The sequence below is a fragment of the Cupriavidus pauculus genome (assembly GCF_008693385.1).
GTDB lineage: Bacteria > Pseudomonadota > Gammaproteobacteria > Burkholderiales > Burkholderiaceae > Cupriavidus > Cupriavidus pauculus_D.
Genome location: NZ_CP044065.1, coordinates 3,190,039 through 3,305,381 on the forward strand (window position 1 = coordinate 3,190,039; position 115,343 = coordinate 3,305,381).

A 115,343-nucleotide genomic window follows, 5' to 3' on the forward strand; every position below is an offset into this window, starting at 1 on the left:
TGTCGTACGGGACGTTAACCGTAACGCCCCGAAATGTGCCACCCGGTCCTTGCCAGTTTCCGCGTTGTTGGTCAGCGCGGATCGAGACTTCCTCAGCAGTCAACTCGATATCGGCTTCGCGGCTCGCGCCGCGAACCCTCGTGCGAACCATACGCGGCGGCCACGGCCCCGGCAGTGCCGGCGTCCGGATAGCCCGGATCAACCAGAGAGTGCAACATGAAACGTACTTACCAACCTTCCGTTACCCGCCGCAAGCGTACCCATGGCTTCCGCGTGCGCATGAAGACCCGTGGCGGCCGTGCCGTCATCAACGCTCGCCGCGCCAAGGGCCGCAAGCGCCTGGCAATCTGAGGGCCGGGCGACCGGCCTGGACGGTGATCCGACGGATCCCGTTCTTGCCTACCGCCTCGCACTCAGGATGGCCGGGAGCGCAGCCGCCGGGCGCAGCTTTTCGCTAGCTTTGCACAGCGTGTCTACCCATGCCTTTCCAAAGGCCGCGAGGCTAACAAAGACGGATGAGTTTTCATCCGTTTTTGCTTTGCGGCCACGCCGCCGCAGCCCGCACTTCGTGCTGTACGTGCGCGCCAACGGCAAGGCCGAAGCGCGTCTTGGCGTCGTCGTCGGCAAGAAGTTCGCGCCGCGCGCCGCCGAGCGCAACCTGGTCAAGCGCATGGCCCGGGAACTGTTTCGCGGCCGGCAGGACCAACTCGCGGGCCGCGATGTGCTGTTGCGGCTGCAGACCAAGTTTCCGCGGGCCGAGTTTGCCAGCCGGGCGGCGATCCGCCGGGCGTGCAGCACGGAAATCGCAAGCCTGCTGGAGGTGGCGGCAAGGCCGATGCCACCGCCCGCCTGATCCCGACACCATGAAGCGAATCCTGCTTGTCCTGCTGCGTATCTACAAGATCGCGCTCAGTCCGTACCTGGGCTCGCAGTGCCGCTTCCTGCCGACATGTTCCGAATACGCGCGCGACGCCGTCACCCTGCACGGCGCCGCACGCGGAAGCTGGATGGCCGCTTGCCGGCTCTGCCGTTGTCATCCTTTCGCACAGGGCGGGTATGATCCCGTGCCCGAGCCCCGAAACATGGGGAGCGCCCAGGCGCCCCGTACGAGCGCCGCGCCAGGCCAGCCGCCTGTCACGATCCGGCTCCCCAGACCCTGAATTCCTCCGACCATAGCGAGACATGGATATCAAACGCACCATCCTGTGGGTCATCTTCTCGATGGCCCTCGTGCTCCTCTACGACAACTGGCAGCGGGCCAACGGCCACGCGTCGATGTTCTTCCCGAGCGCGACCACGCAGCAGGCGCCGGCCGGAGGCGCGAGCGACGCCGCGGCGCGCAACGACGTACCGCAGGCCAATGCCGCCTCGGCGGCCGCCGGCGTGCCGGGCGCTCCCGCGGCAGCGCCCGCGGCGGCGGCCCAGCCCACCGGCGAGAAGATCATCGTCACCACCGACGAGGTGCGTGCGGAGATCGATACGGCCGGCGGCATCCTGTCCCGCCTGGAACTGCTCAACGAGAAGGAAAAGGACGGCAAGCCGGTCGTGCTGCTCGAGCGTGACGCCACGCGTACCTACCTCGCGCGTTCGGGCCTGATCGGCGGCGACCTGCCGAACCACACGACTATCTTCACGGCGGCCCCGGGCCCGCGCTCGCTGGACGGCGGCGACAAGGTCAGCGTCGTGCTGACGGCCGAGAAGAACGGTACCAAGTTCGTCAAGACGTACACGTTCCACAAGGGCAGCTATGTCGTGGACACGCAGTTCGCCGTGACCAACGACGGCACCGCCCCGATCTCGCCGACGCTGTACATGGAACTCGCGCGCGACGGCAGCAAGGTCGAGCAGTCGCAGTTCTACAGCACGTTCACGGGTCCGGCCGTGTACACGGACGCGGACAAGTATCACAAGATCACGTTCGAGGACATCGCCAAGGGCAAGGCTTCGGTGCCGGGCCCGACCACCAACGGCTGGGTCGCGATGGTGCAGCACTACTTCGCGTCCGCGTGGATTCCGCAGACGGGCAAGGAACACTCGTTCTACGTCGAGAAGATCGACAACAACCTGTACCGCGTCGGTATCCAGCAGCCGCTGGGCCAGATCGCGCCGGGGGCGACGGTCACCACCGATGCCCGCCTGTTCGCCGGTCCGCAGGAAGAGCGCATGCTCGAGCAGATCACGCCGGGCCTGGAACTCGTGAAGGACTATGGCTGGCTGACGATCCTGGCCAAGCCGCTGTTCTGGCTGCTCGAGAAGCTGCACGGCTTCCTGAACAACTGGGGCTGGTCGATCATCGCGCTGACCGTGCTGATCAAGCTCGTGTTCTTCCCGCTGTCCGCGGCCAGCTACAAGTCCATGGGCAAGATGAAGGACCTGCAGCCGCGCATGACCGCGATCCGCGAGCGCTACAAGGGCGACCCGCAGAAGATGAACCAGGAGATGATGGGCCTGTACCGCACCGAGAAGGTCAATCCGCTCGGCGGCTGCCTGCCGATCGTGATCCAGATTCCGGTGTTCATCGCGCTGTACTGGGTGCTGCTGTCGTCGGTGGAAATGCGCGGCGCGCCGTGGCTGGGCTGGATCCACGATCTGTCGGTGCCGGATCCGTTCTACATCCTGCCCGTCGTGATGGCCGTGTCCATGTTCGTGCAGACCAAGCTGAACCCGACCCCGCCGGACCCCGTGCAGGCGAAGGTCATGATGATCATGCCGCTGGTGTTCTCGTTCATGTTCTTCTTCTTCCCGGCCGGCCTCGTGCTGTACTGGGTCGTGAACAACATCCTGTCGATCGCCCAGCAATGGCAGATCAACCGCATGCTCGGCAAGGGCAAGGCGGCCGCGGCGGCGAAGGGCTGATTCTTCCTCGCGCGCAAGACGAAAAACCCGGCTCCGGCCGGGTTTTTTCTTTGGCGGGCAGCAGGCGTATCCTTGCTGTCGATCCCCACCTTCACGAGGAGCCGACATGACCTGGTCCGCCCGGCAGTACACGCAATTCGAAGACGAACGCACGCGTCCCGTGCGCGATCTCGTGGGCGCCATTCCCACGCAGGACGCGAAGCGCGTCGTCGATATCGGCTGCGGACCGGGGAACTCCACGGAGGTGCTCGCGGCCCGTTACCCCGATGCGGAGGCGATCGGGCTCGACAGCGATGCCGACATGATCGCGGCCGCGCGCAAGCGCCTGCCCGCCCTGCGTTTCGATCAGGCCGACATCACGGACTGGCGCGACGAGGGTCCGTACGATGCGATCCTCGCCAATGCGGTGCTGCAATGGGTGCCGGACCATGCCACGCTGCTGCCCTCGCTGATCCGCAAGCTCGCGCCGGGCGGCAGCCTCGCGGTGCAGATGCCCGACAACCTCAACGAAGCGCCGCATCTGCTGATGCGCGAGACCGCGCTGGAAGGACCGTGGGCCGCCAAGCTTGCCGCCGCGGCCGACGCGCGCACGCCGCTCGCGTCCGAGCGCTGGTACTACGAACTGCTGAAGCCGCTCTGCGCGCGCGTGGATATCTGGCGCACGATCTACCAGCATCCGCTCGCGGGCGGCGCGGCCGCGGTCGTCGAATGGTTCAAGGGCAGCGGCCTGCGGCCGTTCCTCGCGCCGCTCGACGACGCCGAGCGCGCCGAGTATCTGCGCCGCTACGAGGCGAAGATCGCGGCAGCCATGCCGGCGCTGGCGGACGGCACCGTGCTGCTGCCATTCCCGCGCGTGTTTATCGTCGCCACGCGATAGCCCGCGGCGCCGCGCATGTCGCGCCGCACCAGGCGGCTCGTGTACTGCGGTCACGTGCCTGATCGCCTACACTGGAAGCGTCGCGCACGCGCGTCAGACGATCCACCCGCCATGGCAGAACGCATACGGTCCGGGCGCACACGCGGCGGCCTGCGACGCAAGATGGCTCCGCTCGCCGCATTCGTGGCCCTGGCGGATGCGGGGCTTTGCACGGTGCTGGCACGCGTCGATGCGTTGGTCGGTGATGTTGGCAATATCAGCGATGGTCGCGATGGTCCCGATCGTCGCCATCGTCCCGATAGCCCGGACCCTGGCGATATGGAGGCGATCCACGCCCTGCGCGTCGCCGTTCGGCATCTGCGCGCGGTAGCCTGGGCGTTCCAGCCAGTGGTCGCCGATGCGGTCCGTGCGCGCTGGAAATCCGTGCTGCGCGACACGGCCGATGCCTGTGGCGAGACGCGCGACTGGGATGTGTTCGTCGCCGAGACGCTCGCGCCGGCGCTCGAACGCGAACCCGCGCATCCGGTCCTGCTGGCCCTGATCGACGCCGCGCGGACCCGTCGCGCCGCGGCGCACGACGTGATGATGACGAAATTGTCACGTGACATGCGGCCGCGTCTGGGTACGCTTGAGGACGATGTGCGACGCCTGGTACGAACGTTGCGGAAGACGACGTCAGCCACGCGGAAGCGCCGCGATAAAGCCATGCGTCTCGATGCGTTCGCGCAGCGCCGGGTACGCAAGGCACGCCGCCACGTTCGCGCGCTGGCGCGGACCGCGCGCGATGGCCAGACCGAACACGTGCATCGCCTGCGCATCGGCAACAAGCGGCTGCGCTACGCGATCGAGGCGCTCGCGGACGTACTGCCGCGGCGGCTGCGCAAGCGCCTGCACAAGAAGCTCGTCCGTCGGCAGACCGCGCTTGGCACGGTCGTCGACGATGCCGTGGCCCGGCGACTGCTGTGTGAGTGCCTGACCGATCTGCGAAAATACGGCCCATGACTGCTCCCCTGCTTCCCATTGCCGCCATCGCCACCGCACCCGGACGCGGCGGTATCGGTGTCGTGCGCGTATCCGGCCCCGACGTTGCGACGATCGCGCGCGCCGTGTGTGGCCAGACGCTGAAGCCGCGCCATGCGACGTACCTGCCGTTCCTCGATGCGCGCGGCGGTGTCATCGACCACGGCCTCGCGCTGTACTTTCCGGCCCCGCATTCCTACACGGGCGAAGAGGTGCTCGAACTGCAGGGTCACGGCGGTCCCGTGGTCATGCAGATGCTGCTCGCGCGGTGCCTCGAGGCGGGACGCGATGTCGGCCTGCGGCTCGCCGAGCCGGGCGAGTTCACGCGGCGCGCGTTCCTCAACGACAAGCTGGACCTTGCCCAGGCCGAAGCCGTCGCGGACCTGATCGAAGCCAGCACCGAAGCCGCCGCGCGTTCGGCGGCGCGCTCGATGGAAGGTGTGTTCTCGCAGGCCATCCATACGCTCGTGGAGAAGGTGATTCACCTGCGCATGCTCGTGGAGGCGACGCTCGACTTTCCCGAAGAGGAGATCGACTTCCTCGAGGCTTCCGATGCCCGCGGCCAGCTGGCGGCGATTCGCGAGGCGCTGAAGGGCGTGCTCCGGCAGGCAAAGCAGGGCGCGTTGCTGCGCGAAGGGCTGTCGGTGGTGCTCGCGGGCCAGCCCAACGTCGGCAAGTCGTCGCTGCTGAATGCGCTGGCCGGGGCGGAGCTGGCGATCGTCACCCCGATCGCGGGGACCACGCGCGACCGCGTGCGCGAGACGATCCAGATCGAAGGTATTCCACTCCATATCATCGATACGGCGGGGCTGCGCGAGGATGCGGCCGACGAGGTCGAGCGCATCGGCATCGAGCGGACGTGGGAAGCGATCGGACGCGCGGATGTGGTGCTGCATCTGGTCGATGCGTCGGACTATCTCGAGAACGGCCTGTCGGAGGTCGACGATGCGATCGACGACCGGCTCAGCGGCCATCTGCCGCCGGGATCGCCGATCGTGCGCGTGGTCAACAAGATCGATATGGCACCCCCCGCCAGCGACACGATGTTCGGCGGCAACCGCCCGCACGTGGTGGTGGCCAACGGCCCCAATCCCACCGAGATCTGGATCTCCGCGCGCACGGGCGCGGGCATCGACCTGATGCGCCGCGAACTGCTGCGTATCGTCGGCTGGCAGTCGGGCAGCGAAGGCACCTTCCTCGCGCGCGAGCGGCACCTCACGGCGCTGCGCTGCGCGCAATCGCACCTCGACTGCGCCGCGGAACGCGCAGACCAGCAGGCGCAGGCGCTCGACCTGTTTGCCGAAGAACTGCGGCTGGCACAGGAACACCTGAACAGCATCACGGGCGAGTTCACGAGCGACGATCTGCTGGGGACGATCTTTACGCGGTTCTGTATCGGGAAGTGAGATCTCCCGTCACGTCCCCTGCACGGCTCGGGACGACTCGCGCGTACCCTCCGCATACAGCGCCAGCACATCGGCAATGGCCCGATTGCACGGCGTGGGTACACCCAGTTCCCGGCCGTACGCGGCGACGCCGCCGCTGAGCCAGGGGACTTCCAGGCGATTGCCGCGCTGGAGATCGTGGTGCATCGACGACGTCATGTCGGGTTGCAGCGTGTCCGAGAAGGCGAGGCGATCGTCGGCGAAGTTCTCCGCGAGCGCAACGCCCTTCGCGCGGCCCACGGCGACCACTTCGCGCATGACGTCATGCAGGAACGCCCGCGTCTGCGGGTTCGATCGGATCGGGCCGATCGGCTGGCGCATGCTCGACGTCGTGCCGGACAGGCCCACGAGGAAGACGAACTTTTCCCAGATCGTGCGCGTGATGTCCTCGCTGATATCGGCCTGGAAGCCCGCCTTCACGCAGGCGGCATGGAACGCCTGGACACGCGGGCTCACGCTGCGGTCGAACTCGCCGAATACCAGCCGCTGCAATGCGCCCTTGTATTCGATGATGCCGGGCTCGGCGATCACGGATGCGATGTAGCTCACGCCGCCGAAGGTGGCCTCCGCGGGCAGATGACGGCGCAGGATCTCGTCCTTGTGCACGCCGTTCTGGAAAGACACCACCGCCGCGCCCCCGTCGGTCAGGCGCCTGAGCGTGGGTGCGAGCGCTTCGGTGTCCCACAGCTTGACGGCGATCAGGATCAGGTCCGCGTGCGCGATCTGGCCGACGTCCTCCACGGCATTCACGTCGCGGAGGTGCAGATCGTCACCCGTTCCATCCGCGCTCCGCGTGCCACGAACCCGCAAGCCATGCTCGCGCATCGCGCGCAGATGGTTGCCGCGCGCGACGAACGTCACGTCGCAGCCGGCAGCGGCCAGCTTCGCCCCGAAAAACCCGCCCACGCCGCCGGCGCCGATCACTGCAATCTTCATGGTGTCTCTCCACAGGGTCTGGTGTGGGGGAAACTATACTGCGGCGCCGCGCACGCCGCAGGCGGCGATGTCAGGCTCAGGCGCCCCGGCGCTGTTGGCCTTCGTACACCTGCAGATGGCAGTACGCGGCCTGCGCGATCGGCGCGTCCTGCCCGAACGCCGCCGCGCGGCGCACGAGGTCGCCGACCACGTCGTCGGCCTCGAGGCGCGGTGCCCCATTGGCGATATCGCGCGCCATCGAGGCCATCCAGTCCAGATTTTCGTCGAGCAGCCGCGTCTCCATCTGCGTCACCACCGCTGCCGGAATCGGATAACCCTCGGCGTCGGCCACGGCAAGGCTCTCGGACATCGCGCGGCGCATCAGCGCCTTGCCGTCCTGCGTGCGCGCGATCTCGCCGACCGTTCCGCGCATCAGGCAGGTCATCAGCGCGGCCGTCGCGATATGGATCCACTTGTTCCACAGCGCCTGCCCGATGTTGTCGGAGACGCTGCGCGTACCGGGCGTGGTGCGGATGAGCGCGTGGAACGCTTCCGCCGCGGCCTGCTGTACCGGCTCGCGCGCGCCGACGATCACCACGTCGAGCTTGCCGTAATGGGCGATCGATCCATCGGCGTCGAGCATGGTCGCGATCTGCGATACGCCGCCCATCACATGCGCGCGGCCGAAGCGCGCGTCAAGGCGCTCGTACACGGACACCCCATTGAGAAACGGCAGGATGCGCGTCTGCGGGCCGATGGCCGGCGCGATGGCGTCCATCGCGGAGGCGAGGTCGTAACCCTTGCAGGCGAGCAGCACGAGGTCGTAGGCGACGTCGGATGCGCGCACGCCGGCGTCGTCCACGCACCGGACGGGCTGCCGGAATTCACCGAGCTCGCTGCGCACCACGAGGCCGTCGGCGGCCAACCGCGCCGCACGGCCCGGGCGCACGAGAAACGTGACGTCGGCGCCCGCTTCGATCAGCCGCGCACCGTAATAGCCGCCGATGGCGCCCGCGCCCAAAACCAGAATCTTCATGATGTTCGTCTCCAGGAATGTCCGTCATATCGCTTCGCGATAATACATGACGATCAACTTTTATTCAGGGCACGTTGACAGCGGGCCGGGGAGCGCCGACCATCGGGCCATCGAGAAATGAAGCAGGAGCGACCAGATGCCACGGGTATCGAAGGCGGAAGCAGAGAAGAACCGTGCCAATATCGAACAGGTGTCCGCCCGCCTGTTTCGCGAACAGGGGTTTCACGGCATCAGCGTGGCGGATCTGATGTCGGCGGCCGGCCTCACGCACGGCGGGTTCTACGGCCATTTCGAATCGAAGGATGCGCTGGCCGCCATCGCCTGCACGCGCGCGTTCGAGGAATCGACCGAACGGTGGCGCAAGCGCATCGACGGCGCGCCGGACCGCGCCACCGCGCTCACGGCGCTGATCGACAGCTACCTGTCCGCGCGCAGCCGCAATGCCATGGGCACGGGCTGCCCGATTGCCGCGCTCGCCAACGATGTGGCCCGCGAGGCCGACGACAAGCCCGTGCACGAGGCCTTCGTCGCGGGATTCGCCGCGCAGCTGGCGTTGCTGGAAGCACTGCAACCGGCCGAGGATGCCGGCCAGCGGCATACCGATGCGCTGGCGCAGATGGCGATGCTGGTCGGTGCGCTGGTACTCTCGCGCGCCACGCGCGGGCATGCGCTGTCCAACGAGGTGCTGGCCGCGGCGCGCGCGCAGTTGCCCGGCGGCTGAGGACTCCCCATCAGGACAACGGCGAACCGTTTACACTGGCGATCTTTGCCACATTCCGCCAGCGCAGGTTCTCCGATGTTGAGTCGCACCCGTCAGACCCTCATTGCCGTCATTGCTGTCGTGGTTCTCGGCATGCTGTGGTTTGTCGGCAATGAAAAGACCCCCGCGGTCGTCTCCGATACCAGCGATGCGGCGGCCCCCGACGCGCCGGCCAGCCTGCCCCGCGGCATCCCGCGCAACGGCACGCTCGATCCGATCAGCATCGACCCCGCGCGGCCGGCCGACCGGCTTCCCCAGTACGACGCGGATGCGATTCTCAACGACTACCGCGACAATACCGGCGCGGCGGACGATCGCTACCGCGGCCAGTATTTCATCGTCGAGGGCATCGCGAGCGGCATTCGCCGCGAAGGCAGCGACGTGTTCCTCGAGATCCGTACCAACGATTACGGTCATGTCGTGCGCGCGAACCTGCTGCCGCGGCAGATCTGCGGTCCGGGCACGCGCGCCTGCGAGGTGGAAGCGCGCGCGACCATGGTGCGGCGCGGCCAGAAAGTGGCCGTGGAATGCACGGGTGCCGGTCTGCTCAACGGCGACACGCCGCTGCTCGCGGACTGCCTGCTGCGCGGCGGCGCGAACTAGCCGCCGGCGCTTTGCCGGGGGTTTTGGCCTCTGTTCGTGCGATTGAAAGGGCGTCCGGGCGCCTAGAGTAAGTAGGCATGCTGCCGGCGGTGCGCTCGGCCGCGCCGACACGCTCCGGAACCCCCGCCAGGACACCCCGATGAAACGAACCCTTCTTGCCACCGCGCTCGCCCTGACGGTCAGCGCCTGCTCGACCTACGTGGCCGTCACGCCCGTGGATCGACCCGACCAATCCGACCCGCTGCTCGCGTTCCAGACGCCGAACGGCGTCCCGCAGTACCGCATCAACGGTACGCGCGTGATCGGTGCCGACGGCACGCTGCTGTGCGTGATCGCCAACACGGCCAACGGTAACGCCTATCTGAATGCGTTCCGCTCGTCGCTGCGCGCGCGCAACTTCGAAGTGAAGATGCTGCCGCCCGACTCGTCGATCGCGTCGTGTCCCCTTACCGTGACGTACACGGTGCAGGAGCAGACCTACTGGATGCCGTTCGTGAACGCGGCGGATATCACCGTGTACCGCAGCGGCGAACGCGTGGGCAAGGCCGTGTACAACGCCAACCGCAGCTCGGGTGGCCTGAACTTCAGCCACCTCGTGCCGGCCGACCAGACCATCGAGATGCTCGTGGAACGTCTGTTCCCGGGCCTGAAGCCGCAGCCCGCGCCGCAGGCCACGGACGCCGCCGCCACGCCGCCGGCGGCCTGACAGGCGGAGCGGGGGGAGGGGGGAGCCGGTACGGCCGCCTCATCCCGCCTTATCCCGCCCCTCTCCGCCTTTCCGCCTTTCCGCCTTTCCGCCTTTCCGCCCATTAGGCGAGGCGGAACACTTCCACCGCCTGCCGCAGTTCCTGCGCCTGATAGTGCAGGCTTTCCGCGGCAGCGGCGGCTTCCTCGACCAGCGCGGCGTTCTGCTGCGTGGTGATGTCCATTTCCGCCACCGCGCCGCTGATCTGCGTCAGCCCCTGCGACTGCTCGCGTGACGCCACGCTGATATCGCCCATCAGTGCCGCAATGCCTTCCACGCGGCGAACCATGTCGTCGATCGCGTTGCCGGCCTGCTGCACGGCCTCGTTGCCCGACTTCAGGTCCGTTACCGTGCGCTCGATCAGCTGCTTGATCTCGCCGGCCGCGTTGGCGCTGCGCTGCGCGAGGCTGCGCACCTCGCCGGCCACGACCGCGAAGCCGCGGCCATGTTCGCCCGCCCGTGCCGCTTCCACGGCCGCATTGAGCGCGAGGATATTGGTCTGGAACGCGATGCCGTCGATCATGCCGATGATGTCCACGACCTGCTGCGCATTCTTGTGGATATCCGCCATCGTGGTGACCACACGGCCGACGGTTTCGCCGCCCGCGCGTGCCGCCTCGGCGGCGCTGGTCACGGCTCCGTCGGCGTCCTGCGCGTTCTCGGCGTTCTGCTGCACCGTCGTGGTCAGTTGCTCGAGGCTGGCCACCGTGCGTTCGAGGCTCCCTGCCTGTGCGGCCGTGCGCGCGGACAGATCGGCGTTGCCGCTGGCGATCTGGCTCGTGCTGCCGGCAATCGCGCCGATGCTTGCGCGGACCTTGTCGACGATGCCCGTGAGGCCCTGGCCCACGCCATCGATCGCCCGCATCAGCTCGCCGATCTCGTCGCCGCGCTGGCTGTCCAGCCGCGTGGTGAGGTCGCCGGCCGCCAGTCGCGAGGCCGCTTCGGCCGCATGCGCGAGCGGCTGGCTCACCATCCGGCGCAGCAGCCACCAGAACGCGGCCGATACCGCGAGCGCGGCCAGCAGGCCGCCAATCAGGAACCGGTTGCGGCTGGCCACCAGTTCGTCGCGCAGCGTGGCCATCGGCACGGAGCCCGCGATCAGCCATTGCCATTCGGGGTAGGTGACGAAGGCGGTCAGGCGTTCGGTCGGCGACGTGCCGCCGAGCGCGATGGTGTGGGTCAGCGTGCCGTCCCTGGCGGCGATCATGTCGCGGACCCACGTGCCGCCGTCGGCATCCTTCGCGTCGAGCAGCGAGGTGCCTTCGCTGCCCAGCTTGTCCACCATCACCTTGCCCTGGTCCGCGCCGGCCTTGGCATCGATCACCATGAAGTGGCCCGTGCCGTTGATCGTCTTGCGGCGAATGCGGTTCTTCAGCGACGCGAGCTCGGCTTCGACGTTCACGCCCACGTACAGCGCGCCGACGATCTTGCCGCCAACGTCCTTCACGGGCTCGTACTTGCTCATATAGGGCTTGCCGAACAACCACGTGAGGGCGCGATACGAACGGCCCGCGGATATGGCGGCGTAGGCGGCGCCCGAACGGTCGAGCAGCGTGCCGACGGCGCGTTCGCCGTCCTGCTTCTTCAGCGAGGTGGTCACGCGGACGAAATCGTCGCCGGTGCGGGCGAACACGGTGGACACCGTGCCGCCGGTGGTGGCGAGAAAGCGGTCGGGGATCTCGAAGCTGTTGTTCAGCTGCAGGTCGCCGCTCAGGAAGGCGGGGGTCGGTTTGCCGGATACCTCGATGGTCTGCGACGGATCCACCGCGTAGGGGCCGGGGAGGACCGCCGCGAAGCTCAGCATGAAGCGGTCGGCTTCCTGGAGCATGGTGTCGTCGAGCTGGCCGACCAGTTCCCGCAGGGTCTGGCTCTCGGCGGTGATGGCGTCGCGCGCCTGCGTTTCCAGTTGCCGCATGCTGGCAACGGAGATGGCAAGCGAGAAGGCGCCGAAGGCGATGACCTGCACGACGAGCACGACGAGTGCGACGCGCGTGCCGATGCTCCAGTTGCTGGCGCGCTCCCGTGCGCGGCCGGCAAGGTTCGGACTATGGATGATGAGTTCTGACAAGGGGGCGCTCCGTGGAGTGACCACACGCCATCCCGGCGCGTGGGCGACGCCTGCTCTTCGGGCCGGTCGTCACCGGAGCTATTACGGTTACTTGGGGGATCGACTTTAGGAAATGCTTTACAGATGAACGGGTTTTACATGTATTGGTTGTCTGAGGAGCAGTCCGGAGAAAGGGTCTGTAGAAACGGTCTAGAATCTGCGCATGCCCGCTCCCAAGCCGACCGCCCGCGGTACCCCCGCCTATCCCGAGTACACGATCGACGAACTCGCGCGCGCGGCCGGGACGACCGTGCGGAATATCCGGTCCTATCAGGATCGCGGGCTGATCGATCCGCCCGAGCGGCGCGGGCGCGTGGGCATCTATACGCAGACCCACCTCGGGCGCCTGCGGCTCATCAACCATCTGCTGGCACGCGGGTACACGCTCGCGAACATCATGGAGCTGCTCAAGGCCATCGTGGAAGGCCATGACCTGCGCTCGATCCTCGGGCTCGAGAGCGCGATCAGCAGTCCATGGACCAGCGAGTCCCCGCGGCACTACTCCTATCTGGCCCTCGCCCGCCTGTTCGGTCGGGCGGTCTCGCGCCCGGCGCTCGCCAAGGCCATCGCCCTGGGGCTGCTCGAGCCCGATGGCTTCGGCTATCTCGCCCGGAGCCCGCGCGCCCTGCAAGCCGGCGCGGAGATCGCACGCGCGGGATTCCCGCTCGAGGACGTGCTCGGCATCATCGAACACGCGCGCAGCCACTTCCAGGCGGTGTCCGACCGCATCGTGGCGATGGTGGTGCGGGAACTCGACAAGTTCGGCGACGGCAACCTGCCGCCGCCCCAGGACGTGCCGCGCCTCGTCGATATCCTCTGGCGCATTCGCCCGCTGGCGATGGTTGCCGTGGAAACGGAAATGATGCGCGCGCTCGAGATCTCGGCCAACAAGTACCTGGGCGACCGCGTGGCGGCGATACTCGAGCACCTGCAAGACGGGCCCGGCGGCAAGGCGGGCAAGTGATGCCAACTGCCGCGGTCACGCGCCTGCCGACACCCCGCGGATAGACGGCGCGCGCGTGCTCGCCCCCGCCCGGATCGCCGTTTCCTCGATTTCCGCCACGAGCGGATCGATGCGGGCGAGTTGCGCGCGGTTGTCTTCGTCCCATGGATGGAAGCCCGGTCGGAAGTAGTCGAGCCATTCGGGGATCATGCGCCGCAGGACGCCCGGGGAGCCCCACAGGAAGTTCATCACGCGTCCAAACCCCAGCAGCTTGTTCGGGCAGTCGCGGTCCGCCATGACCAGGCGGATATGGAACACGAACACCATCGCCCAGAACGTGACCGTGGTGGTCAGCATCGTGAATGCGCGCAGCAGGTACCGGTAGGGACCCGGCTTCATCACCGCGTTCCACACATCGTAGGCCACGGCCTTGTGTTCGGTCTCCTCGAGCGCATGCCACGTCCACACCTGCCGGTAGCCGGGCTCGGAGTCGCCCATGTGGCGCGCGTCGGAGAGCAGGCCGCCCGCGAGCATCGCGGTGTAGTGCTCGAGCGCGATCGTATGCGCGAGTTGCCACGACTTCGGCAGGATCCGGCGCAGCAGGTTCAGCAGCTTCGCCACCGCGTTGTCGAGCTTCGATGCGGGCAGGCCCGCGTCGTCGAGCAACCGGTTATAGAGGATGTGCTCGCGTGTGTGCATCGCCTCCTGCCCGATAAAGCCCGCCACGGCCTGCTTGAGCTCGGGGTCGGTGATGCGGTCGCGATAGTTGCGCACGCTGTCCATGAAGAAGCGCTCGCCGGCCGGAAAAAAGATCGACAGCGCGTTGATGTAGTGGGTGACATGGCGCCCCCGCTCGTGCCAGTCGCAGATGCGATCGGGCGGCAGATGGGGATGCACGTCGCGTCGGACAGGCATCATGATGACGTCTCCTGGAGGAATGACAACAGATCGGCCGCGACGGGCCGCGGATCTTCTTCCATCGGGATATGGCCGAGCCCCGCATAACGGCGCAGCCGCGCGCCCGCTATGCGCTGGACGAAGGCATCGGCATGCGCGGGGGGAATCCACCGGTCGTGCTCGCCCCACATCACGAGCGTGGGCGCGCGCACCGTGTGCAGCGCCTCGGTCGGCAGCGCGTCGAAGTCGAGCTTCGGCACCATGCGTCCCACGGCCTCGCGCACGCCCGCGGCATGGAACAGGTCCACATAGCGACGGAAGGTCGCTTCCGAGATACGCGACGCATCGCCGTACACATCGCGCGTGGCCGCCCGCACGATCGCCTCGGGCAACATCCACGGCGCCGACCAGCGCACCGGCGCATGACGGAACAGGTCGATCCAGATGGGCAGCTTCATCGGGAACCCCGCCGCGCCGATCAGCACGAGCCGCTGCACGCGCGCGGGCGCGCGCACGGCAAGATCCCATGCGATGAGCCCGCCGAGCGAACTGCCGACGAACGTCGCGCGCCCGATACCCACCGCGGCAAGAAAGCCGTCGATGACCGCGCGGTACCGATCGACATCCATCGTCACGATGCGTCCCTGCGCGTCGCGCAGTGGCCCGCTGAGCCCGAACGGCGGCAGGTCGAAGCGCAACACGCGATAGTGCCGCCGGAGCGCGGGCATCAGGCCTTCCCACGTATGCAGCGATGCCCCGAAGCCGTGAATCAGCACGAGCGGTTCGCCGTCCGGCACGCCCTCGTCGGTGTAGTGGAGGCGAGCCCCGGCACAGTCCGGCAGCGTGACCGCGGCCCAGCGCGACTGCGGCAACGCATAGCGTCGGGCGAGCGTCTGCTGCGAGACGCCGAACAGTCCGATGCGGCCCTGGCCGAACCAGCGCGTGAACCATCCCGGTGGCGATTGCAGTGCCGCCTCGCGCGGCAGCGCGGCGCTCACGCGCGCTCTCCGTCGTGCGCGGGGGCCGGCGCGGCATCGCCCAGCAGCTTGCGGCGCTTGCGCCGGGTTTCGCGCACGACCAGCGACTGGTACGCGGCGGGCAGCAGGCGCGCCATCGCATCGGCGGCCACCGCATCGGGTCCGATCAGCACGCGCCGCCGGTTCGCGCGCACGCCATCGAGAATCACGCGCGCGGCTTTCTCCGGGGAGGTGATGAAGAACTTCTCGAACTCGTCGCGGCCCTGCTGCGCGTCGCGCACGAGCAGCCCGTTCACGCTCGGCGACACGCGGCTCGCGCGCGCGATGTTCGTCTTGATGCCGCCCGGATGCACGGTCGTCGCCGACACGCCGCAGTTCATCAGGTCGAGCTCCTGCCGCAACGCTTCGGTAAAGCCGCGCACCGCATACTTGCTCGCGTTGTAGGCGCCCATGCCCGGTTGCGCGAACAGGCCGAACACGCTCGACGTGTTGACGATATGGCCTTCGCCGGTCGCCTTCAGATGCGGCAGGAATGCCTTGGTGCCATGCACGACGCCCCAGAAGTTGATGCCGATGATCCAGTCGAGATCGTCGTACGTCATGCCATCGACGGTGCTCGAGAGCGCCACGCCCGCATTGTTGAAGATCAGGTTCACGCAGCCATGCGCGTCGGCGGTCTCATCGGCCCACGCATGCACGGCATCGCGTTGCGCGACATCGACGACGGCGCTTGTCACGCGCAGCATCGGCGCGCTACGCGACGCGATGCGTCCCACGTCCGCGACGGTCTGCGCGAGCGCATGGGCGTTGCAGTCGGACAGCGCGAGGTGGCAGCCTTCGCGCGCGAGGTCCAGCGCAAGCGCGCGGCCCATGCCGGACGCGGCGCCCGTAATGGCCGCCACCTTGTCTCGAAATACCTTCATGCGGGTCTCCGTTCGTTGTTGTAGGCGTCCTGCGCGTCGTGCATCGCGTCGCGCATCGCGTCCTGCATGTCCCTCGCATCGGGCGCATGCGCGCGCCGGGGCCACGTCTCGTAGTCGTTCAACCGGAACGAGGCCGTCGCGCGGCGGAACTGGAAGGTGAAGCCCGGCCACAGCGTGGTGTTCCGGCCGCTGCGCGGATCGATGTACCAGCTCGCGCAGCCGCCGGCCGACCACACCGCGTGGCCGAGCCTGTTCTGGATATCCGCATTGAAGGTCCGCTGCACTTCGGGCCGCACATCCACCGCATGCAGGCCGCGCTTGTCCATATGGCGCAGCGCGTCGAGGATGTAGGCCACCTGCGATTCGATCATGAACACCATCGAGCTATGGCCGAGGCCCGTGTTCGGGCCCACCACGAGGAACAGATTCGGAAAGCCCGCGACCGTGGTGCCCAGGTACGCCTGCGCGCCATCGCGCCACGCGTCGAGCAGGTCGCGCCCGTCGCGGCCGACGATCACGCCGCGCGGCAGCGGATCGGTGGCGTGGAAGCCCGTGCCGAGGATGATGCAGTCCGCGGGCCGCCGCGTGCCGTCGCGCATGACGATCGCATCGGGCTCCACGCGCGCGATGCCCGTGGTCACCACGTCGACGTTGGGACGCGACAGCGTCGGGTAGTAGTCGTTGGAGATGAGCACGCGCTTGCAGCCGATCGTGTAGTCGGGCGTCAGCGTGCGGCGCAACGCGGCATCGGGCACCTGCCGCGCGAGATGCCGGCGCGCGATGCGTTCCACCGCTTTCATCAGCTTCGGATGGATCACGAAGCCGAGCACGCGCGCCTCGAGCGCCCAGTACAGCCCCGCGCGCCACAGCGCCTGCGTCAATGGCAGATAGCGGAACAGCCAGCGTTCGCGCGCGCTCACGGCGCGGTCCGGCTTCGGCATGATCCATGGCGGGGTGCGCTGGTACAGATCGAGTTGCGCGACCTGCGGCGCGATCTGCGGCACGAACTGGATCGCGCTCGCGCCGGTGCCGATCACCGCCACGCGCTTGCCGGCCAGCGGATAGTCGTGCCGCCACTGTTGCGAGTGGAAACAGGTGCCGGCAAAGGATTCGAGGCCCGGGATATCGGGAATCGACGGACGGCTCAGCCCGCCCATGCCCGAGACCAGCACGCGCGCGCTGATCCGCGCGCCATTGGCCATCTCGAGCCGCCAGACGCCCCCATGCTCGTCCCAGCTGGCACGGCGCAGTTCGTGGCCGAAGCGCAGGTGGGGGCGCAGGCCGAAGCGGTCCGCGCAGCGTTCGAGGTAGGCGCGGATCTCTGGCTGCGGCGAGAACATGCGCGACCAGTCCGGGTTCGGCGCGAACGAGAACGAATAGAGGTGGGACTGCACGTCGCACGCGCAGCCGGGGTAGTGGTTGTCACGCCAGGTGCCGCCCAGCGAGTCGGCCTTCTCGAAGATCGCGAAATCCTCGACACCGGACTGCCGGAGGCGAATGGCCATGCCAAGTCCGGCGAACCCGCTGCCGATGATGGCAACGTCGCAATGCCCGTCGGCACGGGTCTCCGAGGCACTTCTCGGTGGGGCATTCATCGGGGGCGTCTCTCCATGGTGGTGGCATCGATCTGGCGTCGATCTTTACATTGATCGATGTCATCGTAGGCACCCGCCCCGGCGTCGGTCAACGCGCTGGTTTGAAGGATTGCTCTATTTTTGGCCGATTTCCAGCGATGTTGGCATCACATTAAACGGCGTTAGTGGCGGGATCGCAGCGCTGGGTACGGACCGCCGCCGTGCGTTTGAAACCGCTGAGCGATTGCTGGCGCGCGCGGGCGGCTTCGGCAGAATCGCAACGCCGATCGCCCAAAGCTGCGGGTGATACGAGAACGACAACATCCACGGAGACCGCCATGCCCCCTCGCGACCCCGCGCGCCGCCACGTGCTCAAGGTCGGCGCCGGCTTCACCGCCGCACTCGCCTGCGCCGCGATCCTCCCCGCGCTGACGGGATGCGCGGGTGCCAGTCCGCCGCTGCCCGGGCTGGATTTCCTCCAACCCGCCGACGTGGCGATGTTCCGCGCGCTGCTGCCCGCGATCGCCAGCGATCTCGCGACGCTCGATACCGCGCAGCGCGACGTGCGGCTCGACAAGGCCGTGCGCAATATCGACGCGACCATCGCGGCCATGGGATCGCAGTCGCGCGGCGAGCTACGCAAACTGCTGGACCTGCTGGCCAGCCGGCCGCTGCGCTGGATGCTGGCGGGCATTGCCACGCCCTGGGAGCACACCACGCCCGGGCAGGCGCGCGCGTTCCTCGCGCGCTGGCGGGCGAGCCGCTTCGCCACGCTCAACGCGGGCGGCGTCGTGCTCGTCAAGCTCGCGAGCGTCAGCTACTTCGTGCTGCCGGAGACGTGGGCCGCCAGCGGCTATCCGGGACCCAACCCCGCCATCTATCGCGCGCTCCACGCGTGAACCGACCATGCCCATCGACGATCTCTACAGCGCCGGCATCGCGGCCGGCTGGCGCGTGCATGACGCCTCCACGTTCACGTCGCCGCGCACCTTCGAGACCGACGTCGCCATCGTCGGCAGTGGGGCCGGCGGCGGCATCAGCGCGGAGGTGCTCGCGCAGGCGGGACTGCGCGTGCTGCTGCTCGAGGAGGGCGGCCTGCACACCTCCGACAGCTTCCGCGACATGGACGAGGCACGCGCCTATCGCGAGCTGTATCAGGAAGCGGCCGCGCGCGCGACCGGCGACGGATCCATCGCGATCCTGCAGGGCAGGGCCGTGGGCGGCAGCACCACGGTCAACTGGTCGTCGAGCTTTCGCACGCCGCCGCAGACGCTCGCGCACTGGGCCGCGCACCATCATGTGAGTGGCCACGGCGAGCGCGAGATGGCGCCATGGTTCGAACAGGTGGAGGCCCGGCTCGGCATGTCGCCATGGGCGATGGCGCCGAACGCGAACAACAGCGTGCTCAAGCGCGGATGCGACAGGCTCGGCTGGGAATCGCACGTGATTCCGCGCAACGTGAAGGGCTGCTGGAACTCGGGCTATTGCGGCCTCGGCTGTCCGGTCAACGCCAAGCAGTCGATGCTGGTCTCGACGATCCCCGCCGCGCTCGCGCATGGCGCCACGCTCGTCCACCGCGTGCGCGTCCGCACGATCGACCACGTCGGGCAACATGCAAGCGGCCTGACGGCGGAGGCACTGGGCGGCGACGGTTACACCGCGACCGGCGTTCCGGTCATCGTGCACGCGCGCTACGTGATCGCGGCCGGCGGCGCGATCAATACGCCCGCGCTGCTGCTGCGCTCACGCATCCCCGATCCGCATGCGCGCATCGGCAAGCGTACGTTTATTCATCCGGTCAATCTCACCATCGCGGAAATGCCCGAGCGTATCGATCCTTACTATGGCGCACCGCAGTCGGTCGCCTCGGATCATTTCCAGTGGCGCGATGGCGCGACAGGCCCGATGGGTTACAAGCTCGAAGTGCCACCGATGTTTCCGGGCATCAGCGCGGGCGTGTTCAACGCGCTCGGCGACGAGCTGCGCCGGGCGATGGCGGCCTTGCCCCATACCAACGCGATGCTGGCGCTGCTGCGCGATGGGTTCGTGCCGGAGAGCGAAGGGGGACGCGTGCGCATTGCCGACGACGGCAGTCCGGTCCTGGACTATGCGGTCAGCGATTATGTATGGGACGGCGTGCGCCGCGCGTACCTGAGCATGGCGGAGGCCCAGTTTGCCGCGGGCGCGCGGCGCGTCCGCGCGGCACATCTGGACGGCGCCTGGCACGACAACTGGCCCGCCGCGCGCAAGGCCATCGGCGCGCTGCCGCTACGGCCGTTTCGCGCGCTGCTGTTCTCGGCCCACCTGATGGGCGGCTGCGGGATGAGCGATGACCCTACTGCTGGCGTGGTGGATAGCCAGGGACGTCATCATGAACTACGAAATCTATGGGTATTCGACGGATCTGTCTTCCCCACCAGCATAGGGGCGAATCCGCAGTTGTCAGTATTCGCACTGACATTGCAAAATGTGTCACAGCTGCGGCGAAACATCACGGCGTGATGAGCGTGGCGGCGCTGCAAGGTAAGAGAGTGGGCTCTGTCGGGGGGCGGAGCCGGAGGAGGGCGTGGCACACAACAGATGGCGGCGATCGTTCGCAAACCCTTGCGTGACGGGACTTTGCGGCAATCGGCGACCGGACCGGGCCACGCGGACGGACAACCCCTGACCGGGGCGACAATCCGTTTTGTCTCATTAGAGCAACTCTTCGAATATTTGGCTTGTGAAACGCTCGAAGCCATAGATAGGCTTCGTACAACCGTTTCAAGCAACCGTCAGCCGTCAGAGCTCGGAGCCAAATGGTAGTGGATATTTTTTGCAGGGGTCCACAGCAGGTTTTTTTTGCGAGAGACACCCATGAAGACCGGCAGAAGCACGGCAGGAGACACGAAGGCCCGCATTCTCGATGCAACTGAAAAGTTGTTCATCGAGGTCGGCTACGAGGCGACTTCCCTGCGTCAAGTCACCTCACGGGCCATCGTGAACCTGGCAGCAGTCAACTACCACTTCCGCAGCAAGGAAATGATGATGCAGTCGGTGCTGGGGCGCCGTCTGGATCCGCTCAACGAGCGCAGGCTTGCGCTACTCGATGCCGTAGAGGCACGGTGGCCAGGCCATGACATCCGCTGCGAACACGTGATGGGCGCGCTGTTCGTGCCCGCGCTCCAGATGGCGCGCGAGCCCGATATCGGCGGTCCGTCGTTCCTGCGGCTGCTCGGCCGCGTGTATTCCGATACCTCTCCGTTCATCCAGTCCTATCTGGTCGGCCATTACGCGCCGGTGTTCGGCCGCTTCTTCGAAGCGTTCGCCCGCGCGCTGCCCGATGTCCCACGCCAGGAACTGGGCTGGCGCCTGCATTTCGCGCTCAAGGCGCTGGCGGGCGTGCTGGCCGGCGATGAACTCGGCAACCTGATGCCGACGTTCACGCAAGGCCAGCAGATGAGCGATGCGCACGTACTCGCGCAACTGACGTCGATGGTCGTGGCCGCCCTCCAGGCGCCCGCGCCGTCGTCCGATCAGCTCGGCGCGCTGCAGGACGTCTTCGACATCGGCGAAGACCAGCATGCGGACGAACGCGCCAGGCAGGAGCATATGGCCGCGCTCGCCGCCACCATCGAGGACGAAGCCCACACGGTCGCCGCGGCGACCGCCGCCGCCGTGAATCGCGCGCGCCGCGGCGCCGCGCGCACGGTACGCAACGAGGGCACCTCCCGATCCGCCACGGCCAGCATGGCCGTGCGCCGCGAGCACTGCGCGCCCTTCCCGAGCAACCCGCTCGACGACTGGATGCGCACGCGTCCCAGGACGTAGCGGCACCGTAGTACGAGGGCGGCCCTGGCCGGGGCCGCTCTCCTCCAACCCCTTCCCGATCGTTGTTCCGATCGCTGTTCCCGAATCGCGAGAGCGAGGCGCGCGTTCGCGCGCGCGCCGTCCGGCCGCACATAACTAGAAACGAGGAGACACCATGAAGGCCCCCCCGATCCTGTCGTCCGCATCCTCTTCCATTCCCCTCACGCTGCTCGCCCTCGCTGGCGGCATGCTCGGCCTGCTGGCGGCGCCGCCGGGCGCCGCGCAGTCCGCGTCCGCGCCGGCCGCCTTGACCCGCGCGGCCACGCCTTACGACGAACTGCCGGCGGCCCAGCAGGCCACGCTGTTTTCGAAGCAGACCGCCAGCGGCGAACTGGCGGCGCTCTCCGACGAGCAGGTGCTGGCCACGTTCGATGCCATGCGACCCGAAGCACTGCTGCAATGGGCCCGCGCGGAGGTCAACCGCTATCCCGAGTACGAATACTGGATGACGCGCCAGGAACGGCTCAACGGACAGTGGCAGGACGTGCCCGCGCGCATGCAGGTCCGCTATCGCCATCTGCCGCGGCAGCTCTACGCGAAATGGCTGCCCAATGGTGTGCAGGCGGGGCAGGAGATCATCTACGACGAGACGAAGCGCAAGGACGAGATGTACGGCCATCTCGGCGGCATGCTCGGCTTCACGTCGATCTGGCTCGCGCTCGACGGCTCGCTCGCGCGCGCGCAGTCCAATCACACCGTGCGCGATCTCGGGCTGCAGTTCGTCGTCTCCACGCTCGAACGCGACGCGCGCACGCTGCGTGCCGCCGGCCTCAGCGAGAAATACACGCGCGCGGAGATCGTGCGCGAACACGGCACGCGCATGGTCGCGCTCACCTGGGACCTGCCCGAAGGCGCACCGAAGTATTACGCGAAGAAGGTGCAGCTGATGTTCGATCTCAGGAACCCGTTTCCGCGTGTGGAAACCGCGTGGGATGCCGACGGCTTCATGGTGGAGAAGATCGTCTTCGAGAAGGCCGTGAAGAAGAACTTCGATGCTTCCGCGTTCGATCCGGCCAACAGCGAATACAAGTTCTGATTCTCAGGTTCAGATTCCGATCGGGTTCCGCCGTGCAGTTCGCACGCGAAAGTCCGTGCGTTTGAATTCGCGCTCGCGCGCCGCGTCGCGCGGTTTGAACGACGCCGCGAACGGCCATGCAGTACCCGTATCGACCGGACCGGCCATGTTTGGAACGTGCGCTCTATTGCGCTGTGGCGTCCCAGCGGCCAGAGTCCGACCACCGAGCAAGATCCGGAGAAACCGGGTCGCCGGCATAAGAAATGGAGACAAGCCATGCACCAGCCGTCGCGTCGACGCGCCTTCCTTTTTGTCACAGGGGTAAGCCTTTCACTCGCACTCGCCGCATGCGGCGGCGGTGAAGGCGAGCCCACCAGTTCGCCGGCCGCCGCGGGCCAGCAGTGCGGACAGACCAACAGCTGCCCCGACTCCGGCCCCGCGCAGAACGATCCCGTCGCCGCGCTGTGTCCCGCCTCGCTGGACTACAAGACCGTCTACACGGGCGGCTCCGGTGCCGGCGAATTCGTGAAGATGCAGTTCGACACCACGGCGGGCACATACCGCATCCAGATCATCGAATCGCCGGTGCCCAAGCGGACCGGCGAGGTGCAGCCCACGCGCGCGGGCGTGACGCTCGAAGGCACGTTCACGCATCCCGACAAGCCGCTGCCGACGCCGGCGCAGAATGCCTGCGCGCTCCAGCTCAAGACCGTCTCGGCGTCCGATGGCGTATCGCAGGCGCTGATCGATCCCGCCAATCCGCCGATCGTCTTCGTCGGCAACGGCGTGGCCGGCGGCGGCATTCCGGGTGCGACGATCTCGTTCGACGGCATCTTCGGCATCGGCGTCATTCCGCCCAAGACGTTTCCCGTCTATCCGGTCCTGGCCTTCGCGCAGACCGAGACGGACTTCAGCAAGGTGGCCGGTGCGTACAACATGATCGGCTATCACATCGTGCCGTCGGGCGCGTCGATCCTCCCCGGCGACAAGTTCATCGCCGCGACGAAGACGTCCACCGAAACCATCCATGCGGATGGCACCTGCACACCGGCCTCGGGCGCGGACTGCTTCTCGACGGGCCAGCCATGGAAGCCCCGCGCGCAGAACGATGGCGCGTTCGAGAGCACGAACAAGGACAAGACGAAGCACTACCCGTACTTCTGGAAGGAGTCCGTCACGACGGATCAGAGCAGCCAGGCCAAGGGCGTGCTCGTGGTCGGCAAGCTCGAAGGCAAGCTCGTGCCGCTGCTGATCCGCGTCGGCTACGCGATCGCGGACCTGAGCACGTTCGAGATCGTCATCGACGACGAGTCCGGCCTTGCGCTGCTCGCCCCGAACGTCAGGACGACGAACAGCGTGCTCAACGGCAGCTATATCGGCTCGGGCAGCGACCTGAAGTACGTGTCGTCGATCGTGCAGAACAACATCGTGGCGCTGATCGATCCGCAGGATTCGTCGCTGCATCCGATCGGTGCCTACCAGATGGACCTGACGCAGAACGCGCCCGGCTTCGTCAACACCGTCGATAACAGCGGGCAGGCCGGCCAGATGATCACCACCGGCCCCGTGTTCGCGCATCTGTACGGCAATGCCGCCAGTCCCACGTTCCGCGTGAGCGTGGTGGCGAGCCGCTGAGCGCCATTCGAGAGTACCACCGCCCATAACAGAAGCGCCCGCAGGGAATCCCCGCACGGGCGCCCGGACGTACGCCACACAAGGAGACTCGCCATGGAGAGAGAAGCCATGCAGCCGCATGTCGCATCGCGCTGCCCCGCAACGAAGCAAACCGCTTTCGCCACGGCGCGGCGATGGCTGCCGCGCGCGATGCTCGCGGCGGGTACCGTGCTCGCGCTTGCCGCGTGCGGCGGCGGTGAAGGCGGCGGCGGGGGATCCGCCGCGCCGGCATCGGCCGTGGTGCGCCTGTGTCCCGCCGCGGTCGATTACTCCACGCCGTACCTCGGCGGCACGGGCTCGGGCGAGCTCGTGAAAGTGCAGATCGACACGAAGCGGATGACGTGGGCGGTGACGTTCCTCGACTCCTCGGTGCCGCGCACGACGGGCACGGTGCAACCGACACGCTCGGACACCGTCAGCGGCTCCAACGTGATGTCCGGCACGCTGACGCAGGAGACCGGCCTGCCGACCGACAAGCTCAATCAGTGCGCATTCCGGCTCAACGGCGCGAGCCTCGACCCCGCGCGCCCCGCGCGCCTGTTCCTGGGCGAGGGCGTGATGGGCGGCACGATTCCCGGCGCGCGCATCCAGTTCAATGGTGTGGCCGGCGCGGGCGCGGTGCCCGACACCACGTTCCCGTACTTCCAGTTCATCGGCTTCTCGCAGATCGAGAGCGACCTCACCAAGGTCGCGGGCACGTACAACGGGTCCGGTTTCCACGAGGTACCGTCGAAGAACTTCCAGTGGGTCGCGCAGGACTATCGCATGTCGCTTGCGGCCGATGGTTCGTTCACGGTGTGCGACAACAAGGCGGGCGGCTCGTGCCGCCAGAAGGGCAACAAGTTCGCCGTGCATCCGAGCGGCGCGCTGCTCTCCACCAACTACGAAGGCGAGCTCGCGCCGACGCTCGGCGGCACGCAGGGGCGCGCGTACCTCATCGTGGGCAAGCTTCGTGGCGCGCTGGTGCCGGTGATGATCCGCGTGGGGTATGCCAACGCGTCGTTCACGAACCTGCAGCCCATCGGCGCCGACGACGAGATCGGTATCGGCATGATGGCGCCCGCGGTCTCCGCAACGCAGGGCGCGATCAACGGCGAATACATCGGCGTAGACAGCAACTTCGAGTACCGCACGACGGCGCTCGTGGGCGTGGACGCGGCGATGCTCGACCCGTTCCGCGCGTCCGACGCCACGCTCGCCATCGCGCTCAAGCTCGACTACTCGCAGACCACGGCCGGCGTCATCACCACCACGCGCAAGGACGGCAACGCCACCACCCCGACCGGCAAGTTCATGTTCACGGGCGGTGTGTTCGGCTTCCTCGAGACGCGCGGCGGCTCGCCTTACTTCACCATCGGCGCGTTCGTCGAATGACCGGAGACATGTCGATGACTCTGCAACTCCGCATGCGGTCTCCGCAATGGATGCGTCAACTCGCGCGCGTCGCTGCCGGCTTCGCGCTGTGCACCACGTTCGCGGCGCCGGCGCTCGCGCAGAAGGCCGGCGACAACGTGGTCTCCGCCGGCTGGTTCTATATCCAGACGCGTGGCGTGAGCCCGCCGCTCACGACCAACGTCGTGGACGTGCCGATCAACTATCCGCTCGGCCTCCCCAGCACGTTCTCCGCGCCCGGCAGCGGCTTGTCGACGTCGAACGCGAACACGCTCGGCCTGACGTTCAGCCACTTCTTCACCGACCATATCGCGGTCACGGGCGTGGGCGGCATTCCACCCGAGTTCAAGATCTACGGTCATGGCGAGCTCATTCCGCCGGGTCCGGCCGGCGCGCTCGGGCACCAGAGCCTCGGCGATCCGTCGCTGAACCCGATCATCACGCGGGCGCGGCAGTGGAGTCCCGCGGCGATCGTGCAGTATCACTTCATGGATCCGGGTTCGCGGCTGCGCCCGTTCCTCGGCGTGGGCGTGTCGTACAACTTCTTTACCGACATCCGCATCAATCCGGCGTTCGCGGCTTCGGTCAACAACAACCTGGGGGCGATTCTGGCGGCGGGTGCCGGAATTCCGGGGCCGACCAGCGTGCATGCGGATGCGTCGTCGTCCTGGGCGCCCGTGTTCAATGTGGGCGGCACGTACAACTTCGACGAGCATTGGGGGGTGACGGCGGCGGTGACCTACATTCCGCTCAAGACGACGTCGACGATGACCATCAAGGCATCGGATGGCACCACGCTGTCCACGTCGAAGACGAAGATGGATCCGAAACCGCTGATCTTCTTCCTCGCCGCGTCCTACAAGTTCTAGGAAGATCCCTCTCCCGCAGGGGAGAGGGAACACGACGGCCTTACTGCGTGGCGGTCTCGTTGAGTCCGCCGCCCAGCGCGCGATACAGGTCGATCGCGTTCACGAGCCGCAGTTGCCGCGCCTGCACGAGCGCCTGCTCGGCATTGAACAGCTGCCGCTGCGCATCGAGCTCGTCCAGATAGCTGGCCACACCCGACCGGAACCGCATGCGCGACAGTTCGAAGCGCGCCGCCTCGGCATCGCGCTGCTGCGCCTGCCCCGCGACCTGCTCCTCGAGCGTGCCGCGCGCCACGAGCGCGTCCGCCACTTCGCTGAACGCGACCTGGATCGTCTTCTCGTAGTTCGCGATCTCGATGCTCTTGCGCACGTTGGCCAGATCGAGGTTCGACAGGTTGCGGCCCGTGTCGAAGATCGGCAGCACCAGCTGCGGCGCGAACGACCACGTCTTGGTACCCGCATCGAACAGCCCCGAGAACGACGGGCTGATCGTGCCCGCGTTCGCGGTCAGCGTAATGCGCGGGAAGAACGCCGCGCGCGCCGCGCCGATATTCGCATTGGCCGACAGCAGCTGCTGCTCCGCCTGCCGGATATCCGGACGCTGTTCGAGCAGATCCGACGGCAGCCCCTCCGGGATATCGCTGATGATGCGTTCGTCCGACAGCTTCATCGGCGCCGGCAGATCCGCGATCCCGGCGATGGGCTTGCCCACCAGCACTTCGAGCGCATTCTGCGCCTGCGCGCGCTGACGCGCGAGCTGCGCCGCGGAGACCCGCGCCTGCGCCACCAGCGATTCGTTGTCGCGCAGGTCCAGCGCCGATGTGGCGCCCGCATCGAAGCGGCGCCTGGCGAGGTCGTACGTGCTCTGGCGCGCCGCCAGCGTGTCGCGCGCGATGTCGTACTGCTCGGCCAGCGCGCGCTCCGACAGATAGGCCTTGGCCACTTCCGACACCAGCGAGATATGCGCCGCGCGGCGCGCCTCCTCGGTGGAGAAGTACTGCGCGAGCGCCGCGTTGGACAGGCTGCGCACACGGCCGAAGAAGTCGAGTTCGTACTGCGAGATGCTCAGCCCCACCTGATAGGTGCTGCCCGTGAACGTCTGGGCATTGCCCGAACCGGGTACGACCGACAGCGACGAGAACTGGCCGCGCTGATATCCCGCATTGCCGTTGACGGTCGGCAGCAGGTCCGCGCGCTGCACCTGATACTGCGCGCGCGCTTCCTCGATGCGCAGCGCGGCGGTACGCAGGTCGCGGTTGTTGTCGATCGCCGTGGCGATCAGCGCCTGCAGCCGCGGGTCGCGGAAGAATTCGCGCCAGCCGATATCGCTCGCGCGGCGCGTCTCGCCGGTCTTGACCTCGGCCGTCGCATAGCCCTCCGGCGCCGCCGGAAAGGTGGCGGCCACTGGCGCGGCCGGGCGATCGTAGTGCGGCGCCAGCGTGCAACCCGAGAGCACGCCGGCCACCAGCAGAAGTGTGGTCAGGGTCTTGGTCATGTCAGATTTCCTCTTTCGGGTCGAGCCGCGACTGTTCCCGCATTGCTTCCATCTCATGCTGACGTTTGCTGCCCGGGAAGCGCTTGCGCACCACCACGAAGAACACCGGGACCAGGAAGATCGCGAGCAGCGTCGCCGCGATCATACCGCCCATCACGCCCGTGCCGATCGCGCGCTGGCTGCCGGAGCCCGCGCCCGTGGCGATAGCCAGCGGCAGCACGCCGAGAATAAAGGCCATCGACGTCATCAGGATCGGGCGGAACCGCAGATGCACCGCCTCGAGCGTCGCATCGATGAGGCTGCGCCCCTGCGCCTGCAGATCCTTCGCAAACTCGACGATCAGAATGGCGTTCTTCGCGGACAGGCCGATCGTCGCGATCAGGCCCACCTTGAAGTACACGTCGTTCGGCATGCCGCGCAGCGTCACGCCGACCAGCGCGCCGAGCACGCCAAGCGGCACCACGAGCAGCACGGCCACCGGAATCGACCAGCTTTCGTACAGCGCGGCCAGGCACAGGAACACGATGATCAGCGACAGCGTGTACAGGATCGGCTCCTGCGCGCCGGCCAGACGTTCTTCGTACGACTGGCCCGACCATTCGAAGCCGAAGCCCGGCGGCAGCTTCGCGAAGTTCGCCTCCATCACGCGCATCGCCTCGCCGGTGCTCTGTCCGGGCGCGGCCTGGCCGGCGATCTTCACCGCGGGCATGCCGTTGTAGCGCTCCAGACGCGGCGAACCCATGATCCACTTCGACGTGGAGAACGCCGCGAAGGCCACCATGTCGCCATTGCCGTTGCGCACGCGCAGCTTGCTCAGGTCGTCGGGCAGCTTGCGATCCTCGCCTTCCGCCTGCACGATCACGCGCCGCACGCGGCCTTCGTAGATGAAGTCGTTCACATACGACGAGCCGAACGCGATGGACAGCGTGGCATTGATGTCGGCCACGGACACGCCCAGCGCGCGCGCCTTCTCGCGGTCGATATCGATACGCAGCTGCGGCGCGTCTTCCTGGCCTTCCGGACGCACGCCCGCGAGCACCGGCGACTGCGCCGCCATGCCGAGCATCTGGTTACGCGCGGCCATCAGCTTCTCGTGCCCCTGGCCCGTGCGGTCCTGCAGGCGGAAGTCGAAGCCCGACGAGTTGCCGAGTTCCGAGATCGCCGGCGGATTCAGCGGGAAGATGATCGCGTCCTTGATGAACGACAGCGCGCCGAATGCGCGACCCGTCAGCGCCTGCGCGGTCTCGTCGGCACCGGTCCGTTCCTTCCAGTCCTTGAGGCGCACGAACGCGATACCGCCATTCTGGCCGCGGCCGAAGAACGAGAAGCCCGCTACCGTGATCATCTGGTCGACGACCTTCGACTCCTTCTGCAGGTAGTAGTCCTCGATCTGCTTGAGCACGCCGATCGTGCGGTCCTGCGTGGCGCCCTGCGGCAGCTGCACGACCGTGATCATGTAGCCCTGGTCCTCGTCGGGGAGGAACGACGACGGCAGACGCTGGAACAGCAGCACCACACCCGCGACGATAAGCGCGTAGATGATGAGGTAGCGGCCCGAGCGGCGAATCACGCGGGCCACGACGCCCTGGTAGCCGGTGGACGCGCGCGCGAACGTGCGGTTGAACCAGCCGAAGAAGCCTTTCTTCTCGTGATGATGGCCCGCCTGCACCGGCTTCAGCAGCGTGGCGCAGAGCGCCGGCGTGAGCGTCAGCGCGAGCAGCGTCGAGAACGCCATCGAGGACACCAGCGACAGCGAGAACTGGCGGTAGATATTGCCGACCGAACCCGAGAAGAACGCCATCGGGATGAACACGGCCACCAGCACCAGCGAGATGCCGACGATGGCGCCCGTGATCTGCCCCATCGCCTTGCGCGTGGCTTCACGCGGCGACAGGCCTTCCTCGCTCATGATGCGCTCGACGTTCTCCACGACCACGATCGCGTCGTCCACGAGGATACCGATCGCAAGCACCATGCCGAACATCGTCAGCACGTTGATCGAGAATCCGAACGCGAGCATCGCGCCAAACGTGCCGAGCAGCGCGATCGGCACCACGAGCGTCGGAATGATCGTCGCGCGGATGTTCTGCAGGAACAGGTACATCACGAGGAACACCAGCAGCACCGCTTCCAGCAGCGTCTTGATGACTTCCTCGATCGAGATCTTCACGAATGCCGACGTGTCGTACGGCACGCTGTACTCGTAGTCGGACGGGAAGTACTTCGCCAGCTCGTCCATGCGCGCGCGCACGGCGTTGGCCGTGGCCAGCGCGTTCGCGGCGGGCGCCAGCTTGATGGCGATGGCCGAAGCGGGCTTGCCGTTGGTCCGCGCGAGCGTCGAGTAGTCGGCGCCGCCGAGTTCCACGCGGCCGACGTCCTTGATGCGCACCGACGAACCGTCGGGGTTCACGCGCAGCAGGATGTTCGCGAACTGCTCGGGCGTGGTCAGCCGGCTCTCGGTGTTGACGGTCGCGTTGAGCTCGGTGCCCTTCGGCGACGGCGTACCGCCCAGTTCGCCGACGGCGACCTGGATGTTCTGCTCGGACACCGCGGCCGTGACGTCCAGCGGCGTCAGGTTGTAGCCCGTCAGCTTGGCCGGGTCGAGCCACACGCGCATCGCGTATTCGGTGCCGAACAGATCGGCCGCACCCACGCCGGGCACGCGGCGAATCGAGTCCACCACCTGTGCCGAGACGAAGTTGCCGAGCGCGATCGCATCGGAGTTGCCCGACTTCGACTGGACCGTGATGAACATCATGTAGTTGTTCCCGGCCTTGTCGATGCGCACGCCTTGCTGGCGCACCTCCGCCGGCAGGCGCGCTTCCACGCGCTTGAGGCGGTTCTGCACTTCCACCGAGTTCAGGTCGGCGTTGGAGCCGGGCGAGAACGCGATGTTGATCGTGGAGAGGCCCGTGGCCTCGCTCTGCGATTCGTAGTACAGCAGGTTGGGCGCGCCGTTGAGCTCCTGCTCGATCACCGTGGTGACCGATTCCTCGAGCGTCTTGGCGGATGCGCCGGGGTACGTCGCCGTGACCGTGATGATCGGCGGCGCGATATTGGGGTACTGCGCGATCGGCAACTGCAGGATCGACAGCAACCCGCCCAGTCCGATGATCAGCGCGAGCACCCACGCGAACACCGGCCGGTCGATGAAAAACTTGGCCATGGAACTGGCTCCCTTCTTATTGGGTCCCGATAGAGGCGTCTGCGAGGGCTACGGTCAGCCCTGCTTTGCCGCGGTGGCGTCTGCGGTCTTGGGCTGCTGGAACGGCACGGCCTTGGCCGGCGCGCCCGCCTGTACCTTCTGCAGCCCCTCGACGATCACCTGCTCGCCGCCCTTGAGGCCTTCCGATACCACCCAGCTGTCGCCGACCGCCTGCGTGGCCGTCACCGGCAGGCTGGCAACCTTGCCGTCCTGGCCGACGACCATCACGCTCGCGCCCTGTGCCGTGCGGATCAGCGCGCGTTGCGGCACGGTCAGTGCCTTCTCGTCGATGCCCTGTTCCACCTTCACGCGCACGAACGTGCCCGAGAGCAGCTCGCGCTTCGCGTTCGGGAATTCCGCGCGCAGCGTGATCGCGCCCGTGGTCGGATCGACGGTCATGTCGGAGAACAGCAGCTTGCCGGTCTGCGCGTACTCGCGATCGCTGCCCTCGACGAACAGGTGCACGCGCGCGCCGCCGTTCATGCTCTTGACCTCGCCCGACTCGATCTGGCGGCGCAGGCGCGCCACGTCGGCCGCGGGCTGCGTGAACGTGACCCAGATCGGATCGACCTGCTCGACCAGCGTCAGCTTCGTGGCCTCGCCCTTGCCGACCAGCGCGCCCTCGGTGACCAGCGCACGGCCCACGCGGCCCGAGATCGGGGCGGTGACCGTGGTGTAGCCGAGATTGATCTGCGCGGTGGTCACGGCGGCCTTGGCCGAGGCGATATCGGCATTGGCCTGGCCGGCCGCGGCCACGGCCTCGTCGTACTCCTGCTTGCTCACGGCGTTCGCGGCCACGAGCGGCTTGTAGCGCTCGGCCTTCTGGCGCGCGGACACGGCGTTGGCCTCGGCGCGCTCGAGCGACGCCTTTGCCGATGCCAGCTGCGCCTGATAGGGCGCGGGATCGATGCGGAACAGCACCTGTCCGGCCTTCACCTCACCGCCTTCGGTGTAGTTGCGCGACAGCACGATGCCTTCCACGCGGGCGCGCACCTCGGCGGTACGCACACCCTCGAGGCGGCCGGGCAGCTCGTTGATCACGGCGACGGGGCGCGGGGTGACCGTGACCACGCCGACCTCGGCGGGCGGCATCGCGCCTGCCTGCGGCGCTTTCTCGCCGCAGGCGGCGAGCAACAGGACCGCTGCTCCGGCGGCGAGATAGTGAATACGTCGGGTCTTGCTCATCGATCACCCCATCTTGGCGTTTTTGGTTCTGATATGGACTGCGGTCGCTTGCGGCACACGTCCCCCATGGACAGCAACGGCGTGCGGGGGGGCGGGGAGCGCGAGCGGAGACGTCAGGCGGGTAGCCGTCGGGACCGGGGGTGGCCGGACGGCGAACAAGCGCGTAGTATATATACATTCAAGCATGTATGTTAAGCGTTTTACACAACGCGTTGCTTTTTGGCGCACTTATGCCCAAATGTGGTGCGCGGGCGACATACAGTTGGCGAGCACAATTGCGGCAAGCGCGGTACGATGCCGGCCGTTAATCGCGGTGATTCCGCGATAGGAAAAGGACATGGTCAGACGCACCAAGGAAGAAGCACTCGAGACGCGCAACCGGATACTCGATGCGGCGGAAACGGTTTTCCACACGCGCGGCGTGGCGCGCCCGTCGCTTGCCGATATCGCCGAGGCGGCCGGTGTCACCCGCGGCGCCATCTACTGGCACTTCAAGAACAAGAGCGACGTGTTCGCGGCGATGGTCGATCGCGTGCATTTGCCCGTGGAAGCGTTGTGCGATCCCGAGCGGATCGCGCGGCACGAGGACCCGCTCGGCGGGGTGCGCGATATCTGCGCGTTCGTGTTTCGCCAGACCGTGGTGAACCCGCAGTGGCGGCGGATCTTCGAGATCCTGTTCCACAAGTGCGAGATGGTGCAGGACAACGGCGCGATCTTCGAGCGCCAGCGGCAGTCGCATCAGGAAGGCATCGCCAAGATCCGCGAGCACTTGCGGCTCGCGACCGAGCGCGGCCAGCTGCCGGCCGACCTCGATCTGGACTTCGCGGTCAACGCGTTCCATGCGGCCATCGGCGGCGTGCTCGCGCACTGGCTGTTTTGCCCCACCGATTTCGATCTGGCGGGCCAGGCCGAGCGTATGGCGGACGTCTTCATCGACACGCTGCGCCATTCGCCGGCGCTCCGGCACGGCTACGTCGCGCGGCCGCTGGCGGAAGCCGAGCTCGACGCCGAGGTGGCGACGTTCTGCGAAGCGCAGGCCCGGCAGCAAACGCTCGCGGAGTAGTTACCCGCGGCTACCCCTGGCTACCCGCGCAGCGCCTCCGACCATCGCGCGAGAAACGCGCGCTTGCGCAGCGCGTCCTGCGCGGCCAGCAGGCCCGGCCCGACGCTGATCGGCTTGAGCGTATATCCTAGCCGTTCGGCAAGCGCCCCCGGTGTCTGCCCGCTCGTGATGTCGCTGCGGATCGTATAGAGCTGCGACGTCGAGCGGGCCAGCAGGGCCTGCCCCTCCCGCGAGATCAGGAAGTCCAGCCATAACCGCGCCGCATTGGGCCGCGGCGACTTGCGCGCGATAAAGGCCACGCGCGACATCACCAGCGTATAGTCGCGCGGCGCGATCACGCCGATCTCCGCGCCGCGCTCCATCAGCGACAGCGCATACGACCCCAGCACGTTGTACCCGAGCACGAACTCGCCGCGCGCGATGCGCTCGATCATGTCCACCGACGATACCGACAATTTGGCGCCCGCACGCCCGAGGGCCTGCGCGAGATACCAGAATTCGTTGCCCATGCGCGCGTCCTGCTGCGCGAACAGGTAGCCGATGCCCGAGCGTTCGATGTCGTAGGTCACCACGCGCCCGCGCCACAGCGGCGCGTGCTCCTGCATCAGCTGAGCCAGACCGCTACGGCTGCCCGGCATGCGCGTATCGGTGAAGTGCCGGCGGTTGTAGACGATGACCGCGGGTTCGAAGGTCGTGCCCCAGGCCTCGTCGCGCCATACGGCCCACGCAGGCAGCGCGCCGCGCTCGGGCGATTCGTAGCGCTGCGCGTAGCCATCGTTGACGAGCTTGATCTGCAGGTCCATCGCCGTGCTCCAGAGCACGTCCGCGTAGTCGGCGTCGCGCGCCGGGCGGCCGCCGCCGAGCTTCGCCGTTTCGGCGAGGAAGCGATCGTTGAGCTCGACCGTATTGAGGTCGCGGTAGTTGACGCGCACACCGGGAAAGCGCGCCTCGAAGCCGTCGATCAGCGGCCGCACGATATCGCTGTCCGTCGACGCGTACACCGTGACGGCACCCTCGTGCAGCGCGCGCGAGACAATGCCTTCGTACTCGGCCGGATACCCGGCGGGCGCGGTGGGCGAGGTAGTGCGGGAACCGGCGGCCTGTGCGCGCGCGACCGTGGGAAAGGCCGGCATCGCGGCCAGCGCCGCCGCGGCCGCGCCGGCTTCGAGCAGGCGGCGCCTTGCGGGATGCGGGGCGGGCGAGGCGGCGTCCGCGGCTGGGCAGGAGGGGCGCGATTCGGAGAGCGGCTTGGGCGGCATGGCGGCAGAGGCGACACCCGGAGCGGGGCGGCGTTATTATAGGCGCCCCCGGACGCGTCCCGCATCCGGGCCGATGGGGGTGGAGGAGGTCCCGCATGCGCATCCTGCTGGTGGAAGACGAAGTGGAACTGGCCCGCTGGGTCGCGCGCGCGCTCGAGCAGGGCGGCTTCGTCATCGAGCACGTGGCGGACGGCCTGCAGGCCGAAGCCCGGCTGATGGCCGAGGAATACGACGCCGTGGTGCTGGACCTGCGGCTGCCCGGCAAGGACGGGCTGGCCGTGCTCAAGGCGATGCGCGGGCGCGACGACCGCACGCCCGTGCTGATCCTCACCGCGCAGGACACGCTCGACGAACGCGTGCGCGGCCTGAACCTCGGCGCGGACGACTACCTGCCCAAACCCTTCGCCATCGCCGAACTCGAGGCCCGTATTCTCGCGCTCATCCGCCGCAGCCGCGGGCGCGCCCATCCGCGCCTGCAATGCGGCGCGCTCGTGTTCGATGGCGAGACGCGCAGCTTCACGCTCGGCGGCGCGCCGCTCGCGCTGACGCCACGCGAATCGACGCTGCTGGGCGCGCTGCTCGCGCGCAGCGGCCAGCCGCTGACCAAGGCGCAGCTGCTCGACAAGGTCTTCTCGCTCGACGCCGACGTGAGCCCCGACGCGATCGAGGTGCTGGTCTACCGCCTGCGCAAGAAGCTCGCCGGGCATGGCGTGACCATCGTGACGCTGCGCGGCTTCGGCTATCTGCTGGAACCCGAGGCCGAGACCTGACATGTGGCGACGCCACCTGCGCGCCCCCGCGCGGCTGCCGTTGCGGCTCTGGCTGCGTGGCAGCCTGCGCCGCCAGCTGCTGTTGCTGCTGGTTCCCGCACTGATCGCGATTACCGCGATCGACTCGTGGTTCACGTACGACACGCTGCGCGACGCTGCCAACACTGCATACGACCGCTCGCTGTACGGGTCCGTGCGGACCATCGACAATGCGATCGGCATGGCCGGCGAAAGCGTGCAGCTGTCGCTGCCCGATGCCGCGATGGAGATGTTCGAGACCGCCGCGCAGACGCATGTGTTCTACCGCGTGTCGATCGAGCGCGCGGGCGTGGTCGAGACCATCACCGGCTATGACGATCTGCCGCTGCCCGCGGGTACGCTCGTCAACAACGAGACACGCTTCTACGACGCGACCTATCGCGACGAGCCCGTGCGGATTGCCGCCATGGCAAGGCCCGTCTACCGGCCCGATGCGCATCTGCGCGTGATCATCCAGGTGGCGGAAACCGCGGAGCCGCGCACGATGCTGATCGCGCGCGTGTGGCGCAGCGCGCTCGCGCGCGACACGGTGCTGATCGTGCTGTCGGCACTGATCCTCGTCGGCGGCATCACGTACGTGCTGCGTCCGCTGGCGCGGGTACGCGACGAGGTTCGCGCGCGCTCGCCGGACGACCTCACGCCGCTCGCGTTCGACCACGTACCGGTCGAAGTGCGTCCGCTCGTCGATGCGGTGAACACGCACGTGGCGCGCTCGGAAGCAATGGGCCAGGCGCAGGCGCAGTTCATCGCCGATGCCGCGCACCAGCTGCGCACGCCGCTGGCGATCCTCAAGACACAGGCCGAGTTCGCGCAACGCCAGCTCACGCTGCATGGCGACCACGGCGACATACAGGCCGCGCGCGAAGCCGTGGGCGCGATCGAGACGCAGCTCGGCCAGGCCGCGCGACTGACCAACCAGTTGCTGGCGCTCGCGCGCGTACGCCGCGATGGCGCGGTGCCGGTGGAGGCCGTGGATGTCATCGATGCGGTGGCCGTCGCGGAGCAGGTCGCACTCGACTATCTGCCGCTGGCGCGCGGCAAGCAGCAGGACTTTGGCTGGGAGCGGCCCGCCGGGCTCTCGCTGCCCGTACGCGCCGACGGCGCGCTGCTGCGCGAGGCGCTGGCCAACCTCGTGCACAACGCCATCCAGTATTCGCCGCGCGGCAGCCGCATCACGCTTTCCGCGCGGCTCGCGGGCGACGAGGCGCTGCTGGTGGTGGAGGACGACGGACCGGGGATTCCGCCCGAGGAGCGCGAGAAGGTATTCGCGCGGTTCTACCGGCGGGTCGGCCACACCGAGCCCGGCTCGGGTCTTGGCCTCGCCATCTCGCGCGAGATGGCGGCGCGATTCGGCGGCAGCGTGACGCTCAGGGATGCCACGCAGGGGCGGGGCGTGCGCGCGGTGCTGGCACTGAAGCTGGCGTAGCACGCCCGGGCGCGCCGGCTACCTGCGCACCACCGCGTCGTCGCAGGGATCCTTGCGTGCGATCGCGGGCACGCGGATCACGGCATCGAAACCGTTCGCCACCGTATTGCTCTCTTCGAGGTAGCCGATGCTGAGCACCTTGCCCTTGTCGCCGGCAATCCAGCGCGGCACGCCGAGATCGCGGCGCACATGGCCGTTGCCCGCGATCAGCACCACGCCGCGGTCCGCGTAGGGCTGCATCGTCGCGGCCATCATGGCATCGCGCGCGGCCTGGGCGCTCAGCATGCCCGGCAGCATCTGGCGCGGAAACAGCCCGCAGTGACCGGCATCGAGCGCCGTCGATTGCGCGGAAACGAGATCGGCCGGCAACGGCCTGTCGAGGCCCAGCGCCTTCTGCTGGCCCGCGCTGAACACGCTGCCCAGCCCGCCGCGCACGATCCGGCTCGCGTCGGCACGCGAGAGGTTCGCCGCAAGCAGCGGCAGGTCGTACTGCAAGGCCAGCGCCACCACGGGGCGGTAGAGCGGCCATTGCCATGCGTTGCGATCGCCCGTCGCCTGCGCTATCACGTAGTCGGCGTCGTCGGGCCGCTCGCGCCGCGCGCGATCGATGTCCGCCTGGCGCTCGCGATCGAACTGCTCCATCGCGATGGCGGGCCGCCAGCCGGCCTGCACCGCGCGCGTCAGCGCGTCGAGCCGCTGCTGCTGGCCCTGCGCGTTGTCGTGGACCTCGCCCAGCAGCACATACGATTTGCCGGCGAAAGTCTTGCTGACCGCTTCCGGCTGCGGCGACTGGTTGAAGAACTGGCTGGCACAGCCGGTCAGCGCGAGCGCGCAGGCCAGCGCCGCTATGCGAATGATCATGGTTTGTCGGTCTCCGGCACGTACACGATCGATCCATCCTTCATGCGATAGGCGACGCCGGCCTTGACGCCGTCGCCACTGCCCGGCTGTCCCGTGCCCTGATAGCGCACGACCTTCTGTCCCTGCCGCGACACGATCTCCATATCGGGCTTGCCGGGGCGCGTGATGACGGTGACGTCGTCGTGCGTAAACGGGTTCATCGGGTTGCGCGCAATGGCGATGAGGAGCGCGGCGATCACCACGAGGAACACGTCGATGAGGTTCACCACCGACAGGATCGGATCGTCGGCTTCGCTCTCGTCGAGGAACTTCATGCGTCCGCGCTCCGGGCCTGCCGCGCGCGGCCGAGCCAGACCAGCTCCTCGGCCAGCCAGCGACGGCGCACGTTGACCACCCAGAACGTGATGCTGGCCGCGATCAGCGCGAGGATCACCGCCGAAAACGCGATGGTCAGGTTCTCGCCCACGTTGGCGAGATCGCCGCCGGACAGGCTCTTGAGCGCGGGACCCATCGGGATCATGGTCGCCACGAGTCCGAGCATGGGCGCCACGCGCGTGGCGATGCGCGCGCGCTCCAGCAACCGGTGGGCAGCCACGTCGAGCGCATCGGCGTCGTCCTCACCGTGCCGGCGCGCCCAGGCGACGAGCGCATAGCCGCGCCCGCTATCGATCGGATGCCGCGCGCGCAGCCATGCCTGCATGGCAAAGTCGCCGAGCGCCCAGAACGCGTGGACGAAGAGGATGCCGATCAGCGCGAGGGTCGGATACAGGAACAGCTGTCCGACCTCGTACATAAGGGTTTCGAGCGAGGTGGGTGTCATGGCGTTGGATTCTAAGCCAAACGCCATGACCGAGGCCGCTACCGCTGCGCGAGCGCTTCCGGTTCCGCGCGCAGATTGCCTTCCGCGTCGATCTGCAGCGGGCCGCTGCCCGAGAAGCGGTCGAGCGCGAGGTAGATCACGGGCGTGATGAACAGCGTGATGACCTGCGAGAACAGCAGGCCGCCGACCACCGCGAGGCCGAGCGGCTGGCGCAGTTCCGCACCGGCGCCCAGGCCGAGCGCGAGGGGCAGGGCACCCATCACCGCCGCGAACGTCGTCATCATGATCGGGCGGAAACGCAGCAGGCACGCCTGCCGGATGGCCTTGGCCGGCGCCATGCCCTGCTCGCGCTGCGCGGCAAGCGCGAAGTCGATCATCATGATCGCGTTCTTTTTCACGATACCGATCAGCATCAGCACGCCGATGGTCGCGATCAGCGACAGCTCCACGTTGAAGATGAACAGCGTGAGCAGCGCCCCGATGGCCGCCGAGGGCAGGCCGGCCAGAATCGTCAGCGGGTGGATATAGCTCTCGTACAGCACGCCGAGCAGCGTGTAGATGACCGCGATGGCGGCGACCAGCAGCACGATCTGCGTGGCCTGCGACGACTGGAACACCGCCGCGTCGCCGCCCCAGCTCGTGAAGATCGAACTCGGCATTTCGATCTCGGTGCGGAAGCGATCGATCTTGCTGGACGCATCGCCCAGCGCCGCGCCGGGCGCGAGGTTGAACGACACCGTGACGGACGGCAGCTGCCCCTGGTGATTGACCGCGATCGGACCGACGCGCCGCTCCGTGGTCGCGAACGCGGAAATCGGCACCATCTGGCCCGTCTTGCTGCGCACATAGAGCTTGGAGAACGCGGTCTCGTCGGTGCGATCGACTTCCGCGGCCTGCAGGATCACGTAGTAGTTGTCGATCGGTGTGTAGATCGTCGATACCTGCCGCTCGCCGAACGCCGTGTACAACGCCGTGCGCACGTCCTGGATCTGCACGCCGAGCGCGTTAGCCTTGTCACGGTCGATCGTGAGCTGCGCCTCGAGGCCCGATTGCTGCGAGTCGCTGGTCACGTCGCGGAAGATCGGCTCCGCGCGCATCTTCGCCATCAGGCGGTCCGAATACGACTGGAGCTCGCCGGCCTTCACGCTCTGCAGCGTGTACTGGTAGCGGCTCTTGCTCTGGCGGCCGCCGAGGCGCAGGTTCTGCACGGGCGAGAAATACACGGCGAGGCCGGGCACGACCGACACGTCCTTGCGCAGCGACTCCACCACCTGCGGCATCTTGGGCCGTTCGCCCAACGGCTTCAGCTCCACGAACATCCGGCCCGTATTGATGGCGGGCGAGTTGCCGCCGCCGATCGAGGCCACCACCGACTTGACCGAGGGATTCGCGCGGATGCGCTCGGCCGCGTCGCGCAGCCGCTCGGACATCGCCTCGAACGAAATGTCCTGCGGACCTTCCGCGTTGACCTGGATCTGGCCGATGTCTTCCTCTGGGAAGAACCCCTTGGGAATCTTCGCGAACATCACCGCCGTGAGCACGAACGTCAGGCCCGCGAGCGCGAGCACGAAGCGCCGGTGCGCGAGGCACCAGTCGAGGCCGTTCGCATACTTGCGCAGCGTCCAGTTGAACAGATCCTCGAACCACTGCGTCGAGCGCAGGCCGATCGATGCCTTCTTTGGCGCGTGGTGGGGTGCAGCGTGCGCGACGGCGGCACCCTTGTGATCGCCATACGCATGCTGCGATTCGTCGATCGGCACGTTGTCCGCCGACAGGAAGCGCGCGCACAGCATCGGGATCAGCGTGAGCGACACCAGCGCCGACACGAGAATCGACAGCGACACCACCGCCGCGAACTCGTGGAACAGCAGGCCGATGACGCCCGGCATGAAGAAGATCGGGATAAACACCGCCACCAGCGAGATCGAGATGGAGAGGATCGTGAAACCCATCTCGCGCGAGCCGATCAGCGCGGCCTTGAGCGGCTGCACGCCTTCCTCGATATGGCGCACGATGTTCTCGAGCATCACGATCGCATCGTCGACGACCAGGCCCACGGCCAGCGTGATGGCCAGCAGCGACACGTTGTCGAGGCTGTAGCCGAGCGCCTTCATCAGCGCCACGGTGCCGATCAGCGAGATGGGCACCGATACGGTCGGGATCAGCGTGGCGGCCGCGCGGCGCAGGAACAGGAAGATCACCATCACGACGAGCGCCACCGTGAGCGCCAGCGTGAACTGCACGTCGTGGATCGACTCGCGGATGGACACCGACCGGTCGTTGACCACGGCCACGTTGACCGAACCCGGCATCTGCTGCACGAGGCGCGGCAGCGTCGCCTTGATCGAGTCCACCACGGCCACCGTGTTGGCATCGGGCTGGCGCAGCACGGTCAGCACGATCGAGCGCTCGTTGTTGAGCCAGCTGCCGGTCTTGATCGTCTCGACGCTGTCTTCCACCTCGGCCACGTCGGAGAGGCGCACGATCGCGCCGCTCGGCTGGCTCGCGACGATGATGTTGCGGAACGCATCGGCGTTCGACAGCTGCCGGTTGGCCTGGATGGTCAGCGTCTGGCGCGCGCCGTCGAGCGTGCCCACCGGCGTGTTGGTATTGGCACGATTGAGCGCGACCGCGAGTTCGTCAAGCGTCAGCCCGCGCGCGGCCAGTGCGTCGGGCCGCGCGCGCACACGCACCGCAAAACGCTTCTGTCCGAGCACCTGCACCTGCGCGACACCCGGCAGCGTGGCCAGCGTCGGCGAGATCAGGTTATCGCCGAACGCATTCAGCTCGGCGAGACTCATCGCGGGCGAGTTGATCGCCAGCAGGATCACGGGGGCATCCGCCGGATTCACCTTGCGGTACGACGGCGGCTGCGTCATCTCGATTGGCAGCGTGCGCTGCGCGCGGAACAGCGCGGCCTGCACGTCGACGGCAGCCGCATCGATCTCGCGGTCGTTGTTGAACTCGATCGTGATGCTCGAGTTGCCGAGCGTGTTCGACGAGCTGATGACGGTGACGCCGGGAATCGTCGCGAACTGCTTCTCGAGCTGGATGGCCACGGACGCGGCCATGGTCTCCGGACTCGCGCCCGGCAGCGTCGCCGTGACCTGGATCACCGGCGAGTTGAAGCTGGGCAGCGCGGCAATCGGAATCGTGGGGTACAGCACGATACCGGTCACGATGACGGCCAGGCACAGCAGCACCGTCATCACGGGCCGCCGGATACAGAGCTCGGACAGCGTCATGATGTCAGTGCCCGCCGTTGCCAGCTGCCGGCGCGGATGCCCCTCCGGCCTTGCCTTCGCGAATGCGCGAGCCGGGGCGCAGGTTCTGCGTGCCTTCCGTCACCACGCGCGCGCCGGGCTGCACGCCCTCGATGACCGCCGCGGCGGCCGTCGTGGCGATGACCTTCACCGGGACGCGCGCCACGGTGCTGTCGGGCTGCACGGTGTACACGAAGCGGCCGTCGGGACCGGTTACCACCGCCTGCGGCGGTACCGTCAGCGCGCCCTTGAGCGTCTGCACCACCGCGTTGACGTTGGCATAGGTGCCCGGCCAGAGCCGCGTTTCCTCGTTATCGAACTGCGCCTTGATGCGGATGCTGCCGTATTGCGGGTCCACCGTGTTGTCGATGAACGTGATGCGGCCGACGACGGGCGTCTTGCTGCCGTCGTTGGGCAGCGCGGTCACCTTGACGGGACCGATGCGCAACGCCTCCCGCAACGCGGCCAGCTGCCGCTCGGGCAGCGTGAACGTGACGGCGATCGGCGAGATCTGCGCGACGGTGACCATCGAGACGGCGGTCGCCGTCGGCGTGACGAGCGAGCCGGGAAACACATTGATGACGCCGGTCCGGCCGCCGATCGTGGCGCGGATGGAGCCATAGCTGATGGCCACGCGGCTGGCTTCGATCGCGGCCTGGTCGGCGCGGATCGTCGCCTCGAAACCGTCCACCTTCGCCTGGGCGGTGTCCACCGCGCTGCGCGAGATGAAGTTGCGCTCGAGCAGTTCCTGGCTGCGCGACAGCGTGCGCCGCGCATCGGCAAGATCGGCCTGGTCGCGCAACAGCTGCGCGCGGGCGCGCGCCATATTGGCTTCGTCCATGCGCGTGTCGAGCGAGAACAGCAGGTCGCCCGGCTTGACGGTCTGGCCTTCCTTGATATGCACGGACTGGACCGTGCTCGAGATCTGCGGCCGCACCTCGACGGTCTGCAGCGCGGTCACGTTGCCGTTGGCGTTGACCTCCAGCGGCACGTCACCCTGCTGCACGGCCGCCGTCGCCACCATGATCGCGGCGGGCGCCTTGACCTCGTGCTTCGGGACGTACCACATCTTCCAGCCGAACCAGGCGGCACCGCCGGCCACGAGTACCACGACTACGGCAACCCACGGCGAAATCCGGCCGCGCCCCGTACCGGCGGCCGCGCTCCAGTTGCCATCGACAAACCCCTTGGGCCGGTCGATCCCGTCTGTTTTCATGTGAGGACCCTTCTCCACTGCGAACGTCAAACGCTGCTCCCCGTGCGTCCGGCGGCTTCTTGGAGCCGCTTCGTCCGCGTATCTGCCCTGTATCGAGCCTGTATAAGTACAGCGCTGGCGCGTTTCAGGCTAGCGCGCCTTATTACAGCGCATTACAGCGGCAGACATGCCAATGCCGGCCGCGCCCCTTGACGGGCGGCCGGCGGGGTCGGGCGTCGATACCCTTGTATTAAAAGGGAAACATATCAGAAAAGCACGCGCCAGCCATCCCTGCGTCGGTGGTTGATGTTTTCCACCGACAGTTTGCGTGGCCCCGGGGTCACCGAGATGACATCGCCGGCCTGAATCTCGCCGGGCTTGAGCACGCGCAGATAGACGCCCGTATTGCCGCTCTGCACCATGTCGCGCACCGCGCGGCCGTAACCCATCGCCGCGTTGAGTTTCGCGGACGGGAGCCGGGGCAGCGCGACCTCCAGCAGCGCGCTGCCGATGCCCAGGACATCGCCGGCCCATAGCTCGCTCTCGAACAGGCCCTGCACGGTCAGGTTCTCGCCGAGCGCGCCGAAGCCGAGCGGCCGATTGGATTCCGGCACCCGGGCCTCGCGCCGCAGCGCATTCCACCACGCGTAATGTTCGAACGGATAGAGATAGACCGCGCGGTCGGGACCACCGTGCGCGGTCCGGTCGGCCTGTTCGTCGCCGGCCAGGCCCAGGCTATGGACCTGCACGGCGATCGGGCGCAACTGCGTGCTGAGCGGATGCTTGCGGATGGCAGACCGGACGATGGCCTCGGTACCGGCCCCGGCCACGACCAGCGGCAGGGCGGTCCCCACGCTGACAGCGAGAACACGGGCGGATTCGGTCATCGTTGCACTCCGGAACGACATCGACGGATCGAGGATGCGACCAGTGTAGCGACGGAAGTGCACGTTTGAATGTGGGCGAACCCACGCGCCCGTGCGTCGGCGGGCGCCGACGCGCGGGCGTACCCGGATGCGTCCTACCGCGAGAGCGCGGGTGTCAGCGCCTTCGGGTTCGCGATGCTGTCGTGCTTGCCCGCGAGCACGTCCAGAATGTTCTGGAACGCGGTGCGGAAGTAGAGCTCGTAGCTGTCGCGCTCGACGTAGCCGAGGTGCGGCGTGCAGATGCAGTTCTCCATGCGCAGCAGCGCATGGCCCTGCAGGATCGGCTCCGACTCGAACACATCGACGGCCGCCATGCCCGGCCGGCCGCGATTGAGCGCCGCCACCAGCGCGTTCTCCTCGATCAGCTCGGCACGGCTCGTATTGACGAACAGCGCGGTCGGCTTCATGCGCTGCAGGTCCGCCAGACGCACGATGCCGCGCGTCTCGTCGTTGAGCCGCAGATGCAGGGTCAGCACGTCGCTGTCCGCAAACAGCTGCTCGGCGGACTCGGCGACGTTGAGGCCGTCGTCGCGGGCCGACTGCTGCGAGCCCTCGCGGCCCCACACGAGCACGTTCATGCCGAACGCGCGGCCGTAACCGGCCAGCAGCTTGCCGATCTTGCCGTAGCCCCAGATGCCGAGCGTCTGCCCGCGCAGGACCTGGCCGAGGCCGAAGTTCGGCGGCATGGTCGTCGACTTGAGGCCCGACTGCTGCCACGCCCCGTGCTTGAGGCTGGCGACGTACTGCGGAATCCGCCGCTGCGCGGCCATGATCAGCGCCCACGTCAGTTCGGCCGGCGCCACCGGCGAGCCCGTGCCTTCGAGCACCACCACACCGCGGTCGGTGCAGGCCTCGAGGTCGATATGCCCGCCCTGGCCGCCCACGCGGCCGGTCTGGCTGATGATCTTGAGCTTGGGCAGCTTCTCCAGAAGCTGGCGCGTGACACGCGTGCGCTCGCGGATCAGCACGAGCGCTTCCACGTCGGACAGGCGCGCGGCCAGCTGGCCCACGCCCTTCACGGTATTGTTGAAGACCTTGACGTCGTGGCCTTCCAGCAGCGCGAAGCAGGGCAGCTTCCGCACGGCGTCCTGGTAATCGTCGAGAACGGCAATCTTCATCGGTGACTCTTTGACTTCAGCGAAGCTTGGTGCGCGCGGCAACAGAGCCGCGGCGCGCCGGACAGTATGGTTGGCATCCAGATCGCGCAGCAATCTCATCGACAATATTGTCTTTGGCAATGCTGCGCAGCAAAAAACAGCGAGGTGCAGCAGTGGTATCCTTGCCCGCTCCTGTCAACACCTACACACGCGATGGTCGAGCCATGCTCCCATTGTGAAGTGTGTGGACTGTCGCCGGACAAAGCCGCGCCGCACCCGAGGACGGGCGAAGCGCAACTTTATCGCAGCCGCAGCGACCGCCGCGATATTTTGCTGGGAATTCGCCGTCCCGGAGTTGTAACGGGATGTGACGATTGAGGCGATGTGCATCATGCCAAACACCGGCGTGGCTTTGCCAGAATTCTTTAGTCGCTTTGGAGTAACCACAATGAACCACCCCGCAATGCAAGGCACCCCGGCTCTGAATGTCCCGGCCTGGGTCAAGCACCAGAAGCTCATCTCCTGGGTCGCTGAGATCGCCGCGCTGACCAAACCCGACAACATCTACTGGTGCGACGGTTCGCAGGAAGAATACGACCGCCTCTGCGACCTGATGGTCGAGGCCGGCACGATGCAGCGCCTGAACCCCGCCAAGCGCAAGAACTCGTTCCTCGCGCTGTCCGATCCGTCGGACGTCGCGCGCGTCGAAGACCGTACCTTCATCTGCACCGACAAGCAGGAAGACGCCGGCCCCACCAACAACTGGACCGCGCCGGCCGAGATGCGCCAGACGCTCAATGGCCTGTTCGACGGCTGCATGCGCGGCCGCACGCTGTACGTGGTGCCGTTCTCGATGGGCCCGCTGGGCTCGCCGATCGCGCATATCGGCGTCGAACTGTCGGACTCGCCTTACGTCGCCGTGAACATGCGCATCATGACCCGCATGGGCCGGGCCGTGTACGACGTGCTGGGCACCGATGGCGAATTCGTGCCGTGCGTGCACACCGTGGGCAAGCCGCTCGCCGCCGGCGAGAAGGATGTGCCGTGGCCGTGCAACCCGACCAAGTACATCGTCCACTTCCCGACCACGCGCGAGATCTGGTCGTTCGGCTCGGGCTACGGCGGCAACGCGCTGCTGGGCAAGAAGTGCTTCGCGCTGCGAATCGCCTCCACGATGGGCCGCGACGAAGGCTGGCTGGCCGAGCACATGCTGATCCTCGGCGTGACGTCGCCCGAAGGCAAGAAGTACCACGTGGCCGCGGCATTCCCGTCGGCCTGCGGCAAGACCAACTTCGCGATGCTGATTCCGCCCAAGGGCTTCGAGGGCTGGAAGGTCACCACGATCGGTGACGACATCGCCTGGATCAAGCCGGGCCAGGACGGCCGCCTGTACGCGATCAACCCGGAAGCCGGCTATTTCGGCGTGGCACCGGGCACGAGCGAGAAGACCAACTACAACGCGATGGCGACCCTCAAGGAGAACGTCATCTTCACCAACGTCGCGCTGACCGACGATGGCGACGTGTGGTGGGAAGGCATGACCAAGGAAGCGCCCGCGCACCTGATCGACTGGCAGGGCAAGGACTGGACGCCGGCCATCGCGAAGGAGACCGGTGCCAAGGCCGCGCACCCGAACGCACGCTTCACCGCGCCCGCATCGCAGTGCCCGTCCATCGACGAGAACTGGGACAACCCGGCCGGCGTCGCGATCGACGCGTTCATCTTCGGCGGCCGCCGCTCGACGACGGTGCCGCTGGTGACCGAAGCGCGCAACTGGACCGAAGGCGTGTACATGGCCGCGACCATGGGCTCCGAGACGACCGCCGCGGCCGCGGGCCAGCAGGGCGTGGTGCGCCGCGACCCGTTCGCGATGCTGCCGTTCTGCGGCTACAACATGGCCGACTACTTCGGCCACTGGCTCGCGCTGGGCAAGAAGCTGGAAGCCTCGAGCGCGAAGCTCCCGAAGTTCTACTGCGTGAACTGGTTCCGCAAGGACGCCGACGGCAACTTCGTGTGGCCGGGCTTCGGCGAGAACATGCGCGTGCTGTCGTGGATGATCGACCGCGTGGAAGGCAAGGGCCAGGGCGCCGAGCACGTGTTCGGCACCTCGCCGCGCTACGACGACCTGAACTGGAACGGCCTGGACTTCAACACGACCCAGTTCGACCAGGTGACGTCGATCGACGCCGATGCATGGAAGCGTGAGCTGGCCCTGCACGAGGAACTGTTCACGCAGTTGAAGCACCATCTGCCGCAGGAACTCGTGGACACCAAGGCCGCGCTGGAAAAGCGCCTCGGTTAAGGCATCGCGACGGCAGGAAACGAAACGGCCCCTCTGGGGGCCGTTTTTTATTGGCGCGGTCGCCTACCGGTACAACACCTCGGGCAACCATAACCCGATGCCCGGAAAAATATAGAGCAGCGCGAGCGCGATCAGCTGGATGCCCATGAACGGCAGCATGCCGACAAAGATCTGGTTCAGCGTCACGTGCGGCGGCGCCACGCCCTTGAGGTAGAACGCCGCCATCGCCACCGGCGGCGAGAGGAACGCGGTCTGCAGGTTCAGCGCGACGAGCAGCCCGAAGAACAGCGGATCGATGCCGAAGTTATCGAGCAGCGGGATGAAGATCGGCATGAAGATGATGATGATCTCCGTCCATTCGAGCGGCCAGCCCAGCAGAAAGATGATGATCTGCGCGAGGATCATGAACTGCACGGGCGTCAGGTCCATCGACAGCACCCACGCCTCGACCAGCGCCTGCCCGCCCAGCAGCGCGAACGCGGCCGAGAAGATCGACGACCCCACGAACAGCCAGCACACCATCGCGCTCGTCTTGACGGTGAGGAACACCGACTCGCGTACGACGTTGTAGTTGAGCTGCCCATACGCGGCTGCCAGCAGCGCGCCGCCGAGCGACCCCACCGCCGCGGCCTCCGTCGGCGTGGCAAGGCCGAACACGATGGAGCCAAGCACGGCGATGATCATCACCGCGAGCGGGAAGAACGAGGACAGCAGCAGCTTGAAGATCTCGAGCCGCGCGAAACTGAAGTACCAGTAGAACACCACGAGGCCTAGCGCGACCACGGCCAGCGTGATCCAGAACCACATCGGTGCCGGCGTCGCCGGGGCATCTGCCTCGGCCGCGGGCGTGGACACGGCCGGCGCCATGTCCTGCGGCGTGACGGGCTTCGGCGTGACCGCGGGTGCGGCGTCCTGTGCGGGAGACAGGGCCGAGGCATCGCTCTCGCCCGGCGGGGCCTGCAGCGAATCGAACGACGATGTCTCGCTCTCGCCGACCGCGCCCATTTCCACGGCACCGCCGACGCTCGCGACGGACTTCGGCGCGGTGACCGCCGCGTACATCAGGCTCATCGCCACCGCCACCGCGAACGCGGGCATCAGCACCACGCCAAGCTGCCGCATCACGTAGCCCACGGGCACGTCGGCATTGCGGCGGCCCTTGAGCGCGCCGAGCAGCGCGGGCAGCGCGCGACGGCTCACGGTATCGCGCAGCGTGGCGGCGAACGTCGTGAGCGGAATCACACGGTCCTCGGCGGCCAGCGGCGGCGCGAGCGACGGCTTGATCCTGGCGATGAGGATCGCGTAGAGGATATAGAGCCCCGCCAGCATCAGGCCGGGGAAGAACGCGCCCGCGTAGAGCTGCACGACCGAGACCCCGGCCGTCGCGCCGTAGACGATCAGCAGCACCGATGGCGGAATCAGGATGCCGAGGCAGCCGCCGGCCGTCACCGCGCCCGCCGACAGCTGCGTGCTGTAGCCCGCGCGCAGCATCGCCGGAAACGCGAGCAGCCCCATCAGCGTCACCACCGCGCCGACGATGCCGGTGGCGGTGGCGAACACCGCGCACGTGATGAGCGTGGCCACCGCGAGCGAGCCCGGCAGCCATGCAAGCGCCAGATGCAGGCTGCGGAACAGCTTCTCGATCAGGTTCGCGCGCTCGACCAGATAGCCCATGAACACGAACAGCGGAATGGAGATCAGCACGTCGTTGGTCATCACCGCGTACGCGCGCTGCACCATGAGGTCGAGGGTCTGCTCCACCGCGATATCGGGGTTCGCGTGCCGGTACGCGAGCCAGGCGAACAGCACGCCCATGCCCATCAGCGTGAACGCGGTGGGAAATCCGAGCATGATCGCGACCACGATCAGCGCGAGCATCAGCAGGCCGAGATGGCCGTTGGTCCACATCGAGGGCGCGGGCATGAACCACACGACCGCGCCGACGATCAGCACCATCAGCGTGATACCGAACCACAGTTCCTTTCTCATCGCGCGGTGCTCTCCACGGTAGGGTCCGCCCTGGCGGCCAGCGGTTCTTCCTTGCCGACCATCTGCTTGAGCTTGTCGACATCGACCTCCTCGACATCCTCTTCCCGCCGCGGCCAGTCGCCATGCATGAGGCAGAGCACGCAACGGATGACCTCGGCCACGCCCTGCAGCAACAGCAGCGCGCCCGCCACCGGTATCACGGCCTTGAACGGATAGATCGGCGGACCGTCGGCGGCGATCGACGAGTGCTCGTTCTGCGCGAGCGAGACCTCGAAGAAATCGAGGCCCGCCCAGGCGAGCGCGATCACGCCGGGAAAGAAGAACACGAGATACAGCACGAGGTCGATCGCGGCCTGCGCGCGCGGTGACAGAAACCCGTACAGGATGTCGCCGCGCACATGCCCGCGCTTGGCCAGCGTGTACGCGCCGCCGAGCATGAACAACGCGCCGTACAGCATGTTGCTCGCGTCGAACACCCACGCGTGCGGCGTCCCCAGCGCGTAGCGCGAGAACACCTCGTAACTGATCATCAGCGTAAGCGCGATGATCAGCCACGAGGCGGCCTGTCCCACGAGGGTACTGATCTTGTCGATACCCAGCAGCAGTGTTTGCACGAGACCGCTCCCCAGATAGGGCAGGAAGGAAAAGTCAGCCGCTCTTCTTCGTGGAGAAGTAATACGACGAGGCCATCCGGTAATCGACGTTGGTGTCGTTCTGCCAGCGCGTGCTGCGCTGCGCGAACGCCTTCATCGAGTCGTTGACCTTCTTGAACATCGGGTTTTCCTTCTCCTTGCGCGCGACGATCTCGTCCCAGACCTTCAGCTGCGCCTGCAGCACCGAGTTCGGCGTCGCGTAGAACTTCACCCCCTGTTCCTGCAAGGCCTGATAGTCTTTCGAGTACCGGTCGATCGCCTTCATCGACATCTCCGCGGAGCTCGCATCGACGGCATTGGCGATGACCGCGCGCAGCTTCGGCGAGAGTGCGTCGTAGCGCTTCTTGTTGAACAGCACCTCGAACTGCTCCGAGCACTGGTGGAAGCTGCGCAGCATGCAGACCTTGGACACGTCGGGGAAGCCGAGCGCGCGATCGGAGCTCGCGTTGTTGAACTCGGCCGCATCGAGCAGGCCGCGGTCCATCGCCGGCACGATCTCCGCGCCGGGCAGCGCGTTCACGGCCGCGCCGAGACCCGTGAAGATATCGATCGACAGGCCCACCGTGCGGAACTTGAGCCCCTTGAAGTCATCGGGCTTCGTGATCGGCTTCTTGAACCAGCCGAGCGGCTGGGTCGGCATCGGTCCGTACATGAACGAGACCACGTCGAGGTTCAGGCTGCGGTAGATCTCCTCCTGCAGCTCCTTGCCGCCGCCGAACTTGTGCCACGCGAGCACCATGTTGCCGTCCATGCCCCAGGCGGGACCGGACCCCCACAACGCCAGCGCCGAGTTTTTGCCGTACCAGTAGGCGATCACGCCATGGCCGCCGTCGAGCGTGCCCTTGTTCACCGCGTCGATCAGGTCGAACGCCTTGACCACGGCACCGGCCGGCAACAGCTCGATGCGCAGCTCGCCGCCGGACATGTCGTTGACCTTCTTGACGAAGTCGCCGGCGAACTCGTGGAAGATGTCCTTCGTGGGCCAGGTGCTTTGCCACCGCATGCTCACCGGTCCCTGTGCCTTCACGATCGCGGGGAAACCCATCGTCGCCACGCCCGTCGCCGCGGCGGCGGCGCCTCCGAGGAATCCGCGGCGCGATGGCGCCGCGGCGCCCGTACCCGTTCCCTCCACGACAACGACCTTGCTGCCTTTGCGCCTTGCTGCCATGACTGTCTCCCCTGCTGTTGGTTTGGACCGACACGAAATGCCTGGCCGTCGCCATGCCGCGCGGGCGAAAGCGCCCACGCCGCTGGCAAACGTCAACAATGGAACGGAAAGAATCGGTGCGAGGCGCATGCGCGCCGCATGTCTGCGACGCGTGGAGACATTAGAGGCAATCTCCTTGGCCTTTGGTTGTATTGATCTTAGGAAGCGCGCATCACGTCAACAATGTAGGGAATACCCTTCAGACCTGACTGCTCTCGTGTTCGGGGGTCCCGCTCGTGCCTAATTGCTGCACTGCATACTTGACGAGACCGGCGCGGCCTTCGATGCCGAGCTTGCGCTTGAGGTTCAGTCGATGGGTCTCGACCGTGCGCACGGAGACGCCGAGATTCGCGGCGATTTCCTTGTTGGCGAGGCCGCGCCCGATGCCGTTGAGGATGTCGCGCTCGCGCGGCGTCAGCGCGTCGAGCGGGCTTCCCGACTGCTCCGCCATCGCGCGCGCGATACGCGCGCTGTAGAACACGCGTCCCGCGAGCACGGCCTGGATTGCCGCGAGCAGTTCGTCGGCCGGCGCGTCCTTGAGCACGTAGCCGCGCGCGCCCGCGCGCACCGCCTGCCGCACGTACTCGAGGTTGTCGTGCATCGATACGATCAGCACCGCCAGCTCGGGGTACGCATCGTGAAGCGCGCCCGCCAGCGCGATCCCGCCCATGCCGCGCATGCCGATATCGGTAATCACGAGTTCGGGCAGGTTCGCCTCGCCGGCCCGCGCGAGCCACGCGAGCGCGGCCTCGCCATCGTCGGCCTCGCCGACCACTTCGAGCCCTGGCTGCAGCGTCAGATGCATGCGCATGCCGTCGCGCACGAGCGCGTGGTCGTCGATCAGCAGTACGCGCGCCGGCGCGGCGGCATCCGAAAACACATTCATGACGGCGAGATATCGGAAGATTCTGGGGAGGGTGTCACGGCTGCCACGGGAGTGACGCGCGGCAGCGACGCCACGAGGCGCGTCCCCGCGAGACCGGAGGCGATGTCGAACGACCCGCCGAGCGCGGCCATGCGCTCGCGCAGGTTGCGCAGGCCGATGCCGCGGTTCGGGTCCATCTGCATGCGCGCGACGTCGAAACCCGCGCCATCGTCACGGACCGTGAGGCGCGTGGCATCGTCCGCGAAATCGAGCGTCACGAACACGCGACGCGCATGCGCATGGCGTTCGACGTTGGTCAGCGCTTCCTGCGCGATGCGGAACAGCGCGGTGGCCTGCTCCTCGGGCAGCTCGCGCGGCGTGCCGTGCTGCGTCACCTCGACCTGCAGCGCGCTGCCTTCCTGCATCTCGCGCGCCAGATGCTGCAGTGCCGCGTGCAGGCCCAGATCGTCGAGCAGGGCGGGGCGCAGGTTGCGCGCGACGCGGCGCACTTCGTTGAACACGGTGTCGAGGCGGTTCAGCGCCATGCCGAGCACGGGCACCACGGACGCGCTTTCGGCGGGCGCGAGGCGCAGCCGGTTGGCCGCGGTCTCGAGTACGAGCTTCACCGACACCAGTAACTGGCTCACGCCGTCATGGAGCTCGCGCGAGAGCCGCGCGCGTTCCTGTTCCTGCGACTGCACCACGCGTTGCGCAAGCTGCCGCAGCTTGGCGTCGGCCTCGCGATGCTCGCTGACGTTCAGCGCCAGCCCGCTCGCGGCGACGAGCAGGATGCTGATGGCCGCGATCACGCCAATCCATGCCATGGTGTCGCGGATATCGATCGCCGCGCGCGCGTCCAGGCGCCGCAACGTCTCCTCGACGTCGTCGAGGTAGATGCCGGTGCCGACCATCCAGTTCCATTCGGGTACGGCCACCACGTAGCCGAGCTTCGGCGCCACCTGCTGCGACGACGGCTTCTTCCACAGGTATCGCACGGAACCGCCGCCCTTCGACGCGGCCTCGATGAGCCTCTGGATGGTCAGCGCGCCCTCGGGGTCGCGCATCAGCCAGAGATCCTGCCCCACGAGCTCTGGCTGGCGCGGATGCATGAGGTTGCGGCCCTGCATGTCGTAGAGGAAGAAGTAGCCGTCCGGACCGTAGTCGAGGCGCGCCAGCGCCTCCATCGCGGCCTGGCGCGTGGCCGCGTCGTTGCGGCCCGAGCGCAACATCGGCGCGATCGTGCTCTGCGCCAGCTCCACGTAATGCCGGAGTTCCATTTCCTTGCTCTGGAGGTACGCGGCCTCCACCAGCGCGCGCTCGTGGCGGGCGAGCGCGGTGGCCTGATAGCGCACCGCCAGCGCGATGCCGAGCATCGCCACCGCGAGGGGCGCAACGGCGAGCAAGAGGATCTTCTGACGCAGTTTCATGGGTCCGGGGGTAAACACCGACGCCCGCAAGGCCGCGTGTCATCGTCGGCCTGCGTAGTACTACGCAGGCGCGCTGCGTAGTTACGCGCTTGTGTGGGCAGGGGCGGGTATCAATACTACACGCCGTAAAAAGAGGAGACCTTTCACACATGAATCGCATCTCGGAACACCTCATGTGGCTGGCAGTCGCCGTCATCGGCGCCTTTGCCTTCGCCACGGTCGCGCTGTCGCGCGGGGAGGCCGTCAGCGCACTATGGATCGTGGTGGCCGCGATCTGCATCTACCTGATCGCCTATCGCTACTACAGCCGCTTCATCGCCGAAAAGGTGATGCAGCTCGACCCCAGGCGGATGACGCCGGCCTGGCGCCATAACGACGGCCTCGACTACGTACCCACCAACAAGGCGGTGCTGTTCGGCCACCACTTTGCCGCGATCGCCGGCGCCGGCCCGCTCGTCGGTCCCGTGCTGGCCGCGCAGATGGGCTACATGCCCGGCATGCTGTGGATTCTCGCGGGCGTGGTGTTCGCCGGCGCGGTGCAGGACTTCATGATCCTGTTCATCTCCACGCGCCGCGACGGCCGCTCGCTGGGCGACCTCGTGAAGTCGGAGATGGGCACCGTGCCCGGCCTGATCGCGCTGTTCGGCTGCTTCATGATCATGATCATCATCCTCGCGGTGCTGGCCCTGATCGTCGTGAAGGCACTGGCCGGCTCGCCGTGGGGCACGTTCACCGTGGCCGTGACGATTCCCATCGCGCTGTTCATGGGCATCTACACGCGCTACCTGCGTCCGGGCCGCATCGGCGAAGTGTCGGTCATCGGCTTCGTGCTGCTGATGCTCGCCATCATCGGCGGCCAGTACGTGCATGAAAGCGCCACGCTCGCGCCGCTGTTCACGTACGACGGCAAGGCGCTCACGTGGATGCTGATCATCTACGGCTTCATCGCCGCCGTGCTGCCCGTGTGGCTGCTGCTCGCGCCGCGCGATTACCTGTCCACGTTCCTGAAGATCGGCACGATCATCGCGCTGGCCATCGGCATCGTGATCGTCGCGCCCGAACTCAAGATGCCCGCGTTCACGCAGTTCGCGCAGGGCAACGGTCCGGTGTGGTCGGGCAACCTGTTCCCGTTCCTGTTCATCACCATCGCGTGCGGCGCCGTCTCCGGCTTCCATGCACTGATCTCGTCGGGCACCACGCCCAAGCTGCTCGAGAACGAATCGCACGCACGCTTCATCGGCTACGGCGCGATGCTGGCCGAGTCGTTCGTCGCGATCATGGCGCTCGTCGCCGCCTCGGTGATCGAGCCGGGCATCTACTTCGCGATGAACAGCCCGGCGGCCGTCATCGGCACCACGCCGGAAGCGGTGGCGCAGGCCGTATCCACCTGGGGCTTCGTGATCACGCCCGACGTGCTGGTACAGACCGCCAAGGACGTCGGCGAACACACCATCATCTCGCGCGCCGGCGGTGCGCCGACGCTGGCCGTCGGCATCGCCCACATCCTGCATCAGGTGGTCGGTGGCCAGGCGATGATGGCGTTCTGGTATCACTTCGCGATCCTGTTCGAAGCGCTGTTCATCCTCACCGCCGTCGATGCGGGCACGCGCGCCGGCCGCTTCATGCTGCAGGATCTGCTCGGCAGCTTCGTGCCGTCGCTCAAGCGCACGGAATCGCTGCCGGCCAACCTGATCGCCACGGCGCTGACGGTGGCGGCCTGGGGCTACTTCCTGTATCAGGGCGTGGTCGATCCGCTCGGCGGCATCAACACGCTGTGGCCGCTGTTCGGCATCTCGAACCAGATGCTGGCCGCCGTGGCGCTGGTGCTCGGCACGTGCGTGCTGGTCAAGATGAAGCGCGGCCAGTACGCGTGGGTCACGCTGGTGCCGACCGTCTGGCTGCTCGTCTGCACGCTGACCGCCGGCTGGCAGAAGCTGTTCCATGCCGATCCGAAGGTCAGCTTCCTGACCCACGCGGCAAAGTTCAGCGAAGCGATCGAGCAGGGCAAGGTGCTCGCGCCGGCCAAGTCGATGGAGCAGATGCACCGCATCGTCTTCAACGACTACCTGGACGCCGGCCTCTGCGCGCTGTTCATCTTCGTGGTGCTGTCGATCGTCGCGTACGGCTTCAAGACGGCGATGCAGGCCCGCCAGGCCGCGCGTCCGACCGATCGCGAAACGCCGTTCGAACCGCTGCCCGCGGCAGCCTCGTCGCAGTCCTGAGCGGAGGGCCATCATGCTCGAGCAACTCGGCACCATGGGCCGCTACCTCGGCCAGTCTCTGCGGCTGATGGTCGGCCTGCCCGACTACCAGACGTACGTGGCCCACATGGAAGCGACGCACCCGGACCGCGAACCGATGACGTACGAGGCGTTCTTCCGCGAACGTCAGGAGGCCCGGTACGGCGGCGGACAGGGCAAATGCTGCTGAGCCTGTAACGGCCCTCGCGCCTGGAAAACGGCGGCCCGCCACGGCCGCCGTTGTTTTTTTGTGTGGACATCCAAGCGCAAAGCGGCGTGGAAACAACGTTTCTGGAGTAGGGTTACAGGGCTTACACCCCGTTACAGCAACGATTTGGCACCTTATCTACACTCCGTTCCAGACAATCAATCAAGGAAAATACGATGTCTATCCAAACCGTTCGCAGCCTGAGCCTGGCTCTGATCCTTTCGGCTTCCGCACTGCCGGCCCTCGCAGGCGGTGACCTGAACAACGCCCTTGGCGGCGGTCTCGGCGGCGTAGCCGGCGCGGCGGTCGGCGGCGCGCTCGGCGGCAGCACCGGTGCCGTGATCGGCGGCGCGGTCGGCGGTGGCGCGGGTGGCGCGATCACGTCGAACCGTCGCGAACGGACCGGCGCGATCATCGGCGGCGCGCTTGGCGGCGGTGCGGGCACCGCGGCGGGCAATGCCATGGGCGGCCGCACCGGCGGCCTCGTGGGCGCGGGCCTCGGCGGCGCGGCTGGCGCGGCGCTCGGCGGCAACGTGTCGCGCAGCAACTCCTATGACGACGATCGCCGCTACTACAAGCGCAGCAAGCATCGTAAGCATCGTCACGACTGATCCGTCAGGACCCGTGGCAAGCAAAAAGGCCGTACCCAATGGGTACGGCCTTTTTGCATTCGGCGCTGCGCACTCGTTCAGCGCGAGGCGCCGTCCGTAAAGACGTCGAACTTCGCCTTCATGCCATCGGTGAACACATCGAACTGGCCGGCCTTGGCAAACGCGGGGGCGGTAAAGAGGGCGGCGACGAGGGCGAGGAGGGCGGGAACGAGGGCAAGGCGCTTCATGATGGATCCTGTGGATAAGAACTTGTCGCCCATGCTGCACCGCGACACCGTACCGCGCCGATATTAGGCGTTTCCCGGATATGCATAAACAAGCCTATCCACAATGATTGATTGTGATTTCAACAATAAATCACGCAGATCGTGTAAAAGTCCACGGTTGAAACGGGAGACTGTGTCATGGATCGGCTTCAATCGATGCGCGTGTTCGCCAAGGTGGTCGAACTTGGCAGTTTCGCCCGTGCGGCGCAGCAATTGGAGATGTCCAATGCCGTCGTCACGCGCTACGTGGCCGATCTGGAAAGCCACCTCGGCACGCGGCTGCTCAACCGCACCACGCGCAGCCTGTCGCTGACCGACGCCGGCGAAACCTATCTGCTGCGCTGCTCCCAGATCCTCGAAGACGTGGAAGAAGCGGAGGCGGTCGTCACCGCGCGCAGCCAGTCGCTATCGGGCACGCTGCGGCTCGTCACGCCGGTGATGTTCGGCCTCCATCTGCTGCCGCATACGCTCGCGCGCTTCCAGCGCCTGTATCCCGATGTGGTATTCGACGTGCTGCTGTCCGATCGGAACGTCGATATCGTGGAAGAGGGCAGGGACGTCGCCGTGATGCTGTCCGACCTCGGGCTCGGCTCCCATCTGGTGGCGCGCCCGCTGATCTCGGCGGAGATAATCCTCTGCGCATCGCCGGGCTATCTGCGCGAACACGCGCCGCTGCGCCACGCGCACGACCTCTCGCATCACCGCTGCATCGCCATGCGCCTGCCCAACGCGGAGCACGAGTGGACGCTGTCCGGGCCGGAGGGCGAGGTGACCGTGCCGATCCGCCCCGGGCTGCTGTGCAGCAATGCCGAGCTCGCCCATCAGGCCGCGCTGGCCGACATGGGCATCGCCATGCTGTCCTCGTACCTCGCGCGGCCCAATATCGAGGCTGGCCTGCTGACCCATATCCTGCCGCAGTACCAACTGCCGCGGCGCGATATCAGCGTGGTCTACCCGAGCCGCAAGTTCCTGCCCACGAAGGTGCGCGCGTTTATCGATTTCCTGCTCGAGGAAGGCAAGCAGCGCGCGGTGGAAGCGGAAGCGCACAAGCGCGCGAGCGCGCTGGCCGGCGAAGGGCGATAAAGACCGGGTATCAAAAAGCGAGGCGAAAAAAAACCGGGGTCGAGCCCCGGTTTTTTTATCCCGCCCGCGACGATTACTCGTCAACCTCGGCGGTGGCCTTGGTCTTCTTCGCGGCGGCCTTCGCGGGCACCTTTTTGGCGGCAGTCTTCGCGGGCGCCTTGGCCGGCGCCTTCTTGGCCGCCGATTTGGTGGCCGCCGATTTAGTGGTCGTCTTCGCAGCCGACTTCACGGGCGCCTTCGCCGATGCCTGCTCGGCCGGTGCGTCCGCATCGCCCTTGCCGGCGGCGGTCTTGGCACTCGTCTTGGCCGCGGCACCCTTGGCACCGGCCTTGGGCTCGCGCGCCTCGAACTCGAAGCCGATCTTGCCGTCCGGCTGCTTGGCGAGGAACGCCTTGAAGTTGCGGCCCGTGCGCGACGACTTGAAACCCGTCAGCAGATCCGTGCGGCCGTCGGTCAGCAGCTTGCCGATCTGCTCGCGCGAGATTTCCTGCTGCAGGATGATCTTGCCGCTCGTGAAGTCGCAGGTCTTGGCGCTGCCCACCGCGTTCTCGCACACGTACTTCATGCCGTGCTCGTAGACCGAGCCACCGCACTTCGGGCAGGTGCCGACCGGCGTCTGCTCGCTGAAGTCCACGGGTTCGCCATCGTTATCGTCATCGTTCTGGCCGAAGTCGAATTCCATCTTCCAATGGCCTTCGTCGTCCTTCGCGAGCTTCAGGATGGCCGCGAACGGCCGGCCCATCTTGCTGCGGAACCCCTGCAGCGGACCGATTTCCTTCTTGAGCAGCAGTTCCTCGACCTCCTCGATCTCGAACTGGCGGCCACCCGGAATCTTGCTGATCGAGAAATCGCACGCGGTACACGCGAAGCGGCGGTAGTTTTCCTTCACCTGGCTGCCGCATTGCGGGCACGGCGTGTCCAGCGACGCATAGTCGCCCGGAATCGTGTCGCTGTCGTACTCCTTCGCGCGCTTCACGATCTGCTGCGTCATCTGCGCGATCTCGCGCATGAACTCGTCGCGCTTGAGGCGGCCGCGCTCGATCTGCGACAGCTTGTGTTCCCACTCGCCGGTCAGCTCGGCCTGCGTGAGTTCCTGCACGCCGAGGCCGCGCAGCAGCGTCATCAGCTGGAACGCCTTGGCCGTCGGAATCAGTTCGCGGCCTTCGCGCACGAGGTACTTCTCGGTCAGCAGGCCTTCGATGATGGCCGCGCGTGTCGCCGGCGTGCCAAGGCCCTTGCCGGCCATGGCTTCGCGCAGCGCGTCGTCGTCGACGAGCTTGCCCGCGCCTTCCATCGCCGACAGCAGCGTCGCTTCGTTGTAGCGCGCGGGCGGCCGCGTGGCCAGGCCCACGGACTCGACCTTGTCGGTGCGGACCTTCTCGTCCTTGGCCACCGGCACGAGCGTCGCGTCCTTGCTGTCCTTCGAATCTTCCTTGCCGTCCTTGCTGCCCTGCGCCTCGCGGCCATAGATCTCGAGCCAGCCCGCGTTCACGAGCACCTTGCCCTCGGTCTTGAAATGATGGCCGGCCACCTCGGTGATACGCGTGGTCACCTGGAACTCGGCCGCGGGGAAGAACACCGCGAGGAAGCGGCGCACGACGAGGTCGTACAGCTTCTGCTCGGGCTCGGACAGGTTCTTCGGCGCCTGCAGCGTCGGGATGATGGCGAAGTGATCGCTGATCTTGCTGTTGTCGAAGATCTTCTTGTTCGGCTTGACCCAGCCGTTCTTCATGATCTTCTTGGCATGCGACAGATAGTTCGGCGAACTGTCCGCGAGCATGTCCATGGTCTGCTTGACCGTATCGATATAGTCCTCGGGCAGCGCGCGCGCATCGGTACGCGGGTACGTCAGCACCTTGTGCTTTTCGTACAGCGCCTGCGCCAGGCCCAGCGTGTTCTTGGCCGAGAAGCCGAAGCGCCCGTTGGCCTCGCGCTGCAGCGTGGTCAGGTCGAACAGCGCCGGCGACTGCTGCGTGGACGGGCGCGACTCCTCGGTCACGGTGCCCGGCTTGTCGCGGCACGCCGCGACGATGCTCTTGGCCTCGGCCTCGCTCCAGAGCCGCGACTCGCGCGCCTCGGGGTCGAACTCGTTCTTCTTGAACTTCGGATCGAACCAGCGGCCTTCGTAGAGGCCGGCGGCCGCGATGAATTCCGCGTGGACTTCCCAGTAGTCGCGCGACACGAAGTGCTTGATCTTCTCCTCGCGCTCCACGACGATCGACAGGGTCGGCGTCTGCACGCGGCCCACGGTGGTCAGGAAGAAGCCGCCGCCCTTGCTGTTGAACGCGGTCATGGCACGCGTGCCGTTGATCCCCACGAGCCAGTCCGCCTCGGAACGGCAGCGGGCCGCATCGGCGAGCGGCATCATGTCGATGTCCTCGCGCAGGCTCGCAAACCCGTCGCGGATCGACTGCGGCGTCATCGACTGCAGCCACAGCCGGCGCACCGGCTGCTTCGCCTTGGCCTGCTGCGCGATCAGGCGGAAGATCAGTTCCCCTTCGCGCCCCGCATCGCAGGCGTTGATCAGCGCGGTGACGTCCTTGCGCTTGATCAGGCGGTTGAGCACCTTCAGGCGCGATTCGGTCTTGGGGATCGGGCGCAGGTCGAAATGGGGCGGAATCACCGGCAGATTGGTGAAGCTCCACTTGCCGCGCTTGACTTCATACTCGTCGGGCGCCGCGATCTCGACCAGGTGACCCACGGCCGAGGACAGCACGTAGTCGTCGCTCTCGAAGTACTCGTCGTGCTTGGTAAAGCCCCCGAGGGCGCGCGCGATATCGGCGGCGACCGACGGCTTTTCCGCGATGATGAGAGCTTTTGACATTGAGCGGTCCTTGCGGGCATGGCTTCATGAATGAGAAGCCAGCACCTCTTGAAAATGCACTGCACACTATATATGTGGCGTGCCTGGGCTTTGAGGCGCCAATAATAAGCGCGACTCAGACGGCGGTGCAAGCCAGCGCTGGCCGGCCTCGAACGCCCGTCGGGGCACGCTCCCTATCGCGCGGCACCTTCACCAAGCAGCCACTCGAGCACTTCTGGCATGTCCTCGGCGGGGGCCGGCATCTTGGCCCCCCGCACCAGCATGCGTTCCAGAACCTCCAGATGAGGCAGCACGGTGCCGTAGAAATCCGGCGCGCCGCCTGCCACCCGCTGCACCAGCAGCGTCGGGAAATTCTCGATATCGACGTCTTCGCCCAGGTAATCCGCATGGGTTTCGATGTCGATCCAGACGAAACAGTCGGCCGGGTGGCGCGCGGCCAACGCCGCGAAGCCGGCCTCGTAATCCTTGCAGGTGCCACACCACGCCGCGCACAGGCATGCGACGAGCCGTCCGTCCGGACGGTCCTGAAGGGCCCGGCGAAGGGCGGCGGCATCCCGCTCGGGGAAGTAAACGGTCATGGCGAGGTAAACATGAGCCTGTTGGCGCACACAATGCAGGACATTGTATCGGGGCTTTGCAAACTCGCGCCTGGATCCGGAACATCCCTTCGGTCATCCGCATCGCCGATAGAGATTTCCCGGTAGACGCTCGACGGCCCCTGCCAGTTCCAGTTCCAGCAGTGCGGTCGTCACCATATCCGGGCGCATTCCGCTCCGGAGGCAGATGTCGTCCAGCGTGACAGGATCATAGGCCAGGGCGGTGCCGAGCGTATCGCTGCACCGGGTACGCGCCGCCGCCGCGCCCACGCCCTCGCCGGCGGGGGTGCCGGACGCGGGGGGTGCCAGATCCCCGAACTCCTCGAGTACATCCTGTGGCGCCTCCACGAGCCTCGCGCCATCGCGAATCAACCGGTGGCCGCCGCGCGAGAGCGGCGAATGGATCGACCCCGGTACCGCGAACACCTCCCGCCCGAGTTCGGCGGCCACGCGCGCGGTAATCAGCGATCCCGACCGCTCGGCCGCCTCGATCACGAGCACGCCGCGCGACAGGGCGGCGATGATCCGGTTGCGCCGCGGAAAGTGATGCCCCACCGCGCGGACCCCCAGCGGAAACTCGCTCACGATCGCCCCATGCGCCGCCACCGCGTGCGCAAGGTGCCGGTGCCGGGCCGGATAGACGAGGTCCACACCCGTACCGATGACCGCCACGGTGCCACCGGGCCCGCTCAGGCCGCCCGCGTGCGCGGCGGCATCCACGCCGAGCGCCAGCCCCGACACCACGGCCTGCCCGGCCCGCGAGAAGGCGGCGGCAAACGACTCGGCATCGCGGCGGCCCTGATCCGTCGCCTTGCGCGCCCCGACCACGGCCAGCGACGGGCGTGCGAGCGCCTCCAGCTGCCCGTTCACATAGAGCAGGGGCGGCGGGTCATGGAGATCGAACAGCCGCGCCGGGTACGCGGCATCCGCCAGCGTCAGCAGATGGTGCCCGGGCGCCTCGCACCAGGCGAGCGTGCGGTCGATCAGCGCGGCCATCGCGCGGTCCGGCGGCGCCAGCAGCGCCCGCACGATGCCGGGCGGCAGGTATTCGGCCAGCCGCGCCGCCTCCTGCGCAAGCACGTGCGCGGGCGGGCCGAAGACGGCCAGCAGCTGCCGCACACCGACGGGACCGAGCCCCGGCGTGGCGACCAGACGCAGCCACGCCGCGACCCCGGCATCCGGATGGGCGCCGAGAGCGGTCGTGGGGGCGGAGGGTACGGGAGAGGAGAGCGCGGGCAAGCCCGCGCGATGGTCACGCAATGAGAGATGCCGGCTGGCCGGCGCGTCAGTGCGGCGTCTGCGCGCGGTCGCCGACCATGATCGTGTTGGACGCGTCGGTCACGAGCGCATACGAGATGCCCGGAAACACGCGGAACACGAAGGCGAGGCCATAGCGGTCGTCGGGCAGCGTGATCAGCCGGTTGTTCTCGGTCGTGTCCTTGACCTGGCCGCCGTCGCGCGACAGCGCCACCACATGGCCCGGCTCGAGGCCCGCATTGCCGCCCGCGTTCAGCACCACCACCTGCTTGGCGCCGCCGTATTGCACGCCGCCGTAGACCTTGGCCACGCGCGCATCGACCTCGACATCGGGCGCATGCGGGACGTAGCGCACGAGTTCGCGCGGCGGCTGCGGCAGCATCAGCGTGCCGACGCCGATCTCCTGTTGCGCGGCCGTGGCCTCGACCGTCGTGACGGCGTCGGGGCCTTGCGGGCCCTGCGTCACGCGCAGGTTGCCCTGATACTCGGCCTCATAGCCGATGACCTTCTGCGTGACCGGATCCTTCACGGGCTGCACGGGCCGGAAGGCCTGCCAGTCGCTGCCGATCCGCGCGTCCTCGGGGTTGATGCCCCGCGCATAGGCGGAATCGCCGCGGCCCATATACACGCGCGACTCGGGCAGCGCGACGAGGCGCGCCGACGTGGCCAGCGTCCCTTCATCCACCACGAGCGGGCGAATCAGGAACGGCTCGATGTCCTTGGCCGCAATGGTCAGGATGGCGCCGCCATCGGCCTCGTCGCCACGCACGCGCGGAGACAGGCGCACCGTGTCGCTGCCCGCGCCGCCCGGCGGCGTGGTGGACAGGAACGCGCGGCCGTCACGCTGAACCAGGTACAGGACCTGGCCCGGGTAGATCAGGTGCGGATTGCGGATCTGCTGCTTGTTCATCCCCCAGAGCTCGGGCCAGCGCCACGGCTGGCGCAGGAAGCGGCCCGAGATGCCCCACAGCGTGTCGCCGCGGCGTACCGTGTACTGCGACGGTGCGTCCTGTGCGAGATCGGAGATGGGGATACCCTGCTGGGCGGTGCGGTTGGCTTCGGCCTGTTGCGTCGGTGTGACCACTTGCTCCGCGGCCTGGGCGGCCATGCTCGCTGTGGCAGTGACGCCCGCGACACTCAGCATGGCGAAGGTGAACGCGTGCAGCCTGCGGCCGAACGCCGCCTGTTCTTTGGTAAGATCGCGCATTTTCCTGACCGGTCGGCGTGACGACCGGATTGACCCTGGATAGAGCGTGCCTGCTGCGGCGCGCCTTGAATTTTTGTACTAGCGCCCCGATTCTGCATGTAAACATCCGTCGCCGCAACGCGACGGCTTCGTTGCACGCAGCCGGCGTTGCGCCCGAGCATCATGGCAAAACTGGACATCCTGACCTACCCCGATCCCCGTCTCCACATCGTTGCAAAGCCTGTTGCGGCCGTGGACGACCGCATCCGCCAGCTCGTGAAGGACATGGCCGAAACCATGTACGAGGCGCCCGGCATCGGCCTCGCCGCGACGCAGGTGGACGTGCACGAGCAGGTGATCGTGATCGACCTGTCCGAGACGCGCGACGCGCTCCAGGTCTTTATCAATCCGGAGATCGTCTGGGCCAGCGACAACCGCAAGGTGTGGGAAGAGGGCTGCCTGTCGGTGCCCGAGGTCTACGACCGCGTGGAACGGCCGGACCGCGTGCGCGTGCGCGCGCTCAACGAGCGCGGCGAGACATTCGAGCTCGACGCGGACGAACTGCTCGCTGTATGTATACAGCACGAGATGGACCACCTGAAGGGCAAGGTCTTCGTCGAGTACCTGTCGCCGCTCAAGGTCAACCGCATCAAGTCCAAGCTGCAGAAGCGCGGACGTTCGCGGATGTAACAGTCCGCCGCGATGCGCCCGGCCCGCGCGCCGGGTCTGCTATCGTGAGAGGACCGTTCGCCCTCCCGCAGTCCCTGCCTACAGTCGATCCACTACCGGCCGCCATGCGGCCGGAGTGCTTTTTAGCGGAACGCTGCCATGACACAAGCCCAGCCCCTGCGCGTTGCCTTCGCCGGGACGCCTGAATTCGCCCGCGTCGCTCTCGAGGCCATCCATGCCGCCGGGTTCCCGGTGGTGGCCGTGCTGACCCAGCCCGATCGCCCCGCCGGGCGCGGCATGCAACTGCAGGCCAGCCCCGTCAAGCAGTTCGCCGTGGCGCATGATCTCGGACCTGTGCTCCAGCCCCGCTCGCTGCGGCGCCAGGGCAAGTACCCCGAAGAGGCGGGCGCGGCCGTGGACACGCTCGCGGCCATCGCGCCCGACGTCATGGTCGTGGCCGCATACGGGCTGATCCTGCCGGCCGAGGTCCTGGCGCTGCCGCGCCATGGCTGCCTGAACATCCATGGCTCGCTGCTGCCCCGGTGGCGCGGCGCCGCGCCGATCCACCGCGCCATCGAGGCGGGCGATACGGAAACCGGCATCACGCTGATGCAGATGGACGAAGGGCTCGACACGGGCGCGATGCTGTCGCGGGACAGCGTGCCCATCGGGCCGCTGGACACCACGGGCTCGCTGCACGACGCGCTGGCCGCGATGGGCGGCCGCCTCATCGTTGACGCGCTGCGCGAACTGGCCGCCGGCCGCGCGCTGGTTGCCACGCCGCAGCCCGAGACGGGCATCACCTATGCCGAGAAGATCGGCAAGGACGAGGCGCCGCTCGACCTGTCGCGGCCGGCCGCGCCGCTCGCCCGGCAGGTCCGCGCGTTCAATCCGTTTCCCGGTGCGACCGTGCAGGTGGGAGAGACCGTGATCAAGTGCTGGCAGGCGCTGGCGCTCGCGGCCGGGGGCTCGCCGCTGCCGCATCCGCCGGGCACCGTGCTGTCGGCGGACGCCACGGGGGTGATCATCGCCTGCGGCGACGGCACCGCGCTGCAGGTGACCGAGTTACAGAAGCCGGGCGGGCGCCGGCAGCCGGCCCAGCAGTTCCTGCAGTCGATGCCACTGGTGCCGGGCACGCGCTGCCTGCTGCCGGCGGAGATCGCGGCAAAGGCGGCCGCGCAGGCATAATCGGCGGCGGTCAGGACGCGTCCTCCGCCTCCTTCGTTACTCCAGCTACCCCATCATGCTCGGCATCACGGATCTGCCGCTCTTCGTCGGCGCGGTCTTCCTGCTCAATGTGACCCCCGGCCCCGACACCGCCTATATCGTCGGCCGCAGCGTCGCGCAGGGCCGGATGGCCGGCGTCATGTCGTCGCTTGGGGTCAGCGCGGGCTGCTGCGTGCATGCCCTCGCCACGGCATTCGGGCTCACCGCGCTGCTGGCGGCCTCGCCGATCGCGTTCTCGGTCATCCAGTACGCGGGCGCGGCTTACCTGTGCTGGCTCGGCCTGCGCATGATCGCCACGACGTTCCGCCCGGCTGGCGTGGCGGTATCCGCGCCGGGAGACGCGGGCCGCCCGCGGGAGGCGCGTGGATTGCGCGCGCTGTTCATGCAGGGCTTCCTGACCAACGTGCTGAACCCGAAGGTCATCCTGTTCTTCCTGTCGTTCTTCCCGCAGTTCGTGGACCCGAAGGCCGGGCACCAGGCGGCGGCGTTCCTCGTGCTCGGCGCGATCATGATCGTCATGACCACCGTCTGGAACACGCTCGTCGCGTGGCTCGCGGGTGCGCTGACCCGGCGGGTCAGCCAGGCGCCGCGCCTCAAGTGCTGGCTCGATCGCGTGGTGGGTACCGCCTTTATCGGCCTGGGCGCGCGGCTGGCCCTGCTGCCGCGCTGAGCGCGTCACGAAAAACCCTGCCGCGGACATTGAATTTCCGGGCCGGTAACCCTATCTAACGAGAGAACGCGCGCCTGGCGCGTTGACCGATATCCACGGAGCTCACTGCCATGTTCAACTGGGTCAAGACCTTCATGCTGATGGCCGCCATCACGGCGCTGTTCATCGTCATCGGCGGCATGATCGGCGGACGCGGCGGCATGATGATCGCGCTGCTGATCGCCCTGGGGATGAACTTCTTCTCCTACTGGTTCTCGGACAAGATGGTCCTGCGCATGTACAACGCGCAGGAAGTCGATGCGAGTACCGCCCCGCAGTTCTACGGCATGGTGCAGGACCTCGCGCAACGCGCGGGTTTGCCGATGCCGCGCGTGTACCTGATCAACGAGGACGCCCCCAATGCGTTCGCCACGGGCCGCAATCCCGAGAACGCCGCGGTGGCCGCCACGACGGGCATCCTGCGCGTGCTGTCCGACCGCGAACTGCGCGGCGTGATGGCGCACGAGCTCGCGCACGTGCGTCACCGCGACATCCTGACCTCCACCATCGCGGCGACGATGGCCGGCGCGATCTCCGCGCTCGCCAACATGGCGATGTTCTTTGGCGGCCGCGACGAGAACGGCAACCGTACCAACCCGATCGCCGGTATCGCGGTGGCGATCCTCGCGCCGCTGGCGGCCTCGCTGATCCAGATGGCGATCTCCCGCGCGCGCGAGTTCGAAGCCGACCGCGGCGGTGCCGAGATCAGCGGCGATCCGCAGGCGCTCGCGAGCGCGCTCGACAAGATCCATCGCTACGCGCAGGGCATTCCGTTCCAGGCGGCCGAGGAGCATCCGGCCACCGCGCAGATGATGATCATGAACCCGCTGGCCGGCGGCGGCATCGCGAACCTGTTCTCGACGCACCCGGCCACCGAGGAACGCATCGCGCGCCTGATGCAGATGGCGCAGACGGGCGCGTACCCCTCCTGAGGGTCCGCCGGCGCCCCCTGAGCCGCCTTCGGCGGCGTGCCGGCCGCTGCGCTGTAAAATCCGGCGCATGCACGCCAACGGGTAAACTGCCCGCCGTGTTCTTCTTCGGAGCCGGCGGGCATTTTTTCACCGCCGCCGGCCCGCGCTTTCCGTACCCGGTACCGTTTTTCTTGAGTTTTCGATCGTATGCGCCTGCAACCTGATTCACTCGCCTTCCAGATGCTTGGCGCCGCTGCCGCGGTGCGCGGCGTCAACGAGGGCACCGCCTTGCCGCAGGCCATCGACGAGGCCGCCGCGCATCTGCGGCTGGACCGCGTGCGCGATGCCGCCACGCGCGGCGCCATCCAGGATCTCGCCTATCGCACGATGCGCCAGTTCGGTGCCACGCGCGCGCTGGTCACGGACCTCGTGACGCGTCCGCCCGGCGCGCTCGTCGACTCGCTGCTGGCCGTCGCGCTCGCGCTGCTGCTCGACGGCGAGCAGCCCGATGCCGATCAGCCGGGACGGGGCTACAGCGACTTCACCGTGGTGGACCAGGCCGTCAGCGCGGCCGCGTCCGAACCCAAGACCGCGCATGCGCGCGGGCTCGTCAACGCGGTGCTGCGCCGTTTCCTGCGCGAGCGCAAGCCGCTGCTCGCGCGTATCGCGCAGGAAGACGAGGCGCGCTGGAACCTGCCGGCCTGGTGGCTGCGCATGCTGCGCGACGCGTACCCGGATCAATGGTCGTCGCTCGCGGCCGGCGTCAATGCGCGTCCGCCGATGACGCTGCGCGTGAACACCGCGCGCGGCACCGTCAAGGAGTATCTGACGCGTCTGGCCAATGCGGGACTGGCGGGCGTGCAGGTGGGCCCGCAGGCCGTGCGCCTCGTGCGTGCGTTCCCGGTGTCGCAGATTCCCGGGTTTGCCGAGGGCGACGTGTCGGTGCAGGACGCCGGCGCGCAACTGGCCGCGCAACTGCTCGCAGGTCCTGACGGCATGCGCGCGGGGATGCGTGTCCTCGATGCGTGCGCGGCACCGGGCGGCAAGACCGGCCATCTGCTGGAACTCGCCGATATCGATCTGACCGCGGTGGAGAGCGACGCGCAGCGCGTGGCGCGCATTCACGACAACCTTGCGCGCCTGGGCCAGCAGGCCAACGTGATTACCGGCGATGCGAGCCGTCCGAAGGACTGGTGGGATGGTCAGCCGTTCGATCGCATCCTCGCGGATGTGCCATGTTCCGCGTCGGGCATCGTACGGCGGCATCCCGATATTCGCTGGCTGCGCCGCGAATCAGATATCGGCAAGCTCGTCAACGAGCAACGTCGCATCGTTTCGCAGCTTTGGCCGCTGCTCAAGCCTGGCGGCATTCTCGTCTATGTAACCTGTTCGATTTTCCCAACGGAGGGCGAAGAGCAGGCGCGCTGGTTTGGTGCGCAGCTACCAGATGCGATACGATTGCAGGCGCCGGGGCAACTGCTGCCCGGTGTGAAGGCGCCTGAACCGGTCGGCGGCACCGCGGTGGATACCGCGACGGCTGCCGGCGAGGCAAGCCTGCCATCGGACCACGATGGCTTCTACTACGCCCGCTTCCAGAAACGCGCCTGACCCAGACCGATGCCGAGCTCGCCGCGCTTGTCCGTCCTCCGTGCCCATGGCGACGCAGCGCGCGAGCTTTCCGCGGGGATGCCCTCGTCCCTGCATGCCCCGCGCATCCTGCGGTCGCGGGCCCTGCGCTGGTGGCTCGTCGCGATGCTTTTGCTGCTGGCATTGCTCTGCCATCCCGGACGCGGCGATGCGCAGCTGATCGAAACCACCGAGAACCGCATCGAGTATCAGGACGGCGGCTTCGACCTCGCCGCATCGTTCGACTTCGATCTGCCGCCCGCACTCGAGGACGCGCTGCACAAGGGCATCTCGTTGTACTTCGTCGTCGAGTTCCAGCTCACGCGACCGCGCTGGTACTGGTTCGACGACAAGCCCGTCAACACCACGCGCAGCGTGCGCCTGTCCTACCAGCCGCTCACGCGACAGTACCGTGTCTCCACCGGTGGCCTGCAATTGCCGTTCACGCGGCTCAAGAGCGCGCTGCAGTTCATCCAGCATGTGCGGGGATGGCGCGTGTTCGAGCGTAATGCCGTCAAGCCCGGCGAAACCTATCAGGCCCAGGTGCGCATGCGCCTGGACCTCTCGCAATTGCCCAAGCCCTTCCAGATCAATGCGGTGAACACGCGCGAGTGGAACCTGTCGTCCGAATGGCGGCACTTCAACTACACCGTGCCGACGAATCTCGATGCGCCGCCGCCCGTGCCGGTGGCGCCCGCGACGCCAAACGTGCCGATCGTGCCCGCCGTGCCACCCGCTTCGCTGCCCGCCCCGCAGGCCCCGGCATCGTCGCCCGCCGCGGTGCCGGCTTCGACGCCGTCTTCGGCCTCCGCGCCCGCGGCCAGCAATAACGAGGCGCGCACGCCGTTCGCGCAGACCGTGTCCACCGTGCTGTCCCCCAGTCAGCTCGTTCAGCCGCCCGCGAGCCAGCCATGAAGGGAAGCCTTTGGGATAGCAGGTTCCGCCGCGTGCTGTATCGCATCGTGGCGAGCATCATCGTCTTCCTCGCGCTCGTGCTCGTGGGACTGCTGGCCGGCGCGTCGGCCAACACCGAGTTCTTCGATCGCTATTTCACGCTGCTGTTCAAGATCAACCTCGTGGTCGGGGTGCTGCTGATCCTGACGATCGGCGCGCTCGCGTTCACGTTGTGGCTGCGTTACCGCCGCGGGAAGTTCGGTACGCGGCTGATGACCAAGCTCGCGGTGTTCTTCGGCGTGGTGGGCGTGCTGCCCGGCGTGCTGATCTACCTCGTGTCGCTGCAGTTCGTCTCCCGCAGTATCGAGTCGTGGTTCGACGTGCGCGTGGAAACCGCGCTCGAAGCGGGCCTGAACCTCGGCCGCACGACCATCGACAGCACGCTCGGCGACGTGCAGAGCCGCGCGCGCTCGATGGCGGACCAGCTCACGGGGTCCTCCGGCATGGCCACGTCGCTGCAGCTCAACCGGCTGCGCGAGCAGTACGGCGTGCAGGAAGCCGCGATCTTCACGGGCAGCGGCCGCGTGCTGGCCACAGCCTCGAGCAGCTATGCCTCGCTCGTGCCGGATCTGCCGTCGGGCGCGCTGGCCGAGCAGGCGCGACTGGCGGGCGGGTACGCATCGGTGGAGGGCGGTACCGAGCCGGCCAGCGGCGGGACGCGGCATGTCGAGGGGACGCCGCTGTATCGGGTACGCGTGATCATTCCGCTCGGCGTCGCCCCCGTGCCGCAGCAGGACGGCGCGAACGGGCAGGGTGCCACCGCGAGCGGCGCGGCCGCGCAGCGCCCGCCGCGCATCGCGCTCGGGCCCACGCGCGACAAGTGGGCGGGCTCCGGGCTGTCGGTCGAACGCCGGCCCGAGGACGCGCCGCCCGCGGGCTTCGGGCTCGTCGGCGACACGGTCCGCGAGGAACGCTATCTGCAGGTCATCCAGCCTGTGCCCGCGGCGCTCGCGCGCAATGCGGACGAGGTCCAGCGGGCGTACCAGGAATACCAGGAGAAGGCGCTGGGCCGCACGGGCCTGCGCAAGATGTATATCGGCACGCTGACGCTCACGCTGTTCCTGGCCGTCTTCATCGCCGTGATGCTCGCGCTGCTGCTCGGCGGGCAGCTCGCGCGGCCGCTGCTGATGCTGCTGCAGGGGACCAAGGAAGTCGCGGAGGGCGACCTCTCGCCGAAGCGCGAGCTCAAGAGCCGCGACGAACTGGGCATGCTCACGCAGCAGTTCAATCAGATGACGCGCCAGTTGTCCGATGCGCGGCTCGCGGTCGAGCAGAACCGCGCCGCGCTCGAGCAATCGAAGGCGTACCTCGAGAGCGTGCTGCAGAACCTGACGGCGGGCGTGCTCGTGTTCGACCGGCGCTTTGTGCTGCTGACCGCGAACCCCGGCGCGGAGCGCATTTTCCGGCAGCCGTTCGCGACCGTGCTCGGCCAGTGTTTCGATCAGATTCCGAACCTCGCGGAATTCGGCGAGATCGTGCGGCAGGCGTTTTCCGAGCAGACCACGAGCGAGGTGCTCGGGGGCGCGCAGCACTGGCAGAAGCAGATCGAACTGCCGCAGGGCGACGAGGAACAGCCGCTCACCCTGTTGGTGCGTGGCGCGCGGCTGCCCGCGGCCAACCGTGACGAACCTGGCTATGTGGTCGTGTTCGACGATATTTCCGACGTGATTTCGGCCCAGCGCTCGATCGCCTGGGGCGAGGTGGCGCGCCGGCTGGCCCATGAAATCAAGAACCCTCTGACGCCGATTCAGCTGTCCGCCGAGCGTCTGCAGATGAAATTGTCGCCAAAACTTACAGAAACCGACGCGGACGTCCTAAAGCGCGGGGCCGCGACGATCGTTAACCAGGTAGCGGCAATGAAACGCATGGTCGACGATTTCCGCGATTATGCGCGGACGCCGCCGGCGGTCGTGCAGCTGCTGCAGCTCAATGGGCTCGTGTCCGAGGTGCTGCATCTGTACGGGATCGACGATCCGGCCGTGCACGAACACCCCGTGATTCATCCGACGCTGGGTCAGGCATTGCCTGAAATAAAGGGCGATCCGACACAACTGCGCCAGGTTATCCACAACCTGTTGCAGAATGCGCAGGATGCGGTCGCGGATAACGTCGCGGCGGGGAGGGCGGCGCCCCGTATCACTCTCCGGACCGAGACTGTAGAATACAAAGATTCTGCCGGCGAAGACCGGCAGGCCGTCAAGCTCTCCATCGCGGACAACGGACCGGGTTTCGCGCCACGAATTTTGAGTCGCGCGTTCGAACCGTACGTGACCACCAAAGCCAAGGGCACTGGCCTCGGGCTTGCGATGGTGAAGAAGATCATTGACGAACATGGCGCCCGCATCGAGTTGCGGAACCGCATGGATGGCGCCGAGATCGTCGGAGCGCAGATCTCGATCCTGTTCGTTAAACTGGCATAGTCAATCAGGTTCCGTCCATCATGGCGGCGCCATGGTGGGGTTAAGAGGGCAAGTATGGCAACCATCCTCGTAGTCGATGACGAAATGGGTATTCGGGAGTTGCTCTCGGAAATCCTGAGCGACGAAGGCCATGTGGTCGAACTGGCTGAGAACGCGCAGCAGGCACGCGAGTTTCGCGCGGGCAGCACGCCTGACCTCGTCCTGCTCGACATCTGGATGCCGGATACCGATGGCGTGAGCCTGCTCAAGGAGTGGTCGGCGCAGGGCTATCTCACGATGCCCGTGATCATGATGTCCGGGCACGCCACGATCGATACCGCCGTCGAGGCGACCAAGATCGGCGCGCTGAATTTCCTCGAGAAGCCGATCGCGCTGCAGAAGCTGCTGTCCGCGGTGGAGCAGGGCCTCGCGCGCGGCATCGAGCGTCCACGCACGGCACCGGCCGCGGCCAGCACCGCACCGGCCGCGACAACCGCTCCCGATGCCGCCTCGCCCTCGGCGCCCGCCGAAATCCCGGTGGATGCCACGGCCAACGGCAACGCGACGCGCGTGCCCGAAGCGGAGATGCATTTCTCGTTCGACATGCCGCTGCGCGAAGCCCGTGACCTGTTCGAGCGCGCCTACTTCGAGTACCACCTGATGCGCGAACACGGCAGCATGACCCGCGTCGCCGAGAAGACGGGCCTCGAGCGTACCCACCTCTACCGCAAGCTCAAGCAGCTCGGCGTCGAACTGGGCCGCAACAAGCCCGAGCCCACCGAGCAGTGAAGCACGCAACGCTTGACCACTGCAAAAACGGCTGATATAGTTTCGCTTCTTTGGCCCGGTAGCTCAGTCGGTAGAGCAGAGGATTGAAAATCCTTGTGTCGGCGGTTCGATTCCGTCCCAGGCCACCAGCATGAAAAAAAACGGACGCTTCGGCGTCCGTTTTTGTTTTTGCGCGCCCCGTATCGTGTTTTGCGGCACCTGCTCACTCCCTACCACATCGCGCAAGACGGCTCTTCAGGCTCCACGCGACTAGCATCGTACTCGGCGATCCGTTGCCGGAAGTAGGCGCGTCGACGCATCATTTCATCGTACTTCTCCGCCGGCGTTCTGGGTCTTGCCGGAGGGTTGGAAACACCAAACTCGCCGGCGTTTTCCTGTTGATGTGGGTTGTGGCCAAAGCTCATGTTGTCTGCTCCTCGAACTGTCGATGGAAAAATCGGTGATTGAGTGTGGAATCGAAGTGGTGTTTCCTCTTGATCCAGACCAAGCCCTCCGATCGGGTACGGGATTGCCGCGAATCAGCTCTTCGGACCATTGGCGTTCGAAGTCGGCAGCGGAGCGGCCGAGTCGTTCTTCAATATCTGAAACGCCTCTGGTCGCATCGAGGAGCGCGTCGGCAAAACTGCCGACATGCTGGCGATATGCTTATCATCGAAAGTTGCGGCGCTATCTGCAGCCAGCGCAACGCCCATCCGATTCGCCACCACGACTTCGCACGTCATGCCCACGCCTCACCAAGACAATTTCGGCGCATTGTGGAACATGAAATTTTTAAATGCAAAAGACGTGGAAATTGTGTTTCTGCATGCGGAAATTCATAGTATTTTCTATTGAGTTTCGATGCGCGAATGGTCACTACGCCGAGGGAAAGAATCAATAGCGATGGCACCCGACATGAGTTGAATCGGTAGGGTTCGCGTGGTCTCCTCGCACGACGAGCGTCTCGCAAGGACCGGTCAAAGCGGTATGGCCAAAACGAAGTTCTGCTCCAATGCAGAAGGGGGCTGCGGCTCAGATTTCGTTGAGCTTGACACCACTGCGCACGAACCGCTCGAAGGCGTCACCAATACCAGCGTCATGGAGCTGTCATGAGCCGTAAGGAAAGCGACCGCGCGCCGAATGTGATCAAGCACGCTGCGCCGCCGGCCACGGCCGACTCGGGCGTCGGTCGCGATGGAAGCATTTAGCTTTGGCAACCCATCGCCGCCCTAGACCGCCATGCTGCCGATAACCGCGGCCGAGGTTCTCTCTAATCTGTTCAGTGCAGCCCCCCGACCGCTCCGGTCTACACATAGCCCTCTAGAACCAAGCGCCAAAGCCGGCAGAGCGCCGCAGGATTCTCTCAAGCAGCATTGCCTCTTCCATCTGATCGGCCTGATGCACTCGCGAGCTGGGGAATTGCAGCACGACGGCGCTCCGACGCTCGATGTCGAAAACATTGGCGTCTTCCTGGCACGCATCAAAAGAACGTTCCTGAGGCATCCCCAAGTCCAGGGGCATTTGGATCTGCTCGCCGATTCCCATTTCTAACTCCTGAATTGCATCTCGTCACCCGACGCGTCCCGACCCCCGGCGATGTCGGGACAAACCGCCGCTGCTTCCGGTCGGAGGCCCCGGATGGCGACTGACTCTAGCGTCGGTATGGCCTCCAACGTAATCGCAGTAACAGGGTAGGCCGCGTGCATTCGCATCTTTCCGCTTCTCGGATCCTTCCGGCCCTCCGAGCGTGCGGAGAAGAACTTGAGGAATCGTGACGGCGCTACGCCGTCGTAAGGAAAAATTCGGACTTTGTTACCGTCTCCCTCGCGCTCTGTAATGGCGTCGGAATGCAGCTTTGTCGCCAGGCTCTTCCGATATGGCTCGAGGAAGCAAACCTCCCTGATGCCTGCTGCCACAATATGACGCGCGCATGAGTGACAAGGGTAAGTCGTAACAAACAGCCGGCCCCCACGTATCTTGGCACCGTTTGTGGCCCCCGCATTCAACAGGGCATGCATCTCCGCATGCACCGCTCTTGAGAACTCGATCAAGCTTTTGAGTTGACTACCGTGCCGGATCAGTTCGACCGCGCGCTCCCTGTTCTCTGCACTCACGATTCCCTCTCTTATCATGCGCCAGACCAGATCGCTGGCAATCAGATCTTTCTCTTCATCGTTGCAGCAATGACCACCATCGCGATTCCAGCATCGACGATCGTAGTCGGCAGAAACATTGGCGCCTGATTCATAGAGCCCGCCGAACGGCTTCGGTACGTCGTTCCACCCTACAGACAAAACTTCTCCATCCGAGTCCAGAAGAGCCGCACCTACCTGACGGGACAGACACGCGGAATTGCGTGCGGCCGAGTACGCCGCATACATGGCGCGCTCGTTTGCGGTGGGTGTCGCGATCTTCGTGCCCATCATCAAATCCAGAAACCTCCTTGCACTTGATTGCAGTTGCGTATCGGTACCAGAGTCGGCACGAAGAAAGAAGTCCGATTGCGGGAAGATCTCACTGACCTGCTGCCCGTGATCGACCTCTTCACCAGAGTCCCGATCGATCAGCAGATGCGTGTGTTCGCCACGATGCGCGCGCTTTGACAAGCGATCGATCCTGACCTCGATCGGCGCGTAGACACCGATCACGTGCAACATGTCGCCGTACACCGACCTTAGAAGACGTAGCTCATCGACGTTCTTGATGGAGTCGATGATGTGACAGGTGCGCCTGGAGAAGATCGGTGCGGAGGGATCGGCATCGCATCCATGGAACATAGCTGTCTGCCGACAATGCCCAGCGTTCAGCTTTTCACGAGCCAACGCGATAGTTCTGATCGCGACCCGAGCAAGGTACGCATTGCCGTGTACGGCTCGGAGCTGGTTTTCCTTCTCAATGAGCTCGTTCCGTGAGCAGTCGGCGTGCAGACCGCCAATTCTTCGAACCTCGTCACTCAGTCGAATGACGGTAACGTTCTCGTAGTTGTAATCCGTGCCCTTTAGTAGCATCTCGAACGAGTGGCCGACCTCATGCAATGGCGTACCCATCGGTCCGCAAAGCGCGATGACAATCTCCGCAGTCAACGGACCCTCAGCAGCGAGCTGCTTGTCCAATGCGACCGGATTCAACCGATTTCCGCTGTCCTGTTTTGTCGCGGCGCTTCTCATGTGTGCCATCCAATAGTAGTTTGACTTTCAACCAAGCAGGCTGTGAGGAGCAAGACAGTCGCGTCTTGCGGCACCTGCTGCTTAACACATCGCGCAAGACGGATCCTCGGGCTGTTCGCGACTCGCAACACCGCCTCAGAGCCGTCGTCTCCGGCTTCTGGAGATACGAGAGCTGGTCGGCTTTCACGAGGCGGCCACGAAGTTTCGATGGTGGCGAACTGGAGTGCCATCACACTATGTATTGTGGGATAGGTCGCGGCACGCGAAAGCGCGAAGATCGATTGCGATGGCGGGGGCGTTCCATGCGTCGCGAAATGATAGATCTGCGCGATGCGGGGATACAGCGCCGATCTACGAAATTGCGGCGGCCGCGCTCGGGGTCGCGGACGCCCAAGTTCCACTTGGGACATCGATGTAGCTGACACGGGGCTTTTTCATTTTCCCCTTCCACTCTTCCGGCTCTTGGAAGCTGCGTCGCATGTCACGCGATTAAACGGAAATACAAATCCTGATTTGTATTTTCGTTTTACAAATCAAAAGCTGTATTCGAGGCTTTGCTGTCGCAGAGCCCATCCCAATAAGGCGGGGACCCGATGGCCTCGACGATGAACGTCGAGACTTCTCGTACCTTGCGCGAGCGCAGGCGGTTTTCTGGCGAGAGCATCTGGATGTAGGACGGCTCGGGCGAGGCCGCGAACTCCCAGTTTTCCAGCAGTGCCACGAGCTCGCCCTGCCTGAACATGTCGGTGCGATAGACCCACGTGGGGAACACCACGATGCCACGGCCGGCTACCGCTGCCGCGAGCAGCGTTTCGGCGTTGTTGCTGCGCAGTGGACCGCTGACGTTCAGCGTCTGGAAGGCTTCGGTGGGCGCCGTCCGGAAGTACCACTTCTGCGCGCCGAGTTGCCCCTTGTAGACGAGGCAGCGGTGCGCGAGCAGATCCTGCGGGCTCTCGGGTTTTCCGTGCGCGGCGATATAAGCGGGACTCGCCGCCACGACGTGCCGCATCGAGCCGATGACCTTGCCGATCAGGCCCGAGTCGAGCAGTGGACTGACGCGGATGGTGATGTCCGCACCTTCCTGTACCGGATCGATATACGCGTCGGTCAGCGTGAGCTCGACGACAAGATCGGGATACCGTGCCTGCAACGCATTGACGATGCCCGCGATATGCAGCCGTCCCAGCATTTCCGGCGCGTTGATGCGCACGAGGCCATTGATATCGGCGTCGCGATGGACCAGCCCTTCGGCCGCCTGGTCGAGCAGCTCCACCGCATCGCGCACCTGCAGGAAGTACTGCTCGCCCGCCTCCGTCAGGCGCACCGCGCGCGTGTTCCGGTACAGCAGCTGCTGGCCGAGCTCCTTTTCCAGCGCGGCGACGAAGCGCGATACCGACGACGCGGGCACCTGAAAGTGGCGCGCGGTCGCCTGGAAGCTGCCCGTCGTGGACACCATCAGGAAATAGCGGATGGCCTGCAGGTTCATGGCGGGTCTCTACGTGCCGCAAACGGCGCTCGGTTGCGATTTGGACAAAATTGATTTGTCCAGCCGCTGGATTGTAGCGATTTTCGCATCTGCCTATGATGGTCTCCAATCAGTCGGCCCCGTGAACAAACCGGTCGCCGAAGACTGTCAACGATGCAGCAAAGGAAACGCTTATGTCCCGCCTCTTCAAGCCCTTCGACCTCGCCGGCCTGACGCTCGCCAATCGCGTCGTGATGGCGCCCCTGACCCGCTCGCGCGCGCCCGAGGATGTCGCCGACGAACGCGTCGCGCTCTACTACACGCAACGCGCCACCGCCGGCCTCATCGTGTCGGAAGGTACGCCCATCTCCCGCGAAGGGCAGGGCTATCTGTTCAACCCCGGCATCTTTACCGACGCGCAGATCGCCGGCTGGCGCCTGACCACGAACTCCGTGCACGCCGTCGGCGGCCATATGTTCGCGCAGATTTGGCACGTGGGACGCGTCTCGCATCCGTCGATCCAGCAGGACGGCAGGCTGCCCGTGAGCCCGAGCTCGAAGCAACCGGTCGGCGCGCAGGCCTTCGGCTACGACGAGCAGGGCAAGCCCAATCTCGTCGCACCGCCGGCACCGCGCCAGCTCGCGACCGAAGAGATCTATCGCATCGTGGAGGAGTTCGCGCAGGCCGCCGAGAACGCCATCGCGGCGGGCTTCGATGGTGTGGAGATCCACGGTGCCAACGGCTATCTGCACGAGCAGTTCCTGAACCCGCTCGTCAACGATCGCGACGACGCGTTCTCGGCCCATACGATGGAGAATCGCCTGCGCTTCACGCTGGCCGTCATCGATGCCGTGGTCGCGCGCATCGGCGCATCGCGCGTCGGCATTCGCATCTCGCCATACGGCCAGCTGTTCGACATGCCGCTGCATCCGGAGATCGATGCCACGTACACCGCGCTGGCAAAGGAGATCGGCACGCGCAAGCTCGCCTACGTGCATCTGATGGACCAGTCAGGCTTTATCGTCGGCGCCACGACGGTCGATGGCGGCGCAGCATCGGGCTTCAGCGCGCTGCTGGGCAAGCTGAAGACGTTGCTGCCCGAGACCGCGCTGATCCTCGCGGGCGGCATGACGCGCGAGCGCGCGGAGCAGTTGATCGAAGACGGCGTGATCGACCTCGCGGCGTTCGGCGCGAGCTTCATCAGCAATCCGGATCTCGTGGCGCGTCTCGAGAACGGCTGGGAACTGACGCCCGCGGATCGCAGCACGTTCTACGGCGGCGGTTCGAAGGGCTATATCGATTACGCGCCGTACGAGGCCGCCACCGCGTAAGACAGCAAACGCAGGGGGGTAGCTATCGCCGCTGCGCGAACCAGATCCCCACCGCGATGGTGGCCATGCCGACGAAGTGGTACCAGCGCGGTGGATCGCCCAGCAGCAGCGAAGAGAGCAGCGCCGCGAAGATCGGCGTCAGCGTGATGAAGAACACCGGCAGTTGCGCCCCCGCGCGCGCGATCGCGCGGTCCCAGGCGAAGTAGGCAAGCAGCGACGGCACCGTGGCCACGTAGAGCAGGATGCCCGCCACCTTGGCGCTCCAGGCGAGTTCATGGTCCAGCATCGACAGCTCCCACCACGCGAACGGGATGTTCACGATGACGCCGATGACGATCTGCGCGAAGAGCAGTGTCGGCAGCGGAATCTCCGGGCGGTGCTTGCGCAGGAGCCACGTGTAGCCGCTCCATGCGATGGTGGCGGTCAGCATGAAAAGATCGCCGGGCACGAAGTTCAGCTGGGCCAGATGGACGAGGTCCCCGCGCAGCAGCACGAACGATACCCCGACCAGACACAGCAGCGCCCCGGCCACATGCCAGGGCTTGATGCGTTCGCGAAAGAACGTCGCGCCGATCACAAGCAGGAACAGTGGCGTGGACGCGCCGATCAGCGTCACGTTGATCGGTGTCGATGTCGTCAGCGCAAGGTACTGGAACGAGTTGTAGCTCGCGATGGACAGCACGCCCATCGCGGTGAGCACGCCCGCATGCCGGCGCAATATCGCGCGATGCTCGACCACGCCGCGCCATGCATAGGGCGCCAGCAACAATCCCGCAATGGCCCAGCGCACCATGTTCAGCGTGATCGGCGGGATCACTCCTGCCGCGATACGCCCGACGATGGCGTTGCCGGCCCAGGCCAGCGGCGGGAAGGTAAGCAGGAGCAGCGTAATCCCGTCGAGGCGTCTGGCGCCGACACTGGCACTGGCTGGCATGAGATGGAGGAGCGCGTGGGGGAGGTCGCATTATCGGGCAGATCGGCGACGCGCGATGTGCCCATGTTGCCGACATTGCCATCGGCGCCCGCGATGCCCCCCACGTTCAGGCGAAGCGCTGCCGAACGTCAGCCAAACAACGTCAGCCGAACAACTCCTCCGCCACGGTCGGATGCAGCGGCAGCGTCGTCTTCAGATGCGACGCCTTGACGCCAAGCCGCATCGCCAGCGCAAACACCTGGATGATCTCCGGCGCCGCGTTGTCCATCAGATGCGCGCCCAGCACACGGCCGCTGCGCGCGTTCAATACGAGCTTGAAAACCGATTGCCGCGACACGCCCGCGAAGCGATTCTCGAGCGAGACAAAGCGCCGGATCTCCGTGCGGATGCGTTCGGGCTTGCCCGCCGCCTCGATCGCCTCCGCCTCCGTCAGCCCCACCGCGCCGATTGCCGGCTCGCTGAATACCGCCGTGGGCACGACATCGAAGTCCACCATATCGCCACGCTTGCCGAACAGCCGGTCAGCCAGCCATCGCGCCTGCGATACGGCGACCGGCGTCAGCTGCAATCCCTCCGTGCAATCGCCGACCGCATACACGCCGCGTACCGACGTGCGGAACTGCTTGTCCACGACGATGCCGCGTTCCTCGCCGAGCGCCACGCCAACGGCTTCGAGTCCGAGCCCCTCGACATTGGGATCGCGGCCGATCGCCGCGAGCACGGCCTGCGCGCGCACGCTCTGCTTGCGCCCCTGCTGCGTATAGCAAACCTCGTACGCGCCATTGGCCTGCGAGACGAGCGTGACTTCGGTGTTCAGGTGCACGCGCACGCCCTTGTTCGCGAGCGCCTCCGCGAGCGCGCGCGAGATGTCCGCATCGAACCGCTGCAGCAGGCGGTCCTCGCGCACGAGCAGGTCCACCTTCACGCCGTAGCGCGACAGGATCGACGCCTGCTCCACCGCGATATAACCGCCCCCGATCACCACCAGCGATCCGGGCAGCGACTGCCACGTGAAGATATCGTCCGATGTGCTGACGAGCTCGCCGCCGGGCACCGCGAGCGCACGGGGGTGCGCGCCCGTGGACAGCAGGATCTTGCGCGCGCGAAGGGTCTCGTTACCGATGCGGATCTCGCCCGGTGCCGACAGTTCGGCATCGCCGTGCAGGATCTCCACGCCCGATTCGTGCAGCCGCTGCGAGAACGTCGCGGTCAGCCGCGCGACCTCCGCATTCACGCGCACGATGGCATCGCGCCAGTCCTCCTTGCCACCGGTGTTCGCCAGCCCCGTCGCCAGAATCGACGCCCAGCCCGCGCCATACGACAGCATCTTCTTGGGCACGCAGCCGCGATGCACGCAGGTGCCGCCAATCGCATCGCGTTCCACGAGCACCGTGCGCACGCCCAGCGCCGCCGCGCGGCGTGCCGCGGCCACGCCGCCGGAACCGCCGCCGATCACCACGAAGTCCACTTCGCGCGGCTTGGCGGGACGGCGCGCACGCGTGCGGCGGGGGACGTTCTCGATCGGCGTCTCGGCGCCGACCTCGCGCGCGCGGCGTTTTTCCTTCACGGGTGCTGCGACCGCCGCGGCCTCGTTCGATGCGGCGGATGACTGGCGCTTGGGCATGCATATCTCCCTTGTCGTGCGGCCGTTCTGGCGCGCGGGTCATCCAGGACACGCGCGACGGGCCGCTCAGAAAAACATGGCGACACCGGTGTCACGACACCGGCAACAGTTCCTGCTCAACAATCGACGGCCATTCGCGCAGAAAAGTTTCCCCATCGCGACGACCGAGGTCATACGCATCGCCCATCGCATCGGGGCGCGTGTAGTCCCAGCTCGAGATCGGCACGCGTTGCGAGGGCTGCAGATACAGGCGGCGCTGCGTGCGGTGATCCACCGCATGGTCGACCGCGTGGTCCACAACAAAACGGCGCGGACGCGGATACAGGCGCGTCACGAGGACCAGCACGTTCCCCGGCGTGGCATCGAGCGCATCGACGGGTACGTTGTCCACGAGGCCGCCGTCGAGCACCGCGCGTCCCTCGCGCCGCAGCACGGGGGTGAAGGGCGGCGTGCAGGCCGACTGCAGCAGCAGATCGGCCAGCGCCTCCGGCGACGCGCAATCCTGCGCGCGCACGAATTCGGGATGAAAGCCGAGCTTGCGGCCGAGCCGCGGATGCAGCGTCCTGAAGACGTGCTTGTCGAGGTTGTACGCCAGCAGGCCCGCAGCCACGGCAAGGCGCGGTCCGCTCCAGCGCGGAATATGCGCGACGCCGATGCGGATCTCGGGCGCATCGCGCAGCCGCGCGAAACGGTCCTCGCCGAGCAGGGACAGCAGTGCGCCGCGATAGATGCCGTAATGAGGAAAGACACGCTCGCGGCCCAGCAGGTTCCCCCAGTAGGCATTGCGGCGATTGCCGGCCAGCACGCGGCGGTAGTACGCCATGGTCTGGTGCGAGTCGTGCGTGTAGACCATGCACGCGGTGGCGGCGCCGGCGGAAATGCCGGCGATCACGCGTGGCGCGAGCCGGAGTTCGGGCGCCACGACGTCCCACCATCCGGCCTGCCACCAGCAGCGGTTGCCGCCGCCGGCAAAAACGATCTGGTCAAAGACGCCACGGGTTGCGGCGGTCGGTGTCATGGCGCTTCCTCGTCGGGAACCGGGCTTGCGCCATCATACCGGAGTCTCCGGGAACGAATCCGTCCGCCGGTATCAGGCGGCGTTGTCGGCCTCCGCGCGTGCCGACGAACGGTTGGCGTGCCAGCGCAGCAAACGGGGGATGACCACCACCGCGACGGTCATCGCGAGGATCGTCGCCGAGATCGGCTGCTTCACGAACAGGCTCCAGTCGCCCTGGCCGATCGACAGCGCGTTGCGCAGCTGCTTCTCCGCGATCGGTCCGAGGATCAGGCCCACGATGACCGGCGCCGTGGGGAAGTCGAAGCGGCGCATCGCCATGCCGAGCAGGCCGATGACGAACAGCAGCAGCAGGTCGAACCACGACTGGCGAATGCCATAGGCGCCAAGGCCCGCGAAGATCAGGATGCCGCCGTACAGCAGCGGCGTGGGCACGCGCAGCATGCGCACCCACAGGCCGATGGCCGGCAGGTTCAGCACGAGCAGCATCACGTTGCCGATATACAGCGACGCGAGCAGGCCCCACACGAGATCGCCCGAGGTCTGGAACAGCATCGGACCGGGCTGCAGGTTGTAGTTCTGGAATGCCGCGAGCAGGATCGCCGTGGTATTCGAGGTCGGAATGCCGAGCGTGAGCAGCGGGGCGAGCGTGGCCGTCACGGCCGCGTTGTTGGCTGCCTCCGGACCCGCCACGCCTTCGATGGCGCCGACCTTGCCGAACTCTTCCTTGTGGTTCGACAGCTTCTTCTCGGTCGCGTACGACAGGAACGTCGGAATCTCCGCGCCACCGGCCGGAATCAGGCCGAACGGAAATCCGATCAGCGTGCCGCGCAGCCAGGCCGGCACCGAACGGCGCCAGTCGGACTTGTTCATGTGGATGGAGCTCAGCTTGTTGAACGAACCATCGGGCTGCGGGAAGAACGCGTTGAACAGCGCCTCGCCCACCGCGAACAGGCCCACGGCCACCACGACGATATCCACGCCGTCGTACAGCTCCTGGATGTTCATCGAGTAGCGCGTCTGGCCCGACAGCGAGTCCATGCCGATAAGGCCGATGCCGAGGCCGAGGAACAGGCTCGTCATGCCACGCAGCAGCGACGAGCCGAGCACGGCCGATACCGTCGTGAACGCGAGCAGCATGATCATGAAGTACTCGCCCGGACCGAACTGCAGCGCGACGTCCGCCGCCACGGGCGCGAACATCGACAGCAGCACCGTGGCGATCGTGCCGGCCACGAACGAACCGATGGCGGCCGTGGCCAGCGCCGGGCCCGCGCGGCCGTTCTTGGCCATGAGGTTGCCTTCCATCGCCGTGACCATCGTCGAGGACTCGCCCGGCGTGTTCATCAGGATGGACGTGGTGGAGCCGCCGTACATCGCGCCGTAGTAGATGCCCGCGAACATGATCAGCGCGGCGGTGGGTTCCACCTTGGCGGTCAGCGGCAGCAGCATCGCCACCGTCAGGGCGGGGCCGATGCCGGGCAGCACGCCGATGGCGGTACCGAGAAAACAGCCGACGAGCGCCCACAGCAGGTTGATGGGCGTGATGGCGACGGCAAAGCCGTGCATCAACTGGTTGAGTGTGTCCATGTCAGGGTCCTCAGAAGCCGGCCACGGGCAGCAGCGGCAGGTTGATGCCGAGCAGGAAGTCGAACAGCGCCCACATGGGCAGCGTGATCAGCAGGCCGATGAGCGCATCGCGGGCGATCCGGCGGCTGCCGTAGCCGCGCGCGACGCAGACCATCAGCAGCGTCGACGCAAGCACGAAACCGAGCGTGCCGATCAGCGCCATGTTGAGCACGAGGCCGGCCGAGACCCACAGAAAGCCCTTGAAGTTATGCGGTGCCGCGGGCAGCTCGGCGTCTTCTTCCGGCATATTGCGAAAGCCGCCGCGCACGCCCTGCCAGGTCAGCAACACGCCGCAGACGGCCAGGCCGATGCCGACCAGCGTGGGCACGAAGCGCGGCGAGAGGCCGGCGTAGCCTTCCTCGCCCGAGATACCGGGAATGCCGGCGAAGAAGAACACCGAGACGGCCAGCACGGCAATGCCGATGACGACGTGGGAGGGTTTCATGTGAGGTTCCTGCGGGACAACGAAGACAGCCCGGGCAGCGCGGGCCCGGGCTCGTACGACGGGAGCTCGATTACTTGGCGACGCCCAGTTCGCGCAGCGTGGTGCCAAGGCGCGTGGACTCGGCATCGACGAACTTGCCGAACTCGTCGCCGGTCAGCAGGAACGGCGTCCAGTCGTTCTTCTGCAGCGCTTCCTTCCACACGTTGTTCTCGGTGGCCTTCACCACGGCGTCGATCAGCGCCTTGCGTTGATCGGCGGTGATGCCGGGCGCGCCATACACGCCGCGCCAGTTGTAGATCTCCACGTTCACGCCTTGCTCCTTGAGCGTGGGCAGCTCGGCGGTGCGATCCTTCGAGGTCACGGCCAGCGCGCGCATCTTGCCGGTCTTGATGAACGGCAGGAACTCGGACACGCCCGCGATACCGACGGTCACGTGGCCGCCGAGAATCGAGGCCGAGGCTTCGCCGCCGCCCGCGAACGGCACGTAGTTGATCTTCTTCGGATCCACGCCGATGTCCTTGGCGATCAGGCCCGCGAGGATGTGGTCGATCGAACCTTTCGAGCCGCCGCCCCAGCTGACGCTGCCCGGATTGGCCTTGAGCTGCGTGGTTAGGTCCTTGAGCGTCTTGATGGGCGAATTGGCCGCGACGGTCAGCACCATCGTGTCCGCGAAGAGGCGCGCGACGGGCGTGGCGTTCTTCAGCGTGACCGGCGGATGGCTCGTCTCGATCGCGCCGACCATCACCGCGCCCGTCACTACGAGCGCGTTCGGGTTGCCCTTGTCGCTGTTCACGAACTGGGTGAGGCCGATGGTGCCGCCGGCACCGCCCTTGTTGTCGTAGGACGCGCCCTTGGCCACGCCCGCCGCGATCATCGCGGCGCCGAGCGAACGGCCCGTCTGGTCGTAGCCGCCGCCAGGGTTGGCGCCGATCATCACCTTGACGGTATCGAGTGCGAAGGCCGGAGACGCGGCGACGGCCATCGCGAACGTGGCGGAGGCCAGCGCGACATGCGCGATGCGCTTGAACGAGGGATGGCGGGAATGACGGTGATGCAGCGACTTGTCCATCGCGGTCTCCTGTGTATTTTTGATGAGGCGATTCGAATGGCCCGATTCTAGGAGGGGCTAACTGTCAAACACCTGTCAATTTGCTTGCAATCCGCTCGGGGTTTACCTGCGGTTGTCTGCTTTGTCTTGCCATGAATGCCACAGGACGCGCGGGCAAGGCAGATCTAAACATCTTTGACTTGGCTACCGTTAAACAAGTCACTAGGATTGCTCCGTGACTGCAACACTTGGTTACAGTTTCCAGGAACATCCGCAGCGCAGAACAAAGCGGGTGGCCATCACGGATGTCATTAGGGGTCAAGCATGGATACAACGATCAGGGCCGCGGACGGCTGGCCGCCGGAGCTCGATGCGGCGGGAAGCGCGGACGGGGACCGCGGCATCTGGAAGAGCACGGTGGCCGCCGCGAGTCAGGCGATCGAGGCCGCCAAGGGGATGCATCAGACAGTCGGGCAGACGCTCAAGCTGCAGCGCAAGATCATGGCGCTGCGCGAAGAACTGCATCGCGCCGAAGCGGAACGCGATCTCTATCGCGATCTGCATTCGCGCACCGTCGACGAGCTCAACCAGACGCTCGACCTGAGTCCCGCCGAATGGCAGCGCCTGCGCGCCGAATCCGAAACGCTGCAGATCCGCCATCGCGCATACAAGCTGCTGGTCCAGCATTACGCGCGCACCGGCGCCGTCATCGAGCCCGCACTGTTCGCCGACCAGCGTAGCCGCGTGCAGCAGCACATCCTGTTCCAGCGGCGCAAGGGCATTCCCGTTTCGGTGATCACCGTCGACGACATCGCCTTCCTGCTGCGCTGAGTCGTCACGCCTGCGCCGCCATCGCCTCGTCCGTGCTGACGGTGCGGTTGCGGCCGCCTGCCTTGGCCGCGTAGAGTCGCCGGTCGGCATTTGCGAGCAGCACGTCCAGCGTGGTGCCGTCCCGCGCGCCAGCCTCCACCACACCGATCGAAATCGTGAAATGGATGTTGCCATCGCCTTCGGCGCGGGCAACGGCCGGCGCATCGGGCGCGGGCGTCACGGCAAAGCCGGCGATGGCCGTGCGCAGGCGTTCCGCCACGCGCACGGCTTCCTCGAGCGTGGCGCCGGGCAGCAATACCGCGAACTCCTCGCCGCCGAGCCGCGCGGGCACATCGATCGTCCGCAGCGCCTCGCGCATCCGCGTCGCCATGCCCGCAAGCACGCGATCGCCGCTCGCGTGCCCCCACTTGTCGTTGACGCGCTTGAAGAAGTCGATATCGACCATCATCAGCGCGAGCGGCCGTGCATGCCGCAGCCCCCGTTCGGTCTCCTGATCGAACAGCAGCTTGAAATGCCGCCGGTTGGCGAGGCCCGTCAGCGGATCGTACTCGGCCAGTTCCTGCAGCTTCTCGCCGAGCGCGAGGTAGTGGTCGAACACATGCGTCACCACGAACAGCGTGACCCACATCAGCAATGGCAGCAGCAGCCATACCACGACAAGGATCGGACTCATGCGCGCGACGGCCGCATCGAACAACCGCCTCGGCGACATCGCTTCGAACAGCACCCAGTTGCCATTCGCGGTCTGCTGGTACAGGAGCGTGTAGGCGCCCTGGCGCAACGTCCCCGCACGATGCTCGAACAGCCGCGCGGGCGGTACGTTCGTCCAGTCGCCGGGCGGCCCCGCGGGCCATTGCTGACCGCTTGCGACGGCGCCCTGCGACGCGGACACGAGCCTGCCGTCGCGGCTCATCAGGTAGACGATCTCGTCGGGCGCATTGCCTTCGTTGAGCATCGCCTGCAGGCGCGTCTGCGCGACGTCCACGGCGATCACGCCGCGAAACTGCCCCTCGGTACGAATCGGGATGCTCAGCGTACTGATCAGCTGGCCATCGCCGAACTGCGTGTAGTTGGCGATCCAGCGGCCCTCGTCACTGGTGTCGCCGGTGTCGCGACCGGGCAGGAGGTCGCGGTAGTAGGGCATGGCATCGAAGCGACGCACGAGCGTGGGCGCCAGTTCGCGATCCTGTTCCGGATAGACCACGAACAACCCGTTGCGCGAGATAAACAGCACGTTGAGATGGAGTTTGTCGGCGCGCACGAGCAGGCCCAGCATCTGACTCAACCCGCGCGCCACGCGCAGGTCGTCGCGCAGCGCCTCGTCGCGGCGCGCAAACCCGGACAGTCCGGCCAGCCGCTGCGCGCCCACGCCGATGACGGGCGCGTTGTCCGGACCCGCCGGCAGCATCCACGTGTCGTCGTTGCGCGCGGCGTAAGCGGCCTCGATATCGGCGTCGGATGCGTCTTGCGGCACGGTGCGCCGTGCATACGATGCCACCGCGTAGTCGCGCAGGTACGCGAGCCGCTGCCGCTCGTTGGTGAATACCGTCCCCACGCCGAGCGCGCGCAGCGCGAGGCTGTGCTGGCGCTCCTCTATCACGCGGTCATGGAGCTTCCACACTTCGCGCGCGCCGATGACGAGTGTCAGCAGCATCACGATGGCAAAGCAGACCACGACGACGCGCTGCGGGTACATGATTGCCGCGCGCGGCAGCCAGCGAGGCCGCGGCAGAAGTTTGCGCCAGACCATCGAGCGGACTCCCGATGCGGACGTCCGGAACCAGACGTCCTCAGCGCCGTGGGCATCGGCGTTGTGGGCGCTGCCCGCGATGGCCGGTCAGCGCGTGCCCGTCGGCTCAGTGTAGGACACGCGCGCGGTCGGTGCGGGAGTAGAGCAGGGCGAGCAGCGGGGGCACGAAGCCGATCCAGCTTGCGAGCGGCCATCCGCCATGGGCAAAGGCCCATGCGCCGGCCCAGGAGCCGATGGCGCCGCCAATGAAGAAGATCGCCATGAAAAGGCCGTTCAGACGGCTGCGATGCGCGGGGCTCAGCGCGAAGATCGCGCGCTGGCTGATGACGAGGTTCGACGACACGCCGAAGTCGAGCAGCACCGCGGCCACCGTCAGCGAAAGCAGCGACAGCAGCGAGCCCTCGGCGCCGATGCGGCTCAGCAGGAACGACCCCGCGCCGATCGCGAGCGCGAGCGCGGTCATCTGCCGGCTATGTCCCCGGTCCGCATATCGGCCCGCCATCGGCGCGACGATCGCGCCGGCCACGCCCACGAGCGCGAAGATCGCAATGCCCTTCTGCGACATGTGGAACGCGGGCCCGGCAAGGTAGAGCGGCGCGGTGGTCCAGAACAGGCTGAACACGCCGAACAGGCTGGCCTGGTACAGCGCGCGACGGCGCAGCACGGGCTGCGTCCGCACGAGCGCCCACATCGACGCGAGCGTCGGCACATAGCCGGCCGACGGTGGCGGCTGACGACGCGGCAGCTTGCGCGAGAGCACGATGGCCAGCAGCACCATCGCGACGGCCGACACCGCGAAGATCGTGTGCCAGCCGAAAAAATCCGCGAACAGGCTCGAGACCGGCCGCGCAAGCATGATGCCCATGAGCAGGCCGCTCGTGACGTTGCCCACCGCGCGTCCGCGCGCATGGTCGGGCGCGAGATGCGCGGCGAATGGCACGAGCACCTGCGCCGCGACCGAGCACAGCCCGATGGCGGCGCCCGCCAGCAGGAACACGCCCGCATGCGTGGCGAAGGCCGCCGCGACGAGGGCCACCGCATTGCCGACGATGAGGGTGACGATCAGCCGCCGGTTCTCGACGATATCGCCGAGCGGCACGAGCAGCAGCAGGCCGGCGCAATAGCCGATCTGGATCAGCGTGACGATGAGGCCGGCCGTCCCGGGCGGCAGCGCGAGCGCGTGCGCGATGGGGCCGACGAGCGGCTGCGGGTAATAGAGATTGGCCACGATCATGCCGACTGCAACGGCGAGCAGCGGCGTGATCCAGGCCGGCTGCGCAGGGTGCGCAGTGGCGGAAGCGGGTGTGACGGTGGTCATCGGCGAGGTTGCGGAGAGACTGCCGTGGCGATCTGGTCGTCGCGCATCGGAACGGCCGCAAGGAGAATGCACTTGGACCCGCGATTTTACGCGCGGAACGAAAATCTGGCTGGCGAGGGAATTACCAGCGGCGGTTGAGCTGCACGCCGAAGATCGAGCCGCTGGCCTGCGAGGCCCACGCTTCGGCCGGCGCGGCGAACGTGATGCCGTCCACGTCATTCGCGCGGCTATACGTGTAGAACGCGCGCAGGTTCGCGTTGCCCGCGGACTTGCCCAGCGTGAGCGTCGGCGCAACGGTCAGCGCGGTACGCTGGCCGCCTACGCCGAACCCGGACGAGATCTGGTCGTGCGCGACCTCGAACATGAGTTTGAACTGGTCGCTGGCCACATACGTCGGCCGCACGCGCGTGGCGGCCCACTGGAGCGTGCCGACCGCGGACCGATCGAGCTGCAGGCTCGATTCCACCGAGCCGCCGATGCCCGACGTGCTCTTCCATTCCATGGACTCGGCCAGCCGCACGCGCGACAGATCGTTGCCCATGCCGGTATAGCCCGTCATGGCCGTGCGCGAGCCCTGGCCATACTGCACGCCGAAGCGGTTGATGCCATAGAGCACGCCCTTCTGCTCGTGCATGGCCGAAGCCCACCACGCGCTGCCCGTGTTCTCCATCGCGGAGAGCGGCTCCACGCGCGTGAAGCCCACCTGCACCGCGCCCTTGTCGTTGGTGCCGATCGGCGCCGTGCGGACCGTGTGATAGCTCGGCAGGCTGGCGCCGTTGAAGTCGCTGCGCGCCGTGTACTGATAGTTGAGGCCGAAGTCGCCGACCTTCGCGTTGTCCACGCCGAAGCGCATCGACGGCGAGCTCGGCGGCAGCAGTCCCGAGGACATCAGGAACGGATTCGTGTCGCGGCGGCCGGCCCACACGCTGGCATCGTCGAGCACCCGCAGGCCGCCGCGCGAGAACCCGCTGACCGACGTATAGACCTGCGGCAGCAACGCATACGGATCCACGGCCGTGGGACGCCCGTTAACCGAGGTCGCATCGGTGCCCTTTGCCTGCGCGACCAGTTGCACCTGCGTGCCGCCGTCGAGATCGACGAGCGACTCCTGTACCTTCACTTCGCCGGTGCTGCTGCACGCGAGGCCGCCATTGAGTCCTGTGGAGGGCGTGCCGCCACCGGCGCAGGCGCGTGCGTTGCGTGGCTGGTCCACGGCCGCCACGCGGCCGCTGTAGCCGAGGCGCCACACCGAATCGCCGGCCGGATCGTCGGCGGGCAGTTGCGAACGCAGCACGGGCGGCTTGTCCGAAGGCGTGGCCCCGGCCTCGCCCTCGGCAACCGTCGTCCCGGCGGCGGCGCTGTCCGGATGCGCGGGAAACTCCCCGAGCCGGTTCGGAAACAGCACGAGCGGCGGGGGTGGGGGCGGCGGCGGCGCGAGCTCGTCGGGCGGGCCGATAAAGTCCGGATTCGATGCCAGGGGCGCAGCACCGGGTACGCCCGCGGCGGCCTCCGCCGGGGAGGTCGCGGAGGGCGCCGCCGAAGGCTGTCCCTCCTGTGCGCCGATCAGCGCACCGAGCGGATCCGCGGCGGCAACGTCCTCGTTGCCCGATGGCAACGGTGCCGCGGACGCCACCGGCTGCGGGGCCGCGGCGGTCGTTGTGGCCGAAGCCGTGACCGTGGACGGCACCGTCGTCGTGGCGAGCTGCGGCGGCCGCGCAACGTCCGGCCCGACCTGCGCGCACGCACCGACGCTCCACGCCGCCAACAGCGCGGATGTGAGGCGATTGATACGCAAACGAGAGGGAAAACGTGCCGGAAGCTGCATGAAATCGATGGGGGCCGCGCGACGAACTTCGAGGCGGGGCTCAGTTTTTAACAGGCGCCCGGTTGGACCGCAAGCCGGGTTACAAAATCCGTCGGCCGCCTACCTTCTCACGATACGAAACCCTCGGCCGTTTGTATGCGACAACTTCCCGGAAACGGTGCGCTGGCGCCCGCGCGCGGGTGTCCGATGTAAGCGAAAACCCCCATCGATGCAGGGCTCCGTGCCCAAAAAGCCACCGCTATAATCGGCAGGCCCTGCCCGTCACGTGCGTTGGATGTCTCGTGCATCGGACAGTCAATACAGATCTATAACGAGGAGATATCTGATGGAACGTCGTTCCTTCCTTTTGAAGGCGGGTGCAGTAGCCGCCACAGGGGCAGGTCTTGCCGCATGCGGCAAGGAAGAAAAGGCCGCGGCACCGGCAGCCGCGGCGAGCGGTCCGGCCGCACCGGCCGTGGTCGGCAGCAATCCCGCCGTGGAATGGCGCCTGGCATCGAGCTTCCCGAAGTCGCTGGACACGATCTACGGCGGCGCCGAAACGCTGTCCGCGCGCGTGAAGGAACTGACGGACGGCAAGTTCAACATCAAGGTCTTCGCGGCCGGTGAAATCGTGCCGGGCCTGCAGGTGCTGGACGCCGTGCAGAACCAGACCGTGCAGATCGGCCACACGGCCGGCTACTACTACTTCGGCAAGAACCCGACGCTTTGCTTCGACACGACCATCCCGTTCGGCCTGACCGCGCGCCAGCAGACCGCGTGGATGATGCAGGGCAACGGCATGAAGCTGATGCGCGAGTTCTTCAAGGAATACAACATCGTCAACTTCATGGGCGGCAACACCTGCGCCCAGATGGGCGGCTGGTTCCGCAAGGAAATCAAGTCGGTGGCCGACCTGCAGGGCCTGAAGTACCGCGTGGCCGGCTTCGCGGGCGTGGTGCTCGCGCGCCTGGGCGTGGTGCCGCAGCAGATCGCCGGCGGCGATATCTACCCGGCGCTGGAAAAGGGCACGATCGACGCGGCAGAGTGGGTGGGCCCGTATGACGACGAAAAGCTCGGCTTCTACAAGGTGGCGCCTTACTACTACTACCCGGGCTGGTGGGAAGGCAGCGCGCAACTGTCGTTCTACGTGTCGTCGCCCGAATACGAGAAGCTGCCCAAGCTGTACAAGGCCGCGCTCGAGACCGCGACCATCGAGGCGCACACGTCGATGCAGGCCAAGTACGACACCGTGAACCCGCAGGCGCTCGCGCGTCTGCTCGAAAACGGCGTGAAGCTGCGTCCGTTCTCGCGCGAAATCCTCGAGGCCTGCTTCAAGGCCACCCAGGCCGCCTATGCGGACGAGACCGCGAAGAACCCGTCGTTCAAGAAGATCTACGACGACTGGCGCGTGTTCCGCAACAACGAGGCCCAGTGGTTCAACGTCGCCGAGCAGGCGTTCGCGCAGTTCAGCTTCACCCACAAGCTGTAACGCCCACGGGGAGGATGGTCGGACGGTGCACGCCCTGCACCGTTTCTGGGCGACAATCTAGGCCGCACAGACCCTGTCCTCCCCATGCAACTCGGTATCCTCTACGCGCTGCTCGCGTACATCATCTGGGGCCTCCTGCCCCTCTATATCAAATCCGTCCACGGCGTGGCGCCGCTCGAGATCCTGCTGCACCGCATGGTGTGGTCGCTCGTGTTCCTCGGCGCGATCCTGCTCTGGCGCCGGCATTTCGGCTGGCTGCGGCAGGTGGCGACGAATCCGCGCCTGATCCTGGGATTTGCCGCGAGCGCGGCGCTCCTGTGCGGCAACTGGTTCATCTATATCTGGGCCGTCTCGGCGAACCGGGTCGTCGATGCAAGCCTCGGATACTTCATCAATCCGCTGTTCAGCGTGCTGCTGGGCGTGGTGTTCCTGCACGAGCGCCTGCGGCCCGGCCAGTGGCTGTCGATCGCCGTGGCCGCCTCGGGCGTGCTGTGGCTGACGCTGAGCGCGGGCCAGCTGCCATGGATCGCGCTGGCGCTCGCGGGCACCTTCGGCGGGTACGGCCTGCTGCGCAAGACCGGCGCGCTGGGCGCGCTCGAGGGCCTGTCGCTGGAGACGCTGATCCTGTTCCCCGTCGCGGCCATCGCGCTCGGCTACCTGATCATGACCGGACAGGACACCACGCGGAGCGCAGCACTGGGTACGCAATTCCTGCTGCTGATGGCGGGACCGGTCACGGCCGTCCCGCTGCTGTTCTTCGCGGCCGGCGCGCGCCGCATTCCGCTCTCGCTGCTCGGCCTGCTGCAATACACGGGGCCGACCCTGCAGCTTTTGCTCGGCATCTGGCTCTGGCACGAACCGTTTCCGGCGCAAAAGCAGCTCGGCTATGCGCTGATCTGGATCTCGCTGGCCATCTACGCGGCGGAAAGCTTCTGGGCCGCGCGGCGGACCCCGCTGGCGGCTGCCATCGACGGGGAGTATCGACAAAAGGAATGACGCCGCGCGGACCGGTTGCCAATCGATAGATCCCGGCGATATCATCGCGCACGGCACTGTACGGACATACAGTATTCGATTGATTTCGTCATGACCCTCGGCAACCGGCGCATCGCCCACCTCGATATGGACGCGTTCTACGCGTCCGTCGAACTGCTGCGCTATCCCGAACTGCGCGGCCAGGCCGTCGTGATCGGCGGCGGCCGCGATGCCGAGCCGCAGGACCTGCCCGATGGCTCGCGCCGCTATGCGCGGCTGCGCGACTACGTGGGGCGCGGCGTGGTCACCACCTCCACCTACGAAGCGCGCGCGCTCGGGGTCTTCTCGGCCATGGGCATGATGAAGGCCGCGCGCCTCGCGCCCGACGCGATCCTGCTGCCGACCGACTTCGACGCCTACCGGCACTACTCGGGCCGCTTCAAGGCCGCCGTCCGCACATTCACACAAGAAATCGAAGACAGGGGTATCGACGAGATCTATATCGATCTGACGAATATACCTGGGGAGGTGCGCGACGTGGCGGCGCGGATCAAGCATGCCGTCCATGCCGCCACGGGCCTCACCTGTTCGATCTGCGTCGCGCCGAACAAGCTGCTGGCCAAGATCGGTTCCGAACTCGACAAACCCGACGGCCTCACGATTCTCACGGCCGAGGATGTACCCACGCGCATCTGGCCGCTGGCCGCGCGCAAGGTCAACGGTATCGGACCCAAGGCCGCGGACCGGCTCAGCGCACTGGGGATTCATACCGTCGGCGATGTCGCGCACGCGGACCCGAGCCTGCTGCAGACCCACTTCGGTCTCAACTATGCGGAATGGCTGGCGCGCGTGGCGCAGGGTCACGACGAGAGGCTGGTGGTCGTGCGGTCCGAACCCAAGTCGATGAGCCGCGAAACGACGTTCGAGCGTGACCTGCACCCGAAACACGATCGTCCGGCGTTATCGGAAGCGTTCACGAAACTGTGCCTGCGCGTGGGCGAAGATCTGCGCCGCAAGGGCTATGTGGGCCGCACGGTCGGCATCAAGCTGCGCTTCGACGATTTCCGGACCGTCACGCGCGATCTCACGCTGACCGCGCATACGTCCGATGGGGCGGCCATCCGGCGCGGCGCGACCGAATGCCTGAAGCGCATCGCGCTGGACCGCCGCATCCGGTTGCTCGGCGTGCGCGTCAGCGCGCTGCTGCCGGCCAGCGCGGCCGGACATCAGCCGGTGCAGGAAGAGCTGCCGTTCTCGGCCGAAGACTGACCGGGTCAGACCAGCCCGTGTGTCTGCGCATGCATACGCACAAGGCCGAGCAGCGCATCCAGATTCGGCGTACGAATATCGACATGACCGCCGATTTCCCGCACCGACGCGACCAGTGCATCGATCTCGAGCCCGCGCCCGGCCTCGGCATCCTGCAGCATCGACGTCTTGAACGCGCCCAGCTTGCGCGTGACCTGCATCCGGTCCTCGCCGCTCTGCGCGATGGGACAGCCGATCGCCGCGCCGATCTGCCCCGCCTCGGCCATCACGTCGAGGCAGAAGCGACTGACGAGCGGATCGTCGAGAATGCGGTCGCAGGTCGCGCCGGTCAGCACGGAAACCGGGTTCATCGTCATATTGCCCCAGAGCTTGAACCAGACGTCGCGCTGGATCGATTCGCTGCGCTCGATGTCGAGCCCGCTCTGCGCCAACAGGTCCGCAACGCGATCGACACGCGGATCGGGACCACCGGCCGGCACGCCGAGAATCAGCTTCTGGCCGAATGCATGCTGCACCACGCCGGGTTCGGGGCTCGAGGCGGACAGGTGCACGACGCCCCCGATCACCTGCCGTACCGGCAGCGCACGGCCGATGCGGCCGTCGGGATCGACGGTCTGCAGCCGCAGCCCCGATAGCGGCCCCGGCCGCTCGAAGAACCACCAGGGCACGCCGTTCATCGCCGGCACGATGATCGTCTCGGGTCCGATCAGCGGCGCGAGCCGCTCGGCCAGCTCCGCGAGCGCCGGCGCCTTGACCGCGAGGATCACGATGTCCTGCACGCCAAGGCGCGCGGGGTCCGCTTCCGCGTTCACGGGAAACGAGGCGCGCCCGTCGCGGTCGATCACCGTGATGCCGTGCGCCTGCAGCGCTTCCAGCGTTTTCCCGCGCGCGAGCACGTTGACCGTGTGTCCCGCGCGTGCGACACGCGCCGCAATGAAACCGCCTACGGCGCCGGCGCCGACGATGCAGATTGAAGCCATGGAGGGTTCCCCCGAAACGAATGATTATTCATGGGAGTAATCGATTCATCGATCGTCGCGACACGTCGATTACTCCCGAGAATGCCGTGTTACTGCAGGTCGTTGCGCATGATCAGCAGCCACGGCATATGCGAGTTCGTGAAGGCATCGAGCTTGCCCGAATCGCCGAGTTCGATCACGTCCATCGATACCGACTGCTGCACGTTGCCGCCGATTGCCCGCACCTCGCGCTTCGCGGGATCGACCTCGACCACGATATCGCAATGCATGGGCGTCGTGCCGAAACCGATTTCCGCGGGATTCTCGAGGTATTTGTCGCGGCCGCGCGCGGCGCAGACGATGTCGCCGGGGCGGGGCAGGGCGGGGACGGGCTCGATATGGAACGCCGGCGCGGGGAGGATGCCGTCGCGCGCGTCCACCACGTACATCGAATGCGACTGGCCGGTCAGGAACTGGCGTTCGTCGAGCCCCGCCTTGCGCATGACCCACGAGATAAACACGGCAGACCAGGCCCACGCGCCCTGCGTGATCTGCTGGCAGTCCGGCGACCGGCCCACGATATGCCAGTAACGCTGCGCCATCGCGCAGCCCTGCGGCGTGGCCTCCATGCCGGTGCCGTCGGGAAACCGGAGACAGCTGGCGTCGCCCGAGGTATCGGACTCCGTATCGGCCGATGCGGTATCGGCGCCTTCGGCGCGATCGCCGCCGGCATCCGCCGAGGGCAGCACGGGAGGGGGCAGCGGACTGTGCGTCACGCATGCGGTGTCGTCGCGGCCGATGCGCACCACCTGTCCGCCCCAGCGCTGCCACTCCTGCCGCGCGATCTCGACGATCCGCTCGCGCTGCGTCGCGCCCGGCGCGGTACGCACGCGTTCGGTATCAGGCAGCGGCGCGGCCTGCGGGCGCGCGGGCTTGATTTCGGTGGCGCAGCCGCCCAGCACCGCCACGGCGGCGGCGACCGCCAGCCCCTGCAACATCCCCCTCAGGCGGGACCGCCCAGCCTGTGGAGAAAGCTGTGGAAGGCGATGTGGAAAGCGCTGTGAATAACGCTGTGGAAATGTCGCTGCGGGACGGCGCGGGAGCATGGGAGGCACTTCTGGCGCGGCCCCGGCGAGGCGTGTGCTGGCCTTGTCCGAGCGCCGTTTTCTGGCGATTGTTGGCAGCCACCGAAGCTCTGCTGCCGCCTGTGCGGTAGTCCACGTGCGACGCACGGGCCACCACTGTGGATAACGTTCCCCGCCTGGCGCACACCCGCGCCGGATAGGCATCCGGTGGCGGCATGGCGGGGTCAAGCGAATGGGCATGCATCAGCCGCCCAGCCGCGATCACTGATTGACGGCGTCCTTGAACTTCTGGCCAGCCTTGAACTTCACGGTCTTTGCTGCTTCGACCTTGATTTCCTCGCCGGTACGCGGGTTGCGGGCCATGCGCTCGGCGCGCTCGCCCTGGCTGAACGTGCCAAAGCCAATCAGGCTCAGCGTATCGCCCTTGGCCACGGCTTCCATGATGGCGTTCAGGGTTACGTTCAGTGCCTGCTCGGCCTTGGCCTTGGTCAGACCGTCCACGCCAGCTGCGATTGCGTCGATCAGTTCGGTTTTCGTCATGCTTCACTCCGTATCGAGTTGAAAAAACACAGACGTCCCGCCCCGGCGGATCCGGCTGGAACCCGCCTCGGCAAAGACGCCGCGGGCAACATCATACCGTGTCGGGCAAGGCGCACCGGGACGAGAATGTACGGATTGGTATCCGGCCCTTCTGGAGCGGTCCGGTTTGCCATACGTTTGGGGGCGGTTTTGGTGGACCGTGGAGCGATCAGGAAGGCGGTATACGCGCCTGAGCGCCCTCAGTGCGTCCAGGACGTGTGCTGGGGCGTGCCTGCGCCGTATACGCGCCCTGGGGGCTCCTGAGCGCCTCTGGACGTGTCTGGGACCCATCGGGGGGCCGTCGTGGCTGTCGTAGGCGTATACGGCCCACCCGGCCGCTCACCCGGTGCGCAGCACTGGGTTCGGTTTTCCCATCGGGTCTGGGATACCCGGGCGATGCCCATGCTTTCGGGTTTACATCTTTCTTTCATGTATACAGATAGTAGTGATAGGTAAACGACCCCCTTTTCTGTGGATAACCACGTATACGTCAATCGAATCAGCGGGTTAGGTATACAGAAACCACAGGGACGACATGTTGGCGCGTGGGGATGACTCAGCCTTTTGCATGAGGACCCCCGACGTATACCTCCGACTTGTTCCGTATACGTCCCCAACTCAGCCCCAGCAAACCCACACCGTAAACGCAGGCTTATCCACCGTCAGAGGCGGGGTTATCCACAGAACGGCCCGCGTCGCCCCCGTCACGCGTTAAGTGCATCGTAAATATCTGAAAACTTGATATCTATTTTCGGCTGATATTGGCGCGCATTACGATGGCGTGTGAAATGGATTTTCGTATTTAATACCCTTCACGCCCTTGATCATTATCGTCGGGAGGGTATTGATGAATACGCGCACGACAGCAGGCCTGCTGCCGCGCCTTGGCGCATGCCTGCTGGCTTCCACGGCATCGGCCCAGGTCGTGGTACCGGCCGGCGAGGATCTCGGGGGCTATTTGAACGGGACGTCCGGCGGTATCCCGAACTGGAATGCCGCACGATTCAGTTTCTCGTTGCAAAACGATGTCACATGGCAAATACCGGTGCAGTCCAATACCGGAGCGCGTGTGAATCTCGATATTCAGGGGAACGGTCATACGGTCACGCGTGGGCGGAATGCCGCGGTCTACTACGATGGCGCGACCGTCGCGGGCAGCGTCGTATCGCTGTCCGGACTCACGCTGACCCAGGCCGGCGCGCCTGCCGATGCCGTCTTTCACGACTTCGGCAGCGACCGTGCGTCGGAGGTGAGACTCGGCGGCGTAACGATGACGGGACTGCGCGGCATCGACGGCACCGCCGTGGCGCTGGCCGGCAATATCGCGGGCACCGCGATGCGTGTCGTCGCCGGACCCGGCGGCGGCATGTTCACGGGCAATACGGCCTCCGGCCGCGGTGGCGCCATGTTTGTCCGCGCGGGGACGCTCGTGCTCGATGCGCAGGGCGGGCCGATCGAGTTCGCCGGCAACGGGGACCGCGCGGCCGCCGGGGCACCGCGTCCCAATGCGATCCACTTCGCGGGGAACGCGAACCTGGTGCTCCAGGCCGCGTCGGGGCAACGCATCGTGTTTCGCGATCCGATCGATTCGGCGGACGACGCGGTGGTGACCGTGACCAAGTCCGGCGCGGGCGAGGTCGTGTTCCATGGCAACGCGGGGCAGGGCGCGTTCGATTCCGCGATCCACGCCAATACGATCGTCACGGGCGGCATGTTCACGCTGGCCGACGGGGTGCGCTTTGGCCGCACCGACGGCATTTCCGGGACGACGGCGGGGCTGGTCGCGATAGGGAGCGGCGCCACGATGCGCGGTGGCAATGAAGCCGTACTGCGTGGGCGGCGCTTTACCGTGCAGGACGGCGGCACAATCGCCGTGACCGCGGGGCGTTTCACGCTCGACGCGCTCGCGACGGAGCTGCAGGGCGGTGCGAGGCTCGCGGGCAATGGGACGCTGGCCAACACGCATAACCTCGTGCTGACCGGTGCGGTGACCGCTGACGTGGCGACGGGCGCCACGCTCGAGCTGATCAGCGGCATCAATGGCGCGGGATCGCTGCAGAAGTCCGGGGCGGGGACGCTCCAGCTCTCGCGCGCGGCGACCCATACCGGTGGCACGACGATTGCCGAGGGCACGTTACGCGTGGGCAATGGCGCGAACTTTGGCAGCCTGTCCGGCAATATCGCCAACAATGCCTCGCTCGTGTTCGATCGCGGCGACGCCCTGACCGTCGGTGGCGTCATCAGCGGCCGCGGCACGCTGACGAAGCGTGGTGCGGGCGAACTGCGGCTGACCGCCAGCAACACCTACACGGGCGCCACGATCCTCGAAGGCGGCGTGCTGGCGTTCTCGAGCCCGAACAACCTCGGCACACTCGGCAACGCCATCGTCTTCGATGGCGGCACGCTGCGATACCTCAATGGATCCTTCGGTTTCATCAGCCGGCCGATCACGGTACGCGCCGGCGGCGGCACGTTCGACAGCAACGGCTTCTCGACCGAACTGCGCAGCGCGATGACCGGCGCGGGCGGCATCACCAAGACCGGCGCGGGCACGCTGACGCTGACGGGCGACAGCACCTATACGGGCGGCACGACGATTCTCGGTGGCGTATTGCAGATGGGCAACGGCGGGACCAGCGGCAGTGTGGCGGGGCCGATCGTCAATCACGCGGCGCTCGTGTACCGGCGCGCCGATACGGTGGTCCAGGCAGCGATCATCAGCGGCACGGGTACGGTGACGCAGGCCGGTACCGGCAAGCTCGTGTTCCGCGGCACGCATGGCTATACCGGTGGCACCACGGTCGAGGCGGGAACGCTGGTGGTGGGCGACCGGCCGGACGTGGCGGCGGAGCTGTCCGGCGGCGGGCCGGTGTCTGTGGGGGCCAACGGCGCGCTGGGAGGCTATGGCAAGGTCACGGGGCCTGTCGTCAATGCGGGGCTGATCGGCGTCGGTAATGCGCTGCCCGCGCTGGCGGGCGGACCCGATGCGGTCTTCACGATCGCGGGTTCGCTCGACCATCGCGGCATCGTGACGATGATCAACGGCGTCGCCGAGGATCGGCTGGTTGTCGTTGGCGGGCCGTATGTGGCCAATGGCGGGACGATGCGCGTGGAAAGCGTGCTCGATGCCGGCGGCGCGGGTTCGCGCAGCGACCTGCTCGTAGCCGATGCGACGGCGCTTGGGAGTGGAGGGCCGACGCGCCTCAGCGTGCAGTCGGCCGGCGGGGCCGGCGCCGTGACGCCGGGCGACGGCATTCGCGTGATTGCCGTGGGCGGCCGCGATCGTTCGGCGGCGAGTACCTTCGTGCTCGATGGCCGCGTGGTGGCCGGGGCGTACGAGTACCTGCTTTATCAGGGCGGGGTGGCCGACCCCGCGGACGGCCAGTGGTACCTGCGCTCGGCGCGGCCGGCACCTGCCCCCGTACCCACTCCTGCGCCAGCTCCCGTACCCAGCCCTGCGCCCACACCGGTACCCGTACCCACTCCCGCACCCACGCCCGCACCCGCACCCGGGCCGACTCCCGTACCTACCCCTGCGCCATCGCCGGCCCCCGTACCCGGCCCAGCGCCTGCTCCGGCCGAGCCGGCCCCCTCGCGCACGCTCGCCCCCGCGGCGGTGCCCGTGCCGCTCTACCGGCCCGAGGTCGGCGCCTATCTCGCGAACCAGCGCATTGCCGGAACGATGTTCGTGCACAGTCTCCACGATCGCCCCACCGGGATGGCAACGGCCGCTGTGACCACAGCGGCCACGGAAGGCCGTCGGGGTCCCGCCTGGCTGCGCGCGGCGGGCCAATGGAGCGGCGGCACCAGCAGCGACGCCAGCCTGCACGTCAGGGCCGACGGCTTCCTGCTCCACGGTGGCGCCGAACTGGCACGCTGGCCGCAGTCGTCCGCCGCGGCAACCGATGGGGGTGCCCTGCACGTCGGCATCATGGCCGCCTATGGCCAGACCACCAGTCACGCCGACGCGGCGGGCAACGCGGCCCACGCGCGCGGCAGCGTGGAGGGCTGGCAGGCCGGCGCGTATGGCACGTGGTACCAGCACGACGACAGCCGCCTCGGTGCCTACGTCGATGGCTGGTTCGGCCACGGGTGGTTCCGCCAGCGCGTGGAGGGCGACCGGCTGCCCGCGGTCCACTACGATGGCAGCGGCTGGAACGTCTCGGCCGAAGCGGGTTATGCGCTGCCGCTGGCGGCGGGATGGATCGTGCAGCCGCAGGTGCAGTGGCTCTACGCGAGCGTCACCGACGACGACATCACCGAGCCCAACGGCACGCGCGTGCAGGGTACGGGCAGCGATGGCGTCGTGACGCGCCTAGGCGTGCGGATCGCGCGTCGGTCGCCCTCGCATCCAGGATCGGCCGGCAGCAGGCTGGAACCCTCGCTGACGCTGAACTGGTGGCATGGCCGCACCGACGGCGGCGTCGCGTTCAACCAGGTGCCGGTCGGCAGCCTGTTTCCGTCGAGCCGCTACGAAGTGAAGCTCGGCGTCGACGCGGCGTTCGGACGCCGATGGACGGGCTGGGCCCATGTTGCGGGCAGCTGGGGCGCGAACGATTTCCATCAGGCCGCCGTGCGCGCGGGCGTGACTTACGCATGGTGAATGCGCGTGCGATGCGTTCTTTGTCACGACACGCGGGTATCATTCCGTTCGCGCCGGAGACTCCCGGCATTTCTCCATTCGGGAAGGAATATGGCGGACAACGCGAAGGTGAAGAAGAGCGACAAGAAGGAAGGCGGGAAGAAGAAGACCGCGAGCGATCGTATCGAGGTCAGGCAGTCGGGTGTGCATGGCCGCGGTGTCTATGCCATCGGTCATATCGCCGAGGACGAGCGCATCATCGAATACAAGGGTGAACACATTTCGTGGAAGGAGGCGCTCAAGCGTCATCCGCACGATCCGGACGATCCCAACCACACGTTCTATTTCAGCCTCGACGACGGCAGCGTGATCGATGCCAAGCACGGCGGCAACCGCGCGCGCTGGATCAATCATGCATGCGAGCCCAACTGCGAGGCACGCGAGAAGAAGGGCCGCGTGTTTATCCACGCGCTGCGCGATATCGCCGAGGGCGAAGAGCTCTTTTACGACTACGGCCTCGTGCTCGACGCGCGATACACGAAGAAGCTCAAGAAAGAGTTCGAGTGCCGTTGCGGCAGCCCCGAGTGCCGCGGCACGATGCTGGCCCCGAAGGAAAAAGGCGGCAAGAAATAAGCGGGACGTCAGGCGCGGTGCGTGACGTGGGATAACGGCACGCCCGTCGGCGCGGGCGCGGGCTCGCACGGGATGCGAATCACGAACCGCATCGACGGCCGTCGCTGAACGGTGGTGTCGACGACGCTGGCGACGTCGGCGCCGGCGCCATCGGCACCCGCCTCGCGCCCATGCACCCGATCGGCTTCCGCCGCGGCGGGCGGCTGAACCGGTGCCGGCACATCCTCGATGCGGATCGTGCCCTGATGCAGCGTCACGATTTCATGCACGATGGCCAGGCCGAGGCCCGCGCCGCTCGGCGCCGCCTGGCGCGCGACACCGGGCGTATCGTCGCCACGGAAGAAGCGCTTGAACACCTCGTCGCGGCGCGCGGGCGGAATGCCCGGCCCGTTGTCCTCGATCATCACCACGGCCATGCCGCGATGGCCCATGGTCTCCCCACCGGCGCGCACCGTGATGCGCCCGCCGGCCGGCACATACTTCACTGCATTGTCGATCAGGTTGCTGAGCGCCTCGCGCATCAGCAGGCGGTTGCCGCGCACATGCGCGGGCGCGCCGCCCGTGAACGTCGGGCCCGGCAATACCTCGAAGCCAAGATCGATGCGCCGTGCCAGTGCCTGCGGGACCCACTCGGCGCCGATCTCGAACGCGAGCTCGGCCAGGTCGAAGTGCTCGACGGGCCCGAGCCGCTCGAGCGAGAGGCCCGGCTCCGCGCGCGCAAGCGACAGCAGCTGGTTGGACAATCGCACCGCGCGGTCCGCGGCGGTCTGCACCTCGCGCAGCGCATGGCGTGCCACGTCCAGCGTGTCCGCCTCCATCGCGCGGTCGGCATGCAGCTTGACGGCCGTGAGCGGCGTGCGCAGCTGATGCGCGGCATCGGCGATGAACTTGCGCTGCGCATCGAGGGCGTCGCGCAGCCGTGACAGCAAGGCGTTGAGGCCGCGAATCAGCGGCTCGACCTCGGCCGGCACCTGCGTCTCGTCGAGCGCCGCCAGCGAACGCGCGGTCTGGCGGTTGAGCTTGTCCGTCAGGATCTGCAGCGGCACGAGTTCTTCCTTGAGCACGTGCGACAGGATCAGGCTGCCGAGCAGCAGCAACAGCAGCAGCGGTACCGACACCGACAGCAGGATCTCGTTGGCGGCCGTCTCGCGGCGATCGAGCAACTCCGCCACTTCGACCACGATGGGCCCGCGCGGTGCGGCGGTCTCTGGCGTGCCGCTGCCGGCGGCGGCATTGGTGGACGTCCCGTACTCATCGTTGGCGGGACTCGGCAGCGTGACCGGCAGCCGCACCGCGCGGACCTGTCGTCCGCTGAACCACGCATAGAACAGCCGCGCGTCATGCAGCGAGGTCTGGCCCGTGCCGTAGCCGAGCCAGGTGTCCATGCCGCCGATCAGTCCGTCGGGACCATGGATGCGCCAGTAGATGCGATCGCTGCCCTCGGCCTCGACGAGCGTCTGCGCGATCATCGGAATGTCCTGCTCGAGCCGGGGCCCCGCAATGCGGATCTGCTGCGCGATATTGTTGGCCACGCCATAGAGCGCGCGATCGAATACCTGCGTGGTGTAGTGCGCGGCGAGCCAGTACGACAGCGAACCGCTGGTCAGCACGAGCGCGAATAGCGGCGTGGCCAGCGCCCGCAGCAGATGGATGCGCAGGCTTGGGTTGGACGTGCCGCGCACCCCGCCGCGCGCGCGTTGCCCGGCACCCGGCGTGGAGGGTGGGGTGGACGGAGGCGGTTGATGGCGCGGCCACATGATGGGTGTTGGCGGTGGCGGCTCAGGCGAAGCGGACGATGCTCATGATGACGGCGCGCCGCGCCGCGGCATCAGTGTCCGGCGCGGATCTGCAGCAGGTAGCCAAAGCCGCGCACCGTGACGATTTCCACATCGCTGTCCTCGAGCTTCTTGCGGACGCGGTGGACGTACACCTCGATCGCGGTGTCGCCGACCGTGTCGCCGCCTTCGCCGGCGGGGTGCGCGAACGTCGCGAGGTGATCCTGCATCTGCGCCTTGCTGACCACGCGGCCCTGGCGCTGCAGCAGCAGCTCGAGCACCGCGAACTCGCGCGGCGACAGCTCCAGCGGCCGGCCATCGACGAACATGCGGCGGTCGTTGCCAGACAGGCGCAGACGGCCGAGCCGCACGTCGCGTTCCGGCGCGGCCTCGCCGTGCTGGCTGCGGCGCAGCAGCACGCGCACGCGTGCTTCCAGTTCTGGCAGCGCGAACGGCTTGACGAGGTAGTCGTCGGCACCGGCATTGAGGCCGGAGAGCTTGTCTTCGAGTTCGTCGCGCGCGGTCAGGATCAACACCGGGGTGGTGCGGTTGCGCGCGCGGTAGCGTGCCAGCAGCGTCATGCCGTCGATGCCGGGCAGGCCGAGATCGAGGATGACGAGGTCGTGCTGGTCGCGCAGCAGGTGGTCCGTGGCATAGACACCGTCGTGCACGACGCGGACCTGGTGGCCTGCCCGCGACAGGCCAGCTTCCACGCCACTGGCGATTTGACGGTCGTCCTCGATCAGCAGGATGCGCATGGCTCTGTATGTAGGGTCTGGTTCGGGCCAACCATCATGCAAGTCGGCAATGTTGCCGATTGTACAGGGCCATGCCTTTCAGCGACCTAACAGGAAATCGGAGGAAATCAGCGCGCCAGCCCCGACGCCGCCTTCTCGATGAACGTGGCCAGGTCGATATCGCGCTGGGTCAGGCCGTCGGCATCGTGGGTGGACAGCGTGATGTCCACGCGGTTGTACACGTTGAACCATTCGGGATGATGGTCCGCCTTGTCCGCATGCAGCGCCACGCGCGTCATGAAGCCGAATGCCGCATTGAAGTCGGCGAAGCGGAACGATTTCTGGATGGCGTCGCGGCCGTCCACGGGGGTCCAGCCGGGCAGGCCGGCGAGCAGGCTCGCGCGAGCCTCTTGCGAGAGGGGATTCATGGTGGGCTCGATCGATAGGGGAGAGAAGGTGATTGTTCCACAAAGGGGGGCGCGCTTCAGCTTCAGATGTCTTCGCTCTCGCCCCAGCCCTCGCGCGTGCCCGTATGAATCACATCGTCCCTCGCTGCGATATCGCCCGCGCCGAGCGTGGGCTCCGCGCGCAGCGCGTCGTACAGTGGCGTGAAGTCGGGACCCGTCGCGTCGAACAGCTGTTCGAAGCTGTCGATGACGAAGTACGTTTTCTGGAACGTGTCGATGCGATACCGCGTGCGCATGATGCGCCGCACGTCAAAGCCGATCCGGTTGGGGCTGGCCGCGTCGAGGCTGTAGATCGACTCGCCCTGGCTCGACAGGATGCCCGCGCCGTAGATGCGCAGGCCCTCGGGCGTGCGGATCAGGCCGAACTCCACCGTGTACCAGTAGAGGCGCGCGAGCATGTCCAGCGCGCCCAGTCCGTGCGCTTTCAGGCCACCCTTGCCGTACGCCTCCATATAGTCCGCGAAGACCGGGTTGATCAGCAGCGGCACGTGCCCGAACACATCGTGGAAGCAATCGGGCTCCTGCAGGTAATCGAGCTGCTCGGGCTTGCGCATCCACCAGCTGGCCGGAAAGCGGCGGTTCGCCAGATGCTCGAAGAACACCTTGTCGGGCACGAGGCCGGGGACGGCCACGATCTGCCAGCCCGTCGCGCGCATCAGCCGTTCGTTGAGCGCGTCGAAGTCGGGCACGCGGTGCTTGTCCATGCCGAGGGTGTCCAGTCCCGCGAGAAACTCGTTGCAGACGCGGCCCTTGAGCATCGTGGCCTGCCGCTCGTAGAGCGTGCGCCACATCGAATGATCGGTCTCGGTATAGCGATGCACGGGCTGTGCGATGGTGAAGTCGTCGCGCAACGCCTGCCCCGACAGCAGGCCGGCGTCGAACTGTTCCTTCAGCTTCTCGGTCATGGTGATCATGTGCGCTCCAGCGATGCGGGAATACTGCACAGTTTATGGAGTCGCACTCGCAATAAGGCCGCAAAATCGACGCTGGCGGTGGCGAGGATGCATATAATCCGCATCAGATAAATAATCGGTGCGGAAATCACGTATGGTTGAACTCGATGCGTACGATCTGGCGCTGCTTGCCGCGCTGCAGCACGACGGTCGCTCGACCCATCAGCAGCTGGCGGACCGGGTCCATCTTTCGCCAAGCCAGGTAGGCCGGCGCATCGCGCGGCTCGAAGCGGACGGCGTGATCACCGGTTACCGCGTGAACCTGTCGCACCAGTCGCTGGGGCTGGGGGTCGTCGTCTTTATCAGTATCAAGCTCGCCCACCACGGCGACACCGCCGTCGAGCGGTTTCGCGAGGAAATCCTGCTGCTCGAGGAAGTGCAGGAGTGCTATGCCGTGGCCGGCGAGGCCGACTATCTGGTGCGTGTGGTCGTGCCGGACCTCCCGATGCTGGCGGACTTCACGATGAAGAAGCTCATGCGCGTGCCCGGCGTGGAAAGCGTGCGCTCGAATATCGTGCTGACCGCGCTAAAGCGAGAAGGCCAGTTGCCGCTGTCGCATTTGCGCTGAAAAGCAAGCTCCTCGCGGCTGAAATGTGCGCAGGCTTGCGCTTGCCATCGGCCCATGTCACGCTCGCCGGGTGCCAAAACCGGGAGAGGCAGGGATGAGGGGAATCGTCGCCATCGGATTCGCGTCGCTGGCCGCGCTGAGCGCCGCGCAGGCGCTCGCCGCGCAGATCACGCGTTTCTCGCCAGAAGGGGTGGTGCCGCGCGTGCGGCAGGTAGCCATCCGCTTTGACGAACCGATGGTCCCGATGGGCGACCTCAAGGCCGCCGCGCCCGCCGCGGTGGCCTGCCAGGGCGGTGGCTCGGCAGGCCAGGGCCGCTGGGTCGATGCCAGCAACTGGGTCTTCGACTTCGAGCAGGACCTGCCCCCGGGCGTGCGCTGCACGGTGCGCATGGCCAACGGGCTCAAGAGCGTGGCCGGCAAGGCGTACAGCGGCAAGCCCGAATACCGCTTCGAGACCGGCGGTCCCACCGTGCTCTCGGCGCGGCCGTCGGGTGGCCAGATCGAGGAGGACCAGGTCTTCGCGCTGCGCTTCAACGGCGCGGCCACGGCGGGCTCCATCCAGTCTCATGCATGGTGCCAGGCCGAAGGCCTCGGCGAACGCATCCCCGTGCGGCTGCTCTCCGGCAAGGATCGCGACACCGTGCTCGGGGCGATCCGCTGGTCCGACTTCGCGAAGCAGACGCCTGAAGCGATCCATCTGCTTGCCTGCCAGCAGCGCCTGCCGTCGGGCGCGCGCATGCAGCTCGTGCTCGACGCCGGTATCGCCACGCCCTCCGGCGTGGCCACCCGCGATGCGCGCCGCTTCGACTTCACGGTACGCGAGGCCTTCGCGGCAGGCTTCACCTGCGAGCGCGAACGCGCCGAGGCACCCTGCACGCCGCTGCGGCCGCTGCGCGTCACGTTCACGGCACCGGTGCCGCGCAAGGTTGCCGAACGCGTGGTGCTGAAGACGCCGTCGGGCGACCGCGCGCCCACGTTCGATCCGGACCTCTCCCCCGATGCCGCCGTCGACTCGGTGTCGTTCCCGCCGCCGTTCGCGGAGAACGCCGCGCTGACGATCGAGGCGCCGAAGGATCTGAAGGACGATGCGGGCCGTACGCTGACGAACGCCGATCTCTTTCCGCTCAAGGTCACCATGGCCGCGCTGCCGCCGCTCGCGAAGTTCGCGGCGGCGCCGTTCGGGGTGGTCGAGCGCTTCGCGGACGTTCCGCGCAACAAGTCCGATGGCGACTATCCGCCGCTGTTGCCCGTGACGCTGCGCAATGTGGAGGCCGATCTGCCGGCAACCGCGGTGCGCGCGCAGGCGGGTACCGTGGCGCGGCTCAAGGTCGATGACGACGGCGCGGTGCTGCGCTGGCTCGGGCTGGTCAAGCGCATGCACGAGACCTCATGGACGCGCGGCGAACTCGATGCCGTGCTGGCTGGCAGGTCACCCTACGAGGTGCGCAATCCGCGCAATGCACCGTCGATCGAAACGCGTTCGGTCTCGCTGCTCGACAAGGCCACCGGTGTGCGCAAGCTCGATATCCCGAAGCCGACCGGTGGCGATCCGCGTCCGTTCGAGGTCGTGGGCATTCCGCTGCCCGAGCCCGGCTTCCACGTGGTGGAGATCGCCTCGCCGCGCCTCGGTGCCGCGCTGCTCGGCCGGCAGGCGCCGATGTACGTGCGTACCGCGGCGCTGGTCACGAACCTCGGCGTGCATCTGAAGGTCGCGCGCGCGGCGACCGATGGCGACATGAGCGGGCTGGTCTGGGTCACCACGCTCGACGACGGCAAGCCCGTGGCGAACGCCGCGGTGGCCGTGCGCGATTGCGACGGCAAGCTCTACGGCGAAGCGCGTACCGATGCCACGGGCGTCGCACGCTTCGACAAGCTGCCCGCGTCGCGTCACGACGACTGCGCGAACGGCCTGTCCGGCTACTTTGCCTCCGCGCGCATCGCGGCCGATCATCCGCAGGCGCGCGGCAAGGCCGATATGGCGTTCGTGATGTCGGACTGGAATCGCGGCATCGAGACGTGGCGCTTCAACGTGCCGACCAATATGAGCGCCTCGCAGACGCTGCGCGCGCACACGGTATTCGATCGCACGCTGCTGCGCCTGGGCGAGACCGTATCGATGAAGCATCTGCTGCGCACCGAAACGCTGCAGGGCTTTGGACTGCCATCGGGCGAGAACGCGATGCCCGCGAAACTCGTCGTCACGCACGAGGGCAGCGGCCAGACCTACGAGATGCCGCTGGCATGGCGCGCCACGGCAACGGGCGGCCGCAGTGCCGAAAATACGTTCCAGATTCCGCCGGCCGCCAAGCTTGGCCAGTACAGCACGACGCTCGTCTATGCGAGCGGCCAGTCGCTCGATACCGGCGGCTTCCGCGTCGAGGCATTTCGCCTGCCGGTGCTCGCGGGCACGCTCCAGGCCGACAAGGACCCGAAGGCGAAGGGCAACGCGCTCATTGCGCCGTCGTCGGTGCCGGTGGGCATGGAGATCCATTACCTGTCCGGTGGCGGCGCATCGGGACTGCCCGTGCAGCTCTCCGCGCTGCTGCGGCAGAAGTCGGTGAACTTTGCCGACTACGACGATTTCTCGTTCGACGCGCCGCGCCAGCGCAAGCAGGCCGGCAGCGGCGGCGACGAGGATGCCGACGACGAGGACGCGTCGGCGCAATCGGAGCGGCTCGTCGCGGACAAGGTGCGCGTCACGCTCGACCGCAACGGCAACGCAAAGACCACGCTCAAGGATCTGCCGAAGATCGACCTGCCGACGGACCTCGTGCTCGAGGCGGGCTTTGCCGACCCCAACGGCGAGATCCAGACGCTGCGGCAGACCGTGCCCGTATGGCCGGCCGGCGTCGTGGCGGGTATTCGTGCGGGCAGCTGGGTATCGGTGACGCAGAAGATCGCCGTGCAGGGTCTCGCGCTCGATACGCAGGGCAAGCCGCTTGCGGATACGCCCGTGCAGATCCAGGCGCGGCTGCGTATCAATACGTCGGCACGCAAGCGCGTGGTCGGCGGCTTCTACCAGTACGACAACCGCAGCGAGATGAAGGACCTGGGTACCGTGTGCGAGGCGCGCACCGATGCGCAGGGCCGCGCGCACTGCAATGTCGCGCTGACGCAGGCGGGCGAAGTGGAGCTCGTGGCCATCGTGCGCGACGGCGACGGCCGCATGTCCCGCGCGGCCACCACCGTGTGGGTCACGCGTGCCGGCGAGCTATGGTTCGGCGGCGAGAACCACGACCGCATGGACGTGATTCCGGAGAAGAAGTCGTACGCGCCCGGCGATACCGCGGTGTTCCAGGTGCGCATGCCGTTCCGCCGCGCCACCGCGCTCGTGGCCGTGGAGCGCGAGGGTGTGATCGAAACGCAGGTCGTGGAATTGCGCGGCGACGATCCGTCGATCCGCCTGAAGGTGAAGCCCGAGTGGGGACCGAACGTGTACGTATCGGTGCTCTCGCTGCGCGGACGTCTGCGCGACGTGCCCTGGTATTCGTTCTTTACCTGGGGATGGCGCCAGCCCGTCGATTGGTGGCGCGCGTTCCGCACCGAAGGGCGCGAGTATGTCGCGCCGTCGCCGCTCGTCGATCTGTCCAAGCCCGCGTTCCGGCTGGGCCTCGCCGAGATTCGCGTGGGTAACGAAGCGCACCGGCTCGACGTGACCGTCACGCCGGACAAGGCCACGTATCCTGTGCGGGGCAAGGCGCGCGTGGCCGTGCAGGTGAAGCTGCCCGACGGCAAGCCCGCCGCGAACGCGGAGGTGGCATTTGCCGCCGTCGACCAGTCGCTGCTCGAGCTCATGCCGAACACGAGCTGGAACCTGCTCGATGCGATGTTGCAGCGGCGCAGCTACGGCGTGGAGACATCGACCGCGCAGATGGAGATCATCGGCAGGCGCCACTATGGGCGCAAGGCCGTGCCCGCGGGCGGCGGCGGCGGCAAGAGTCCGACGCGCGAGCTGTTCGACACGCTGCTGCTGTGGAATCCGCGCGTGCAGCTCGATGCCGAGGGCAAGGCCTCGCTCGAAGTGCCGCTCAACGATTCGCTGACGAGCTTCCGCATCGTCGCGGTGGCGGACCTCGGCGTGGGCCGCTTCGGTACCGGCAGCGCGAGCATCGCCGCCACGCAGGACCTGCAGATGATCGCGGGCCTGCCGCTGCTGGTGCGCGAGGACGACCGCTATCGCGCGATGTTCACGCTGCGCAATACGACGCAGCGCGCGATGACGGTGGAAGCGAGCGCGCGCGCCACGCTCGTCGACACCCAGGCACTGCCGACGCAGACGGTGCAGTTGCCCGCGGGCGAGTCGCGCGAGATCGGGTGGGACGTGACCGCGCCCGCGCTGCTCGCGTATAGCCGCAGCGGAACGATTCAATGGGAGGTGCAGGCGGTGGAGAAAGGCGGCGGCAACGCGAGCGATCGCCTCAAGGTGTCGCAGCAGATCGTGCCCGCCGTGCCGGTGACGGTCCAGCAGGCCACGCTTGCGCAGCTGTCGCCCTCGCTGTCGATTCCGGTTCAGGCACCCGCCGAAGCGCTGGCGGATCCGGCCGGCAAGCTGCGCGGCGGCCTGCAGGTGTCGCTGCAATCGTCGCTCGCGGGCGGCATGCCTGGCGTGCGCGAGTGGTTCCGCGCGTATCCGTTCTCGTGCCTCGAACAGCGGACGTCGAAGTCGATCGGGCTCAACGACACGGCCGCATGGGATGCGCTGATGGCGCAGTTGCCGTCGTATCTCGACAGTAACGGCCTCGCGTCGTATTTCCCGCTGTCGAGCGATGCGACGCAGGGCAGCGTGACGCTGACCGCGTACCTGCTTGCGCTGACGGACGAAGCCGCGCGCGCGGGACTGCCGATGCGCGTGCCCGATGCGCTGCGCGCGCAGATGGAGCGTGGCCTCACCGCATTCGTGGAGGGCCGCATCACGCCGCCGCGCTGGGCGCCGCAGTCCGCGACGATGGACCTCGAGGTGCGCAAGCTCGCCGCGCTCGAAGCGCTCTCGCGCACGGGCCATGCGCAGGCGCGCATGCTCGGCTCCATCCAGATCCTGCCGGCGCAATGGCCCACGTCCGCGCTGATCGACTGGCTGTCGCTGCTGTCGCGCATGCCCGACATCCCGCAGCACGAGGCGCGCGTTGCCGAAGCGCAGCAGCTGCTGCGTGGCCGGCTGACGGTGCAGGGCACGCGCCTGGTGTTCTCCACCGAGCGCGACGACAACTGGTGGTGGCTCATGGCCAACGGTGACGTCAACGCGGCGCGGCTGCTGGCGGTGGCCTCGCAGCTGCCGGCATGGAAGGACGATGTGCCGCAGCTGGTGACGGGTCTGCTCGGCCGGCAGGCGCGGGGCGCGTGGAGCACGACGACGGCCAACGCCTGGGGTGTGCTCGCGATCGCGCGCTACGCGCAGACATACGAGCGCACGCCCGTGAGCGGCACCACGCGTGCCACGCTCGGCGCCGAGTCGCGCGCATTCGACTGGGCCCGCGCGACCACGCGCGACGGCATCGCGACGGGCGCCGTCGATCTGCCGTGGCCCGGAGGCGCCGCGGGCGCGGCCCCGAAGCTGTCGCCGACGCCCGTGGCCGCACCGGCCGCGCTGCAGGTCGAGCATGCGGGCAGCGGACGTCCGTGGGCGACGGTGCGTGCGCTGGCGGCGGTGCCGCTGCGCGAACCCATTGCAGCGGGCTATCGCATCCGCCGCACGGTCACACCGGTGGAACAGGCCGTGGCGGGCAAGTGGTCGCGCGGCGATACGTATCGCGTGAAGCTCGACGTCGATGCGCAGGCCGACATGACGTGGGTCGTGGTCAGCGATCCGGTGCCGACCGGCGCGACGATCCTGGGCAGCGGCCTGGGCCGCGATTCGGACATCGCGACGCGTGGCCAGCAGGGCGGCACGTACGCGACGTTCGTCGAGCGCACGCCCGAGGCCTATCGCGCGTACTACGACTATGTGCCGAAGGGCGGCTTCACCGTCGAATACACAGTGCGGCTCAACAACGCGGGCGAGTTCGCGTTGCCGCCGGTGCGCGCGGAGGCGATGTATGCGCCCGACGTGTTCGGCGCATTGCCGGTCGAACGTCTGACCGTGGGGGCGCGCCCGTGATCCGCTTTGCCGTCAGGATGCCCGCGCGCGTGCGCGAATGGTGGTTCATGGGTGCGATCGCGGGTGTCATCTATGGCGTGCTGCTGCTGCAGGCCACGATGGTGCTCCCGCCCGGCGCGCCGCTGATCGGCGTGGTTTCGTACCAGCCGTTGTGGAAGTGCGCGATGGCGTTGCTGCTCGCGCGCGCGGCATGGTTCCACCGGCCGCTGTTCGAGCGCCGGTGGCTCGTCATCGCGCTCGTGTTGTCCGCGATCGGCGACCTGCTGCTGGCCTTGCCCGCGTTGCGCATCTCGTTTATCGGCGGGCTCGGCGCGTTTCTGCTCGCGCATCTCGCGTACCTGCGGCTGTTCGCGCCGCTTGGCGCGGACCTGCGCGCGCATCGCCTCGTCGCCTGCGGGCTCGTGATCGGCGCGGCCGGCGCGCTGCTCGGCCGCTTCTGGCCGAATCTCGGCGAGCTCGCGTGGCCGGTGGTGGTTTATATCGGCGTGCTGGCGGCCATGGCGTGCGCGGCGTTGCTCGCGCGCCTGCCGACGCCGCTGACCGCGCTCGGTGCCATCTGCTTCGTGATCTCGGACGCGCTGATCGGCACCGCGCGCTTTCTTTCCGCGTTCGATACGTATCAGCTCGGCATCTGGTGGTTCTATGCCGCGGCGCAGGTGCTGATCGTCGCGGGCATCGTGGGCGGACGGGAGACGCCCGGTGTGCAACCGATGGACGCAAAGGTGTAGCCGGCGATGCGCGGCGCGTCATCGTCCCCTCGTTGCTGGCGCGCCGTGCTTGCGGTGGCGATGATGCTGGCCGTGCCCGCCGCTTTCGCGGTCCCCACGTTCGGCGCCGTGCGCGATGCATGGCGCAGTGCGGACGTGGTGGTCGCCGATCGGCATGGGGAGACGATCGCGCGCATCCGCGACGACTTCCGCGCGCGGCGCGGAGACTGGGTCGGCCTTGCCGATACCTCGCCGGCGCTGCGCACGGCCATCGTGCTCTCCGAAGATCGCCGCTTCTATGCGCACAGCGGTGTCGACTGGCAGGGCGTGGCCGCCGCCGCATGGGCGAACCTCTGGAACACGCGCACGCGCGGCGCGTCCACGCTGACGATGCAGCTGGCGGGGCTGCTCGACGAGGATCTGCGCGCGGGGGGCGGACGGACCGGCGGACGCAGCATGACGCAGAAGGTCGGGCAGGCGGTGAGCGCGGCGTCGCTCGAGCGCGGCTGGAGCAAGGACCAGATCCTCGAGGCGTATCTGAACCTCGTGCCGTTCCGTGGCGAACTGGTCGGCCTGTCGGCGATGTCGCAGACGCTGTTCGGCAAGGTGCCGAGCGGGCTCGATGCGCGTGAATCGGCCGTGGCGGTGGCGCTCGTGCGCGCGCCCAACGCGACCCCCGCGCAAGTCTCGCGGCGCGCGTGCGGCATCCTGCGGGACATGCAGCTGCCGCGCGAGTGCGATGGCCTCGACGGCTTCACGCAGCTGGCACTGCTGCGCGCAAGCGGTGCGGGCGCGATGAAGCCGGCCGGGGCGAGTCTGGCACCGCATCTGGGCCGGCTGCTCGTGGCGCAGGCCGCGGCGGGCAAGCATGCGGCGAGTGGCAACGCGGCGATTGGCAACGCGGCGATTGGCAACGCGGCGATGGGCAACGCGGCGATGGGCACGGTGTCGCGTATCGACTCGACGCTCGATGCGCGCGTGCAGCGCGTGGCGGTGACGAGCCTCGACCGCCATCTGCGCGAACTCGCGGGCCGCAACGTCGAGGATGGTGCGGT

The 115,343-nt window shown here is 67.1% G+C and carries 94 protein-coding genes and 1 tRNA gene (1 of these 95 running past the window's edge); 46 read left to right on the top strand and 49 right to left on the bottom strand.

Annotation, left to right across the window (positions count from 1 at the left end; translation table 11 throughout):
• The first annotated feature begins 216 nt into the window (after positions 1–216).
• The 7 genes from rpmH (at position 217) to mnmE (ending at position 6,159) form a co-directional block, all read left to right on the top strand.
• The gene (gene rpmH, locus FOB72_RS14660; protein WP_008650850.1) at positions 217–351 is read left to right on the top strand and encodes a 50S ribosomal protein L34; all 135 of its coding nucleotides are present in this window, start codon (positions 217–219) and stop codon (positions 349–351) included.
• 118 nt (positions 352–469) lie between these two features.
• On the top strand, positions 470–853 hold the full coding sequence (gene rnpA / locus FOB72_RS14665; RefSeq protein ID WP_150373280.1) for a ribonuclease P protein component: 384 nt from the start codon (positions 470–472) through the stop codon (positions 851–853).
• A gap of 10 nt (positions 854–863) precedes the next feature.
• The gene (gene yidD / locus FOB72_RS14670) at positions 864–1,160 is read left to right on the top strand and encodes a membrane protein insertion efficiency factor YidD (RefSeq protein ID WP_150373281.1); all 297 of its coding nucleotides are present in this window, start codon (positions 864–866) and stop codon (positions 1,158–1,160) included.
• A 22-nt stretch (positions 1,161–1,182) separates the two neighbouring features.
• Positions 1,183–2,856, top strand: coding sequence for a membrane protein insertase YidC (yidC, locus tag FOB72_RS14675; RefSeq protein ID WP_150373283.1), 1,674 nt, complete (start codon positions 1,183–1,185; stop codon positions 2,854–2,856).
• A 106-nt stretch (positions 2,857–2,962) separates the two neighbouring features.
• Positions 2,963–3,733: a trans-aconitate 2-methyltransferase gene (gene tam, locus FOB72_RS14680; protein WP_150373284.1), complete on the top strand. Its 771-nt coding sequence runs from the start codon at positions 2,963–2,965 to the stop codon at positions 3,731–3,733.
• A 162-nt stretch (positions 3,734–3,895) separates the two neighbouring features.
• Entirely contained in the window at positions 3,896–4,735 is an 840-nt protein-coding gene (locus FOB72_RS14685; protein ID WP_223851349.1) for a CHAD domain-containing protein, read from the top strand.
• Complete coding sequence (mnmE, locus tag FOB72_RS14690; protein WP_150373285.1) at positions 4,732–6,159, top strand: tRNA uridine-5-carboxymethylaminomethyl(34) synthesis GTPase MnmE; 1,428 nt, start codon at positions 4,732–4,734, stop codon at positions 6,157–6,159. The genes FOB72_RS14685 and mnmE overlap by 4 nt, the downstream gene beginning before the upstream one ends.
• 9 nt (positions 6,160–6,168) lie before the next feature.
• On the opposite strand, the gene FOB72_RS14695 is transcribed toward mnmE, so the two are convergent.
• Positions 6,169–7,134: a ketopantoate reductase family protein gene (locus FOB72_RS14695; RefSeq protein WP_150373286.1), complete on the bottom strand. Its 966-nt coding sequence runs from the start codon at positions 7,132–7,134 to the stop codon at positions 6,169–6,171.
• 76 nt (positions 7,135–7,210) lie between these two features.
• A complete protein-coding gene (locus FOB72_RS14700) occupies positions 7,211–8,149 on the bottom strand; it encodes a 2-dehydropantoate 2-reductase (protein ID WP_150373288.1) in 939 nt (312 codons plus the stop codon).
• Between the two features lie 136 nt (positions 8,150–8,285).
• On the opposite strand from FOB72_RS14700, the gene FOB72_RS14705 reads away from it, so the two are divergent.
• From FOB72_RS14705 to FOB72_RS14715, 3 genes are all read left to right on the top strand, one after another.
• The gene (locus FOB72_RS14705; protein ID WP_150373290.1) at positions 8,286–8,870 is read left to right on the top strand and encodes a TetR/AcrR family transcriptional regulator; all 585 of its coding nucleotides are present in this window, start codon (positions 8,286–8,288) and stop codon (positions 8,868–8,870) included.
• 75 nt (positions 8,871–8,945) lie between these two features.
• On the top strand, positions 8,946–9,512 hold the full coding sequence (locus FOB72_RS14710; RefSeq protein WP_150373291.1) for an OB-fold putative lipoprotein: 567 nt from the start codon (positions 8,946–8,948) through the stop codon (positions 9,510–9,512).
• A 139-nt stretch (positions 9,513–9,651) separates the two neighbouring features.
• The gene (locus tag FOB72_RS14715) at positions 9,652–10,218 is read left to right on the top strand and encodes an Sbal_3080 family lipoprotein (RefSeq protein WP_150373293.1); all 567 of its coding nucleotides are present in this window, start codon (positions 9,652–9,654) and stop codon (positions 10,216–10,218) included.
• 103 nt (positions 10,219–10,321) lie between these two features.
• Here the strand turns inward: FOB72_RS14715 and FOB72_RS14720 are convergent, their stop codons facing one another.
• Positions 10,322–12,325, bottom strand: coding sequence for a methyl-accepting chemotaxis protein (locus FOB72_RS14720; RefSeq protein WP_223851350.1), 2,004 nt, complete (start codon positions 12,323–12,325; stop codon positions 10,322–10,324).
• Between the two features lie 202 nt (positions 12,326–12,527).
• On the opposite strand from FOB72_RS14720, the gene FOB72_RS14725 reads away from it, so the two are divergent.
• Entirely contained in the window at positions 12,528–13,328 is an 801-nt protein-coding gene (locus tag FOB72_RS14725) for a MerR family transcriptional regulator (protein WP_150373294.1), read from the top strand.
• Positions 13,329–13,343: 15 nt separating this feature from the next.
• Here the strand turns inward: FOB72_RS14725 and FOB72_RS14730 are convergent, their stop codons facing one another.
• Genes FOB72_RS14730 through FOB72_RS14745 form a run of 4 tightly spaced genes read right to left on the bottom strand, consistent with a single transcriptional unit; the run spans position 13,344 to position 17,699 of the window.
• Complete coding sequence (locus FOB72_RS14730) at positions 13,344–14,225, bottom strand: metal-dependent hydrolase (protein ID WP_150373295.1); 882 nt, start codon at positions 14,223–14,225, stop codon at positions 13,344–13,346.
• Complete coding sequence (locus tag FOB72_RS14735) at positions 14,222–15,202, bottom strand: alpha/beta fold hydrolase (RefSeq protein ID WP_223851351.1); 981 nt, start codon at positions 15,200–15,202, stop codon at positions 14,222–14,224. Before FOB72_RS14735 ends, FOB72_RS14730 begins: the two co-directional genes overlap by 4 nt.
• Entirely contained in the window at positions 15,199–16,104 is a 906-nt protein-coding gene (locus FOB72_RS14740; RefSeq protein ID WP_150373296.1) for an SDR family NAD(P)-dependent oxidoreductase, read from the bottom strand. The genes FOB72_RS14735 and FOB72_RS14740 overlap by 4 nt, the downstream gene beginning before the upstream one ends.
• Positions 16,101–17,699 (bottom strand): flavin-containing monooxygenase, encoded by a 1,599-nt coding sequence (locus FOB72_RS14745; protein ID WP_150373297.1) that lies wholly within the window; start codon positions 17,697–17,699, stop codon positions 16,101–16,103. The genes FOB72_RS14740 and FOB72_RS14745 overlap by 4 nt, the downstream gene beginning before the upstream one ends.
• Positions 17,700–18,016: 317 nt before the next feature.
• Between FOB72_RS14745 and FOB72_RS14750 the strand changes: the two genes are divergently transcribed.
• From FOB72_RS14750 to FOB72_RS14780, 7 genes are all read left to right on the top strand, one after another.
• Positions 18,017–18,577: a hypothetical protein gene (locus FOB72_RS14750; RefSeq protein WP_150373298.1), complete on the top strand. Its 561-nt coding sequence runs from the start codon at positions 18,017–18,019 to the stop codon at positions 18,575–18,577.
• Positions 18,578–18,584: 7 nt separating this feature from the next.
• Positions 18,585–20,180: a GMC family oxidoreductase gene (locus tag FOB72_RS14755; RefSeq protein ID WP_150373299.1), complete on the top strand. Its 1,596-nt coding sequence runs from the start codon at positions 18,585–18,587 to the stop codon at positions 20,178–20,180.
• A 354-nt stretch (positions 20,181–20,534) separates the two neighbouring features.
• Positions 20,535–21,488: a TetR/AcrR family transcriptional regulator gene (locus FOB72_RS14760; protein WP_150373300.1), complete on the top strand. Its 954-nt coding sequence runs from the start codon at positions 20,535–20,537 to the stop codon at positions 21,486–21,488.
• Positions 21,489–21,642: 154 nt separating this feature from the next.
• The gene (locus tag FOB72_RS14765) at positions 21,643–22,563 is read left to right on the top strand and encodes a DUF1571 domain-containing protein (RefSeq protein WP_150373301.1); all 921 of its coding nucleotides are present in this window, start codon (positions 21,643–21,645) and stop codon (positions 22,561–22,563) included.
• A 255-nt stretch (positions 22,564–22,818) separates the two neighbouring features.
• Positions 22,819–24,177 carry a DUF2957 domain-containing protein gene (locus tag FOB72_RS14770; protein ID WP_150373302.1) on the top strand — a complete coding sequence of 453 codons (1,359 nt, stop codon included), beginning with the start codon at positions 22,819–22,821 and terminating at the stop codon, positions 24,175–24,177.
• Positions 24,178–24,366: 189 nt separating this feature from the next.
• Positions 24,367–25,590 (top strand): DUF2957 domain-containing protein, encoded by a 1,224-nt coding sequence (locus tag FOB72_RS14775; protein ID WP_223851530.1) that lies wholly within the window; start codon positions 24,367–24,369, stop codon positions 25,588–25,590.
• Between the two features lie 50 nt (positions 25,591–25,640).
• Positions 25,641–26,477, top strand: a complete 837-nt coding sequence (locus tag FOB72_RS14780; protein ID WP_223851531.1) for an OmpW/AlkL family protein — start codon at positions 25,641–25,643, stop codon at positions 26,475–26,477.
• 40 nt (positions 26,478–26,517) lie between these two features.
• Here the strand turns inward: FOB72_RS14780 and FOB72_RS14785 are convergent, their stop codons facing one another.
• From FOB72_RS14785 to FOB72_RS14795, 3 genes are read right to left on the bottom strand one after another with little or no spacing between them, the layout of a single operon-like run.
• On the bottom strand, positions 26,518–27,969 hold the full coding sequence (locus FOB72_RS14785) for an efflux transporter outer membrane subunit (protein WP_150373303.1): 1,452 nt from the start codon (positions 27,967–27,969) through the stop codon (positions 26,518–26,520).
• A 1-nt stretch (position 27,970) separates the two neighbouring features.
• On the bottom strand, positions 27,971–31,135 hold the full coding sequence (locus FOB72_RS14790) for an efflux RND transporter permease subunit (protein WP_150373304.1): 3,165 nt from the start codon (positions 31,133–31,135) through the stop codon (positions 27,971–27,973).
• A 54-nt stretch (positions 31,136–31,189) separates the two neighbouring features.
• On the bottom strand, positions 31,190–32,359 hold the full coding sequence (locus FOB72_RS14795; RefSeq protein WP_150373305.1) for an efflux RND transporter periplasmic adaptor subunit: 1,170 nt from the start codon (positions 32,357–32,359) through the stop codon (positions 31,190–31,192).
• Between the two features lie 337 nt (positions 32,360–32,696).
• Between FOB72_RS14795 and FOB72_RS14800 the strand changes: the two genes are divergently transcribed.
• Entirely contained in the window at positions 32,697–33,422 is a 726-nt protein-coding gene (locus tag FOB72_RS14800; RefSeq protein ID WP_150373306.1) for a TetR family transcriptional regulator, read from the top strand.
• 20 nt (positions 33,423–33,442) lie between these two features.
• Here FOB72_RS14800 and FOB72_RS14805 read toward each other — a convergent pair whose 3' ends face one another.
• Positions 33,443–34,681 carry an ABC transporter substrate-binding protein gene (locus FOB72_RS14805; RefSeq protein WP_411859800.1) on the bottom strand — a complete coding sequence of 413 codons (1,239 nt, stop codon included), beginning with the start codon at positions 34,679–34,681 and terminating at the stop codon, positions 33,443–33,445.
• Positions 34,682–34,776: 95 nt separating this feature from the next.
• On the opposite strand from FOB72_RS14805, the gene FOB72_RS14810 reads away from it, so the two are divergent.
• Positions 34,777–35,451 (top strand): response regulator, encoded by a 675-nt coding sequence (locus tag FOB72_RS14810; protein ID WP_150373307.1) that lies wholly within the window; start codon positions 34,777–34,779, stop codon positions 35,449–35,451.
• Position 35,452: 1 nt separating this feature from the next.
• Positions 35,453–36,916 carry a sensor histidine kinase gene (locus FOB72_RS14815; protein ID WP_150373308.1) on the top strand — a complete coding sequence of 488 codons (1,464 nt, stop codon included), beginning with the start codon at positions 35,453–35,455 and terminating at the stop codon, positions 36,914–36,916.
• An 18-nt stretch (positions 36,917–36,934) separates the two neighbouring features.
• Here FOB72_RS14815 and FOB72_RS14820 read toward each other — a convergent pair whose 3' ends face one another.
• From FOB72_RS14820 to FOB72_RS14850, 7 genes are all read right to left on the bottom strand, one after another.
• Positions 36,935–37,777: a ChaN family lipoprotein gene (locus FOB72_RS14820; RefSeq protein ID WP_150373309.1), complete on the bottom strand. Its 843-nt coding sequence runs from the start codon at positions 37,775–37,777 to the stop codon at positions 36,935–36,937.
• Positions 37,774–38,091 (bottom strand): DUF2149 domain-containing protein, encoded by a 318-nt coding sequence (locus FOB72_RS14825; RefSeq protein ID WP_150373310.1) that lies wholly within the window; start codon positions 38,089–38,091, stop codon positions 37,774–37,776. Before FOB72_RS14825 ends, FOB72_RS14820 begins: the two co-directional genes overlap by 4 nt.
• The gene (locus FOB72_RS14830; RefSeq protein WP_223851352.1) at positions 38,088–38,597 is read right to left on the bottom strand and encodes a MotA/TolQ/ExbB proton channel family protein; all 510 of its coding nucleotides are present in this window, start codon (positions 38,595–38,597) and stop codon (positions 38,088–38,090) included. The genes FOB72_RS14825 and FOB72_RS14830 overlap by 4 nt, the downstream gene beginning before the upstream one ends.
• A 38-nt stretch (positions 38,598–38,635) precedes the next feature.
• Positions 38,636–41,842: an efflux RND transporter permease subunit gene (locus tag FOB72_RS14835; protein ID WP_150373311.1), complete on the bottom strand. Its 3,207-nt coding sequence runs from the start codon at positions 41,840–41,842 to the stop codon at positions 38,636–38,638.
• A 4-nt stretch (positions 41,843–41,846) separates the two neighbouring features.
• Positions 41,847–43,076, bottom strand: a complete 1,230-nt coding sequence (locus FOB72_RS14840) for an efflux RND transporter periplasmic adaptor subunit (protein ID WP_150373312.1) — start codon at positions 43,074–43,076, stop codon at positions 41,847–41,849.
• 245 nt (positions 43,077–43,321) lie between these two features.
• The gene (locus FOB72_RS14845) at positions 43,322–43,942 is read right to left on the bottom strand and encodes an MOSC domain-containing protein (RefSeq protein WP_150373313.1); all 621 of its coding nucleotides are present in this window, start codon (positions 43,940–43,942) and stop codon (positions 43,322–43,324) included.
• 134 nt (positions 43,943–44,076) lie between these two features.
• On the bottom strand, positions 44,077–45,099 hold the full coding sequence (locus FOB72_RS14850; protein ID WP_150373314.1) for a D-2-hydroxyacid dehydrogenase family protein: 1,023 nt from the start codon (positions 45,097–45,099) through the stop codon (positions 44,077–44,079).
• 427 nt (positions 45,100–45,526) lie between these two features.
• Between FOB72_RS14850 and FOB72_RS14855 the strand changes: the two genes are divergently transcribed.
• Positions 45,527–47,380 (top strand): phosphoenolpyruvate carboxykinase (GTP), encoded by a 1,854-nt coding sequence (locus FOB72_RS14855; RefSeq protein ID WP_150373315.1) that lies wholly within the window; start codon positions 45,527–45,529, stop codon positions 47,378–47,380.
• Positions 47,381–47,443: 63 nt separating this feature from the next.
• Here the strand turns inward: FOB72_RS14855 and FOB72_RS14860 are convergent, their stop codons facing one another.
• The 5 genes from FOB72_RS14860 to FOB72_RS14880 form a co-directional block, all read right to left on the bottom strand.
• Positions 47,444–49,369 carry a TRAP transporter large permease subunit gene (locus FOB72_RS14860; RefSeq protein ID WP_150373316.1) on the bottom strand — a complete coding sequence of 642 codons (1,926 nt, stop codon included), beginning with the start codon at positions 49,367–49,369 and terminating at the stop codon, positions 47,444–47,446.
• Complete coding sequence (locus FOB72_RS14865) at positions 49,366–49,983, bottom strand: TRAP transporter small permease subunit (RefSeq protein ID WP_150373317.1); 618 nt, start codon at positions 49,981–49,983, stop codon at positions 49,366–49,368. Before FOB72_RS14865 ends, FOB72_RS14860 begins: the two co-directional genes overlap by 4 nt.
• A 34-nt stretch (positions 49,984–50,017) precedes the next feature.
• Positions 50,018–51,067, bottom strand: coding sequence for a TRAP transporter substrate-binding protein (locus tag FOB72_RS14870; protein WP_223851532.1), 1,050 nt, complete (start codon positions 51,065–51,067; stop codon positions 50,018–50,020).
• Positions 51,068–51,428: 361 nt separating this feature from the next.
• Positions 51,429–52,115, bottom strand: a complete 687-nt coding sequence (locus FOB72_RS14875) for a response regulator (RefSeq protein ID WP_150373318.1) — start codon at positions 52,113–52,115, stop codon at positions 51,429–51,431.
• Positions 52,112–53,521 carry a cache domain-containing protein gene (locus FOB72_RS14880; RefSeq protein WP_150373319.1) on the bottom strand — a complete coding sequence of 470 codons (1,410 nt, stop codon included), beginning with the start codon at positions 53,519–53,521 and terminating at the stop codon, positions 52,112–52,114. Before FOB72_RS14880 ends, FOB72_RS14875 begins: the two co-directional genes overlap by 4 nt.
• Before the next feature lie 149 nt (positions 53,522–53,670).
• Here FOB72_RS14880 and FOB72_RS14885 point away from each other — a divergent pair, with 149 nt between their 5' ends.
• The 3 genes from FOB72_RS14885 (at position 53,671) to FOB72_RS14895 (ending at position 56,580) form a co-directional block, all read left to right on the top strand.
• Entirely contained in the window at positions 53,671–55,743 is a 2,073-nt protein-coding gene (locus FOB72_RS14885) for a carbon starvation CstA family protein (RefSeq protein ID WP_150373320.1), read from the top strand.
• Positions 55,744–55,756: 13 nt separating this feature from the next.
• Positions 55,757–55,951 carry a YbdD/YjiX family protein gene (locus FOB72_RS14890; protein ID WP_006162283.1) on the top strand — a complete coding sequence of 65 codons (195 nt, stop codon included), beginning with the start codon at positions 55,757–55,759 and terminating at the stop codon, positions 55,949–55,951.
• A gap of 194 nt (positions 55,952–56,145) precedes the next feature.
• A complete protein-coding gene (locus tag FOB72_RS14895) occupies positions 56,146–56,580 on the top strand; it encodes a hypothetical protein (RefSeq protein WP_150373321.1) in 435 nt (144 codons plus the stop codon).
• A gap of 77 nt (positions 56,581–56,657) precedes the next feature.
• Here FOB72_RS14895 and FOB72_RS32205 read toward each other — a convergent pair whose 3' ends face one another.
• Positions 56,658–56,807, bottom strand: coding sequence for a hypothetical protein (locus tag FOB72_RS32205; protein ID WP_191002260.1), 150 nt, complete (start codon positions 56,805–56,807; stop codon positions 56,658–56,660).
• A gap of 177 nt (positions 56,808–56,984) precedes the next feature.
• Here FOB72_RS32205 and FOB72_RS14900 point away from each other — a divergent pair, with 177 nt between their 5' ends.
• On the top strand, positions 56,985–57,929 hold the full coding sequence (locus FOB72_RS14900) for a LysR family transcriptional regulator (protein ID WP_150373322.1): 945 nt from the start codon (positions 56,985–56,987) through the stop codon (positions 57,927–57,929).
• A gap of 73 nt (positions 57,930–58,002) precedes the next feature.
• On the opposite strand, the gene FOB72_RS14905 is transcribed toward FOB72_RS14900, so the two are convergent.
• From FOB72_RS14905 to FOB72_RS14920, 4 genes are all read right to left on the bottom strand, one after another.
• Complete coding sequence (locus tag FOB72_RS14905) at positions 58,003–60,753, bottom strand: DNA topoisomerase III (RefSeq protein WP_150373323.1); 2,751 nt, start codon at positions 60,751–60,753, stop codon at positions 58,003–58,005.
• Between the two features lie 173 nt (positions 60,754–60,926).
• Positions 60,927–61,331 (bottom strand): thioredoxin family protein, encoded by a 405-nt coding sequence (locus FOB72_RS14910; RefSeq protein ID WP_150373324.1) that lies wholly within the window; start codon positions 61,329–61,331, stop codon positions 60,927–60,929.
• A 93-nt stretch (positions 61,332–61,424) separates the two neighbouring features.
• Positions 61,425–62,609 carry a DNA-processing protein DprA gene (gene dprA, locus FOB72_RS14915; protein WP_223851353.1) on the bottom strand — a complete coding sequence of 395 codons (1,185 nt, stop codon included), beginning with the start codon at positions 62,607–62,609 and terminating at the stop codon, positions 61,425–61,427.
• Positions 62,610–62,634: 25 nt separating this feature from the next.
• Positions 62,635–63,813: a LysM peptidoglycan-binding domain-containing protein gene (locus FOB72_RS14920; protein ID WP_150373325.1), complete on the bottom strand. Its 1,179-nt coding sequence runs from the start codon at positions 63,811–63,813 to the stop codon at positions 62,635–62,637.
• 162 nt (positions 63,814–63,975) lie between these two features.
• Here FOB72_RS14920 and def point away from each other — a divergent pair, with 162 nt between their 5' ends.
• The 9 genes from def (at position 63,976) to FOB72_RS14965 (ending at position 73,204) form a co-directional block, all read left to right on the top strand.
• Positions 63,976–64,482, top strand: a complete 507-nt coding sequence (gene def, locus FOB72_RS14925; protein WP_150373326.1) for a peptide deformylase — start codon at positions 63,976–63,978, stop codon at positions 64,480–64,482.
• 138 nt (positions 64,483–64,620) lie between these two features.
• The gene (gene fmt, locus FOB72_RS14930) at positions 64,621–65,649 is read left to right on the top strand and encodes a methionyl-tRNA formyltransferase (protein ID WP_150373327.1); all 1,029 of its coding nucleotides are present in this window, start codon (positions 64,621–64,623) and stop codon (positions 65,647–65,649) included.
• Between the two features lie 55 nt (positions 65,650–65,704).
• Positions 65,705–66,358, top strand: coding sequence for a LysE family translocator (locus FOB72_RS14935; protein ID WP_150373328.1), 654 nt, complete (start codon positions 65,705–65,707; stop codon positions 66,356–66,358).
• A 110-nt stretch (positions 66,359–66,468) separates the two neighbouring features.
• Positions 66,469–67,329 carry a zinc metalloprotease HtpX gene (gene htpX, locus FOB72_RS14940; protein ID WP_150373329.1) on the top strand — a complete coding sequence of 287 codons (861 nt, stop codon included), beginning with the start codon at positions 66,469–66,471 and terminating at the stop codon, positions 67,327–67,329.
• A 186-nt stretch (positions 67,330–67,515) separates the two neighbouring features.
• On the top strand, positions 67,516–68,916 hold the full coding sequence (gene rsmB, locus FOB72_RS14945; RefSeq protein ID WP_150373330.1) for a 16S rRNA (cytosine(967)-C(5))-methyltransferase RsmB: 1,401 nt from the start codon (positions 67,516–67,518) through the stop codon (positions 68,914–68,916).
• Positions 68,917–68,925: 9 nt separating this feature from the next.
• Positions 68,926–69,849, top strand: a complete 924-nt coding sequence (locus FOB72_RS14950) for a DUF4390 domain-containing protein (protein WP_150373331.1) — start codon at positions 68,926–68,928, stop codon at positions 69,847–69,849.
• Positions 69,846–72,308, top strand: coding sequence for a sensor histidine kinase (locus tag FOB72_RS14955; RefSeq protein WP_150373332.1), 2,463 nt, complete (start codon positions 69,846–69,848; stop codon positions 72,306–72,308). Before FOB72_RS14950 ends, FOB72_RS14955 begins: the two co-directional genes overlap by 4 nt.
• 54 nt (positions 72,309–72,362) lie before the next feature.
• The gene (locus FOB72_RS14960; protein ID WP_150373333.1) at positions 72,363–73,076 is read left to right on the top strand and encodes a response regulator; all 714 of its coding nucleotides are present in this window, start codon (positions 72,363–72,365) and stop codon (positions 73,074–73,076) included.
• 52 nt (positions 73,077–73,128) lie between these two features.
• Positions 73,129–73,204: transfer RNA gene (locus FOB72_RS14965), tRNA-Phe, on the top strand.
• An 81-nt stretch (positions 73,205–73,285) separates the two neighbouring features.
• Here the strand turns inward: FOB72_RS14965 and FOB72_RS14970 are convergent.
• The 5 genes from FOB72_RS14970 to FOB72_RS14990 form a co-directional block, all read right to left on the bottom strand.
• On the bottom strand, positions 73,286–73,480 hold the full coding sequence (locus FOB72_RS14970; protein ID WP_150373334.1) for a hypothetical protein: 195 nt from the start codon (positions 73,478–73,480) through the stop codon (positions 73,286–73,288).
• Between the two features lie 114 nt (positions 73,481–73,594).
• Positions 73,595–73,798: a hypothetical protein gene (locus tag FOB72_RS14975; RefSeq protein ID WP_150373335.1), complete on the bottom strand. Its 204-nt coding sequence runs from the start codon at positions 73,796–73,798 to the stop codon at positions 73,595–73,597.
• 577 nt (positions 73,799–74,375) lie between these two features.
• Positions 74,376–74,600, bottom strand: coding sequence for a hypothetical protein (locus tag FOB72_RS14980; protein WP_150373336.1), 225 nt, complete (start codon positions 74,598–74,600; stop codon positions 74,376–74,378).
• Positions 74,601–74,602: 2 nt separating this feature from the next.
• Positions 74,603–76,222 (bottom strand): anti-phage dCTP deaminase, encoded by a 1,620-nt coding sequence (locus FOB72_RS14985; protein WP_150373337.1) that lies wholly within the window; start codon positions 76,220–76,222, stop codon positions 74,603–74,605.
• Between the two features lie 526 nt (positions 76,223–76,748).
• On the bottom strand, positions 76,749–77,708 hold the full coding sequence (locus tag FOB72_RS14990; RefSeq protein WP_150373338.1) for a LysR family transcriptional regulator: 960 nt from the start codon (positions 77,706–77,708) through the stop codon (positions 76,749–76,751).
• A gap of 173 nt (positions 77,709–77,881) precedes the next feature.
• Between FOB72_RS14990 and FOB72_RS14995 the strand changes: the two genes are divergently transcribed.
• Positions 77,882–79,018, top strand: coding sequence for an alkene reductase (locus tag FOB72_RS14995; RefSeq protein WP_150373339.1), 1,137 nt, complete (start codon positions 77,882–77,884; stop codon positions 79,016–79,018).
• Between the two features lie 22 nt (positions 79,019–79,040).
• Here FOB72_RS14995 and FOB72_RS15000 read toward each other — a convergent pair whose 3' ends face one another.
• From FOB72_RS15000 to FOB72_RS15025, 6 genes are all read right to left on the bottom strand, one after another.
• Entirely contained in the window at positions 79,041–79,952 is a 912-nt protein-coding gene (locus FOB72_RS15000; protein WP_150373340.1) for a DMT family transporter, read from the bottom strand.
• Between the two features lie 142 nt (positions 79,953–80,094).
• The gene (locus tag FOB72_RS15005; protein WP_150373341.1) at positions 80,095–81,576 is read right to left on the bottom strand and encodes a dihydrolipoyl dehydrogenase family protein; all 1,482 of its coding nucleotides are present in this window, start codon (positions 81,574–81,576) and stop codon (positions 80,095–80,097) included.
• Positions 81,577–81,667: 91 nt separating this feature from the next.
• Positions 81,668–82,594 (bottom strand): patatin-like phospholipase family protein, encoded by a 927-nt coding sequence (locus FOB72_RS15010; protein WP_150373342.1) that lies wholly within the window; start codon positions 82,592–82,594, stop codon positions 81,668–81,670.
• 72 nt (positions 82,595–82,666) lie between these two features.
• Entirely contained in the window at positions 82,667–84,181 is a 1,515-nt protein-coding gene (locus FOB72_RS15015; protein WP_150373343.1) for a tripartite tricarboxylate transporter permease, read from the bottom strand.
• A 10-nt stretch (positions 84,182–84,191) separates the two neighbouring features.
• Positions 84,192–84,665 carry a tripartite tricarboxylate transporter TctB family protein gene (locus tag FOB72_RS15020; RefSeq protein ID WP_150373344.1) on the bottom strand — a complete coding sequence of 158 codons (474 nt, stop codon included), beginning with the start codon at positions 84,663–84,665 and terminating at the stop codon, positions 84,192–84,194.
• A 70-nt stretch (positions 84,666–84,735) separates the two neighbouring features.
• The gene (locus FOB72_RS15025) at positions 84,736–85,734 is read right to left on the bottom strand and encodes a Bug family tripartite tricarboxylate transporter substrate binding protein (RefSeq protein WP_150373345.1); all 999 of its coding nucleotides are present in this window, start codon (positions 85,732–85,734) and stop codon (positions 84,736–84,738) included.
• Positions 85,735–86,037: 303 nt separating this feature from the next.
• Between FOB72_RS15025 and FOB72_RS15030 the strand changes: the two genes are divergently transcribed.
• Positions 86,038–86,544: a hypothetical protein gene (locus tag FOB72_RS15030; RefSeq protein ID WP_150373346.1), complete on the top strand. Its 507-nt coding sequence runs from the start codon at positions 86,038–86,040 to the stop codon at positions 86,542–86,544.
• A 4-nt stretch (positions 86,545–86,548) separates the two neighbouring features.
• Here FOB72_RS15030 and FOB72_RS15035 read toward each other — a convergent pair whose 3' ends face one another.
• The 3 genes from FOB72_RS15035 to FOB72_RS15045 all read right to left on the bottom strand — a co-directional run bounded on the left by FOB72_RS15035 (position 86,549) and on the right by FOB72_RS15045 (position 91,437).
• The gene (locus FOB72_RS15035; protein ID WP_150373347.1) at positions 86,549–88,294 is read right to left on the bottom strand and encodes a diguanylate cyclase; all 1,746 of its coding nucleotides are present in this window, start codon (positions 88,292–88,294) and stop codon (positions 86,549–86,551) included.
• A 106-nt stretch (positions 88,295–88,400) separates the two neighbouring features.
• Positions 88,401–89,612 carry an MFS transporter gene (locus FOB72_RS15040; protein WP_150373348.1) on the bottom strand — a complete coding sequence of 404 codons (1,212 nt, stop codon included), beginning with the start codon at positions 89,610–89,612 and terminating at the stop codon, positions 88,401–88,403.
• A gap of 121 nt (positions 89,613–89,733) precedes the next feature.
• The gene (locus FOB72_RS15045) at positions 89,734–91,437 is read right to left on the bottom strand and encodes a carbohydrate porin (protein WP_150373349.1); all 1,704 of its coding nucleotides are present in this window, start codon (positions 91,435–91,437) and stop codon (positions 89,734–89,736) included.
• A gap of 325 nt (positions 91,438–91,762) precedes the next feature.
• Between FOB72_RS15045 and FOB72_RS15050 the strand changes: the two genes are divergently transcribed.
• From FOB72_RS15050 to dinB, 3 genes are all read left to right on the top strand, one after another.
• The gene (locus tag FOB72_RS15050; RefSeq protein WP_150373350.1) at positions 91,763–92,905 is read left to right on the top strand and encodes a TRAP transporter substrate-binding protein; all 1,143 of its coding nucleotides are present in this window, start codon (positions 91,763–91,765) and stop codon (positions 92,903–92,905) included.
• A gap of 84 nt (positions 92,906–92,989) precedes the next feature.
• Positions 92,990–93,901: an EamA family transporter RarD gene (gene rarD / locus FOB72_RS15055; protein WP_150373351.1), complete on the top strand. Its 912-nt coding sequence runs from the start codon at positions 92,990–92,992 to the stop codon at positions 93,899–93,901.
• Positions 93,902–93,991: 90 nt separating this feature from the next.
• Complete coding sequence (dinB, locus tag FOB72_RS15060) at positions 93,992–95,149, top strand: DNA polymerase IV (RefSeq protein ID WP_150373352.1); 1,158 nt, start codon at positions 93,992–93,994, stop codon at positions 95,147–95,149.
• A 5-nt stretch (positions 95,150–95,154) separates the two neighbouring features.
• On the opposite strand, the gene FOB72_RS15065 is transcribed toward dinB, so the two are convergent.
• From FOB72_RS15065 to FOB72_RS15075, 3 genes are all read right to left on the bottom strand, one after another.
• The gene (locus tag FOB72_RS15065; protein WP_150373353.1) at positions 95,155–96,129 is read right to left on the bottom strand and encodes a 2-dehydropantoate 2-reductase; all 975 of its coding nucleotides are present in this window, start codon (positions 96,127–96,129) and stop codon (positions 95,155–95,157) included.
• An 89-nt stretch (positions 96,130–96,218) separates the two neighbouring features.
• Positions 96,219–97,214: a DUF2272 domain-containing protein gene (locus FOB72_RS15070; RefSeq protein WP_150373354.1), complete on the bottom strand. Its 996-nt coding sequence runs from the start codon at positions 97,212–97,214 to the stop codon at positions 96,219–96,221.
• Positions 97,215–97,454: 240 nt separating this feature from the next.
• Positions 97,455–97,733, bottom strand: a complete 279-nt coding sequence (locus tag FOB72_RS15075; RefSeq protein ID WP_150373355.1) for an HU family DNA-binding protein — start codon at positions 97,731–97,733, stop codon at positions 97,455–97,457.
• A gap of 886 nt (positions 97,734–98,619) precedes the next feature.
• Here FOB72_RS15075 and FOB72_RS15080 point away from each other — a divergent pair.
• Both FOB72_RS15080 and FOB72_RS15085 read left to right on the top strand, forming a co-directional pair.
• A complete protein-coding gene (locus FOB72_RS15080; RefSeq protein WP_150373356.1) occupies positions 98,620–102,375 on the top strand; it encodes an autotransporter outer membrane beta-barrel domain-containing protein in 3,756 nt (1,251 codons plus the stop codon).
• 90 nt (positions 102,376–102,465) lie between these two features.
• Positions 102,466–102,987: an SET domain-containing protein gene (locus FOB72_RS15085; protein WP_150373357.1), complete on the top strand. Its 522-nt coding sequence runs from the start codon at positions 102,466–102,468 to the stop codon at positions 102,985–102,987.
• A gap of 8 nt (positions 102,988–102,995) precedes the next feature.
• Here the strand turns inward: FOB72_RS15085 and FOB72_RS15090 are convergent, their stop codons facing one another.
• The 4 genes from FOB72_RS15090 to phhA all read right to left on the bottom strand — a co-directional run bounded on the left by FOB72_RS15090 (position 102,996) and on the right by phhA (position 106,880).
• Entirely contained in the window at positions 102,996–104,744 is a 1,749-nt protein-coding gene (locus FOB72_RS15090; RefSeq protein ID WP_150373358.1) for a sensor histidine kinase, read from the bottom strand.
• Between the two features lie 71 nt (positions 104,745–104,815).
• Positions 104,816–105,520, bottom strand: a complete 705-nt coding sequence (locus FOB72_RS15095) for a response regulator transcription factor (RefSeq protein ID WP_109582532.1) — start codon at positions 105,518–105,520, stop codon at positions 104,816–104,818.
• Between the two features lie 107 nt (positions 105,521–105,627).
• The gene (locus FOB72_RS15100) at positions 105,628–105,927 is read right to left on the bottom strand and encodes a 4a-hydroxytetrahydrobiopterin dehydratase (RefSeq protein WP_150373359.1); all 300 of its coding nucleotides are present in this window, start codon (positions 105,925–105,927) and stop codon (positions 105,628–105,630) included.
• Positions 105,928–105,989: 62 nt separating this feature from the next.
• Positions 105,990–106,880 (bottom strand): phenylalanine 4-monooxygenase, encoded by an 891-nt coding sequence (gene phhA, locus FOB72_RS15105; RefSeq protein ID WP_150373360.1) that lies wholly within the window; start codon positions 106,878–106,880, stop codon positions 105,990–105,992.
• Between the two features lie 133 nt (positions 106,881–107,013).
• Here phhA and FOB72_RS15110 point away from each other — a divergent pair, with 133 nt between their 5' ends.
• The 4 genes from FOB72_RS15110 to pbpC form a co-directional block, all read left to right on the top strand.
• Positions 107,014–107,487 carry an Lrp/AsnC family transcriptional regulator gene (locus FOB72_RS15110; protein WP_150373361.1) on the top strand — a complete coding sequence of 158 codons (474 nt, stop codon included), beginning with the start codon at positions 107,014–107,016 and terminating at the stop codon, positions 107,485–107,487.
• Between the two features lie 94 nt (positions 107,488–107,581).
• Positions 107,582–113,581, top strand: coding sequence for an alpha-2-macroglobulin family protein (locus FOB72_RS15115; RefSeq protein WP_150373362.1), 6,000 nt, complete (start codon positions 107,582–107,584; stop codon positions 113,579–113,581).
• Between the two features lie 17 nt (positions 113,582–113,598).
• Positions 113,599–114,309 carry a lysoplasmalogenase gene (locus FOB72_RS15120; RefSeq protein WP_411859836.1) on the top strand — a complete coding sequence of 237 codons (711 nt, stop codon included), beginning with the start codon at positions 113,599–113,601 and terminating at the stop codon, positions 114,307–114,309.
• Positions 114,310–114,369: 60 nt separating this feature from the next.
• Positions 114,370–115,343, top strand: the 5' portion of a protein-coding gene (gene pbpC, locus FOB72_RS15125) for a penicillin-binding protein 1C (protein WP_411859837.1). The gene runs 1,273 nt beyond the window's last position; the window shows 974 of its 2,247 coding nt (coding positions 1–974); the start codon lies at positions 114,370–114,372; its stop codon lies off the right edge, out of view.

Bases quoted from the DNA above. Each gene is read 5' to 3' on its own strand.
- FOB72_RS14910 (WP_150373324.1), bottom strand. From the start codon at position 61,331: ATGACCGTTTACTTCCCCGAGCGGGATGCCGCCGCCCTTCGCCGGGCC.
- FOB72_RS14785 (WP_150373303.1), bottom strand. From the start codon at position 27,969: ATGACCAAGACCCTGACCACACTTCTGCTGGTGGCCGGCGTGCTCTCG.
- FOB72_RS14860 (WP_150373316.1), bottom strand. From the start codon at position 49,369: ATGAGAAAGGAACTGTGGTTCGGTATCACGCTGATGGTGCTGATCGTC.
- FOB72_RS15080 (WP_150373356.1), top strand. From the start codon at position 98,620: ATGAATACGCGCACGACAGCAGGCCTGCTGCCGCGCCTTGGCGCATGC.
- FOB72_RS15000 (WP_150373340.1), bottom strand. From the start codon at position 79,952: ATGCCAGCCAGTGCCAGTGTCGGCGCCAGACGCCTCGACGGGATTACG.
- FOB72_RS14825 (WP_150373310.1), bottom strand. From the start codon at position 38,091: ATGAAGTTCCTCGACGAGAGCGAAGCCGACGATCCGATCCTGTCGGTG.
- FOB72_RS14890 (WP_006162283.1), top strand. From the start codon at position 55,757: ATGCTCGAGCAACTCGGCACCATGGGCCGCTACCTCGGCCAGTCTCTG.
- FOB72_RS14770 (WP_150373302.1), top strand. From the start codon at position 22,819: ATGCACCAGCCGTCGCGTCGACGCGCCTTCCTTTTTGTCACAGGGGTA.
- FOB72_RS14920 (WP_150373325.1), bottom strand. From the start codon at position 63,813: ATGCGCGATCTTACCAAAGAACAGGCGGCGTTCGGCCGCAGGCTGCAC.
- FOB72_RS15065 (WP_150373353.1), bottom strand. From the start codon at position 96,129: ATGGCTTCAATCTGCATCGTCGGCGCCGGCGCCGTAGGCGGTTTCATT.
- FOB72_RS32205 (WP_191002260.1), bottom strand. From the start codon at position 56,807: ATGAAGCGCCTTGCCCTCGTTCCCGCCCTCCTCGCCCTCGTCGCCGCC.
- FOB72_RS14985 (WP_150373337.1), bottom strand. From the start codon at position 76,222: ATGAGAAGCGCCGCGACAAAACAGGACAGCGGAAATCGGTTGAATCCG.
- FOB72_RS14855 (WP_150373315.1), top strand. From the start codon at position 45,527: ATGAACCACCCCGCAATGCAAGGCACCCCGGCTCTGAATGTCCCGGCC.
- FOB72_RS14775 (WP_223851530.1), top strand. From the start codon at position 24,367: ATGCTCGCGGCGGGTACCGTGCTCGCGCTTGCCGCGTGCGGCGGCGGT.
- FOB72_RS14835 (WP_150373311.1), bottom strand. From the start codon at position 41,842: ATGACGCTGTCCGAGCTCTGTATCCGGCGGCCCGTGATGACGGTGCTG.
- FOB72_RS14810 (WP_150373307.1), top strand. From the start codon at position 34,777: ATGCGCATCCTGCTGGTGGAAGACGAAGTGGAACTGGCCCGCTGGGTC.
- FOB72_RS15090 (WP_150373358.1), bottom strand. From the start codon at position 104,744: ATGTGGCCGCGCCATCAACCGCCTCCGTCCACCCCACCCTCCACGCCG.
- FOB72_RS14840 (WP_150373312.1), bottom strand. From the start codon at position 43,076: ATGAAAACAGACGGGATCGACCGGCCCAAGGGGTTTGTCGATGGCAAC.
- FOB72_RS14870 (WP_223851532.1), bottom strand. From the start codon at position 51,067: ATGGGTTTCCCCGCGATCGTGAAGGCACAGGGACCGGTGAGCATGCGG.
- FOB72_RS14750 (WP_150373298.1), top strand. From the start codon at position 18,017: ATGCCCCCTCGCGACCCCGCGCGCCGCCACGTGCTCAAGGTCGGCGCC.
- FOB72_RS14975 (WP_150373335.1), bottom strand. From the start codon at position 73,798: ATGACGTGCGAAGTCGTGGTGGCGAATCGGATGGGCGTTGCGCTGGCT.
- mnmE (WP_150373285.1), top strand. From the start codon at position 4,732: ATGACTGCTCCCCTGCTTCCCATTGCCGCCATCGCCACCGCACCCGGA.
- FOB72_RS14995 (WP_150373339.1), top strand. From the start codon at position 77,882: ATGTCCCGCCTCTTCAAGCCCTTCGACCTCGCCGGCCTGACGCTCGCC.
- def (WP_150373326.1), top strand. From the start codon at position 63,976: ATGGCAAAACTGGACATCCTGACCTACCCCGATCCCCGTCTCCACATC.
- rarD (WP_150373351.1), top strand. From the start codon at position 92,990: ATGCAACTCGGTATCCTCTACGCGCTGCTCGCGTACATCATCTGGGGC.
- FOB72_RS14880 (WP_150373319.1), bottom strand. From the start codon at position 53,521: ATGAAACTGCGTCAGAAGATCCTCTTGCTCGCCGTTGCGCCCCTCGCG.
- FOB72_RS14905 (WP_150373323.1), bottom strand. From the start codon at position 60,753: ATGTCAAAAGCTCTCATCATCGCGGAAAAGCCGTCGGTCGCCGCCGAT.
- FOB72_RS14830 (WP_223851352.1), bottom strand. From the start codon at position 38,597: ATGACACCCACCTCGCTCGAAACCCTTATGTACGAGGTCGGACAGCTG.
- FOB72_RS15025 (WP_150373345.1), bottom strand. From the start codon at position 85,734: ATGGACAAGTCGCTGCATCACCGTCATTCCCGCCATCCCTCGTTCAAG.
- FOB72_RS15085 (WP_150373357.1), top strand. From the start codon at position 102,466: ATGGCGGACAACGCGAAGGTGAAGAAGAGCGACAAGAAGGAAGGCGGG.
- FOB72_RS15045 (WP_150373349.1), bottom strand. From the start codon at position 91,437: ATGCAGCTTCCGGCACGTTTTCCCTCTCGTTTGCGTATCAATCGCCTC.
- FOB72_RS15095 (WP_109582532.1), bottom strand. From the start codon at position 105,520: ATGCGCATCCTGCTGATCGAGGACGACCGTCAAATCGCCAGTGGCGTG.
- FOB72_RS14960 (WP_150373333.1), top strand. From the start codon at position 72,363: ATGGCAACCATCCTCGTAGTCGATGACGAAATGGGTATTCGGGAGTTG.
- FOB72_RS15015 (WP_150373343.1), bottom strand. From the start codon at position 84,181: ATGGACACACTCAACCAGTTGATGCACGGCTTTGCCGTCGCCATCACG.
- FOB72_RS14725 (WP_150373294.1), top strand. From the start codon at position 12,528: ATGCCCGCTCCCAAGCCGACCGCCCGCGGTACCCCCGCCTATCCCGAG.
- FOB72_RS14815 (WP_150373308.1), top strand. From the start codon at position 35,453: ATGTGGCGACGCCACCTGCGCGCCCCCGCGCGGCTGCCGTTGCGGCTC.
- FOB72_RS15120 (WP_411859836.1), top strand. From the start codon at position 113,599: ATGCCCGCGCGCGTGCGCGAATGGTGGTTCATGGGTGCGATCGCGGGT.
- FOB72_RS14745 (WP_150373297.1), bottom strand. From the start codon at position 17,699: ATGAATGCCCCACCGAGAAGTGCCTCGGAGACCCGTGCCGACGGGCAT.
- FOB72_RS15070 (WP_150373354.1), bottom strand. From the start codon at position 97,214: ATGCTCCCGCGCCGTCCCGCAGCGACATTTCCACAGCGTTATTCACAG.
- phhA (WP_150373360.1), bottom strand. From the start codon at position 106,880: ATGATCACCATGACCGAGAAGCTGAAGGAACAGTTCGACGCCGGCCTG.
- FOB72_RS14700 (WP_150373288.1), bottom strand. From the start codon at position 8,149: ATGAAGATTCTGGTTTTGGGCGCGGGCGCCATCGGCGGCTATTACGGT.
- FOB72_RS14805 (WP_411859800.1), bottom strand. From the start codon at position 34,681: ATGCCGCCCAAGCCGCTCTCCGAATCGCGCCCCTCCTGCCCAGCCGCG.
- FOB72_RS14850 (WP_150373314.1), bottom strand. From the start codon at position 45,099: ATGAAGATTGCCGTTCTCGACGATTACCAGGACGCCGTGCGGAAGCTG.
- FOB72_RS14900 (WP_150373322.1), top strand. From the start codon at position 56,985: ATGGATCGGCTTCAATCGATGCGCGTGTTCGCCAAGGTGGTCGAACTT.
- FOB72_RS15110 (WP_150373361.1), top strand. From the start codon at position 107,014: ATGGTTGAACTCGATGCGTACGATCTGGCGCTGCTTGCCGCGCTGCAG.
- FOB72_RS15030 (WP_150373346.1), top strand. From the start codon at position 86,038: ATGGATACAACGATCAGGGCCGCGGACGGCTGGCCGCCGGAGCTCGAT.
- FOB72_RS14740 (WP_150373296.1), bottom strand. From the start codon at position 16,104: ATGAAGGTATTTCGAGACAAGGTGGCGGCCATTACGGGCGCCGCGTCC.
- FOB72_RS14980 (WP_150373336.1), bottom strand. From the start codon at position 74,600: ATGGGAATCGGCGAGCAGATCCAAATGCCCCTGGACTTGGGGATGCCT.
- FOB72_RS15050 (WP_150373350.1), top strand. From the start codon at position 91,763: ATGGAACGTCGTTCCTTCCTTTTGAAGGCGGGTGCAGTAGCCGCCACA.
- FOB72_RS14780 (WP_223851531.1), top strand. From the start codon at position 25,641: ATGCGTCAACTCGCGCGCGTCGCTGCCGGCTTCGCGCTGTGCACCACG.
- FOB72_RS14875 (WP_150373318.1), bottom strand. From the start codon at position 52,115: ATGAATGTGTTTTCGGATGCCGCCGCGCCGGCGCGCGTACTGCTGATC.
- yidD (WP_150373281.1), top strand. From the start codon at position 864: ATGAAGCGAATCCTGCTTGTCCTGCTGCGTATCTACAAGATCGCGCTC.
- FOB72_RS14695 (WP_150373286.1), bottom strand. From the start codon at position 7,134: ATGAAGATTGCAGTGATCGGCGCCGGCGGCGTGGGCGGGTTTTTCGGG.
- FOB72_RS14685 (WP_223851349.1), top strand. From the start codon at position 3,896: ATGGCTCCGCTCGCCGCATTCGTGGCCCTGGCGGATGCGGGGCTTTGC.
- tam (WP_150373284.1), top strand. From the start codon at position 2,963: ATGACCTGGTCCGCCCGGCAGTACACGCAATTCGAAGACGAACGCACG.
- FOB72_RS14950 (WP_150373331.1), top strand. From the start codon at position 68,926: ATGCCGAGCTCGCCGCGCTTGTCCGTCCTCCGTGCCCATGGCGACGCA.
- dinB (WP_150373352.1), top strand. From the start codon at position 93,992: ATGACCCTCGGCAACCGGCGCATCGCCCACCTCGATATGGACGCGTTC.
- FOB72_RS15075 (WP_150373355.1), bottom strand. From the start codon at position 97,733: ATGACGAAAACCGAACTGATCGACGCAATCGCAGCTGGCGTGGACGGT.
- FOB72_RS14885 (WP_150373320.1), top strand. From the start codon at position 53,671: ATGAATCGCATCTCGGAACACCTCATGTGGCTGGCAGTCGCCGTCATC.
- FOB72_RS14755 (WP_150373299.1), top strand. From the start codon at position 18,585: ATGCCCATCGACGATCTCTACAGCGCCGGCATCGCGGCCGGCTGGCGC.
- FOB72_RS14820 (WP_150373309.1), bottom strand. From the start codon at position 37,777: ATGATCATTCGCATAGCGGCGCTGGCCTGCGCGCTCGCGCTGACCGGC.
- htpX (WP_150373329.1), top strand. From the start codon at position 66,469: ATGTTCAACTGGGTCAAGACCTTCATGCTGATGGCCGCCATCACGGCG.
- FOB72_RS14760 (WP_150373300.1), top strand. From the start codon at position 20,535: ATGAAGACCGGCAGAAGCACGGCAGGAGACACGAAGGCCCGCATTCTC.
- FOB72_RS15040 (WP_150373348.1), bottom strand. From the start codon at position 89,612: ATGACCACCGTCACACCCGCTTCCGCCACTGCGCACCCTGCGCAGCCG.
- FOB72_RS14990 (WP_150373338.1), bottom strand. From the start codon at position 77,708: ATGAACCTGCAGGCCATCCGCTATTTCCTGATGGTGTCCACGACGGGC.
- FOB72_RS14970 (WP_150373334.1), bottom strand. From the start codon at position 73,480: ATGAGCTTTGGCCACAACCCACATCAACAGGAAAACGCCGGCGAGTTT.
- FOB72_RS14895 (WP_150373321.1), top strand. From the start codon at position 56,146: ATGTCTATCCAAACCGTTCGCAGCCTGAGCCTGGCTCTGATCCTTTCG.
- FOB72_RS14790 (WP_150373304.1), bottom strand. From the start codon at position 31,135: ATGGCCAAGTTTTTCATCGACCGGCCGGTGTTCGCGTGGGTGCTCGCG.
- FOB72_RS15100 (WP_150373359.1), bottom strand. From the start codon at position 105,927: ATGAATCCCCTCTCGCAAGAGGCTCGCGCGAGCCTGCTCGCCGGCCTG.
- FOB72_RS14705 (WP_150373290.1), top strand. From the start codon at position 8,286: ATGCCACGGGTATCGAAGGCGGAAGCAGAGAAGAACCGTGCCAATATC.
- FOB72_RS14795 (WP_150373305.1), bottom strand. From the start codon at position 32,359: ATGAGCAAGACCCGACGTATTCACTATCTCGCCGCCGGAGCAGCGGTC.
- rpmH (WP_008650850.1), top strand. From the start codon at position 217: ATGAAACGTACTTACCAACCTTCCGTTACCCGCCGCAAGCGTACCCAT.
- yidC (WP_150373283.1), top strand. From the start codon at position 1,183: ATGGATATCAAACGCACCATCCTGTGGGTCATCTTCTCGATGGCCCTC.
- FOB72_RS14845 (WP_150373313.1), bottom strand. From the start codon at position 43,942: ATGACCGAATCCGCCCGTGTTCTCGCTGTCAGCGTGGGGACCGCCCTG.
- FOB72_RS14800 (WP_150373306.1), top strand. From the start codon at position 32,697: ATGGTCAGACGCACCAAGGAAGAAGCACTCGAGACGCGCAACCGGATA.
- FOB72_RS15010 (WP_150373342.1), bottom strand. From the start codon at position 82,594: ATGACACCGACCGCCGCAACCCGTGGCGTCTTTGACCAGATCGTTTTT.
- FOB72_RS15005 (WP_150373341.1), bottom strand. From the start codon at position 81,576: ATGCCCAAGCGCCAGTCATCCGCCGCATCGAACGAGGCCGCGGCGGTC.
- FOB72_RS15115 (WP_150373362.1), top strand. From the start codon at position 107,582: ATGAGGGGAATCGTCGCCATCGGATTCGCGTCGCTGGCCGCGCTGAGC.
- FOB72_RS14710 (WP_150373291.1), top strand. From the start codon at position 8,946: ATGTTGAGTCGCACCCGTCAGACCCTCATTGCCGTCATTGCTGTCGTG.
- FOB72_RS15035 (WP_150373347.1), bottom strand. From the start codon at position 88,294: ATGGTCTGGCGCAAACTTCTGCCGCGGCCTCGCTGGCTGCCGCGCGCG.
- FOB72_RS14730 (WP_150373295.1), bottom strand. From the start codon at position 14,225: ATGATGCCTGTCCGACGCGACGTGCATCCCCATCTGCCGCCCGATCGC.
- FOB72_RS14765 (WP_150373301.1), top strand. From the start codon at position 21,643: ATGAAGGCCCCCCCGATCCTGTCGTCCGCATCCTCTTCCATTCCCCTC.
- FOB72_RS14935 (WP_150373328.1), top strand. From the start codon at position 65,705: ATGCTCGGCATCACGGATCTGCCGCTCTTCGTCGGCGCGGTCTTCCTG.
- FOB72_RS14955 (WP_150373332.1), top strand. From the start codon at position 69,846: ATGAAGGGAAGCCTTTGGGATAGCAGGTTCCGCCGCGTGCTGTATCGC.
- fmt (WP_150373327.1), top strand. From the start codon at position 64,621: ATGACACAAGCCCAGCCCCTGCGCGTTGCCTTCGCCGGGACGCCTGAA.
- FOB72_RS15020 (WP_150373344.1), bottom strand. From the start codon at position 84,665: ATGAAACCCTCCCACGTCGTCATCGGCATTGCCGTGCTGGCCGTCTCG.
- FOB72_RS14715 (WP_150373293.1), top strand. From the start codon at position 9,652: ATGAAACGAACCCTTCTTGCCACCGCGCTCGCCCTGACGGTCAGCGCC.
- rsmB (WP_150373330.1), top strand. From the start codon at position 67,516: ATGCGCCTGCAACCTGATTCACTCGCCTTCCAGATGCTTGGCGCCGCT.